General features: G+C 53.5%; 87 protein-coding genes and 1 riboswitch. Of the genes, 38 read left to right on the top strand and 49 right to left on the bottom strand.

Features of this window, described 5'->3' with window-relative positions; all coding sequences use genetic code 11:
• Window positions 1-143: 143 nt before the first annotated feature.
• Window positions 144-1,001: a glutamate racemase gene (murI, locus tag NXT09_RS19665; RefSeq protein WP_080162931.1), complete on the bottom strand. Its 858-nt coding sequence runs from the start codon at window positions 999-1,001 to the stop codon at window positions 144-146.
• The gene (gene btuB, locus NXT09_RS19660; RefSeq protein WP_268580937.1) at window positions 946-2,823 is read right to left on the bottom strand and encodes a TonB-dependent vitamin B12 receptor BtuB; all 1,878 of its coding nucleotides are present in this window, start codon (window positions 2,821-2,823) and stop codon (window positions 946-948) included. Before btuB ends, murI begins: the two co-directional genes overlap by 56 nt.
• Before the next feature lie 66 nt (window positions 2,824-2,889).
• Window positions 2,890-3,113, bottom strand: a riboswitch (cobalamin riboswitch).
• Window positions 3,114-3,246: 133 nt separating this feature from the next.
• Here btuB and trmA point away from each other — a divergent pair.
• Window positions 3,247-4,350 carry a tRNA (uridine(54)-C5)-methyltransferase TrmA gene (gene trmA, locus NXT09_RS19655; RefSeq protein ID WP_268580936.1) on the top strand — a complete coding sequence of 368 codons (1,104 nt, stop codon included), beginning with the start codon at window positions 3,247-3,249 and terminating at the stop codon, window positions 4,348-4,350.
• 39 nt (window positions 4,351-4,389) lie between these two features.
• Here trmA and NXT09_RS19650 read toward each other — a convergent pair whose 3' ends face one another.
• Together NXT09_RS19650 and fabR are read right to left on the bottom strand one after the other, a co-directional pair.
• A complete protein-coding gene (locus NXT09_RS19650) occupies window positions 4,390-4,776 on the bottom strand; it encodes a YijD family membrane protein (protein WP_205549711.1) in 387 nt (128 codons plus the stop codon).
• A 32-nt stretch (window positions 4,777-4,808) separates the two neighbouring features.
• On the bottom strand, window positions 4,809-5,438 hold the full coding sequence (gene fabR / locus NXT09_RS19645) for an HTH-type transcriptional repressor FabR (protein WP_039486831.1): 630 nt from the start codon (window positions 5,436-5,438) through the stop codon (window positions 4,809-4,811).
• Between the two features lie 210 nt (window positions 5,439-5,648).
• On the opposite strand from fabR, the gene sthA reads away from it, so the two are divergent.
• Complete coding sequence (gene sthA, locus NXT09_RS19640) at window positions 5,649-7,055, top strand: Si-specific NAD(P)(+) transhydrogenase (protein ID WP_014916982.1); 1,407 nt, start codon at window positions 5,649-5,651, stop codon at window positions 7,053-7,055.
• Here the strand turns inward: sthA and oxyR are convergent.
• From oxyR to metB, 10 genes are all read right to left on the bottom strand, one after another.
• On the bottom strand, window positions 7,047-7,955 hold the full coding sequence (gene oxyR, locus NXT09_RS19635) for a DNA-binding transcriptional regulator OxyR (RefSeq protein WP_010281486.1): 909 nt from the start codon (window positions 7,953-7,955) through the stop codon (window positions 7,047-7,049). The two genes, sthA and oxyR, sit on opposite strands and share 9 nt — an antisense overlap.
• A 553-nt stretch (window positions 7,956-8,508) precedes the next feature.
• On the bottom strand, window positions 8,509-9,405 hold the full coding sequence (gene metF, locus NXT09_RS19630) for a methylenetetrahydrofolate reductase (RefSeq protein WP_010308167.1): 897 nt from the start codon (window positions 9,403-9,405) through the stop codon (window positions 8,509-8,511).
• 253 nt (window positions 9,406-9,658) lie between these two features.
• Window positions 9,659-10,516 carry a phosphodiesterase gene (locus NXT09_RS19625; RefSeq protein WP_268580935.1) on the bottom strand — a complete coding sequence of 286 codons (858 nt, stop codon included), beginning with the start codon at window positions 10,514-10,516 and terminating at the stop codon, window positions 9,659-9,661.
• On the bottom strand, window positions 10,468-11,472 hold the full coding sequence (locus NXT09_RS19620; protein WP_268580934.1) for a LacI family DNA-binding transcriptional regulator: 1,005 nt from the start codon (window positions 11,470-11,472) through the stop codon (window positions 10,468-10,470). Before NXT09_RS19620 ends, NXT09_RS19625 begins: the two co-directional genes overlap by 49 nt.
• Complete coding sequence (locus NXT09_RS19615) at window positions 11,469-12,275, bottom strand: ABC transporter permease (RefSeq protein ID WP_039505034.1); 807 nt, start codon at window positions 12,273-12,275, stop codon at window positions 11,469-11,471. Before NXT09_RS19615 ends, NXT09_RS19620 begins: the two co-directional genes overlap by 4 nt.
• On the bottom strand, window positions 12,272-13,111 hold the full coding sequence (locus NXT09_RS19610) for an ABC transporter permease (RefSeq protein WP_268580933.1): 840 nt from the start codon (window positions 13,109-13,111) through the stop codon (window positions 12,272-12,274). The genes NXT09_RS19615 and NXT09_RS19610 overlap by 4 nt, the downstream gene beginning before the upstream one ends.
• A 183-nt stretch (window positions 13,112-13,294) precedes the next feature.
• The gene (locus NXT09_RS19605) at window positions 13,295-14,428 is read right to left on the bottom strand and encodes an extracellular solute-binding protein (protein ID WP_104209604.1); all 1,134 of its coding nucleotides are present in this window, start codon (window positions 14,426-14,428) and stop codon (window positions 13,295-13,297) included.
• Window positions 14,429-14,450: 22 nt separating this feature from the next.
• On the bottom strand, window positions 14,451-15,617 hold the full coding sequence (locus tag NXT09_RS19600) for an ABC transporter ATP-binding protein (protein ID WP_268580932.1): 1,167 nt from the start codon (window positions 15,615-15,617) through the stop codon (window positions 14,451-14,453).
• 217 nt (window positions 15,618-15,834) lie between these two features.
• Window positions 15,835-18,270, bottom strand: coding sequence for a bifunctional aspartate kinase/homoserine dehydrogenase II (locus NXT09_RS19595; RefSeq protein WP_240584272.1), 2,436 nt, complete (start codon window positions 18,268-18,270; stop codon window positions 15,835-15,837).
• 2 nt (window positions 18,271-18,272) lie between these two features.
• A complete protein-coding gene (gene metB, locus NXT09_RS19590; RefSeq protein ID WP_039281157.1) occupies window positions 18,273-19,433 on the bottom strand; it encodes a cystathionine gamma-synthase in 1,161 nt (386 codons plus the stop codon).
• A 187-nt stretch (window positions 19,434-19,620) separates the two neighbouring features.
• Here metB and metJ point away from each other — a divergent pair, with 187 nt between their 5' ends.
• From metJ to NXT09_RS19560, 6 genes are all read left to right on the top strand, one after another.
• The gene (gene metJ, locus NXT09_RS19585) at window positions 19,621-19,938 is read left to right on the top strand and encodes a met regulon transcriptional regulator MetJ (protein WP_005973355.1); all 318 of its coding nucleotides are present in this window, start codon (window positions 19,621-19,623) and stop codon (window positions 19,936-19,938) included.
• Between the two features lie 234 nt (window positions 19,939-20,172).
• On the top strand, window positions 20,173-20,970 hold the full coding sequence (locus NXT09_RS19580) for an ABC transporter ATP-binding protein (RefSeq protein WP_268580931.1): 798 nt from the start codon (window positions 20,173-20,175) through the stop codon (window positions 20,968-20,970).
• Between the two features lie 9 nt (window positions 20,971-20,979).
• Window positions 20,980-21,942, top strand: coding sequence for an ABC transporter substrate-binding protein (locus tag NXT09_RS19575; protein WP_268580939.1), 963 nt, complete (start codon window positions 20,980-20,982; stop codon window positions 21,940-21,942).
• Complete coding sequence (locus NXT09_RS19570; protein ID WP_268580930.1) at window positions 21,939-22,949, top strand: FecCD family ABC transporter permease; 1,011 nt, start codon at window positions 21,939-21,941, stop codon at window positions 22,947-22,949. Before NXT09_RS19575 ends, NXT09_RS19570 begins: the two co-directional genes overlap by 4 nt.
• A 98-nt stretch (window positions 22,950-23,047) precedes the next feature.
• A complete protein-coding gene (locus NXT09_RS19565; RefSeq protein WP_010281507.1) occupies window positions 23,048-23,227 on the top strand; it encodes a type II toxin-antitoxin system HicA family toxin in 180 nt (59 codons plus the stop codon).
• 27 nt (window positions 23,228-23,254) lie between these two features.
• Window positions 23,255-23,665, top strand: a complete 411-nt coding sequence (locus NXT09_RS19560; RefSeq protein WP_268580929.1) for a type II toxin-antitoxin system HicB family antitoxin — start codon at window positions 23,255-23,257, stop codon at window positions 23,663-23,665.
• 81 nt (window positions 23,666-23,746) lie between these two features.
• Here the strand turns inward: NXT09_RS19560 and rpmE are convergent, their stop codons facing one another.
• Window positions 23,747-23,962 (bottom strand): 50S ribosomal protein L31, encoded by a 216-nt coding sequence (gene rpmE, locus NXT09_RS19555; RefSeq protein WP_010281510.1) that lies wholly within the window; start codon window positions 23,960-23,962, stop codon window positions 23,747-23,749.
• 293 nt (window positions 23,963-24,255) lie between these two features.
• Between rpmE and priA the strand changes: the two genes are divergently transcribed.
• The 7 genes from priA to rraA all read left to right on the top strand — a co-directional run bounded on the left by priA (window position 24,256) and on the right by rraA (window position 32,406).
• Window positions 24,256-26,454, top strand: a complete 2,199-nt coding sequence (gene priA / locus NXT09_RS19550) for a primosomal protein N' (protein ID WP_268580928.1) — start codon at window positions 24,256-24,258, stop codon at window positions 26,452-26,454.
• 306 nt (window positions 26,455-26,760) lie between these two features.
• Window positions 26,761-27,804, top strand: a complete 1,044-nt coding sequence (gene cytR, locus NXT09_RS19545; protein WP_268580927.1) for a DNA-binding transcriptional regulator CytR — start codon at window positions 26,761-26,763, stop codon at window positions 27,802-27,804.
• An 88-nt stretch (window positions 27,805-27,892) separates the two neighbouring features.
• A complete protein-coding gene (gene ftsN / locus NXT09_RS19540) occupies window positions 27,893-28,768 on the top strand; it encodes a cell division protein FtsN (RefSeq protein WP_268580926.1) in 876 nt (291 codons plus the stop codon).
• Between the two features lie 83 nt (window positions 28,769-28,851).
• Window positions 28,852-29,382: an ATP-dependent protease subunit HslV gene (hslV, locus tag NXT09_RS19535; RefSeq protein ID WP_005973334.1), complete on the top strand. Its 531-nt coding sequence runs from the start codon at window positions 28,852-28,854 to the stop codon at window positions 29,380-29,382.
• 9 nt (window positions 29,383-29,391) lie between these two features.
• Window positions 29,392-30,723: an ATP-dependent protease ATPase subunit HslU gene (gene hslU, locus NXT09_RS19530; protein WP_014916999.1), complete on the top strand. Its 1,332-nt coding sequence runs from the start codon at window positions 29,392-29,394 to the stop codon at window positions 30,721-30,723.
• A 145-nt stretch (window positions 30,724-30,868) separates the two neighbouring features.
• Window positions 30,869-31,786 (top strand): 1,4-dihydroxy-2-naphthoate polyprenyltransferase, encoded by a 918-nt coding sequence (locus tag NXT09_RS19525; protein ID WP_174866886.1) that lies wholly within the window; start codon window positions 30,869-30,871, stop codon window positions 31,784-31,786.
• A gap of 134 nt (window positions 31,787-31,920) precedes the next feature.
• The gene (gene rraA / locus NXT09_RS19520) at window positions 31,921-32,406 is read left to right on the top strand and encodes a ribonuclease E activity regulator RraA (protein ID WP_010281528.1); all 486 of its coding nucleotides are present in this window, start codon (window positions 31,921-31,923) and stop codon (window positions 32,404-32,406) included.
• A gap of 118 nt (window positions 32,407-32,524) precedes the next feature.
• Here the strand turns inward: rraA and zapB are convergent, their stop codons facing one another.
• On the bottom strand, window positions 32,525-32,764 hold the full coding sequence (gene zapB / locus NXT09_RS19515) for a septal ring assembly protein ZapB (RefSeq protein WP_010281529.1): 240 nt from the start codon (window positions 32,762-32,764) through the stop codon (window positions 32,525-32,527).
• Between the two features lie 569 nt (window positions 32,765-33,333).
• Here zapB and NXT09_RS19510 point away from each other — a divergent pair.
• From NXT09_RS19510 to fpr, 4 genes are all read left to right on the top strand, one after another.
• Entirely contained in the window at window positions 33,334-34,173 is an 840-nt protein-coding gene (locus tag NXT09_RS19510; RefSeq protein WP_174877137.1) for an MIP/aquaporin family protein, read from the top strand.
• Window positions 34,174-34,226: 53 nt separating this feature from the next.
• Window positions 34,227-35,738 (top strand): glycerol kinase GlpK, encoded by a 1,512-nt coding sequence (gene glpK / locus NXT09_RS19505; RefSeq protein ID WP_010299314.1) that lies wholly within the window; start codon window positions 34,227-34,229, stop codon window positions 35,736-35,738.
• A gap of 255 nt (window positions 35,739-35,993) precedes the next feature.
• A complete protein-coding gene (glpX, locus tag NXT09_RS19500; protein ID WP_205549691.1) occupies window positions 35,994-37,004 on the top strand; it encodes a class II fructose-bisphosphatase in 1,011 nt (336 codons plus the stop codon).
• Window positions 37,005-37,224: 220 nt separating this feature from the next.
• A complete protein-coding gene (gene fpr, locus NXT09_RS19495; RefSeq protein ID WP_010281538.1) occupies window positions 37,225-37,971 on the top strand; it encodes a ferredoxin--NADP(+) reductase in 747 nt (248 codons plus the stop codon).
• Between the two features lie 18 nt (window positions 37,972-37,989).
• On the opposite strand, the gene NXT09_RS19490 is transcribed toward fpr, so the two are convergent.
• A complete protein-coding gene (locus NXT09_RS19490; protein WP_205549689.1) occupies window positions 37,990-38,412 on the bottom strand; it encodes a DUF805 domain-containing protein in 423 nt (140 codons plus the stop codon).
• Between the two features lie 237 nt (window positions 38,413-38,649).
• Between NXT09_RS19490 and NXT09_RS19485 the strand changes: the two genes are divergently transcribed.
• Together NXT09_RS19485 and tpiA are read left to right on the top strand one after the other, a co-directional pair.
• Window positions 38,650-39,249, top strand: a complete 600-nt coding sequence (locus tag NXT09_RS19485) for a YiiQ family protein (protein WP_268580925.1) — start codon at window positions 38,650-38,652, stop codon at window positions 39,247-39,249.
• Window positions 39,250-39,414: 165 nt separating this feature from the next.
• On the top strand, window positions 39,415-40,182 hold the full coding sequence (gene tpiA / locus NXT09_RS19480; protein ID WP_010281546.1) for a triose-phosphate isomerase: 768 nt from the start codon (window positions 39,415-39,417) through the stop codon (window positions 40,180-40,182).
• Between the two features lie 209 nt (window positions 40,183-40,391).
• On the opposite strand, the gene aguA is transcribed toward tpiA, so the two are convergent.
• The 7 genes from aguA to NXT09_RS19445 all read right to left on the bottom strand — a co-directional run bounded on the left by aguA (window position 40,392) and on the right by NXT09_RS19445 (window position 47,295).
• A complete protein-coding gene (gene aguA, locus NXT09_RS19475; protein ID WP_268580924.1) occupies window positions 40,392-41,495 on the bottom strand; it encodes an agmatine deiminase in 1,104 nt (367 codons plus the stop codon).
• A gap of 3 nt (window positions 41,496-41,498) precedes the next feature.
• Window positions 41,499-42,383 carry an N-carbamoylputrescine amidase gene (gene aguB, locus NXT09_RS19470; RefSeq protein WP_039474891.1) on the bottom strand — a complete coding sequence of 295 codons (885 nt, stop codon included), beginning with the start codon at window positions 42,381-42,383 and terminating at the stop codon, window positions 41,499-41,501.
• A gap of 510 nt (window positions 42,384-42,893) precedes the next feature.
• Entirely contained in the window at window positions 42,894-43,652 is a 759-nt protein-coding gene (locus NXT09_RS19465; protein WP_268580923.1) for an ABC transporter ATP-binding protein, read from the bottom strand.
• Window positions 43,653-43,669: 17 nt separating this feature from the next.
• A complete protein-coding gene (locus tag NXT09_RS19460) occupies window positions 43,670-45,265 on the bottom strand; it encodes an ABC transporter permease (protein WP_268580922.1) in 1,596 nt (531 codons plus the stop codon).
• A gap of 21 nt (window positions 45,266-45,286) precedes the next feature.
• Window positions 45,287-45,688 carry an ExbD/TolR family protein gene (locus NXT09_RS19455; protein ID WP_233967739.1) on the bottom strand — a complete coding sequence of 134 codons (402 nt, stop codon included), beginning with the start codon at window positions 45,686-45,688 and terminating at the stop codon, window positions 45,287-45,289.
• A gap of 1 nt (window position 45,689) precedes the next feature.
• Window positions 45,690-46,406 carry a MotA/TolQ/ExbB proton channel family protein gene (locus NXT09_RS19450; RefSeq protein ID WP_095993388.1) on the bottom strand — a complete coding sequence of 239 codons (717 nt, stop codon included), beginning with the start codon at window positions 46,404-46,406 and terminating at the stop codon, window positions 45,690-45,692.
• 10 nt (window positions 46,407-46,416) lie between these two features.
• Window positions 46,417-47,295 (bottom strand): energy transducer TonB, encoded by an 879-nt coding sequence (locus NXT09_RS19445; protein ID WP_268580921.1) that lies wholly within the window; start codon window positions 47,293-47,295, stop codon window positions 46,417-46,419.
• Window positions 47,296-47,865: 570 nt separating this feature from the next.
• On the opposite strand from NXT09_RS19445, the gene NXT09_RS19440 reads away from it, so the two are divergent.
• The 4 genes from NXT09_RS19440 (at window position 47,866) to NXT09_RS19425 (ending at window position 54,785) form a co-directional block, all read left to right on the top strand.
• Window positions 47,866-48,873, top strand: coding sequence for an ABC transporter substrate-binding protein (locus NXT09_RS19440; protein WP_268580938.1), 1,008 nt, complete (start codon window positions 47,866-47,868; stop codon window positions 48,871-48,873).
• Window positions 48,874-49,046: 173 nt separating this feature from the next.
• Window positions 49,047-51,266 carry a TonB-dependent receptor gene (locus tag NXT09_RS19435; protein WP_268580920.1) on the top strand — a complete coding sequence of 740 codons (2,220 nt, stop codon included), beginning with the start codon at window positions 49,047-49,049 and terminating at the stop codon, window positions 51,264-51,266.
• A 4-nt stretch (window positions 51,267-51,270) separates the two neighbouring features.
• Window positions 51,271-54,057: an exo-rhamnogalacturonan lyase family protein gene (locus tag NXT09_RS19430; protein ID WP_268580919.1), complete on the top strand. Its 2,787-nt coding sequence runs from the start codon at window positions 51,271-51,273 to the stop codon at window positions 54,055-54,057.
• Window positions 54,057-54,785, top strand: coding sequence for a DUF6250 domain-containing protein (locus NXT09_RS19425; protein WP_268580918.1), 729 nt, complete (start codon window positions 54,057-54,059; stop codon window positions 54,783-54,785). The genes NXT09_RS19430 and NXT09_RS19425 overlap by 1 nt, the downstream gene beginning before the upstream one ends.
• Here NXT09_RS19425 and NXT09_RS19420 read toward each other — a convergent pair.
• The 13 genes from NXT09_RS19420 to cpxP all read right to left on the bottom strand — a co-directional run bounded on the left by NXT09_RS19420 (window position 54,772) and on the right by cpxP (window position 74,029).
• On the bottom strand, window positions 54,772-55,701 hold the full coding sequence (locus NXT09_RS19420) for a LysR family transcriptional regulator (protein WP_268580917.1): 930 nt from the start codon (window positions 55,699-55,701) through the stop codon (window positions 54,772-54,774). The genes NXT09_RS19425 and NXT09_RS19420 overlap by 14 nt on opposite strands.
• 468 nt (window positions 55,702-56,169) lie before the next feature.
• Entirely contained in the window at window positions 56,170-57,132 is a 963-nt protein-coding gene (pfkA, locus tag NXT09_RS19415; RefSeq protein ID WP_205549661.1) for a 6-phosphofructokinase, read from the bottom strand.
• 206 nt (window positions 57,133-57,338) lie between these two features.
• Complete coding sequence (gene fieF, locus NXT09_RS19410) at window positions 57,339-58,241, bottom strand: CDF family cation-efflux transporter FieF (RefSeq protein ID WP_205549741.1); 903 nt, start codon at window positions 58,239-58,241, stop codon at window positions 57,339-57,341.
• A gap of 70 nt (window positions 58,242-58,311) precedes the next feature.
• Complete coding sequence (locus NXT09_RS19405; RefSeq protein ID WP_240584252.1) at window positions 58,312-59,499, bottom strand: sugar transporter; 1,188 nt, start codon at window positions 59,497-59,499, stop codon at window positions 58,312-58,314.
• Between the two features lie 294 nt (window positions 59,500-59,793).
• Window positions 59,794-61,866 (bottom strand): SWIM zinc finger family protein, encoded by a 2,073-nt coding sequence (locus NXT09_RS19400; RefSeq protein ID WP_268580916.1) that lies wholly within the window; start codon window positions 61,864-61,866, stop codon window positions 59,794-59,796.
• Window positions 61,863-63,014, bottom strand: coding sequence for a VWA domain-containing protein (locus tag NXT09_RS19395; protein WP_205549656.1), 1,152 nt, complete (start codon window positions 63,012-63,014; stop codon window positions 61,863-61,865). Before NXT09_RS19395 ends, NXT09_RS19400 begins: the two co-directional genes overlap by 4 nt.
• Entirely contained in the window at window positions 63,011-65,572 is a 2,562-nt protein-coding gene (locus tag NXT09_RS19390; protein ID WP_268580915.1) for a DUF5682 family protein, read from the bottom strand. Before NXT09_RS19390 ends, NXT09_RS19395 begins: the two co-directional genes overlap by 4 nt.
• Window positions 65,573-65,631: 59 nt before the next feature.
• On the bottom strand, window positions 65,632-66,741 hold the full coding sequence (locus NXT09_RS19385; RefSeq protein ID WP_268580914.1) for an AAA family ATPase: 1,110 nt from the start codon (window positions 66,739-66,741) through the stop codon (window positions 65,632-65,634).
• A 69-nt stretch (window positions 66,742-66,810) separates the two neighbouring features.
• Entirely contained in the window at window positions 66,811-70,554 is a 3,744-nt protein-coding gene (locus NXT09_RS19380) for a DUF4132 domain-containing protein (RefSeq protein WP_268580913.1), read from the bottom strand.
• Window positions 70,555-71,166: 612 nt separating this feature from the next.
• On the bottom strand, window positions 71,167-72,027 hold the full coding sequence (locus NXT09_RS19375) for a DUF2971 domain-containing protein (protein WP_268580912.1): 861 nt from the start codon (window positions 72,025-72,027) through the stop codon (window positions 71,167-71,169).
• Window positions 72,028-72,482: 455 nt separating this feature from the next.
• Window positions 72,483-72,851, bottom strand: coding sequence for a helix-turn-helix domain-containing protein (locus NXT09_RS19370; protein ID WP_268580911.1), 369 nt, complete (start codon window positions 72,849-72,851; stop codon window positions 72,483-72,485).
• Window positions 72,852-72,921: 70 nt separating this feature from the next.
• On the bottom strand, window positions 72,922-73,182 hold the full coding sequence (locus tag NXT09_RS19365) for a type II toxin-antitoxin system RelE family toxin (RefSeq protein WP_268580910.1): 261 nt from the start codon (window positions 73,180-73,182) through the stop codon (window positions 72,922-72,924).
• Between the two features lie 337 nt (window positions 73,183-73,519).
• Window positions 73,520-74,029: a cell-envelope stress modulator CpxP gene (cpxP, locus tag NXT09_RS19360; RefSeq protein WP_205549648.1), complete on the bottom strand. Its 510-nt coding sequence runs from the start codon at window positions 74,027-74,029 to the stop codon at window positions 73,520-73,522.
• Between the two features lie 153 nt (window positions 74,030-74,182).
• Here cpxP and cpxR point away from each other — a divergent pair, with 153 nt between their 5' ends.
• The 4 genes from cpxR (at window position 74,183) to NXT09_RS19340 (ending at window position 79,385) form a co-directional block, all read left to right on the top strand.
• Entirely contained in the window at window positions 74,183-74,881 is a 699-nt protein-coding gene (gene cpxR, locus NXT09_RS19355) for an envelope stress response regulator transcription factor CpxR (protein ID WP_010281574.1), read from the top strand.
• On the top strand, window positions 74,878-76,248 hold the full coding sequence (gene cpxA / locus NXT09_RS19350; protein ID WP_268580909.1) for an envelope stress sensor histidine kinase CpxA: 1,371 nt from the start codon (window positions 74,878-74,880) through the stop codon (window positions 76,246-76,248). Before cpxR ends, cpxA begins: the two co-directional genes overlap by 4 nt.
• A 192-nt stretch (window positions 76,249-76,440) precedes the next feature.
• Window positions 76,441-78,615, top strand: a complete 2,175-nt coding sequence (locus NXT09_RS19345; protein WP_268580908.1) for a PA5441 family protein — start codon at window positions 76,441-76,443, stop codon at window positions 78,613-78,615.
• Entirely contained in the window at window positions 78,585-79,385 is an 801-nt protein-coding gene (locus tag NXT09_RS19340; RefSeq protein WP_240584246.1) for a DUF3142 domain-containing protein, read from the top strand. Before NXT09_RS19345 ends, NXT09_RS19340 begins: the two co-directional genes overlap by 31 nt.
• Before the next feature lie 10 nt (window positions 79,386-79,395).
• Here NXT09_RS19340 and NXT09_RS19335 read toward each other — a convergent pair whose 3' ends face one another.
• A complete protein-coding gene (locus NXT09_RS19335; RefSeq protein ID WP_268580907.1) occupies window positions 79,396-79,860 on the bottom strand; it encodes a tRNA (cytidine(34)-2'-O)-methyltransferase in 465 nt (154 codons plus the stop codon).
• A 195-nt stretch (window positions 79,861-80,055) separates the two neighbouring features.
• Here NXT09_RS19335 and NXT09_RS19330 point away from each other — a divergent pair, with 195 nt between their 5' ends.
• On the top strand, window positions 80,056-80,352 hold the full coding sequence (locus NXT09_RS19330; RefSeq protein WP_268580906.1) for a hypothetical protein: 297 nt from the start codon (window positions 80,056-80,058) through the stop codon (window positions 80,350-80,352).
• A gap of 337 nt (window positions 80,353-80,689) precedes the next feature.
• On the opposite strand, the gene NXT09_RS19325 is transcribed toward NXT09_RS19330, so the two are convergent.
• The 11 genes from NXT09_RS19325 to ygbI all read right to left on the bottom strand — a co-directional run bounded on the left by NXT09_RS19325 (window position 80,690) and on the right by ygbI (window position 90,665).
• Window positions 80,690-81,646: an AEC family transporter gene (locus tag NXT09_RS19325; RefSeq protein ID WP_268580905.1), complete on the bottom strand. Its 957-nt coding sequence runs from the start codon at window positions 81,644-81,646 to the stop codon at window positions 80,690-80,692.
• 111 nt (window positions 81,647-81,757) lie between these two features.
• Complete coding sequence (gene ugpQ / locus NXT09_RS19320) at window positions 81,758-82,507, bottom strand: glycerophosphodiester phosphodiesterase (protein ID WP_268580904.1); 750 nt, start codon at window positions 82,505-82,507, stop codon at window positions 81,758-81,760.
• Entirely contained in the window at window positions 82,507-83,580 is a 1,074-nt protein-coding gene (locus tag NXT09_RS19315) for a sn-glycerol-3-phosphate import ATP-binding protein UgpC (protein WP_240584243.1), read from the bottom strand. Before NXT09_RS19315 ends, ugpQ begins: the two co-directional genes overlap by 1 nt.
• A 25-nt stretch (window positions 83,581-83,605) precedes the next feature.
• Window positions 83,606-84,451: a sn-glycerol-3-phosphate ABC transporter permease UgpE gene (gene ugpE, locus NXT09_RS19310; protein ID WP_010281598.1), complete on the bottom strand. Its 846-nt coding sequence runs from the start codon at window positions 84,449-84,451 to the stop codon at window positions 83,606-83,608.
• 25 nt (window positions 84,452-84,476) lie between these two features.
• The gene (gene ugpA, locus NXT09_RS19305) at window positions 84,477-85,364 is read right to left on the bottom strand and encodes a sn-glycerol-3-phosphate ABC transporter permease UgpA (RefSeq protein WP_010303217.1); all 888 of its coding nucleotides are present in this window, start codon (window positions 85,362-85,364) and stop codon (window positions 84,477-84,479) included.
• Window positions 85,365-85,436: 72 nt separating this feature from the next.
• Window positions 85,437-86,771 (bottom strand): sn-glycerol-3-phosphate ABC transporter substrate-binding protein UgpB, encoded by a 1,335-nt coding sequence (gene ugpB, locus NXT09_RS19300; RefSeq protein WP_268580903.1) that lies wholly within the window; start codon window positions 86,769-86,771, stop codon window positions 85,437-85,439.
• Window positions 86,772-86,903: 132 nt separating this feature from the next.
• Entirely contained in the window at window positions 86,904-87,386 is a 483-nt protein-coding gene (locus tag NXT09_RS19295) for a GNAT family N-acetyltransferase (protein WP_039545981.1), read from the bottom strand.
• Window positions 87,377-87,655, bottom strand: a complete 279-nt coding sequence (locus tag NXT09_RS19290) for a type II toxin-antitoxin system TacA family antitoxin (protein WP_039521400.1) — start codon at window positions 87,653-87,655, stop codon at window positions 87,377-87,379. Before NXT09_RS19290 ends, NXT09_RS19295 begins: the two co-directional genes overlap by 10 nt.
• 110 nt (window positions 87,656-87,765) lie before the next feature.
• Entirely contained in the window at window positions 87,766-88,182 is a 417-nt protein-coding gene (locus tag NXT09_RS19285; RefSeq protein ID WP_268580902.1) for a hypothetical protein, read from the bottom strand.
• Between the two features lie 235 nt (window positions 88,183-88,417).
• Complete coding sequence (locus tag NXT09_RS19280; protein ID WP_268580901.1) at window positions 88,418-89,662, bottom strand: GTP pyrophosphokinase; 1,245 nt, start codon at window positions 89,660-89,662, stop codon at window positions 88,418-88,420.
• 241 nt (window positions 89,663-89,903) lie between these two features.
• On the bottom strand, window positions 89,904-90,665 hold the full coding sequence (gene ygbI, locus NXT09_RS19275; protein WP_268580900.1) for a DNA-binding transcriptional repressor YgbI: 762 nt from the start codon (window positions 90,663-90,665) through the stop codon (window positions 89,904-89,906).
• A 338-nt stretch (window positions 90,666-91,003) separates the two neighbouring features.
• Between ygbI and ltnD the strand changes: the two genes are divergently transcribed.
• From ltnD to NXT09_RS19235, 8 genes are all read left to right on the top strand, one after another.
• Window positions 91,004-91,918, top strand: a complete 915-nt coding sequence (ltnD, locus tag NXT09_RS19270) for an L-threonate dehydrogenase (protein WP_014917036.1) — start codon at window positions 91,004-91,006, stop codon at window positions 91,916-91,918.
• Window positions 91,915-93,189, top strand: a complete 1,275-nt coding sequence (gene otnK / locus NXT09_RS19265; RefSeq protein WP_268580899.1) for a 3-oxo-tetronate kinase — start codon at window positions 91,915-91,917, stop codon at window positions 93,187-93,189. Before ltnD ends, otnK begins: the two co-directional genes overlap by 4 nt.
• Window positions 93,186-93,842: a 3-oxo-tetronate 4-phosphate decarboxylase gene (gene otnC, locus NXT09_RS19260; RefSeq protein WP_268580898.1), complete on the top strand. Its 657-nt coding sequence runs from the start codon at window positions 93,186-93,188 to the stop codon at window positions 93,840-93,842. The genes otnK and otnC overlap by 4 nt, the downstream gene beginning before the upstream one ends.
• A 27-nt stretch (window positions 93,843-93,869) precedes the next feature.
• Window positions 93,870-94,658, top strand: a complete 789-nt coding sequence (otnI, locus tag NXT09_RS19255; protein WP_174877160.1) for a 2-oxo-tetronate isomerase — start codon at window positions 93,870-93,872, stop codon at window positions 94,656-94,658.
• A 184-nt stretch (window positions 94,659-94,842) separates the two neighbouring features.
• Entirely contained in the window at window positions 94,843-96,201 is a 1,359-nt protein-coding gene (locus NXT09_RS19250) for a GntP family transporter (RefSeq protein WP_039275920.1), read from the top strand.
• 311 nt (window positions 96,202-96,512) lie between these two features.
• Window positions 96,513-98,192 (top strand): methyl-accepting chemotaxis protein, encoded by a 1,680-nt coding sequence (locus NXT09_RS19245; protein ID WP_268580897.1) that lies wholly within the window; start codon window positions 96,513-96,515, stop codon window positions 98,190-98,192.
• Window positions 98,193-98,470: 278 nt separating this feature from the next.
• On the top strand, window positions 98,471-100,141 hold the full coding sequence (locus NXT09_RS19240) for a methyl-accepting chemotaxis protein (protein ID WP_268580896.1): 1,671 nt from the start codon (window positions 98,471-98,473) through the stop codon (window positions 100,139-100,141).
• A gap of 679 nt (window positions 100,142-100,820) precedes the next feature.
• Window positions 100,821-102,491 carry a methyl-accepting chemotaxis protein gene (locus NXT09_RS19235; RefSeq protein WP_268580895.1) on the top strand — a complete coding sequence of 557 codons (1,671 nt, stop codon included), beginning with the start codon at window positions 100,821-100,823 and terminating at the stop codon, window positions 102,489-102,491.
• The last annotated feature ends 151 nt before the right edge of the window (window positions 102,492-102,642 follow it).

The following is a 102,642-nucleotide window of genomic DNA, read 5'->3' as shown; positions in this document are numbered from 1 at the left end:
TTCGTTGAATCTTTTTTCCTGTTACCACAACCGCGTGTCGCTGTTGCCGTGTCAGTGGAGGCGCATTATAGGGACTTCTCGGCCACTGACAAGTGCTAAATGCAAAAAAATTATCGTTTGTCTACTATTTGCCCACAAGGCTGTCAAAGTGGCAGTTTTTCCAGCGAATCGAAGCCATAACGCTGCAATATTGGCCACAGCGTGGCGACTTTAGGCGTAATCGCCAGGCAGTAAACCAGATTCTTATCTGTCGAAAGTGGAGGATTATCCAGATTAGCAATCAGCCATGCTGTTCTTTTCGCTATAGCAGCACCAGAATCCACAAGACGCGTACCATCTGGCAAGGCCATTTTCAGTTCTTCTGCTAATAACGGAAAATGCGTACACCCAAGCACAACCGTATCTGGCGGTTCCGGTAAACGCAGCCAAGGGCGCAGAATTTTTTGCAATTCGGAGATAGAGATCGTCTCACCCTGCAATTTCGCTTCTGCTAACTCGACCAGTTCTGACGATCCCAATGACAAAATCTGGCAATCCGTCGCAAAACGGGCAATCAGTTCGTGCGTGTATGGACGCTGAACCGTTGCGCGCGTCGCCAGTAGGCCAACGACACCGTTGCGCGTCAGCTTAGCCGCAGGTTTCACCGCAGGAACAACGCCCACGACAGGGAAAGTAAAGCGCTCACGCAGGGCAGGAAGGGAAATCGTACTCGCCGTATTGCAGGCGATCACAACCAATGCGAGCTGATGGCGTAGTTGAACTGCGTTAACAATCTCAACCACGCGCTCGATAATAAACTGCTGTGATTTCTCACCATAAGGAAACGCTTCGTTATCGAATGCGTATATATAGTGAAGATCCGGCAAGAGCTGCCGGATTTCATCATAAACAGACAGCCCACCTACGCCAGAATCGAAGACCAGAACCGTAGGACGGGATGGCAGGTTAGAAGGTATAGCTTCCTGTGAGATAGTATTCTCGCCCTGCCGTGCGGTAGCCATATGCCGTCTCATAATCTTTATCAAACAGGTTGGCGATTCTACCACGAACTGTCAGATGAGAGGTGATCGGATATGAAGCGGCAAGATCCCAGAGGCTTACGCCGCCAAGCTTAACAGTCTGGTAGTCATCAATTGCAGGGACATAATTGCCATAATCTTTGTCATAACGGCCTCCCAGATATTGGTACGTTACGCTCCAATCGAGGTCGTACACCTGCCAATCCAGTTGATATTTCACCTGCTGCTTTGCACGGCGAGCCAGTGGTTCATCAGTGATGCCATTACGTGAGTCAACATAGTCATAGCTAATACGATGACCTACAGGCCCAGTATCAAAACTGGCAGTGGCTTCAATCCCTTTGATTTTGGCTTTACCGACATTTTCATAAACGTAACCTGTACTGCCTGTTGCATCAATCAGGTTGTCGATGTCATTGCGGTACCCAGAAACCCTCCATGTAACTGGCCCAGTAAGGCCTTCAACCCCGCTTTCCCACTGTTTACTTTCTTCTGGCTGAAGGTCACGGTTACTGCCAAACCTTCCATATAGCTGTCCCATATTTGGTGTTTTAAATGCAGTACCATAAGAAGCAATCAGGCGATAGCCCTCAATAAACTCCCAAGACGCCCCAGTTTGCCAAGTATTATGCCAACCGAATTCAGATTGATCGTCGCCACGTACAGACCCTTCAAGCACTACGGAAGCAAAACGTTGCTGGCCAGTCAGGTAAATACCCGTATTGTGCTGGCTTTCTTCTCGGTTCACATTAGTTGAATCTGGCTTGATGGTCTGATCCTGCCAATCAACACCAGCACTCACTGTCCCCGAGCCCACTTGCAGTGTATTGCCCCACTGTGCGTTGTATTGCTGAGAATCAACTAACGTCGCACCAATACCATGTAGGCCTCGGAGCGGATCGTAGTCATAATCCTTGCTATGGCTATAGCTTCCAATTAGCTGCGTGGAGTAAATACCGCTCTGATAACGCAGACCGGTATCCCATGTTTGGCTATAAAGCTGGCGAGTATCTACTGCAGAAAAGTTATCGTAGTCAGTACGGTTGTCATAACCATAGCCCCGCAAAAAACCGCTAAATTGCTCACCAAACTTATGTTCAACCGTACCATACAGCGATTTACTCATAAATCCGTCACGGTCGGGTTGCGCAGGCGAAGCAGTACCGTAAGCCACCACGTCAAATCCTTTGGTATAGACGTAATTACCAGCCAATGTCGCTGTTGTGCTGTCGCCAAGTGCTTGTTGCGTTACTGCATCATAAGATTGATACCCATTAGAGCCGATACCAGCGGACAGCGTCGTACCGTTTTTCTCCCTGGTAGTGATGATGTTTACTACGCCGCCAATCGCATCAGAACCATAAACCGCAGAACGTGCGCCACGAATATATTCAACTTTCTGCACCAGTGAGAGGGGGATTTGGCTGAGGTCAGATGAGCCACTTAGACCCGCTTGATTCAGGCGAATACCATCGATCAGCACCAACACATGGCTAGAGTTAGTCCCACGGATAAACAACGAACTTTTTTGCCCTAAGCCGCCGTTTTGTCCAATATCTACACCCGGCAAGCGGCGCATAACATCAGTCAGGCTCTTCACCTGCCAACGCTCAATATCTTCTCTTGTCACTACAGTCGTGGGTGCCAGCACCGAAGAAACCGGCTGTGCGAAACGATTTGCTGTAACTACCATATCGTCGGTATTTTTTTCCGATGACGAATTTGGAGATGAACTGTTTTCCTGCGCCCAGCCAGAAAATGCCGTGACAGAAAGCGCCGTCAGCAGCGAAATTTTTTTAATCATTGTTAAAGCATCCGAGAAATAATAAGGATGCCGCAGGCTCTGTTAATAGCACGCGATATGCAGAACCAATTGCGACGTATTCCGGCAGGTCTTCGGGCTTGGATGCCGTTGTGACCACAAACCGTCAATGACGGTAAGGGATACAACGAAAGCGATGACTTCCCATCTATAAAGACAGTGTCTGCATAATAATGCTATCGCCGGGGCTTTCCTTACCGCTGCGCGTCAGCTCCAGATTTACACTGGATTCCCTTTTGACTTGTGATACAAGGCCGGACGCTCATCCTACAATCGCGAATTGTGGAAGTCTAGACTTCTATATCACTACAGGATAATAACGTAACAAAACTGGACTTCCTGGCCGGATTCCCTACAATTCCCGGCCAATAACACCCTTTTAGACGCTGTTCAGACGAGAAAATCATGACGCCAGAAATCCTGCCCATCGAACAATACGACGACCAGCTTGCAGAGAAAACCGAGCGTCTGCGTGGGATGATGGCACCGTTCAATGCACCAGAACCTGTCGTCTTCCGTTCTCCCGTCAGCCACTATCGGATGCGCGCCGAATTCCGTATCTGGCATGAGGGTGACGAGCTTTACCACATCATGTTTGACCAGCAAACCAAGCAGCGCATTCGGGTCGATCGCTTTCCGGCAGCTAGCGAGTTAATCAACCGCCTGATGCCGGAGCTGCTTGCCGCAATCCAGCCCGATTCCGTTCTGCGCCGTAAACTGTTCCAGATAGACTATCTGTCCACCCTGAGCGGCGAAATGATCGTTTCTCTGCTGTATCACCGCGCACTGGATGAGGAATGGCAGGAACATGCCCGCGCGCTGCGCGATAGCCTGACAGCGCAGGGGTTCCGTCTACAGCTGATCGGTCGCGCGACGAAAACTAAAATCTGCCTCGATCGCGATTATGTCGATGAATGCCTGCCGGTTGCAGGTCGAGATATGATTTACCGACAGGTAGAAAACAGCTTCACGCAGCCGAATGCCGCAATCAATATTCAAATGCTGGAGTGGGCGCTGGATGCGACGGCGGGATCGACAGGAGATTTGTTAGAACTGTATTGCGGCAACGGGAATTTCTCACTCGCACTGGCAAGAAATTTCGAACGCGTACTGGCGACTGAAATCGCCAAACCATCCGTCGCGGCGGCACAATATAATATCGCGGCGAATCAGATAGAGAACGTGCAGATTATCCGCATGGCGGCAGAAGAATTTACGCAGGCCATGCAGGGCGTGCGTCAGTTTAACCGCTTGCAGGGGATCGATCTGACGAGCTACCAGTGCGAGACCATTTTTGTTGACCCGCCACGCAGCGGGTTGGATGACGAAACGGTGAAACTGGTGCAGGCGTATCCGCGCATTCTTTATATTTCCTGCAACCCGGAAACGCTGAGCAACAACCTGAAAACGCTATCGGAAACCCACGACATTCGCCGTCTGGCGCTGTTCGATCAATTCCCTTACACCCATCACATGGAGTGTGGCGTGTTGTTGGAAAAACGTCAGTAACGCATACAATCTGGCGGGTTACCCCGCCAGCATCACCTGCTATAACGTCTCGCTCTCTTCTGCGGATACGGAATCCGTCTCTTTTCTGCGGCGCAGCTTCAGGCCAATCCAGAAAACCAACACCACGCACAGGATTGAAGGAATAAAGTTCGATCCAATGGCGGGGTATTCAACGCGCACGATGGCGCTGTAAATTAATAACCCCAGCAGAAAACTGGCTGCCGCCAGCATCGGAATGCCTTCCGGCATACTGTGGTGCAAATAACGTTGATGCAGGCAATAAATGGACAATACCAGCGCAATCAGGGGAAAAATCGAGAACGGTACGATGCTGCTGAACAGGGCGGCGAATGCGCCGTTTACGGATAAGCCCGCAATCAACGCCAGCACCAGCGTACCTTTTTCTTGATGAGGTTTGTCTGTCATGGTTTCTCCCTTCTCATGTTGGTATAGAGGATTTATGGCACGGTAAAGCTACTATCGTGTTCTTTTCTGTACCAGTAATAAGCACCTTTGGCGATCATCCGCAGTTGCAGTACTAACCGCTCTTCCAGCTGTTTACGCTGTTCCAGAGAAACATCCAGGGCTTCCGCCCCCGCGCTGAAAACAATGGTCACCATCGCTTCCGACTGCGCTTCCGCGAAACTGCGGGGAATATGATTTTCCACCTCAAGATAATCCGCCAGTTCAGCGATAAAATGCTGAATCTCCCGTGCGACCGCCGCACGGAATGCCGCCGACGTCCCTGAGCGCTCACGCAGCAAGAGCCGGAACGCATTAGGATTATTGCCGATAAATTCCATGAAGGTGGAAACCGACGTCCTGATTATGCTACCGGTTTTGGCGATACGCTGCCGAGCCTGTCGCATTAACTGGCGCAGCATCAGCCCGCTTTCGTCAACCATTGTCAGCCCCAGCTCATCCACGTCACGAAAATGACGATAGAAAGACGTCGGTGCGATACCCGCTTCGCGAGCGACTTCACGCAGGCTCAGGCTGGCAAAGCTGCGCTCAGCGCTTAACTGGCTAAATGCAGCTTCAATAAGGGAACGACGAGTCCGTTCTTTTTGTTGTGCTCTGACACCCATTATGCTGCCCAAATGATCTACTCCCCTTTCCAGAGGGGCACTATAGCAAACTTTATTGTCCGCAGAATGAGACAAAGTTTGCCATATTAAGATGTGAGAATCTGTTTCCATAGTAAAGGCAGGGATGATTGGGTTCTGCCGCAGTCAATGTTACAATGCACAATGTTACAGTCGCGTTATTAATTTGTATAAAAACAGGTTTAACCTACCATGACTCTACAACATCAATTCGATTACGATGCCATCGTTATTGGTTCCGGTCCCGGCGGTGAAGGCGCAGCAATGGGATTGGCTAAGCACGGTGCCAAAATTGCGGTGATTGAACGCCACTACAATGTCGGCGGCGGCTGTACCCACTGGGGTACGATTCCTTCTAAAGCCCTCCGCCACGCCGTCAGCCGCATTATCGAGTTCAATCAAAACCCCCTCTACAGTGACAACTCCCGCATTATCCGCTCCTCATTTTCCGACATCCTGCGCCACGCCGACAGCGTCATTGGTCAGCAAACCCGTATGCGACAAGGATTTTATGAGCGTAACCAGTGCGAGTTGTTTTCTGGCGAAGCCAGCTTCATCGATGCACACACGATTGCCGTTCACTACCCAGACAATACCCATGAAACGCTGACCGCCGCGAATATCATTATCGCGACCGGTTCACGTCCATATCATCCGGCAGAAGTCGACTTTAATCACCCGCGTATTTACGACAGCGACTCGATTCTGCAACTCGACCACGAGCCTCAGCACGTCATTATTTACGGTGCGGGCGTTATTGGCTGTGAATATGCCTCTATCTTTCGCGGCCTGAGCGTGAAGGTCGATTTAATCAATACCCGCGATAGGCTGCTGGCCTTTCTCGATCAGGAAATGTCGGATGCCCTTTCCTACCATTTCTGGAACAACGGCGTGGTGATTCGCCACAACGAAGAGTTCGAGAGTATTGAAGGGCTGTCTGATGGCGTTATCGTTAATCTGAAGTCAGGCAAAAAGATGAAGGCAGACTGCCTGCTCTATGCCAACGGGCGCACGGGGAATACGGAAACGTTGGGGCTAGAGAATATCGGCCTGAGCACCGACAGCCGCGGGCAGCTCAAGGTCAACAGCATGTACCAGACGGCGCTGGCGCATATTTATGCCATCGGCGATGTAATTGGCTATCCTAGCCTGGCATCAGCCGCATACGATCAGGGGCGACTCGCTGCACAGGCGATCATCAAAGGCGATGCCAGCGCGCATCTGATCGAAGATATCCCAACCGGCATTTATACCATCCCGGAAATCAGCTCCGTGGGGAAAACCGAGCAAGAGCTCACCGCGATGAAAGTGCCTTATGAAGTCGGGCGGGCGCAGTTCAAACATCTAGCACGGGCGCAGATTGTTGGGATGAATGTGGGGAGCTTGAAGATTCTGTTTCACCGTGAAACGAAACAGATTCTGGGTATTCACTGCTTTGGTGAGCGCGCCGCGGAGATTATCCACATCGGGCAAGCCATCATGGAACAGAAAGGTGAAGGCAATACTATCGAATATTTCGTTAATACCACCTTCAACTATCCAACCATGGCAGAAGCGTACCGTGTAGCCGCGCTGAACGGGCTTAACCGCTTATTTTGACAGGTTTTCCATATAGCCCTGCATATGCTCGCGGATGGTATCAGCAAGTTGCTCATAACGTCCGCGCAGCGGTGAACCGGGGCGATACACCAGCGCGATAGTGCGCTTGGGCTCCGGCTTATAGCACGGCAAATAGCAGACGCCGTCGCGTTCGCGCTCACGCGGAACAGACAACGACGGCAGAAGCGTAATACCGCTTCCGGCTGCGACCATGTTGCGCAGTGTCTCCAGGCTGGTCGCCCGGAAATGCGTATCTTCATCCGCTCCCGCCTGAAAACAGAAGCCCATGGCCTGATCGCGCAGGCAGTGGCCGTCTTCCAGCATCAGCAGTTTCTCACCCGCCAGATCGGACATTGCCACGCGTTCGCGGTTCGCCCAAGGGTGATCCTGATAAATGGCCAGCTTCATCGGCTCATCGAAGAGGGGAACTTCGATAAAGGCTTCGGACTCTTTCACCATCGCGAGAATGGCGCAGTCCAGTTTGCCGCTGTCCAACTGGGCCAGTAACTGATGGGTTTGCGCTTCGTGCAGATACATTTCGAGTTTGGGGAACGTGCGATGCAGCATTGGAATAATTTGCGGCAGCAGATAAGGTCCCACCGTGGGAATCAGGCCGATATGCAGCGGCCCGGACATGGTTTCGCCCTGCTGGCTCGCCATCTCTTTTAATACTTTAACCTCGCGTAATACCGTTCGTGCCTGCTCGACCAGCAACAGCCCCGCTTGCGTAAACAAGACTTTGCGACTGGTTCGCTCCAGCAGCATCACGCCGAGTTCATCTTCCAGTTTACGAATCTGTCCACTGAGTGTTGGCTGACTCACATGGCAGGAATCTGCCGCACGCCGAAAGTGACGATGTTCTGCCAGCGCGACAAGATACTCTAAGTCCCGAATATTCATTATTATTCTCCTTATCATGATAGCTAACAGCGATAGATAGGATATCAATGAACGACAATCCCTATCAACATCCAAAATGAATAATATATCCCACCGAAGCGTATCTATTTATTTCTACAGGAATAAAACAATATTTTTACGATTTCGGTACTACTTGGGTATCTGCCAGACTCCAGCCACGCTATAACAAGCGGGCTAACATCTTCAATGTGATTTGGCAGTGACAGCATTTTGTGTGCGTCGGGCAACAATACCCTTGCGAACGATGTCTGGAAAGCTGACCAGCGGCAAAGCAAGGAAAGCATCGAAACTGGTGAAGAGAAAATAGGATTGAATATTCAGAGGGGGTAGTTAATAGGAGATAGTTAATAGGGGATAGTTAATCACGTCGCCGCGTGACCATCATACTGTGATGCGCCGTGCGAATAGGAATCTCATCCCTGAGACTCCTCCTTTTCAGAGCCGCAATAAGTGACGTTGAAAGGCATTCCAATACCGTTACTCTTCGTCACCGCGTTGCAGCCTCTTTCTTCCTGAAATCTTGCGTATCGCCTCAGCGTGCCACATCAGGGCGGACGCCCAGCGTATGGCAAATCGCATAGCTCAGCTCCGCGCGGTTCAGCGTATAGAAATGGAAATCTTTTACGCCTTCACGACTGAGAATTTTCACCATATCCATGGCGATAGACGCGCCCACCATTTTGCGGGTTTCTGGATCGTTATCCAGGCCGTCAAACATGGTCGTCATCCAATTCGGCACACGGACGTTGGTCATCGTGGCAAATTTTTGCAACTGCTTGAAGTTCGACACCGGCAGAATGCCCGGCACAATTTCTACATCGATGCCCGTCGCCACACAGCGGTCACGGAACCGCAGGTAGCTTTCTACGTCGAAAAAGAACTGTGTGATCGCGCGATTCGCGCCAGCATCAATCTTGTGTTTAAGATTAATCAGGTCAGCCTGCGCGCTTTTCGCTTCAGGGTGTACTTCAGGATAGGCGGCAACGGAAATATCGAAATCGCCAACCTCTTTCAGCAGCGAAACCAGATCCGCTGCGTACATGTCCGGTTTGCCGCCTTCTGGAGGCAAGTCGCCACGCAGCGCGACAATATGGCGGATACCGCTCTCCCAGTAATCCTGAGCGATGTCACGCAACTGTTCGCGTGAAGCATCGATGCAGGTCAGGTGAGGTGCCGCTTCCAGACCGGTACGCTCTTTAATCGTTTTGATAATGCTGTGAGTACGGTCACGCTCGCCAGAATTCGCCCCGTAGGTCACGGAAACAAACTTGGGCTTCAGGCTGCTCAGTCGATCAATAGAACTCCACAGGGTGTCTTCCATCTCGCTGGTACGCGGCGGGAAAAATTCGAATGACACATTAATGCGTCCCTGTAATTCCGCCAGACTTTGATTCAGCGCTTCCCGCTGGTTTGCGTGAAAAAAGCTCATACCTGCTACCCCGTTGACCGTGACTGTTATTATCATTCGCTACACGTCTATACGTTTAGACGGCTATATAGAAAATGACGTAATCCGCTTAAAGAGTCAACGTTTTTCAGCACGACAAGCCGTGATGATTACTCACGGTAAATGAAGAAAGTTCATGATGGGTTTCTCGCAAAAGTGCTGTCTCTTCGTCACATTGTTATGTCAACGTAGAGACAGTTTCGTGTGCCATCGCGAGAATCTAGGAAACACGCCATCAGCCGCAGGGGAAATCGTGAAAATGTACGGTATGCCCTTCTTCCGTCGTCAGAAAAATGGCGTACTGTGGGGCTTCCAGGCTGACCTCAAATCCCGGAGCGAAGCGCAGCGCGGACTGATGATTGGTGCCGCGTATCGTGGTGAACGATATACCTCGCCAGCCGCCGCTAGCAGGCCGATGCACATGCCCCGCAGAAATATGCCGCACATTGCCGAAGCGGTGACACACTTGATACAGCGCATCTGCTGCCTCGGGGGCTAATCGAACATTATCCAGCGCCGGAAGCCCGATCGACATCGGAGGATGATGCAGGAACAGGAACACATTCTTGCTTTCCGCAGCCTGAAGCTGTTGCTCCAGCCACGCCAGCCGCGCTGAACACAGCGTTCCACCCACCTCACCAGCCTGCAACGAATCCAGCAGAATGACGCAATCATCCCCCACTACCGTCACGTTCTGCAAAAATCCATTTTCATCCGCCAGCGTCGGGAACTGGGCCAAAAACGTCTCCCGATCGTCGTGATTCCCCATCGTCACACGCCAGGGAAGCTGTAGCTCGGACAGCGCCGAAGCCAGAAACGCATAAGATGCCGCGCTGCCGTCATCGGACAAATCGCCAGATATGACCACCAGATCGGCATCGCGATGGTGTGCATTGATGTCGGCAATCGCCGCCTTCAACTGCTGTTCCGGGTCGCGGCCATGCAAGTTACCGCCTTGTGCGGTCAGATGGAGGTCGGAAAGTTGAATCAGTTTCATATTATCCTCGGTTTTCACTATCCACGTGCTATCGCCTGCCAGTACCGTTACGCCGACTGGCGGCGGATTAGCGGGGCAGCCACTTTCGCTCGACACGCGGGTTCTTGTACCTGAGACTGGCGTCGATCGAGCAACGCCAGCGCCTGTGCCGCCATCGTTGCGGGATCCTGACGAAATGTCGTCAACGCATAGGCATCCCACCCTGCGGCCGGAATATCATCAAACCCGATCACCATGAGATCCTGCGGAACGGCCAGCCCACTCAGCTTTGCGCGATCGATCACGCCGAACGCCACTAAATCGTTAACGCAGAACACCGCATCTGGCCTGGCGGCTTCGGGAAGCGAAAATAGCGTCTGCCCCACCGTCAACCCGTCGTCATAGTCCGTATCATCACCACGTACCACAACCACGGGCAGCCCTAACAAACGCGCTTCTTCACAAAACGCCTGTTCACGTTCGATGATATTGGGCGTTGCCGAAGCCGCTCCGGCCAGAGCCAAACGCGTTCTGCCCGATGAGGCAAACAGCCGCGCCGCCATACGCGCGGCGGTGTCATTATCAATGTGTACGCTGTCACACGCGGGTTCGTGCCGCCCAATAACAATCAGCGGCTGGCCGTTTAACTGCGCCAACTCGACGAATTCTTTTGGCGGCGAGCCGGAAAGCACAATCGTCGCTTCCGCACGGTGACCAAACAGAATCGAACGCGCGGCGGCCATCGCTTCTCGCACATGACCGGTATTGATGAGCACGGGAATCGAACCGCGTTGAATTAAGGCCTGCGACAGCTCTGCGACCAAATTGGCGCGAAACCCAACCTCAGGGTGTGTCACCACTAGCCCAACCAGACGGCTGCTGTTCGCCAGCAGGCCGCGTGCCAGATCGTTAACCTGATAGCCCAACTCCTGCGCCGCCGTCATCACTTTGGCATAGGTGGCAGCCGACACGCTGGCGCCAGGGGTAAAACTGCGGGACACCGCCGAGCGCGATACGCCAGCCCGACGTGCAACATCCTGTGCGCTAACGTAGCCCTGTTTACCTGCCGTCATTTCCCTATCCTTGCCATTACGTCAGCTTTCAAAAAACGTTCCACCACCAGCATGAACAGCACAGAAGGAATCAGCAGCACCAGCGCGGTAATGGAAGCGATCTGATAGTTACCGCCCGCTCCCGCGGTATAGAGCAGCAGTGGCATCATCTGCACATCCGGTGCCCCGACAAAATAGCTGCCGGTAAATTCATCCAGCGATTCGAGGAAGACGAAGATGGCCGATGCCATCAGCCCCGGCATAGCCAGCGGCAAGGTGATATCGACAAAAGCACGCCACGGCCCGGCACCAATTGAGCGCGCCGCCTGCTCCATTTCACGCCCCACCGCCGAGAACGCCGCCGAGGCAATCCAGACCGCAAAGACCAGCCCGTGAACCGTATGAACCAGCACCACGCCCAGCAGCGTGCCATTCAGCCCCCACTGATAAAACAGGCGGGCGATATTGACGTACACCGTCAGATTCGGAAATGCCTGCGGGATCAGAAAGACCAGCAGTATCAATCCACGAGCAGGCAGCGGCAGGCGTGCCAACGCATATCCCGCCGGAATCGCTAGCGACAGCGAGGCCAGCACGGTGAACACCGCCACCATCACGCTATTTCCCAGCGCTTCCCAGGCCACCCCGCGTGGTGAAAACACCCGCTTCCAGAAGGCGAAGCCCCAGTCATTAGGCAGCAGATGGGGATAGAACCATTTTTCTGCCACTGACCACAGCAGGAGGTTAGCCAAGGGCCCAAAGATCAAGAAGATCAGCGTCCCCAGAATCAGCATCCTCGGGATCCACCACAGTACGTTCTTCATGCCTTCTCCCTCATATTCAGGCGGAGATAAATCACGGCAAACAGGCCGGTCATCAGCAGGGAAATCACCCCCAACGCATTCGCCACGCCATAATCGCCGTAGGCGTTAATGCGGAAAGCAATATTGGCAGTTAGCATCGTCGGTGACTGGGCATTGATCATCATCGGTACGGACAGCACCGACATCATGGTGACGAAAGAGAGAATGAGTCCGGTAAGCAGCGTTTGCCCAACCTGAGGCACCACAATTTCACACAGAATGCGCAAGCGCGATGCGCCTAAGTTACGGGCGGATTCGATCATCGTGCGATCCAGCGACGCCATCGCGCCCGCGACCAGCAGCGCCACAAACGGTGTCTGTTTCCAGACGAAGGCAAACACGATACCGCGCCAATCCAGCCAGTTGCTGGCGCTGGCCATATCGACAATGCCGAGCGTATCCAGTGCGCCATTCAACCAGCCGTTCTTAGCCAGAAACGTACGTAAAATTTGCCCGGTCACAATAAACGGGATAAACAGCGGCCAGCGATAGACCCAGCGCAGCAGCACCACCATCCGCGGACTTTCCCCCAGCGTCAGGTAGCCGCCGATCATGACGGACAGCAGGCCAATCAACAGCGTTGAGAGGCTCACAATCAGTAAGGTAAACAGAATATCGGGCAGATACAGCGTCAATGCCGTGACAAAATTATCAACGCCTACGCCATTTTGACTGACAAAAGCGCCCCCAACCGACAGCCCCAGCGGCGTGATAAAACAGACAGCCACCACCGCCAACGCGGGTAGCACAAGCGCGATACCCGCCAGTCGGGAAGAGAATTGGGATACTTGCAACATGAATGTCTCCGCGCTCTGGCTTCATCCCACCAGAGCGCATGTGGTACTAGGTGTGTATACCCTAAATAATTCGAGCTGCATGAAGGCGGCAACCGCACGAGTCCCCAGGAGCTTACTCAGGTAAGTGACTGGGGTGAGTAAGGGCAGCCAACGCACAAGCAGCTTGAAGTATGACGGGTATAATTACTTCGCCATCGCCTGCTCATAGGCGTTCAAAATCGCAGTGTGGTAAGGCGCGATAGGGAACGTCTTGCCTTTGCTCGCCAGTTCATCAGGCGTCACGTCCGTGAACAGGCGCTGCCATACTGCGGGCTTCAACTCTGCCTGAACGTACTTGGCGTCGATCCCCGGATACCAGTTAAAGCGTTCCACAATCCCTTCAGCCTGCACTTTGGCGCTGGTTGCCAGTTCGACAAACTGTTTAGCCAGTTCGCGGTTCGGTGCCTGTGCGGGGATGACATAGTGCATCGGCTGCCCTGGCATACCAGGCGCAGGCAGCAGCAATTTGAAATTGTCCGGCAGCTGCCCGCTCGCTTTCCAGGAATAGAACATGTCGACCCATACCGGCCCCATCGCGATTTCACCGCGGCTCAGCATATCGAGCGTGCCAGCGTTGCCCGGCGTCAGCGTCACGTTCTTGTTAAAGGCTTTCAGGCGCTCAAACGCCGGCTGCCATTTCTGCGCTTCCGCCTCATCAAATGGTCCGTTCATCAGCTTCTGGGCATCACCACCGTAAGCATAAATCCAGCCCATGACGAAGCTGACGCCCGATGCGCCGCCCTTAATGCCGTTGTAGCCGAACATCTTCGGATTCGCAGCGGCCCACTGTTGGATTTCGTCATAGCTTTTAGGCGGATTCGCGACCATGCTGGGGTTATAGGCCAACGCCGTCTGGCTGCTGAACATCGGCATGACGTAGCCCTTTACGTCCGTGCCCATGGCTTTATCCGCGGCAGCCATGCTGACCAGCTTGCCGCTGGCGATATCATCGCGATATTTCAGCAGGTCGCCCTTTTGCACCATCGGGCCGACAAATTTCTCGTGCACAACCGCCACATCGGTGTCCCAGACTTTAGCACCAGCGGCCTGTTGTGCATTGAAACGCTCAAGAATCTTCTGCGACCCCGCATCACCCGGCCCGGTGCCGACGGCACGTACTTTTACGCCGGGATGCTGCTTCTCAAACAGCGGCCCCAGATATTCATTGACATAGTCGACCATGTTTTGGTCACCCGCCGTCAACACCGTTAATTCCTGTGCCTGTACCGCCGCCAGCGGCGTACTCATCATCAGCGTTGCAGCAAAAATGCGTTTCATCTCATTTGTCTCCAATTCAGGATCAGGCCGTCAGGCCGGGAAGCGGGGAATAAAGTGAAGTGGTATCCGGTATCGCCGTCGAAGATGTTGCCTCTTCTGCCAGCGGGAAAAGAAACAGCGCCTCGGCAGGGATCTGCACCGCAACCCGCTGCCCGATGGCATAGGGATGCGACGCATGAACCTGTATCCGCCAGGTGCCGCTGGAAATCGTATGTAGCCAGTATCCGCCGGGGTAGCTTTGGGACTGTACCGTGCCGTAGCGCATCAACATGCCGGGCTGGATAAGCGGGACGTCCGCCGCATCGTAAAGGCGAGCGGCTTCGGCACGAAAACGTGCTTCTATCGCGCCGGGCTGTAGCGACGTATTCGCTGGCACCAGCGAATGGCTTTCAGCATCTCCGGGAATCATCAGCGTATCGCCGTCATAGCGCGCTTCCAGCACCAGCCGATTTTCTGCACCCATAAATGCGGCGACAAACGAACTGGCCGGATGGTGATACACCTCTTGCGGGCTGCCCGCCTGCATGATGCGACCCTGATTCAAAATCACGATGCGGTCCGCCATCACCATCGCTTCTTCGCGATCGTGCGTCACGTGGATCGCCGTCAATCCCAGCCGCTGTTGCAGCGCACGGATCTCATCACGCAGTTGCAAGCGGATGCGGGCGTCCAGATTGGAGAGCGGTTCGTCCAGCAGCAGAATATCCGGCCGTACCGCCAATGCGCGACCCAAGGCGACGCGCTGACGCTGTCCACCGGACAGTTCCGCAGGCTTACGGGCGCTCAGGCCCGTCAACCCAAGCATGGTTTCCAGTTCCGCCACACGGCTGGCAATCTCCGCACGCGGTACGCGGCGCAAACGCAGCCCGTAAGCAATATGCTGTGCCACCGTCATATGCGGCCACAGCGCATAGCTCTGAAACACCAGCGCCATTCCACGTTTCTCTGGCGGCGCTTGCGTCATATCCTGTCCGTTAACGCGAATCGCCCCCGCACGCGGTGACGAGAACCCAGCAACCGTACGCAGTAGTGTCGTCTTGCCGCACCCTGACGAACCGAGCAACGCCACGAATTCGCCCTGCGCAATCTCCAGATGGATATCGTTCAATACGGCGGTCGTGCCGTATCCAACATGTAGATGGTCGATGACAATGTGCGGGGCTGCCGCAGAGGAAGTTGTTTTTTGCACAGCTGTGCATTCCACGATAATCAAACAATGCGCTGATTGTGCGGTGACATCGTGTCAGTGGCGTGTTGTCACCGTGACATTTCAATGACACGACTGACGAGGAAGATAGCGGCGAAATTTTTTAGCGAGAAGGGAAACGAGGGAATGGGTCTCTTGAGTATTGGCCATCTCCCCATACGCGGAGACGGCCAACGGTATGTCGCGCTTACAACAGGTTCTACAACAGCTGTGCCAGACGGTTCAGGTCAGATTGAAGCGCACCGGCGGTGACATCGCGCCCCGCGCCCGGCCCACGGATAACCAGCGGGTTATCCCGATACCAGCGGCTTTCAATCGCAAACACGTTATCACCCGGCAACAGCGAGGCCAGCGGATGATCGGGGCGAACCGCTTCAACGCCAACGCGCGCTTTACCGTTGCTGTCAAAGCGTGCGACGTGACGCAGAACCAGACCCATTTCCTGTGCCGCTTCCAGACGACGCAGCATCTGCTCGTTCAGCGAATCGCCGTTCTCGAAGAAGTAATCGACAGAACCCTGCTCACAGCCCGGCGGCACCAGCGATTCAACCCGAACCTGACTTGGCTCGATGTCATAGCCCGCTTCACGCGCCAGAATCACCAGCTTACGCATGACGTCCTGACCAGAGAGGTCAACACGCGGATCCGGCTCGGTCAGTCCTTGCTGGCAAGCTTGATCGACGAGTTCGGTGAACGGCACGGTGCCGTCAAACTGCAAGAACAGCCAGGAAAGCGTGCCGGAGAAAATCCCGCTAATCGCCAGAATACTGTCGCCGCTTTCTCGTAGATCGCGTACGGCAAAGTTGACCGGCAACCCTGCGCCCACAGTCGCGTTATACAACCAGTGACGATCCGTTTTCGCGAACGCATCGCGGATCTGGCGATAGTTATTGCCGCCGGATGCACCCGCCAGTTTGTTAGCACTGATGACGTGGAAGCCATAGCTGGCGAAATCCAGATACAGATCGGCGACCGATTCACTGGCGGTGACGTCCAACACCACCAAATCATCGAAGGGGTGCGCACGCATCCACAGGAACAGATCTTCACCATCCCGCTCTTGCGCTTCACTTTCGAAGAAAGCTAACGCGCGGCTGGCATCCAGTCCGTCATAGTTCAACAGGCTGCGCGTACTGTCCACCACACCGGCCAGTACAAACTCAAAACCGGTGCGTGCAGACAGATTGCTCTGCTCACGTGCAAATAGCTCCAGCCAGCGTGAACCAATATTCCCTTTGCCGAACAGCACTAATCCGATGCGTTTCTCTGCCCGGAACAGCGAATGGTGCAGCCCACGGATCAAATGCTCTGTCGGTCCGACACGCAGCACCGCCACCAGACTGATGCCATCATCGGCCTGGCGGACAAATTCAATCGGTTGATCTTTCAATTGCTGATAGAAACGGTGGCTATGCAGCGGATTTTTACCCACGCCTGCACCGACCATCGCGACCATCGCCAGACCGTCACGCTGATTGAGTTCAACGGGTAACGCGGCCTGTGCCAGCAGTTGCAGCGCGCTATCCACCACTTCGGAGGTGTAGCACAGTTGCAGCAGATTACGATCCTGATGAACGCCGACTGCCAGCGGTTTCAGCTGCGCACGGTTCAGAAGCTGTTCGACTTCTTTTTGCAGCAGCACAAAATCATGTTCAGAAGGAACCTGAACTTCAATCAGACACACGTCATCATGGCTGGTGACAATTTTGGCACCCGTACCTGACGCCAACACGCGTTCAATACGCGTCGACCCTTGTTCAGGCTGATAGCTACAACGCAGTTGCAGGTCAATATCGCTGCCGGAAACGGGCTGTAAGGTACGCGTATGTAAGACCGGTGCCGCCAGACGTGCCAGTTCACTGGCTTCATCCAGTCGCAGCAGCGGCAGCAGGCAGGCATCTTTCACTTTGCGCGGGTCGGCGCTATACACCCCGGCGACGTCGCTCCAGATGGTCACGCGCTCAACGCCCGCCAGTGCACCAATTTGTGTGGCGGAATAGTCACTTCCGTTGCGCCCCAGCAGCACCGTTTCACCGGCATCATTGCGGCAGATAAAACCGGTTACCACTAAACGCTGACCTGCGTGTTGCGTCAGATATTGCTGCAACAGCGGCCAGGAACGTCCTTCATCCACCTGCGGCTGCGCGGCACGTTCCGCGCAGAGAAAATCACGCGCATCCAGCCACGCTGCATTCATATCCAGATGGTTCAACACGGCAGACATCAGGCGAGCCGACCAAATTTCACCGTGCCCAACCACTTCGGCGTAGACGGCATCCGTTATCTTGCCATCCAGCAGCGCAGCCAAACGCTCCAGATCGCGGATAAACTGAGCGGTCAGCGTCTCTGCCTCTTGCGCAGGCAGCAGCCCGGCAATCAGTTCACTGTGGTAGCGGCGTAATGCCTGCTGAACCTGATGCGCCGACAGACGATCGCTCTGGCTCAGTTTCAACCAGCTAATCAGCTGGTTTGTGGTACTGCCTGCGGCAGAGACCACCATCAAATCACCGGGGTGGCTATACTCCGCCATAATACCGGCTACGCGCAGGTAACACTTCACATCGGCCAGACTGCTACCGCCAAACTTATGCAGCTGTCGGCCCGTTACCGATGGCGCTACTCCTAATGCACTCATTCTTACCTCTTGGCTGCGGCTTGAAACGCACGATCCAGATCGGCAACCAGATCATCGCCGTCTTCAATGCCGGTGGAAATACGCAGTAATGTTTCAGAGATACCCGCCGCAGCACGCGCTTCTGGCGCCATGCCGGCATGCGTCATCGTTGCCGCATGAGAGATGAGGCTTTCCACTCCGCCCAGCGATTCCGCCAGGGTGAACAGCTCCAGCGACGCCAGAAAACGGCGCAGCGTGTCTTCATCTCCATCCAGTTCAAAACTTAGCATAGCGCCAAAGCCAGATTGTTGACGGCGGGCAATATCATGGCCGGGATTGTTCGGCAGTGAAGGATGGTACAGCGCCTTCACCAACGGCTGCGTCTGTAAGAATTCAACCACTTGTTGCGCATTACGCTGCGCGGCCGCCATACGTGGCGATAAGGTACGCAGGCCACGTAGCAGCAGATAGCTGTCAAACGCTGCGCCCGTAACACCGATGTTGTTCGCCCACCAGGCCAGTTCAGTAATGGTATCGGCATCTTTGGCGATCACTGCACCCGCCACGACGTCAGAGTGACCATTCAGGTACTTGGTACATGAATGCACCACCAGATCGGCACCCAGCTCCAGCGGCTTCTGCAACGCCGGACTCAGGAAGGTGTTATCCACCACGCTGACCGCACCCGCTTCCCGCGCGGCCTGACAAATCGCGGCAATATCCACGACGCGCAGCAGCGGATTGCTCGGGCTTTCCACCAGCACCAGCTTCGGCTTTTCTGCCAATGCCGCGTTGAGCGCATCGGTATCACTTTGATCGACAAATTTGACGCGAAATGCGCCGCGCTTGCTCAGGCTGTCAAACAGACGATAGCTGCCGCCGTAGCAATCATGCGGTGCCACCAGCAGATCGCCGGGACGCAGGAACACCGTGCAAACCAGCATAATCGCCGACATCCCGCTGCTCGTCATTACCGCACCCGCACCACCTTCCAGTTCGGCAAGCGCACGCTGCACAACATCACGCGTGGGGTTACCGCGACGCGAATAGTCATGTGCGCGTGGCTGGTTGAATCCGGTAAAGTTATACGTGCTGGAAAGGTGAATGGGTGGGACGACGCAGCCATACTGCTCATCATCATTTAACCCGCTGCGGACTGCGATCGTTGCCTGTTTACGCGTCATCGGCTCATTTCCTGGCTGGAGGCTGAAAAGATAGGAACTTAAGAGTAAACGCAGTTTTAATAGACGTCAACACATCTAGACATCTAAACTTCTTTGCGTATAGATTGAGCATAAGCATAATAACCGCTAGAATTGTGGCATTTCATGACAGATGCTGTCTTCATTAGATTAATTTTTAAGGTATCCCATGGCTGAGTGGAACGGCGAGTATGTCAGCCCTTACGCTGAACACGGTAAAAAAAGCGAGCAAGTCAAGAAGATAACAGTATCTATCCCATTGAAAGTACTAAAGATACTGACTGACGAACGCACGCGTCGTCAGGTGAACAACCTGCGCCATGCCACCAACAGCGAGCTGCTGTGCGAGGCGTTCCTGCACGCGTTCACGGGACAACCGTTACCGAATGACGAAGACCTGCGTAAAGAACGCAGCGATGAAATTCCTGAAGCCGCGAAAATCATCATGCGTGAAATGGGTATCGACCCAGATACGTGGGAATACTGATCGCGTTTGCGCTGTCAATTTTCTAGCGAACCCCGCCTTCTCCGGCGGGGTTTTGCTATGCAGTGCATCCCGCTCAACACATCACTCTTCATTAACCTCTAAAACTTCGAACTTCCACCGCTCGCGCTTCTTCCGATCGCTTCCTCTTCCACTCACATTGTGAATCGGGATTGCATTTAATTTGTTATGTTATAACATATCATTTTTGACCTATGACGGTGATATGCCCGCATCATGACAGAGCTTCTCTCCAGTAACCCCGTGCTGCTACAGCTTCACCATGTTTCCGTTGCCGACGCCAATCGCGCGCCGAGGCTCAGTGATATTTCTCTGTCTATGCAGGCTGGCGAGCGTTTGGCGCTGGTTGGGCCCAACGGCAGCGGTAAATCCACGTTGCTACGCGTGTTAACCAGCGAGCTCGGCACAACGACGGGGCACATCTACCTGAATGGGCAACCGCTAAATACACTCAGTCGCCATGAGCGAGCAAAGCGCATCGCGATTCTGGCGCAGAACGATGCACCAGATCTGCGTCTGCGGGTCGCAGAGTACGTCGCCTTAGGGCGGATTCCCCACCACGGATTCAGCACACCTGCGTACGATCGCCAGCTCATCGAGGAAGCGCTGGACGATACGGGATTATTACCGCTGCGCCACCGCCTGCTGGGTACGCTCTCCGGTGGAGAACGTCAACGCGCATCGCTGGCACGTGCGTTCGCGCAAACGCCGCAACTCCTGTTGTTGGATGAACCCACTAACCACCTCGATCCGTTAGCACGTGCGCAGTTGCTGTCTCTCGTGCGGAAACGCGGTATTTCAACGCTGGCGGTGCTGCACGATCTGCCACTGATCACCCCCTTTGCCGACCGTGTCGCTGTTTTGCAGCAGGGAACGCTACTCCGCTGGGGAACACCTGCACACGCGCTGAGCGCAGACTGCGTGAAATCCGTATTTGGGATGGAGAGCTTTACGGTGCCACACCCGATAAACGGTTCGCCCATTCGCATCTTTGAAGCCCCTGAACTGCACTAAGGAACCATGATGAAAATAACGCTTCTGTCTGGACTGCTAGCATTGACGTCGTGCTGGGCACACGCCTCGGGTTTTCCCGTCACGGTGGATAGCTGTGGGCAACCGCTGACCTTCACCCAGCCGCCACAGCGAGCCGTTATTCATGACCTGAACATGACGGAAATGGCCTTTGCACTTGGGCTGCAAAAAAATATTGTCGGGCTGACGGGGATCACCGGCTGGTATAAAGCGCCCCCAGACTTTATCAAGCAACAGGGCACCATCCCTGAACTGGCAGCAAAATACCCGACGTTGGAAAACCTGCTAGCTGTACACCCGAATTTCTTCTTTGCAGGGTGGAACTACGGCATGAAAGTCGGTGGCGAAGTCACACCGCAAGCGCTGCAAAAATACGGCATTCAGACGCTGGTACTCAGCGAAAGCTGCGTTTTCACCGAACAGCAGAAACAGCGGCCGCGAGCCAGCATGGCTCTGCTTTACGGTGACATGCTGAAACTGGGGAAAATCTTCGGTAAGCAGGAACAGGCTCAGGAACAGATTGACGGCTGGAAGCAGCACATTGCCGAACTGCAAACCCGTATTGGCAATCAGCCAAAGCAGACGGTTTTTCTGTATGACTCTGGCGACGATAAGCCGTTTACCAGCGGGAAATTCGCCATGCCAACCGCCATCATTGAGGCCGCGGGCGGCAAGAACGTAATGGACGATATGGAGACGAGCTGGGCTTCAACATCGTGGGAAAGCGTAGCGGCACGCGAGCCTGACTTTATCATTTTACTGGATTACCAGACGGGCAACGGTGCAGATGCCTTAAGACGTTTTCTGGAATCACATCCGCTGATGAAATTTACCCCCGCCGTACAACAGCATCGCTATCTAAAGCTGCAATATGCAGAGCTCACGCCGGGACCCGCGAATATCGCTGCCGTCGATAAACTGGCACACGCACTCTACCCGGATGCCTTTAAGTGAGCCCAACGTCTTCACGTTATGCCGCGACCTTCGTTATCGCACTTCTGATACTGGCTGGGCTGATGCTGTTAAATATTGCGACAGGCAGCACGACGATTCCCCTCACGCAGGTCGCCAGCGTATTGGGGCTATCGTCGGCAGACGTGTCACCGATGACGTCACGCATCATTCTTGAACTGCGTATTCCTCGCAGCCTGCTGGCAGCGCTGTGCGGCGCGGGGTTAGCGATGGTCGGGGCCTTTTTGCAAACGGCGACCCGCAACGATCTGGCAGACCCCTTTCTGTTTGGCCTGTCTGCCGGTGCCTCAGCGGGTGCGGTCGCCGTCATCACCCGCTTTGGTGAGCAACTCGGTGACTGGGCGCTGCCGATGGCGGCCTTCTGCGGCGGGATCTTATCGGCCGTTGCCGTGACCGTGCTGTTTCTGCTGCAACAGGCGCGGGGCGCAGAGCGCCTGATTATCTGTGGATTAGCGATCTCATTTCTGTTCGGCGCGCTGACGAACTATCTGGTGTTTTCCGGCGATCAGCGGGCCGCCAGCTCGATTCTTTTCTGGTCGCTGGGCGGGCTGGGCCTTGCCCGTTGGGACACGTTGCCTTTTGCGGTGTTCAGCGTTCTGCTGCTATTCGGCCTTACCGCCCTGCGCTGGCGCGCGCTCGACGCTCTGCTGGCTGGTGGACAAACGGCGGCCTCAATGGGGGTGAATCTGTCTCGCGTACGGGTGGAAATTTTCATCTGCTGCGCGTTCGCCACGTCGCTGCTAGTCGCGCTGACTGGCGTGATTGGTTTTATCGGCCTGATGATTCCCCATCTGGCTCGCCCATGGAGCGGTGTGCTACACAAGAAGCTTCTGCCAATGACCGCCGTGCTGGGTGCGATACTGCTGTGCGGCGGCGATTGGCTCAGCCGGCAGCTACTGGCACCACAGGAATTGCCCATCGGGATTATTACCGCGGGATTGGGCGGCATCTTCGTTCTGGGAATGCTGGTAAAACGTCAGCAGGGATGAAAGAGGTAGACTTAAAATAACCCCAATAACCCCACAATATTGCCAAATGGAGTTATTGGGGTTATCTTTACCGTATTAAAGGGCAACGGGGTGCAGGGATGGATAGCAGGACGTTAATAGCAGAAATCAAGGCCGATGGGTGGGAGCTGATAAGAGTGAACGGAAGCCACCACCATTTTATGCACCCCAGCAAACCGGGATTAGTCACAATCCCCCACCCGAAGAAGGATTTACCGATAGGCACGGTAAAAAGCATCAGGAAACAGGCAGGAATATGATCATCGCTGACTCGAAGAGGCTGAATTATGTTTTATCCGATTGCAATTGAAGCAGGCGACGATACCCACGCATACGGTGTAACCGTGCCAGATCTACCGGGCTGTTTTTCTGCAGGCGATACGCTAGATAATGCCATCGCGAATGCTAAAGAGGCGATTACCGGACATATCGAATTGCTGATCGAGATGGGTCAGGATATTCCCACCGTGTCGTCAGTAGGCCAATTGGCAAAAAGTGCAGAATACGCTGGGTACACGTGGGCGGTTGTTGATATTGATGTGACGCGCTTAATGGGCGGTTCAGAAAAAATTAACGTTACACTGCCTAAATCGCTGATTGACCGAATTGATCGTTGCGTGGCAAGTAATCCTGAATTTAAAAGCCGCTCAGGGTTTCTCGCGCAGGCAGCATTAGAGCGAATCTCGTCTTCACGATGAACAGCACTGAGCTACCAGAAACAACAAAGGCACCTGTCGGTGCCTTTGCAGAAAGTTACTGTACCAATTGGCCAGTAGAACTTATTTTTTAGCGCCTGGAACGGAGAAACGCTTGTTGAAGCGGTCAACACGGCCACCAGTTGCAACATCACGTTGTTTGCCGGTGTAGAACGGGTGGCATTCGCCACAAACGTCCAGGTTCAGGTCACGACCCACGGTAGAATGGGTTTTGATCACGTTACCGCAAGAGCAAGTTACAGTAACTGCAGAATAATTCGGGTGAATACCTTTTTTCATGGGGAAACCTCAGTTAAGGCCGTGTCGCTATCCAGCCCTGTTCCGCCAGACACCACACGAAAGTTGTATAAGTAAGTTTCATTATGCAAACGGCGCGATGATTTTCGCGAACAGCATAATGGCGGCGGATCATACAGAATCCGCTACCCTGATGCAATCGCATCCACACATTATCCCTCGCAGCATGTACACTAGCGCCTTGCGTTATTTTCACCCCGCGTCGCGCATGATACAGACCGCTCGGTTATGTCATTGATCGCCACGCAAATCACGTCGACTATCACGGAGAAGTTATGTCTGTCGCTCAGGTCGCTTTGCCCGTGCCATTGGCACGTACATTCGATTATTTGCTACCCGCAGGAGGCATCGCTCCGCAGGTCGGCGCGCGCGTCAGCGTCTCCTTTGGTAATCGTAAAGCGATCGGCATTATTACCGCGCTGAGCAACACCAGCGAACTTCCGCTTGAGCAATTAAAACCCGTGCATGACGTGCTGGACGAGCAGCCGCTGTTCCCACCCAGCCTGTGGCGCATTTTGCTGTGGGCCGTTGAGTATTATCACTATCCGATTGGCGAAGTGCTGTTCCACGCGCTGCCGATCCTACTGCGTCAGGGGAAACCCGCACACCGCGCGCCGCTCTGGCAGTGGTTTGCTACCGAGCAGGGTCGCGCGACGCCGCTCAGCACGCTCAAACGCGCGGCAAAACAGCAGCAGGCGCTAGCGGCCTTACTTCAGTCGCCGCTTTATCGCCATCAGGTGAGCGAAATCGGGCTGACGGAAACGGCGTTGCAGGCACTGCGCAGTAAAGGACTGTGCGAATTACAGGCCGCAGAACAAACGCTTCACGACTGGCGTCAGAACTTTAGTCTGGCGACTGACCGACTGCGTTTGAATACCGAACAGGCTACTGCCGTCGGCGCGATCCGCAGCGAAGATAATCATTTTGCCGCCTGGCTGCTCGCAGGCATCACCGGGTCGGGCAAAACCGAAGTCTATCTCAGCGTGCTGGAAAATGTGCTCGCGCAGGGCAAGCAAGCGCTGGTGTTAGTGCCGGAAATTGGCCTGACGCCGCAAACCATCGCCCGCTTTCGCGAACGGTTTAATGCACCGGTGGATGTGCTGCATTCGGCACTCAACGACAGCGAACGCCTTGCCGTCTGGCTACGTGCCCGCAGCGGTGAAGCCGCCATCGTCATCGGAACACGGTCGGCTTTATTTACTCCGTTTGCCCGTTTAGGGCTGATTGTGATCGATGAAGAACACGACAGTTCCTATAAACAGCAGGAAGGCTGGCGCTATCACGCCCGTGATTTGGCAGTCTTCCGCGCCAGAGAAGAAGACATTCCTATCGTCATGGGGACGGCGACGCCCGCGCTGGAGACGCTGTATAACGTCCAGATCGGCAAGTATCGACGCTTGAATCTGACCAAAAGAGCGGGCAATGCCGCGCTCGCCAAACAGCACGTCATCGATCTGAAAGGGCTGCCGCTGACGGCCGGATTATCCCAGCCTTTGATTACCCGCATCCGCCACCATCTGACAAACGATAATCAGGTTATCTTGTTCCTCAATCGGCGCGGGTTCGCCCCCGTGGTAATGTGCCACGAGTGCGGCTGGATTGCCGAGTGTCAGCGCTGCGATCACTACTATACCTACCACCAGCATCAGAGGATGTTGCGCTGCCACCACTGCGACAGCCAGCGCCCGGTGCCACAACAGTGCCCCGGCTGCGGCTCAACGAATATGGTGCCGGTCGGTCTGGGTACCGAGCAATTGGAACAAAGCCTTGAGCCGATCTTTCCCGATGTCCCGATCACCCGCATCGACCGTGACACCACCAGCCGTAAAGGAGCGCTTGAGCAACAGCTCTCGCAGGTCAGGCAAGGCGGCGCACGTCTTCTCATCGGCACACAGATGTTGGCGAAGGGGCATCATTTCCCTGACGTAACGCTGGTGGCTTTACTAGACGTGGACGGCTCGCTGTTCTCTGCCGACTTCCGTGCAGCCGAACGTTTTGCCCAGCTCTATACTCAGGTGGCGGGTCGCGCAGGACGTGCAGGCAAGGCGGGCGAAGTGGCGCTGCAAACGCACCACCCAGAACATCCACTATTACAAACGCTGCTGCAACAGGGCTACGATGCCTTTGCCAGCCAGGCGCTGACTGAACGGAAAAGCGTTTTTCTGCCGCCGTTTACCAGCCATATTCTCTTCCGCGCTGACGACCACGATAATCAGCAGGCCGCGTTATTCCTCCAGCAGTTGCGCAATTTGCTGGAGGCGAGCCCGCTGCGGGATGAATCACTCTGGCTGCTGGGCCCAGTCCCTGCTTTGCAACCCAAACGCGCGGGACGCTTCCGCTGGCAGCTTTTGCTACAGCACCCCTCCAGAGCGCTATTGCAGAAACTGGTCAGAACGTCGCTGACGCTAATCGGCACGCTGCCGCAGGCGCGTAAAGTGAAATGGATGCTGGATGTCGACCCCACGGACGGTTAGCGCTTCCTGTTAGATCATTTCGGTTTCTTGCCACTCATTTTTTGCGATCGGCGTCGAGAACACGATATTCATCACATTTTCTGTGCAAATTAAGCAACAAAACCTGCGTTCAATCTGTTATCACTGTCTGCGCAGGCCGTATGCTGAAGCCAGACCGTTTACTGAGGTCAGGTCGTGTTGAGGTATAGCGCCGTTCCACCGGCATACCGTTCCCGAAAAGCGTTACCCGTAATCATAGAAAGTCAGTAGACAGGGGCGTTCTGCTGACAGTCAGCGCCAGTTAACGCTGACGCAAGGAGAAAAGCGTTGAAGCAGAAGAAAGGCGTCACCACGGCGACGATGAAAGACGTGGCGGATGAAGCGGGCGTTTCCACCGCGACCGTATCCCGAACGTTAATGAACCCAGAGAAAGTCTCTGCGACCACCCGTAGGAAGGTCGAGCAGGCTGTCATCGCCGTTGGCTATTCGCCTCACGCACTCAACAGGAATCTCAAGCGTAACGAATCGCGCACGATCCTGACGATCGTCCCGGATATCTGCGATCCCTATTTCTCCGAAATATTTCGCGGGATCGAGGAAACGGCAGCCGAACACGGCTATCTGGTGTTGATTGGCGATTGCGCTCACCAGCATCAGAAAGAAAAAACCTTCGTTGACCTGATTATTACCAAGCAGATCGACGGCATGCTGTTACTCGGCTCTAATCTGCCGTTTGACGCAGGCCAGGAAGAGCAGCGTAATCTGCCGCCAATGGTAATGGCGAATGAGTTCTCGCCGGATCTGGCGCTGCCCACCGTGCATATCGATAACCTGACCGCCGCCTTTGAAGCCGTACACTATCTGCATCAGGCGGGTCACCAGCGCATCGCCTGCATTGCTGGCCCAGAGCACATGCACCTGAGCCAATATCGCCTCCAGGGATATATTCAGGCCCTGCGCCGCAACGGGATTCTCATCGATAACCAGTATATCTTTCGGGGCGATTTCACCTACGAAACTGGGATTAACGGCCTGATTGCACTGATGCAACATCCTCAGCCCCCCAGCGCGGTCTTCTGTCATAGCGACCTCATGGCGCTGGGCGTGCTGGCGCAGGCCAGAAAGATGGGGTTGGATATCCCGCGCGATCTCTCCGTTATCGGTTTCGATGATATCGAACAGGCGCAGTACAGCTGGCCGACTCTGACTTCTGTCGCCCAGCCTCGTTATCAGATCGGACGCGAGGCAATGCTGCTACTCTTAGAGCAGTTGCAAGGTAACACGGTACAAAGCGGTTCGCGTCTGTTGTCCAGTGAGCTGGTCATACGCGACAGCGTCGCCGCACCGAATTACGCCCGTAACAGGCTTTAAGACTTCAGGTGCTGGTCAAATATTTGAGGGTTCAGTAACATGACCCCCTAATTATATTATTTACCTATCAATTCACAGCGAAACGACAGTGGCACAAAGAGACTACGTGAGCCGGGGACGTTCATCAGGGACGCGTCGGAAAACGACAAATAGCCGGAAAAAAGGCAAGGCTTCAGGTGCGTCCAAGACGATGATCGCACTCGCTGTTGCCGTTTTGGTCACCTTCGCGGGCGGTCTGTACTTTATCGCCCATAATAAACCGGACGAGTCACCCGTCCTGCCGCATCAGAATGCGGGCAAAGGTAACGGGCTGCCACCCAAACCGGAAGAACGCTGGCGTTACATCAAAGAACTGGAAAACCGTCAGTTGGGCGTCACGACGCCAACAGAGCCTTCCGCGGGTGGCGAGATTCAGTCGCCAGTGCAGTTGACGGATGAACAGCGCCAGCTGTTGGAACAGATGCAGTCAGATATGCGTCGTCAGCCAACGCAGCTTTCCGAAGTGCCGTATAACGACCAGACGCAGGTTCCGCGCTCTCAGGTGACGATCAAGCCGCCGACCCAATCGATGCAGCAGCCGCCTGTCGTGACAACGCAGCCTACCACGCGGGCGCCTGCGATCACGCAAACGACGCCTGTTGTTCCAAGACAAGACGTTCCAAGACAAGACATTCCAAAACAGGAAGCGCCGAAGCAACAGCCGGTCAAACAGCCTGAAGCACCAAAAGCCGAGAAAACCCAGCGCTGGGCGATCCAATGTGGCTCCTTCAAAACCATGGATCCTGCCGAATCGGTCAGAGCACAGCTGGCGTTTGCCGGTATCGAAAGCCGCATCACCTCTAACGGCGGCTGGAACCGTATTATGCTTGGGCCTTATAACAACCGTGCTGCCGCAGATAGCATGATCCAACGTCTCAAGGGCGCGGGCGCATCAAACTGTATTCCTCTTGCTAGCGGGGGTTGAAAAACCCCACGCCTTCCCCCATCTATAACATCAATGTGCCCCGAATCATGCGGGGATCTTTTTCTTCAAACGGGGACTGACTCGTGACAACAATTGTAAGCGTACGCCGCAACGGCCAGGTGGTCATTGGCGGTGATGGACAAGCCACTCTGGGCAACACCGTGATGAAAGGCAACGTGCGTAAAGTGCGTCGTCTCTACCATGACCGCGTCATCGCTGGTTTCGCAGGCGGCACGGCGGATGCCTTCACTCTTTTTGAGCTTTTTGAGCGCAAGCTGGAATTGCACCAGGGTCATCTGGTGAAAGCTGCCGTCGAGCTGGCGAAAGACTGGCGTACCGACCGTATGCTACGCAAGCTGGAAGCCCTGTTAGCCGTTGCGGACGAAAATGCCTCGCTGATCATTACCGGTAATGGCGATGTCGTGCAGCCTGAAAACGATCTGATCGCTATTGGTTCCGGCGGTCCTTATGCACAGGCTGCCGCACGTGCTTTACTGGAAAACACCGAGCTGGGTGCGCGTGATATCGTCGAGAAATCTCTGGGGATTGCTGGCGACATCTGTATCTACACCAACCAGTTCCACACGATAGAAGAATTAGCCTCCAAGGCGTAAGGATCAACTATGTCTGAAATGACCCCGCGCGAGATAGTCAGCGAACTCGACAGCTATATCATCGGCCAGCATAAAGCGAAACGCGCCGTTTCCATCGCGCTGCGTAACCGCTGGCGCCGCATGCAGTTGGACGAAGCACTTCGTCATGAAGTTACGCCTAAAAATATTCTCATGATCGGCCCGACTGGCGTCGGTAAAACCGAAATCGCTCGCCGTTTGGCGAAGCTCGCCAATGCGCCGTTCATCAAAGTGGAAGCAACCAAATTCACCGAAGTGGGCTACGTAGGTAAAGAAGTTGACTCCATCATCCGCGATCTGACGGATTCCGCGATCAAAATGGTGCGCCTTCAGTCCATCGAAAAAAACCGCTTCCGTGCGGAAGAGATGGCGGAAGACCGCATTCTGGATGTACTGATTCCTCCAGCGAAAAACAACTGGGGACAGGCAGAAAGCACGCAGGAGCCTTCCGCTGCACGCCAGGCATTCCGCAAGAAACTGCGTGAAGGCCAGTTGGACGACAAAGAGATCGAGATCGATCTGGCTGCCGCTCCCGTTGGCGTAGAGATCATGGCGCCTCCGGGCATGGAAGAAATGACCAACCAGCTCCAGTCCATGTTCCAGAACCTGGCAGGACAGAAGCAGAAAGCCCGTAAGGTCAAAATCAAAGACGCTTTCAAGCTGCTGATAGAAGAAGAAGCCGCCAAGCTGGTGAACCCGGAAGAGCTGAAACAGCAGGCAATTGAAGCCGTTGAGCAGCACGGTATCGTGTTCATCGATGAGATCGACAAAATCTGTAAGCGTGGCGAAAGCTCTGGCCCAGATGTTTCCCGTGAAGGCGTTCAGCGCGACCTGCTGCCGCTGGTCGAAGGCTGCACCGTGTCCACCAAGCACGGCATGGTCAAAACCGACCACATCCTGTTTATCGCCTCCGGTGCGTTCCAGGTTGCCAGCCCGTCCGATCTGATTCCAGAATTGCAGGGGCGTCTGCCGATTCGCGTAGAGTTGCAGGCGCTGACCACGGAAGATTTCGAGCGCATCCTGACAGAACCGAGCGCCTCGCTGACCGAGCAGTACAAAGCGCTGATGGCGACAGAAGGCGTGAATATTTCGTTCACCGCCGATGGTATCCGCCGTATTGCTGAAGCCGCCTGGCAGGTCAACGAAAGCACCGAGAATATCGGCGCACGCCGTCTGCATACCGTGATGGAGCGTCTGATCGAGGACGTGTCTTACGATGCCAGCGAAATGAACGGTCAAAGCGTTACCATTGACGCAGATTACGTACGTAATCATCTGGATGAATTAGTAGCAGATGAAGATCTGAGTCGATTTATCTTATAATCCGTTTTCGCGGATCGCACGATTAACGATAAAGTGGGAGGCGTTGGCCTCCCACTTTTGTTTCTGACGCCGCCATCACTGACTTTTCTTGTTTATAAACGGATGATTCACGCAATTGAATCGTCAATAAAAATTGAAGCACACCATGACCTTATCGACCCATAGCAGCAAAACCAAAGCCTGGCTGGATAGCCTGCGTCCAAAGACATTGCCATTAGCGTTTGCGTCCATCGTCACCGGCTCGGCGATCGCGAGCTGGCATAGCAGCTTTAAACCGGGCGTAGCATTACTGGCGTTGTTAACCGCCGGACTGCTGCAAATCCTTTCCAATCTGGCGAACGACTATGGGGATGCGATAAAAGGCAGCGATACCGAGGAACGCATCGGGCCGTTGCGCGGCATCCAGACCGGAGCGATTACGCTGTCGCAGTTGCGCAATGCGCTAATCGTGACCGTGGCGCTCACCATCATTTCCGGCGTGAGCCTGGTGATTCTGGCGTGTGAAAAGCCAGCGGATATCTTTGGTTTCCTGATTCTGGGGCTGCTGGCTATTTTCGCCGCCATCACCTATACCGTTGGCAACAAGCCCTACGGTTATATCGGGCTCGGCGATATTTCGGTGCTGATCTTTTTCGGCTGGCTCAGCGTCGCGGGATCGTATTACCTGCAAACCGGGCATTTCGACAGCATCGTGATGCTGCCAGCGACGGCCTGCGGCCTGTTGGCGACGGCGGTATTGAACATCAACAACCTGCGCGATATCGACAACGATCGCATCAGCGGAAAGAACACGCTGGCCGTACGTCTTGGTGCGGAAAAAGCGCGCTTCTATCACACGATGCTGCTGTTGCTGGCACCGGTTTGTCTCGGTCTGTTTGCCACGTTTTATCTACACAGTCTGGCGGGCTGGCTCTTTATTCTGGCGCTCCCGTTGCTGATTCAGCAGGCGCGCTATGTGCTGCGTGAAACCAGCGCATTCAGTATGCGGCCGATGCTGGAAAAAACGGTGAAAGGCGCGCTGCTGACCAACATTCTGTTCGCCGTTGGCGTGATATTGAGTTAGTGCGGGTAAAGTGAGCGCGGGCGAAAAGTGGTGCGTATTTACTGATACGCATCAAGTTAACATTTGATGATTTTGCCAACAGCCGCCAGAAAGGGATATACTCATGATTCCGGCGGCAAACAGACGTTAATCCTATGAAATACGATACTTCCGAACTGTGCGATATCTACCACGAAGAGGTGAATGTTGTTGAGCCTCTGTTCTCTAATTTTGGCGGGCGTACTTCATTTGGTGGCAAAATCACCACGGTGAAATGTTTTGAGGATAATGGCCTGCTGTTCGATCTCCTTGAAGAGAACGGCCTTGGGCGCGTGCTTCTGGTTGATGGCGGCGGCTCCGTGCGTCGCGCGTTGATCAATGCGGAAATCGCCCGGCTGGCGACGCAAAACGAGTGGGAAGGCATTGTCGTTTATGGCGCGGTGCGTCAGGTTGACGATTTGGCTGAGCTGGATATTGGTATTCAGGCGATGGCAGCGATTCCGGTCGGCGCGGGTAGCGAAGGCATCGGCGAGAGCGATATTCGCGTCAACTTCGGTGGCGTCACGTTCTTCTCCGGTGACCATCTGTATGCCGATAATACCGGTATTATTTTGGCGGAAGACCCGCTGGATATTGAATAATATCGTTGAATTCCCGCGTTTTCATTGCGGTGACATCAGCACAAAAAAGGGCGATAGACGCCCTTTTTTATTTGGCTCAATCGATAAGCCGTTCCTTCGTCTGAGCCAGCAAGTCCTATTAGACTTCTTCCATTTTGCCTAACAGCGCGCGCAGGCGCTCTTGCCATACCACTTGCTCTTCTTTCAACTGCTCGTTCTCGCGCACCAGCGCTTCACGTGAACCAGCTGCCGCCTGCACATCCTGCGACAGCGCGTTGTTCTGCTCTTTCAGCTCTTCAATTTCCATTTGCAACAGCGTGATGGTATCAATCGCCTGCTGAACTTTCGCTTCCAGCTTTTCAAACACTTCAAATGACATTCTTCAAACCCCTTTTAATCGCAACAAGGCAAAGATCGGTTAACGCTGGCTTTCGGACTCTGTAACCAACACCCAACGGTGTCGCCATCCGCCCGTAAACATAATCCTGACCGCGGGACGGCTGGCAAGACAGACCATAGCGAAATTGTATGTAGCCAACCGCCACCTGTCTAGCGCACATCCCCCACTACGCGAGTGTGGCAGCTTTTCTTACGTAACACTATCAGTACAAACTGAAAAACAGGCAGTACAAACTGAAAAATGGGCAGCCGAAATGGAAAAATGAGCGGCGTAAACGGAAAACTACTCCTGTTCGCTTCCCCATTACTCCTATTGTGTTAATAAATTTAACCTGAGCGTTACTATCAACCGTGGGCGAAAAACCACGGCGAGTCATTTTATAAGCGAATACGCTCATTTTCTTGACGCGCAACACACATTTCAATTTCGATATTTCTCGTTTTCGAGCATTAACGATAAATTCACATCATAAATACATTTAAAACAGAGGATGCCCCAACGGTATCCTTAGACCTACCACTCTGTACGTTACCCAGCAGGAAAAAAATATGAGCCAAGCAGAACGTTCAACGCTAAAAGGCCAGTGTATCGCCGAATTCCTCGGCACTGGCCTGCTGATTTTCTTCGGTGTCGGCTGTGTCGCCGCCTTGAAACTGGCGGGAGCCAGCTTCGGACAGTGGGAGATCAGCATCATTTGGGGTCTGGGGGTTGCGATGGCAATCTATCTGACCGCCGCCATTTCCGGCGCTCACCTCAACCCGGCCGTTACTATCGCCCTGTGGCTGTTTGCCTGTTTCGATGGACGCAAGGTAGTGCCTTACATTCTGGCGCAGATTGCTGGGGCATTTTGTGCTGCCGCACTGGTCTACGGTCTGTATCACAGTCTGTTCGTGGATTTTGAACAAGCCAACAATATGGTGCGCGGCAGCACGGAAAGCCTGAGTTTAGCGGGCATTTTCTCAACCTATCCGAACCCACACATTTCCGTTATGCAGGCGCTGCTGGTTGAAACCGTCATCACCGCCATCCTGATGTGTCTGATTCTGGCGCTGACCGATGATGGCAACGGTATCCCACGCGGGCCACTCGCTCCCCTGCTGATCGGTATTTTGATTGCCGTTATCGGTGCATCCATGGGGCCGCTGACTGGCTTCGCCCTTAACCCAGCGCGTGACTTTGGTCCTAAGCTGTTCGCGTTCCTGGCGGGATGGGGCAATGTGGCCTTCACTGGCGCACGCGAAATTCCTTACTTCCTGGTTCCTATCTTCGGCCCGATTATCGGTGCCTGTCTGGGTGCCTTCGGCTATCGCGCACTGATTGGCCGCAATCTGCCATGTGATGTGTGCGAACCCGAGGCAGAAACTACCACGCGTCGTGAAAGCCGTTAAACTTAACGCCACGACCATCCTATTTCACGGTTAATCATTACAGGATTGGATTTATGAACCCGGAAAAAAAATACATTGTCGCGCTCGACCAGGGCACAACCAGCTCCCGTGCCATCGTACTGGATCACGATGCCAACATCGTTAGCGTTTCACAGCGTGAATTCACCCAGATCTATCCAAAAGCAGGCTGGGTAGAGCATGACCCGATGGAGATTTGGGCATCACAAAGCTCAACGTTGAACGAAGTGTTGGCTAAAGCCGACATCAGCGCAGATGAAGTCGCGGGCATTGGTATCACCAACCAGCGTGAAACCACCGTCGTATGGGAAAAAGAGAGCGGTAAGCCGATTTATAACGCCATCGTCTGGCAGTGTCGTCGTACCGCTGAGATTTGCGAAAAGCTGAAGAAAGACGGTCTGGAAGAGTACGTTCGCAATACCACCGGTCTGGTGGTCGATCCCTATTTCTCTGGCACCAAGGTGAAATGGATTCTGGATCACGTTGAAGGCTCTCGTGAGCGCGCCAAACGCGGCGAACTGCTGTTTGGTACCATCGATACCTGGCTGATTTGGAAAATGACACAAGGGCGCGTTCACGTCACGGATTACACTAACGCCTCCCGTACCATGCTGTTTAACATTCATACGTTGGAATGGGATACCCGCATGCTGGAAGCGCTGGATATTCCACGCGAGATGCTGCCGGAAGTGCGCGCGTCTTCAGAAGTCTACGGCCAGACCAACATTGGTGGTAAAGGCGGTACGCGTATTCCTATCGCCGGTATCGCGGGTGACCAGCAGGCGGCGCTGTACGGCCAGCTCTGCGTCAACCCTGGACAGGCGAAAAACACCTACGGCACGGGCTGCTTCCTGCTGATGAATACCGGTAAAGAAGCGGTGCTGTCCAAACACGGCCTGCTGACCACCATCGCCTGCGGCCCACGCGGCGAAGTTAACTACGCGCTGGAAGGCTCAGTGTTCGTTGGTGGTGCTTCCATCCAATGGCTACGCGACGAGCTGAAGCTGATCGGCGACTCAATGGACTCCGAGTACTTCGCGACGAAAGTGAAGGATTCTAACGGCGTTTATGTCGTCCCTGCCTTCACCGGTTTGGGCGCCCCTTACTGGGACCCGTATGCCCGCGGCGCGATCTTCGGTCTGACCCGTGGCGTGAACGCTAACCACATCATCCGCGCGACGTTGGAATCGATAGCCTTCCAGACCCGCGATGTACTGGATGCCATGCAGGCAGACGCCGATACGCGCCTGAAAGCGCTGCGTGTCGACGGCGGTGCGGTCGCCAACAACTTCCTGATGCAGTTCCAGTCCGATATTCTCGGTACGCGCGTGGAACGTCCGGAAGTGCGTGAATCCACCGCACTGGGTGCGGCTTTCCTGGCGGGCTTAGCAACGGGCTTCTGGAACGATCTGGATGAAGTGAAGAGTAAAGCCACGATCGAGCGTGAATTCCGCCCTAGCATCGAAACCGTAGAGCGTAACGTGCGCTACAGCGGCTGGCAGAAAGCCGTGGCTCGTGCTCGTAACTGGGAAGATCACGACGCATAATCCGCCAACACATCTATCCACATCGGGCGCGCCTGTCGCGCCCGTTTTTTCCCTATCGCCCAACCGCCACTCTCCCCCGTTGTGATAAAATCCTCACCCACATCCTAATGTTGCTCGTTTAAGAACCGAGATACCGGGGCGACCACAGTGCGAGGTGTCCCTGCGGGAACCTCATCACCGTGTTTCCCCTAAATCTATGCTTAAGTGGCTAACATGAGGCCGCCCCTTTTCCCGATCGACAATAGACAGGTATTTATGAAACGTGAATTAGCCATTGAGTTCTCGCGCGTCACCGAAGCAGCCGCGCTGGCAGGCTATAAGTGGTTAGGTCGTGGCGACAAGAATGCCGCCGACAATGCTGCCGTACAGGCGATGCGCATCATGCTGAATCAGGTCAATATCAACGGTCAGATTGTCATCGGCGAAGGGGAAATCGATGAAGCACCTATGTTGTTCATCGGCGAGCAGGTCGGTACAGGTCAGGGCGATGCCGTAGACATCGCTGTCGATCCGATTGAAGGCACGCGGATGACGGCAATGGGTCAGGCGAACGCGCTGGCCGTGCTGGCCGTTGGCGAAAAAGGCACGTTTTTGCACGCGCCAGACATGTACATGGAAAAGTTGATTGTCGGCCCCGAAGCAAAAGGCGCGATTGACCTAAACCTGCCGCTGGCGGACAACCTGCGTAATGTCGCACTGAAACTGGGTAAACCGCTGAGCCAGTTAACGGTGACTATACTCGCTAAACCGCGCCACGATGCCTGTATCGCGGACATGCAGCAGTTGGGTGTGAAAGTGTTCGCGATTCCAGACGGTGACGTAGCAGCATCCATCCTCACCTGCATGCCAGACAGTGAAGTTGACGTGCTGTACGGCATCGGCGGCGCGCCAGAAGGCGTGATCTCAGCAGCCGTTATCCGCGCGCTTGATGGAGACATGCAAGGGCGTTTACTGGCACGTCATCAGGTCAAAGGTGATAGCGCTGAAAACCGCCGCATCGGTGAAGACGAGCTGGCACGCTGCCAACAAATGGGCATCGAAGCCGGTGGCGTCCTCAAGCTTGATGACATGGCGCGCAACGATAACGTGATTTTCTCTGCAACCGGCATCACCAAAGGTGATTTGCTGGACGGGATCGCACGTAAAGGCAATATGGCAACGACCGAAACGCTGCTGATCCGCGGTAAATCCCGCACGATCCGCCGGATTAAATCGACGCACTATCTGGATCGTAAGGATCGTACGCTGCACGAGTTCCTGCTGTAGCTGACCACTGCCCGACTGACTGATTGTTTCACAGTTGTTAATAAATGGCGTATCGTAGATGCACGAATATTGGCGTCGATACCCTAAATAATTCGAGTTGCAGGAAGGCGGCAATCGCGCGAGTCCCCAGGAGCTTACTCAAGTAAGTGACTGGGGCGAGTAAGGGAAGCCAACGCACATGCAACTTGAAGTATGACGGGTACAACAGGAGCAGAAAAATATGGCTGAATGGGTGACAGGCAAAGTAGTTCAGGTAGAAAACTGGACAGAAAGTCTGTTTAGCATTCGGGTTCACGCGCCCACCGATGCATTCACTGCCGGGCAGTATGGCAAACTGGCGCTGGAGATTGATGGCGAGAAAGTGCAGCGCGCTTATTCCTATGTGAATGCGCCCAGCGATCCCACGCTTGAGTTCTATCTGGTGACGGTACCAGAAGGTAAGCTCAGCCCGCATCTGCATGCGTTGCAGCCCGGTTCAGACGTTTTGATCGTCAAAGAAGCTGCCGGCTTTTTCGTGCTGGAAGAAGTGCCTGATTGTGAAACGCTGTGGATGCTGGCAACAGGGACGGGCATCGGCCCTTATCTGTCGATTCTTCAGGAAGGTAAAGGGCTGGAGCGTTTTAAGAATATCGTGCTGGTTCACGCCGCCCGCTTCTCACGCGATCTGAGCTATCTGCCGCTGATGCAGCAATTACAGCAGCGCTACCACGGTCAACTGCGTATTCAAACGGTTGTCAGTCGGGAAGAAGAAACAGGCTCGCTGACGGGCCGCATTCCCCAGCTTATCAGCAGCGGTACGCTGGAAGCCGCCGTAGGCCTGCCGATGGATGCAGCAACAAGCCACGTCATGCTGTGCGGCAACCCGCAGATGGTGCGCGACACCCAGCTGTTGCTGAAAGAAGAGCGCCAAATGACCAAGCACCTGCGCCGCAGACCCGGTCATATGACTGCCGAAAACTATTGGTAAACGGCAGTTCGTTGTTAATCAGCGGCGGAAACGAAACGGCTCCGCCGCTGCGCCAAAGCGGTTTTCCCCTTTTGTCCCCAGAAAAACGCCGCAGTCGAGCAACGTCATCACAACAATCAGAATCGGCAAGAAGCGGCCAATGCCCCACTGCCAGATGGATGAGAACATCGTCCAATTCCCCGAAGCCAACATCCACGCCACCACGAGCAGCAGCGCCCACCAGCCGCTCTTATTGCGGTCGTGCAGCCGTTTCACCATGATCGCCGCCGTCGGCCACAGCAATACCACCAAAGCAAACGCCGTCGATTGCGTATCCAGCCAGCTTTGGCCGGATAGCGTAAACAGCACCGCCATCAGCGCGACCCAAATAGCCATCCAAAGCCAGAAATCACGACGACCGACCCGGCCTTTAAACGAGAAGCACCACTGCTGTAATGTCATTAACGATAACGCCCTGAATTGTCGGCCTGTCTGGCCGAATTAATCTGTATTTTACGCTGGCTGATTTTACCTCAACCGAGACAGTTGCCCGCAATCTTTACGCGATTTTTGTCAGCCACGTGCGATTTCTCACAACGACGTACTATTTTTGACAACGACGTACAAATGCCGCTTTAATCAAACGTATTCTGCCGTTATCGGCCTGGACATCTTCTGAAGTGGCTGACCCGAATCCCTATGACACGAAAACGCATCGCTTCACTTTTGGTTTTATCATCGCTGGTGCTGTACCAGACTCACGCGGGTGCCGATCCGACGTTCCCGCCTAAACCCTCAGCCAATGCGCCGTATCTGTTGGCTGGTGCCCCTACTTTCGATCAAACCATCACGCAGTTCCGTTCTCGCTATAACCTGAGCAATCCGGCGCTGCCGATTGGTGAATTTCGGGTTGTCGACACCGGTAATATCACCAGCATATTGACCCGCGCCGCCAGCCGGATCAACGACCATCTCTATGCCTCCACCGCGCTGGAGAAAGGCACCGGGAAAATCAAAACGCTGCAAATTACCTGGCTGCCGCAGCCGCAGAGCGAACAAGAAACCGCGGCGCGCCGTAAGCAGGCTATCGACTATATGGCTGCACTGGCACGCACGTTCGCACCGTCACAGACGGAAGAACAGAGCGTGAAAAAAGTCACCGGACTGCTGGAAAAAGGCAAAGGACAGCGCTTTTATCAGCAAACGGAAGGGGCCTTACGTTATGTTGTTGCAGATGATGGTGAAAAAGGGCTAACTTTTGCTGTTGAACCGATTAAGCTAACGCTATCTGAACCGTGATCAACCCGGTAATTAATGACGAAAAACAGAGCCACGGTCACATTTCGTCTCTATACTGTGGGCAGGTCATATTGCCTGACGGCAGTAAAATTTATGCATTGGTTCATTAACACCTTGATTTATTAACATATTGATTCATTCGCGATTCCGGCTGGAGGAAAAAAGATGCGACATCCATTAGTTATGGGTAACTGGAAGCTGAACGGCAGCACTCACATGGTCAACGAACTGATCGCGGGCCTGCGTAAAGAGCTCAGCACCGTTGACGGCTGTGGCGTAGCGATTGCACCACCTGCTATCTACCTCGATCAAGCTAATCACCAACTGGCCGGCAGCCGCATTGCTCTGGGCGCACAGAACGTTGACGTGAACCTTTCCGGCGCTTTCACCGGCGAAACGTCTGCCGAGATGCTGAAAGACATCGGCGCGAAATACATCATCATCGGCCACTCTGAGCGCCGCACCTACCACAAAGAAAGCGATGAATTCATTGCGAAGAAATTTGGCGTGCTGAAAGATGCGGGCCTGATTCCGGTACTGTGCATTGGCGAAACTGAAGCAGAAAACGAAGCAGGCCAGACGGAAGCTGTCTGTGCGCGCCAACTGGACGCCGTGCTGAACACGCTGGGCGCGAAAGCGTTTGAGAACACCGTTATCGCCTACGAACCTGTATGGGCTATCGGTACCGGTAAATCTGCAACCCCAGCACAGGCTCAGGCTGTTCACAAATTCATCCGTGACCACATCGCCAAGCAAGATGCCGCTGTTGCTGAACAAGTGATCATCCAATACGGCGGTTCTGTGAATGCGGCGAATGCTGCAGAGCTGTTCACCCAGCCGGACATCGATGGCGCGCTGGTTGGCGGTGCATCACTGAAAGCTGACGCCTTTGCTGTCATCGTGAAAGCCGCAGCCGACGCTAAACGCGGCTAAGCTTTATCGAAAACGGACGGACAAAGGTCCGTCTAATCAAAAAGCCGGTTCACGCTATCGCGCCAACCGGCTTTTTTATGACGGATATCCCTATCCGTCACCCTTCGGGCCGTTGCTTGCCCAACGTTGAAAAACGCTCCCGGCGTTTTTTATGGCGGGCATCCCTGCCAGTCACCCTTCTTTTAAACCGTCAGTTAACGGCTCAACCGTTACTTCACCGCTGGGATTTGCTGCGTAATGCAGTGAATATTTCCCCCGCCCAGCAGGATTTCCCGCGCAGGCACGCCGCTAATCAAGTAGCCAGGGAACATCTGTTGCAGCAGGTCGCGTGCAACGTCATCCGTCTTCTCATCCAGCAGCGGGAAAATGATCTGCTGGTTGCTGATCAGGAAATTCACATAAGAACCTGCGAGACGCGAGCCGGCAAGGCGTTCAACCGCATCGCCGCTGTCCACGCCCTGCGCTTCCTCTTTGGTTGCATACAGCGGGCCGGGGGCCGGCAACTTCCAGATTTTCAACTCACGCCCTTGCGCATCGCGCGCGGCCGACAGCACTTCATAGGCCGCGACGGAGCGTGCATACTGCGGATCGTTTTCATCATCCGTCCAGTGCAGCGCGACTTCACCGGGACGCACGAAACAGCACATGTTATCGATATGCCCGTCGGTTTCGTCGTTGTAAACGCCCTCTTCCAGCCAGATAATCGTCGAGATGCTGAGATAATCACGCATCAGCTGTTCGATTTCTGCCTTGCTCAGGTGCGGGTTACGGTTCGGATTGAGCAAGCATTCCGCTGTGGTCAGCAGCGTGCCTTCACCATCGACATGGATCGAGCCACCTTCCAGAATCAGCGGCGCGGCATAACGCGCGGTCTGATGATAGTCCAGCACCTGTGCCGCGACTTTCTCATCCTGACGCCAGTCTTCATATAGACCGCCCAGCTCGCCGCCCCAGGCGTTGAACTGCCAGTCGATACCCCGACGCTCACCCTCTGAATTCAGCACGATGGTTGGACCGGTGTCGCGCATCCAGGCGTCATCACTTTCCATTTCCACCAGCGTGACGTTCACCGGCATCACTTTTTGCGCATCCGCCATGTAGCGTGCAGGCACGCCCATGATCACCGGCGTGTTCTGCGCGATAGCTTCCGCCACGCGCGCGAAGGTTTTCTGCGCCGGAACGCCCTGTTCGCGCCAGTTGTCGGTACGATACGGCCAAATCATCCACACGGCATCATGCGGTGCCCATTCGGCGGGCATCGCAAAACCATCCTGATGCGGCGTGGTGAGATGAGGAGTAGCTAGCTGTGACATCACTTATCTCCGAGTCTTGCCGTCAGAGGTAGCAATCGTGCCGTACATTTCCGGGCGACGGTCGCGGAACAAGCCCCATGACGCACGCTGTGCAGCAATGGCTTCTAAATCAAACTCATGCACCAGAATCGCTTCATCTGTCTTGTTGGCCTGAGCCAACAGCGCACCGGTTTGGTCAGCAATGAAGGATGAACCGTAGAACGTCATTTCCAGACCATCGATGTATTTGCTGGCTTCTGTACCAATACGGTTGGAGGCGATTACTGGCACCAGATTCGCAGCGGCGTGACCTTGCTGAACGCGGGTCCAGTGCGGCTGGCTGTCGATGTCCGGGTAAGCCGGTTCGGAACCAATTGCGGTCGGATAGAAAATCAGCTCAGCCCCCTGCAACGCCAGGCTGCGTGCGGTTTCCGGGAACCACTGATCCCAGCAAATGCCCACGCCGATTTTTGCGTAGCGCGTCTGCCAGACTTTAAAGCCGGTATCGCCCGGAATGAAGAATTGCTTCTCCTGATACGCCGGACCGTTCGGAATGTGCGTTTTGCGATAAACGTCCAGCACGGAACCGTCCGCGTCAATCATCACCAGCGAGTTGTAATAGGCGTTATTGGCACGTTCAAAGAAGCTTAACGGCAACACCACGTTCAGCTCCGCCGCCAGTGCGGAAAAATGCTTAATCAGCGGGCTGGTTTCCAGCTCCTGCGCCAGCGCATAGTGCTCCGGGCTTTGATCGATACAGAAATACGGTGCGGCAAACAGTTCCTGAATCAGGATAACCTGCGCGCCTTTTGCATGCGCTTGTCGCACCAGTTTTTCGGCGTTTTCAATGTTCTTAGGCAGATCCCAGGAACACGCCATTTGTGTTGCGGCAACGGTAACTTTTTTCATGCGAAAACCTCAATAATAACGATATATACCCGCCCTTTCTCACCGGCAAGTATCGGCAATAAGTGTTTCTCTCGGTCACGATTATGCATCGGCGCTAACCAGCGCGGCCTTAACGAGTGTAGGCCAACACACCTGCGCATGCCCAATAGGAATATCCTGTTAAGGTATTGACCGAAAATGACATGCGCATTATGCCAGTTAATCACAGCACTTCACTATGCTGAAAATGCATGGATCTCGCGTGACGGGCAGAAAAGAAAAACCGCCGTTCCACGGCGGTTCAGACTGTCAACAAACTTATTTGCCGAACGAAAACGGGAATAACGGAATAGAAGAGTAAAGCGTTTGCGCCAGGGATGGCGCAAGCCGAGCGTACAGGGATGTATTTACAGCGTCTTTACGGTCTATCCGTTACTCCCGCTCTACGGACTTTGTCAGCAACCTCAATCGCCTTTTCCACGGCGGTTTCTATCGATGATTAAGATTGAGAGAAAGCGGTAGGCAGCAGCATCAGGCCGCAACGGTATCCGCCTGATGTAGCGCCTGACTGACCGCTTGCCGCTGTTCCAATAGCGTTGGGCTGGTGCGGTCGCGAGGATAGGGCAACGTCACAGGCAAAATTGCGCTAATCCGACCGGGTCGGGGCGACATCACCACCACTCTATCCGCCAGAAAAACCGCCTCTTCCACATCGTGCGTCACCAGCAGAATCGTCAAATCCGTTTGCTGGCGTATCTCCGCCAGACGCACCTGCAACTGCTGCTTGGTCAACGCATCCAGCGCCCCAAAGGGTTCATCCAGCAAGAGAATACGCGGCGTCGACACCAGCCCACGGGCGATCGCCACGCGCTGTGCCATTCCGCCCGACAGCTGGTGCGGCCACGCGTCGGCAAAGCCTTCCAACCCCATAATCTGGAGATAGCGTGCAATACGGCGCGTCGCTTCCGCAGGAGAAAGATCGAGGTTGAGCATACCGAGGCGAATATTGTCCGTCACGGTGAGCCACGGAAACAGGCGCGGTTCCTGAAACACCAGACTGACATCATCGGGAATCCCACGCACAGGCCGCTCGCCAATCAGAATGCGCCCACGTTCCGTGGTATCAATCCCGGCCGCCAAACGCAACAGCGTCGATTTACCACAGCCGCTGGCACCAATGACCGCAACCAGTTCGCCAGCCAGCAACGACAGATCGATATCCTGTAACACCGTCAGCGGCGCGCCGTTGACGGCAAAATGTTTAGTAATGTGCTGAAAATGCAGGGACATAGATTCTCCGTTAACGGTCACGCAAAGCGCCAGCGGGTCAGCCGCCGTTCAGATAAGGTAATCAATCGGGAAAACAGCGCGGCCACCACGGCAATCAGCACCACGCCCGCCATGATGCGATCGGATTCAAGCAGCTGCTGTGCGCGAATCATCATGCCGCCCAGCCCTTCCCCCGACGGCATGAAATACTCTGCGCCAATCGCGCCCGTCCACGCATGCATGAGCGCCAGCCGTAGACCGGAAAACAGCGGTGGCAACACGCTGGGCAGTATCAACGTGCGAAGCGTCTGAACCGGCGTCAGACGCAGAACCTGCGCCACTTCCAATAGCGCAGGCGGAAGCTGGGCGATCCCCTGGCGGGTTGCCAGCATCACAGGAAAGAACGCCGCTACGGCGATAAACACGATTTTGGCGCTCTCCCCTAAACCAAACCAGGCGGTGATCAGCGGCAGCCAGGCAAAGAGCGCCACGCAGCGCATCGCGGACAGCGCCGGATTAAACAGCCTGTCGGCAATGCGCCAACCGCCGAGTAACGCGCCGACCAGCACGCCGATCGCACTGCCCAGTACAAATCCCTGTAGCGCACGCAGCAGGCTGGCATGGAGATCGGCCGACAGCCCGCCCTGAACCAGCCCCGTCCACAGCGCGTCAATCACGCTGCTCGGTGCGGGAAGAAAAGCCACATTCACCCACTCGTGCACGCTGCTCACCTGCCACAGCGCAACCAGTACTAATGGCGCTAACCAAGGCGTCAGCGACAGGCTTGGCAATGCAGTGCTCAGACTATCGCGCCCCAGCACTGGCGCGGGCCAGTGAATCCAACGACGCTCCAGCTTCAGCAGCACGCGCTCCCCGGCAAACCCCAGTACTCCAATAATCAGAATGCAGACGAACACCAAATCCAGCATGAACAGTTGGCGGCTTTGTACCAGCAGATAACCCAGTCCTTCGCTGGATGCCAACAGCTCGACCGCGATCAAGGCAACCCATCCGGTAGAAAACGCCAGCCGAATGCCCGTCATCACATACGGCAACATCGCAGGCAGAATCAGGTAACGCAGGAAGGCAGCGGGCGGTAAACGCAGGCTGCGCGCCATTTCATGCAGCTTTTGTGGCGTCTGTTGGATACCCGCGCAGGTATAAAGCGTCACTGGCACCGTCACCGATTTCACCAGCACCACCAGTTTCAGCGCCTCACCGATACCCAGCGACAGCATCAAAAGCGGAATCCAGGCCAGCGTCGGGATCTGCGCGATAACGGTGAAGAGCGGCATAAACAGCGCATTCAGTCGGCGATTCAGGCCAAATAGACTGCCCAACACCAGACCCAACACGATCCCACCGCTAAAACCAATCACCAATCGTATCAGGCTGATAGGCAGTTGATGAATCAGCTCTTCGGGGATAAAAGCCCGAGCGCTATCGATGACCGCCAGCGGCGAAGGCAGGATCTGTTCAGACATCCATCCGTGACGGCTGGCAAGCCACCAGCCAGCGAGAACCAGCAGCGGCACGACTAATGAAATAACCAACGCGGAATATCCCGCCGACAGCGTGGCGATCGGCGAAACGTCAGGGGCGGAGCGTATCCGCAACGGGTATTTGGGCATCATGATCGTCGGTATCCGGCTACGTTATTTCTGCGTTAGCAGGGATAGACGCGTAACCCCCGCCTGCTCGACATCGGCCAGCAGCGCGGCGACAGCCCCGTAATTCACCTCTTTGTCCGCCTGCACCTGCACCACCAAGTCCGCATTACCCGCTTTAGCCTGTTGCAGGCGCGGCACCAGCTGTTCGCGTGCCAGACTTTCTTTATTGATGAAGACACGCTGCTCGCCATCAATGCTAATCACCACCGGATCGGCGCGATCGGCCGGTGCCACCGCCGACGTTTTAGGGAGTTGAATCGGAATGGCATTGGTCAGCATCGGCGCGGTAACAATAAACACCACCAGCAGTACCAGCATGACGTCCACGAGCGGCGTGATATTCATTTCACTCATGACGTCTTCATCATTACGCGAGGTAAACGCCATATCAGACCACCTCTCTCAGGTTCTTCACGGAGAAAGCGGCGGCCGATGGCTCCGCGCTGGTAGGAAACGTGCTGACATGAAAATCGTGTGCCTGCATCACGCTATAAACGTCATGGGCGAAGTCATCCATGTCCGCGACAGCCAGCTTGAGGCGACGTAAAAAGTAGTTGTAGATCAGCACCGCAGGAACTGCGACGGCAATCCCAATTCCAGTCGCAATCAGCGCGTTGCCAATCGGCCCTGCAACGGTGTCGAGGCTGGCAGAACCAGAAAGCCCGATCTCCTGCAACGCCGCCATAATGCCCCAAACGGTGCCAAACAGGCCGATAAACGGCGACGTGCTGCCGATACTGGCCAGAACCGCCAGTCCGCTTTCCAGCGAACGACGTTCACGCTGAATCTGCTGTTGCAGCGCGCGCTCAACCCGATCGGGCAGATGAATATTCAGAGCAAGTTGCCCGCTAATCCGCTCCGGCGCTTTGACCGCGGCCAGCGCCAGATTGGCGAGGGAACCGGGCTGTTTTGCGCTGGTTTCTGGCGTCTGGCTAACGTCATCCTGCTGCCAGAAGGCGGCACGAAAGCGTCGATCGCGCCGCTGCGCCCGCCCGTATTGGACGAATTTCAGTAGCCCCAGCCCCCAGGTAACGAGAGAAAACAGCAGCAGTAACAGAATCACTGCGCCTTCCGCAGAAAAGAGTTCAATGTGTCCGAGCGTCATAACCAATACCTCATGAATTTAGCGAAAAATCGACGGGAACAACCACCCAGCCGCTAACCGGCTGACTGCCGCGCCGCGCCGGAACAAAGGACCAGCGCCGCACCGTGTCTCTGGCGGCGTCGTCCAGCGAGGGATAGCCGCTTGATTGATGGATACGAATGGTTTGCACCTTTCCATCAGCACGCACCTGCACGTTCAATAGCACGGTGCCTTCATAACCGCGGCTAATCGCCACGTCGGGATAAGACGGTGCGGGATTGTGCAGGTAGTCAGCATTCGCGAGCGGCGGCGTCAGCGGTGCGTCAACGGGCTGCGCGACGGCCTTTTGCGCCACCGGAGCAGGCGTTATCGGAGCTGTTGCCGATGCGGCTTCCGCCTGAGGTTTCGGCGTCGGTGCGGGAGGACTCTTTTTCACCGCGACCTTTTTCGGCACGGGTTCAGGCTTTTTCTCAGGCACTTTTTTCTCGGGCTCTTTTTTCTCAGGAGCGGGCGGCAACAGCGCGTTGTCATCCACCGGCTTGTCCACAGGAGGCGGAGCGAGTTCCGGCGGTGGCGTTATGACGTCAGGCTCAATAGGTTCAGGTTCGACAGGCTGGGCTTGCAGCACCGGTTCGGCAACCGCCGCAACCAGCTCGACGCTGACAGGCTGTGGCCGGGCAGGCACCGTAACGGGCGGTGTCGATGCGCTGTTGAATAACGCCAGCACCGCCGCGTGCAATAGCAACGTCGCGATCACCGCCAGCCAGCGTTCCGGTCGGGACGACACCGTCGTATTCAGCGTCGGCAAGCGCGGCTGCACGACGCCGCTCACCCGGCTGGCGTACGTAGTCGGCTCCGGTGAATAAGACCGGGATCCTGACGCCGCTCCCGCATAGAGTAATTCCGTCATGGTATGTGCTCCTGACCGTGTGTATTTATACCCGTCATACTTCAAATTGCCTGTGTGTTGGCTTCCCTTACTCACCCCAGTCACTTACTTGTGTAAGCTCCTGGGGACTCGTTCGATTGCCGCCGCCATGCAACTCGAATTATTTAGGGTATTTACCCGCCACACTTCACATTGCAGGCGTCATGGATAGATGACCTGAAATAGCATTTGAATAATTGATTCTTCTCGCGTGCTTAATAAAGTCAACGTATGTATCTGTATATCGATATTTATTTAATTGGAAAGATAATGGCATTCATCGCCTAACGACAAACTAAAGGCAATAAGTCCCGATAGGCTAATGCATAGTTGGAATAGTTTTTTTTCGTTCGCTGCATAGTGATGAAATAAGCGATGAATGCTGATTTAGCTATTTACTAAAAATAATAATGCTTTTTTTGTATTAGTCAGTTTATTGCCAAGCCTTTAAATGTGGTTCTGCAACAAGATGACGCCGTGCTAAACCGGCGCAATAACAACATCGATATTCGCACACTCACATTCAAACACCTCATCACTGGCGGGCAAGAAATGACAACATCAGGACGAAAATGGTTAGTGACCGGCTTATTGGCAATGGGTATAGCCTGGTCAGGCATCGCATCGGCTATCACTGAAATTCGTATTGCCGCACCAGACATTGGCGCGGGCACAAAACCTAGCGGCGGCGGTCTGCTCGACGTCATCCATAGCCAGAAGCTGCTAGAGCGCGAGTTCAGCAAAGACGGGATCAGCGTCCGCTGGACATTCATCAAAGGCGCCGGCCCCGTCATCAACGAAGCGTTTGGTAACCATCAGGTTGACGTGGCCTATCTGGGCGATTTAGCCAGCATTATCGGTCGTTCTCGCGGTCTGGATACGCGCGTGATCGCCGTGGCATCACGCGGCATCAACCATTATCTGGCGGTCGCGAAAGGCTCCGGCATTGAGAAAATCCCCGACTTGAAAGGCAAGCGTATTGGGATCTTTCGCGGAACAGCGGGCGAGTTGTCCTTCGTTAGCGCGCTCGATTCACAGGGCCTGAAGCCTTCTGACGTGAAGCTGATCAATCTCGATTTCGCGGCAGCCAGCGCGGCGTTAGCCGCTGGACAGATTGACGCCACCTGGGGCGGCAGCAATACGCTTTCGCTGCGAGATAAAGGACTGGCGGACATTCCGCTGTCGAGCCGTGATCTGGACGGCGCAGGCCAGCTCAGCGGCTTCCTGCTGGTGGATGAGAAATTTGCCAAAGGCAACGAGGATATTCTGCGGCGCTTAGTTAAAGTGCAGCGCGAAGCAGCAAACTGGGCCAGCGATGCTAAAAATAAAGATGAATTTATTCAACTCTTAGCCACCCAGTCAGGCTATCCGGAAAATATATTACGCGTCGAATGGGATACATTACCGCCATTATCTGAGCGTCTTTCACCCGAATTAGATACCGCCTACGTGGAAAAATTAAAACGCGCGGTAAAACTTGCCTATGAGTCACGCCTTATTCGACAGCCTTTTGATGTCGACAAATGGCTAGATGATTCTTATCTGAAAGCAACCCAGTAATTTATTTCCCCCAACAGATTATAGCCCACGTATTGCCGTGAATTTCACGGCAATCGGCAGCCTATTGACGATATTCGGAAGAAACTATGTATTTTAAAAGACACCAGCAGTATTTAAAAAAACATCAACCGTATTTTAAAAAACACCAGCGCAACATAACGTCCGGCATTTTAATGAGCTGCGTCTTAACGCTGCCCGCGATAGCGCGGGCAGCCGATCCGCAAATCACAACGAATAGCCCATCACAACAAGTAATACCCGGCACCGAGGCGGTAACCGCCGCTCCCGTCCAGTTGAAACGCGTGAAAGTTAACGCTCAGCGTGTGCCCGTTCAGCCGCCGACCACGCTGGCATCGGTGATCGATGGCAAAACGCTTGAAGAAGAGCGGATCTACCGCTTTGAAGAACTGTCGCAGCTGGTGACAGGGCTGGATGTCGATACCGTCGATGTGATGGACACCACCGTGACCATTCGCGGGATTGGCGACGGCGGCGAGAGCGGCACCAACATCGGTATGCCGGGCAGCGTGGGCCTGTTTGTCGATGGCGTTTACTTGTCCCGCCCCGGCGTCATCTCTAATGACTTGCTGGATATCGACAGCACCCGCGTGTTGAAAGGCCCGCAGGGCGCGGCCTACGGCTTCAATACCACCGGCGGCGCGATTGATATTCGCACCCGCAAGCCGACCTTCACGCCTGAATATTCACTGGAGCAATCGTTCGGACAGCGCGGCTATCTGCAATCCAAACTGATGGCGTCTGGGCCACTCAGCGACCACTGGGCGGGACGCATCAACCTGTCGCGCACGGAGCGCGGCGGCAACGTCACGAATATCGAAAACGGCCATAAGCTAGGAGGCAGCACCAATAACGGCGTGCGCGGTCAGCTGCTGTATCAGCCCAATGACAGCTTTAGCCTCAGAATCACCGGTGACTACAGCGATTCTACCCAGCGCCCGGTCTCGGTGCTGGTAAGTGCAACTGACGACTTCCGCACCCGCGCGCAACAAACTGGCCTCAAGGTCGTCGGCGGTCGTCAGGTCGCGATGGATGACGAGAATATTATTCGTGTTGCGCAAGGCGGTGGATCAGTCGAGGCCAACTGGAAGCTGAAGAGCGGCTATAGCCTCAACTCCCTGTCATCACTGCGTTATTTCCGCGTGTTGCCCAGCACGGCAGATAACTGGAATATCCCGCTCTATCGTGACAGCGGCGCTGACGTACGCGATCGCGTCTGGTCGCAAAGTTTTTGGCTCGACTCGCCCAAAGGCAATACCTTCGATTATTCAGTGGGCGTCGATTACTGGGGAGAGAACCTCGATACCGAGGCGAACAGTCGCTACTACAACGACAACCGCGTGCGGACGTGGGTAGGAAATGGCTATCAGGGCATTAACGTGCAGCGTTTTGGCACGCTGGATGACACCGTTTATTCCGTCTATGGCCGCGGGACCTGGCATGCTGCCGATAAACTGGATGTCATTGTCGGTCTACGTCAAACCTATGAGAAGAAAGAGGGAACGTTCCAGCGTAAAAATCGCGCCACCTTTGACTCCGGCCCGCTCTCGCAAACCAACCATCTGCCCTCTGGATCCATCAGCCTGAACTGGTTCGCGGCACCGAATGTCACGCCTTACGTCACGCTAGGCTACGGGGAAAAATCCGGCGGCCTGAACGTGTCCTCCGGTGCCGCAAGGCAGTTGGGGATTGATTCGCTGTACGTCGATCCCGAAAAAACCCGTTCGGCAGAGTTGGGGGTCAAAACCCACTGGCTACAGCGCAAAGTGGAATGGAATACCGCGCTGTTCTGGAGCGTCGTCGAAGATTTCCAGAACAACGCCTATGACGAAGAAACGGATACCAGCTATCTGATTAACGCTGGGAAATTCCGCTCGCGCGGCGGCGAAACGCAGTTAACGCTGCGCCCCGTTGATGGCCTGAGCATCAGTCTGGCCGGTACCGTTCTGGATGCCCGCTACCTGAATTTCCCTAACGCCCGCTGCCCGGCAGAGATCTCCGCCACCTCGTGCGATATGTCTGGGAAGCGCGTCTTTAAATCCCCGACGCTGAGCTACAACACCCGCGTGCGTTATCAATGGGATACGCCAAATAACCTGCAAGCCTCGGTTTCCGGTCAATGGTCATGGCGGAGCTGGGCCTACGGCACGCTCGACGATTCCGAATCCAACCGCATTCCCTCATACGGCGTCCTCAACCTGTCTAGCGGGCTGAGTGGCAAGCAAGGTGACAACCGCTGGAACGTGTCGCTGTGGGTGAAAAACGCGCTGGATAAAAACTACTACCGCTCCGTCAGAGGCTCCAGCGCCACAACGGGCGTGATTGGTGAACCACGTATGGTCGGAATCTCAGTCGGTTACGATTTCAAGGGCTAACGTCATGGACAAGATGACTTACTCACGCCGACGCTTCCTGCGTGACAGCACGCTGCTGGCGCTATCGGCACCGTTCTGGAGATCTGCGCACGCCGCTCCGTCTGCCTCAGCCTCTGCCTACGCTGGCGAAGCGGCACCGCAGGTCAGCCTGCGCTGGCTGGACGGACAGCGCCCTCTCGCTTTCACCGGCGTGACCTGGGGCGTTCCCTGGCCGCAGGGGGCCGTGCGCAACGACAGTGGTTTCCAACTGCATGACACGCAGCAGCGCGCTTATGACCTGCAAAGCTGGCCGCTGGCTCGCTGGCCGGACGGCTCGATTAAATGGTCAGCACATGCGCTCGGCGGCGACACCCCGCCGGAAGACGGGCTAACGCTGCGGCCGACAGCCAAAGCAGAGGAGCCATCGGGTGCCGGGATGGTCAGCGAACATGACCACGGCTGGACGGTGGATACCGGTCACATTCGCTGCGTGATTCCACGTTCTGGCCCCCGTCTGATCGAGGAAATCTGGCGGGATAATCGGCTGGCGTTAACCAACGGCAGGCTGGTGTTGCGCATGCAGCGAGGGGCGGAAACGGATAGCACGCTGACGCAGGATGCGTACCAGGGGGTGATCGAGACGGTCACGGTGGAGCAAAACGGGCCGCAGCGGACGGTGATTGCGCTACGCGGTACGCACCACTCGCAACAGCAGGGGGTGACGCACATCCCCTTTATTATCCGGCTGTATAGCTATGCGAACACCGACTCACTGCGCGTCATACATACCCTGATCTATGACAACGACGACGATCTCCTCAGCCTGAAAGGACTTGGGCTGGCGTTCGACGTTCCGCTACAGGGAGAACTGCACGATCGCCACGTACGCTTCGTTTCGGATCAGGGCGGGCTCTTTCGTGAGGCGGTACGCGGCCTGAGTGGACTACGTCGCGATCCCGGCGCGGCCGTTATCGCGGCACAGTTAGCCGGGCAAGCCACGCCGCCGATAGCAGATTTTTCACCGGAGGTCGGGAAACGGCTGGATTACATCCCCGCGTTTGGCAGCTACCGCCTGACGCAGCACCATCCCGACGGTTTCCAGATACACAAACGCACCGCTGCCGGACAGGGCTGGCTCCTTTCCGCCACCGGCGAAAGGGCGGCGGGCGTCGGCTATCTGGGCACGCCGAAAGGTGGCGTGGCGTTCGGCCTGCGTAATTTCTGGCAGAGCTATCCAGCCTGTCTGGAAATTGACAATGCCCACACTGACACGGCGACCGTCACGCTCTGGCTGTGGTCACCGTGGGCAGAACCGATGGATATGCGCTTTTACCATGACGGGCTGGGTCAGGATACCCATGAAAAACAGCGCGAAGGGCTGGCGATCACCTACGAAGATTACGAACCGGGCTTCGGGTCGGCGGTCGGCGTGGCACGCACCAGCGAGCTGTTTATCGATGTGCTGCCCGCTACGCCAGACGCGGAAAATCTGGTGAATCGGGCGCGTCGTATGCAGCAACCGCCGCTGCTGGTGGCGGACGCTCAGGATCTGCACCGCGCGCAGGCGTTTGGCCCACTCTGGGCACCGGCTTCCGCCCCTTCTTCCTCTGCCACCACGCCCGGCCGCATCAGGCTGGAGAAACAGCTGGATGCGTATTTCGACGTCTATCAACAGGAAGTTGAACAGCGCAAATGGTACGGTTTTTGGGATTTCGGCGACGTGATGCACACCTATGACAGCGACCGTCATGTCTGGCGCTACGATGTGGGCGGCTACGCGTGGGATAACTCGGAACTCAGCACCGATCTGTGGCTCTGGTATTACTTCCTGCACAGCGGACGCGCCGAGGCGTTTCGCATGGCGGAAGCCATGACGCGCCACACGGGCGAAGTGGACGTACACCATCTGGGACGCTTTAGCCCGCTGGGATCGCGGCACAATGTCCGCCACTGGGGCGACAGCGCTAAACAGTTGCGTATTTCTACCGTCGCCAACCGCCGCTTTCTCTACTATCTCACCGCCGATGAGCGCATCGGTGAACTGATGGACGAACAGGTCGAAGCGCTGCGTACACTCGGCACCGTGCTGCCCGGCCGCAAAATCGGACAGACATCGCCCGCCGCTCCGCATCACGTCAGCCTGAGTTTCGGGACGGACTGGGGCGCAGTAGCCGCCGCCTGGCTAACCGCCTGGGAGCGGCACGGCGATCCGACAATGCGAGCACGCCTGCTCACCAGTATGCAGACCATTGCTGCCCAGCCGCACGGCTTTTTCACCGGTGGATCGGCCATTGACCCCGATACCGGCCGCGTCGTGCTGGCTCCACCGGATCAGGTGGAGATCTCACATCTGAGTGCAGTTTTTGGTCTAACGGAAATCTGTAGCGAACTGGTTGAGGCATTGCCCGACCCCGCTTTTACGCGCGCGTGGCTCGACTACTGCCGATTGTATAACGACCCCGTTGCGTTAAGCGCGGCCGTGGGTAAGACGGTGAAAAAGCTCAATCTGGCTCAGGGACATGCCCGACTGACCGCCTTTGCCGCCCGACAGTTAAACGATCGCGCGCTGGCGCAGCGCGCCTGGGCAGAGTTTACCGCTGGCAGCGGCGGCATCGCCCATCCGACTCTCGAACAGCGGCGCTTAACGCCTCCTATCGTGCTCTACCCCATCGATGAGCCGGTGATCGATTCCACCATTGATAAACATTCCGGCAGCACCGCAGCCGCCAACCTAGCGACCAACGCCGTCGCCCAGTGGGGATTAACGGCCATCGCCCTGCTGGCCTTGCTGGATGACATTCCCTCTTCTTAATGCCGCCACCCGGCGGCACTCTACAGGACATCACCATGACTGACCCAGGCTGTACTGAAAACACGCTCCTCCTGTCGCCGCAGGCAGACGGCACGCGTGACATTATCGATTCACCACACCGTTCCACGTTTCTCTGGTCCACGGATTCCTCTGGACAGCCGCTACGCTGGCAGGTGGAGCAGGAAGATCCTGAGCGCACGGCGATCCAGACAACGCCAGAGCGTCTGACGCTGGAAAGCGCCGCTGGGCTGACGATCTGGCTGGATGCCCCGCTCTCGGGCACCTATCGCATCGCCTTCACGCGGGAAGTTCTGGTCGCAGATCGCCCTTACGACCGCGTATCCGACCTAAACCAGTTCTGGGCCGCGCGCGACCTGCACCACCCGAACCTGTTTACCCGATACGGCAAGCTCAACGAATATGACAGCCTGAATCTGTACTATGTCGGGATGGGCGGTAACTGGAATAGCACCACACGCTTCCGCTATTACGACGGTCACGGCGAGCGCCTGCTGCTCGGTGAGTACACCGATGCCGCGCATCTGCTGCGTCCTCATCATCGCTATCGCATCGTGATTGAAGTGGATCGGCGGGAAACGCGTTTTTGGGTCGACGATGTGCTCTATTTCCACGCCAGCTATTCGAATACGCCTGCCCCCGGCTATTTCGGCTTTCGGACGGTATTTTCGCGTCAGGAAATCAGCGAGTTCAGCATCACTCCGCTGTAAGCTCCACAGGTGCACCGTGCAGGTCGCTGTCGACCTGCACGAAGGTTTCAATCAGCTTGCGCGCCAGCAGCGACAGGCGGGCGTCCGCCAGATAAATAATGCCGTAGTGGGTATAAAATTCATCGGTGTTGTCGTCCAGACCCGCAATCTTCAACATGTGAATACCGTGCCGATCGGGCTCATTGAAATGGTTAGTTGTCCCGATGGCGTCCGAATGGCGTACCACGTCCAGCAAACTGTAGCCATTCTCACATTCAATGCTGGTACGAATATCCAGTTTACCGCTCAGCTGTACCAGCGCGCGGTGCAAGTTGGGTGGGCGGATCGTTGCTGCCAGCGGATAGGAAAAGAACTGCTCAACGGAGATCTCTTCCTGCGTCGCAAGCGGGTGTCCGCTACGGCAGCAAAATCCCCAGCGGTGCTGGCTCAGCGGCTGTACCCGATAGCGGGTATCGAATTCAAAGTTGCGCATATCCGCCACGATGAAATCCAGCTCTTCAGCCATCAACCGATGGCCCAGCGCCTGCCAGTTATCGACGCGAAAGACCATCCGCACCTTTGGGTAATGTCGCGAGAAATCCCCGATCACCTGTGGCATAAGCCAGGCGGCGGGAGCCGGGCCGCAGCCAAAATTCACTTCGCCCGCCTCTTTCTCATTGAACTGCTGGATATCATTAAACAGATCGTGCGTCTGATTAATCAGGCGGCGCGCGTGTTCCAGCACCACCAGCCCTTTCGGCGTCGGCTCCAACTGGTTCATGCGATCAATCAGACGCGTGCCGATGGTCTGTTCCAGCGACTGGATACTGCGGCTAAAAGCGGATTGGGAAAGCTTCATCGCCTGTGCTGCCGACGTAAAATTGCGATGCTCAATCAGGGCAATAAAGTGGCGCAGTTGGCGAAGATCGATATTCATAGCGGCAATCGGCGTGTCATCAAGACGGAAGGAATGGGCAGGCTAGCAGGTCTAGACGTGCAGAAAAAATAATAAAACCGATGTTTATATTCTCGTCGGTTATATATGCAGCACGGTCTCTTAATACATCAATCCAGAGGCATCGCGAGTTTTGCTGTTACCCGGCGTAAAAAATTATGCTGAGGAGATAGCGGGCTTAGGATGAGCCGCAGGGATGCGGCTCAAGCTTGCGCCACGTCGGGAACGTGTCGCAAGCGGTCCTTTAAGCCAGATACCGACGAAGGCACCGCGTCAGCGGCATAATTTCCCGCCTAAAGCCTGGGGTCACGGGGCGAGCGGCGTTTGAGCCGTCCCGTGTCGGGCGCGTGCTACGAGGTAGCATGAAAATAATGTCATTATCGCGCACGAAACTATCTCAACATCTGCATAAAAATGGACGAAGAGATAGAGCACATCAGCTTTCGTGGATCAGAACAGTTTTTTCGCTGTCTCCAGCCAGTCGCCTTTGAAAGGACGCTTCATGTTCTCAATGGCATCAACGATGTCGTGGTGCACCATTTTCTCATTCTGGATACCGACACAGCGGCCGCCATAGCCCTGCTGCAGCAGTTCAATAGAGTAGGCACCCATACGCGAGGCCAAAATACGGTCGTAGGCAACCGGCGAACCGCCGCGCTGAATGTGACCAAGCACGGTCGCACGGGTTTCACGTCCCGTTTCTTTCTCAATGTATTTCGCCAGTTCGTCGACGTCGCACACCAGTTCGGTGATCGCCACAATCGCGTGCTTTTTGCCTTTTTCGATGCCCGCTTTGATTTCGCAGACCAGATCTTCCGGGCTGAACGGCACTTCTGGCAGAACGATGAATTCACAGCCGCCGGCAATCGCCGCCGCCAGCGTCAGGTCGCCGCAGTGGCGTCCCATCACTTCAACAATGGAAATACGCTGGTGTGAAGAGGAGGTGTCGCGCAGGCGGTCAATCGCTTCCAGCACGGTTTCCAGCGCGGTAAAGTAACCGATAGTGTAGTCCGTACCCGCAACGTCATTATCGATCGTGCCGGGCAAGCCGATACAAGGGAAACCCATTTCGGTCAGGCGCTTGGCACCCATATAGGAACCGTCACCGCCGATGACAACCAGCGCATCCAGACCGCGTTTCTTCATATTTTCTACGCAGACCTGACGCACCGCTTCATCACGGAACTGCGGGAAACGCGCGGAGCCCAGAAACGTGCCGCCACGGTTAATCACATCCGATACGCTGTAGCGATCCAACTGCTCCATGCGATCTTCGTACAAGCCCTGATAGCCATCATAAATACCGAAAATTTCCAGCCCTTCCGATAGCGCAGCGCGAACCACACCACGAATTGCGGCATTCATACCTGGTGCATCGCCACCGCTCGTCAACACTCCGATTCTTCTAATCATGACAACCTCTGGACTTGTAGATGTAATTTTGCAGGATTCTTCTATCGTAAATTCACCGCCGCCGTGAAACAGGCAGCAACGCCTTATGCTTTTATTAGCATATTATAACAAACACCCGAAGCTGAATTGATTCAGGTCAGGCTAAATTGTGCATAAATTTTCATGGCGTATCACGTTTTTAACATAAAATGCTGAAACCTGGCCGACTACGCCGTCAATCTGCCACGCTGATTTTCCGGCACAGCAGAAACCGGATCCTGATGGATAATAATATCGGCGCCCGGAAACTGTTCACGCAATGCCTGCTCCAGATCGTCTGCGATTTGATGCGCCTGAACCAGCGGCAGCGTGTCATCCATTTCCAAATGCAGTTGAATAAAGCGCGTTGGGCCGGAACGTCGGGTACGCAACGCATGTGCGCCGCGAATGCCCGGCCAGTTCACAATCACTTCAGCAATCGCGCGGTGCTCGTCTTCCGGCAGTGCGCGATCCAACAGCGACTGCACGGCGTCATACCCCATGCGTAACGCGCTATATAAAATATAGCCGCCAATACCCAATGCAAACAGGGAATCGGCGCGCGTAATGCCTTTCCAACTGAGCGCCAACGCCACCAGAATCGCGCCGTTCATCAACAGGTCGGACTGATAATGCAGCATATCCGCACGCACCGCCTGACTGTGCGTGCGCTTCACCACCCAGCGCTGGAACGACACCAGCAGCAGCGTAGCCACCAGCGCAATGAACGTCACCCACATGCCCACTTCCGGCGCGTGCAGCGTCTGCGGCTCCAGCGAGTGTTGCAGCCCCGTCAGGATCAGGAATAGCGCCGAGCCGGAGATAAACATGCTTTGCGCCAGCGCAGCCAGCGATTCCGCCTTACCGTGGCCGAAGGCGTGTTCCGTATCTGCTGGCTGCAACGAGTAGCGCACCACCAGCAGGTTCACCAGCGACGCAGCGATATCCACCAGCGAATCAACCAGCGATGCCAGCAGGCTCACTGAACCAGTGTGCCACCAGGCAAACACCTTCATTATGAACAGCACCAGCGCCACGGCCGTTGCGCTCACGGCTGCCAGCGTTACCAGACGCGCATAGTGTGGATTCATCATGCCCTCACGTAAAACGGATGCCCTTACAGAAAACGGAGACCTTGACGGAAAAAAGAGTCGCTTGTATTCAGTTCGCCAATGACGTTTTTAACACACGGGAATAGCGGACAAACGTAAAAATACAGCACACGGTTGCCAGTATCGCCATCGCCGCGCCAATGAAACCGATGTCGGGCAGGCCCAGATGGACAATCACCTGATTGCCCAGCAGCGCACCGCCGCCGATCCCAATGTTATAAATTCCTGAGTAGAGCGCCATCGCCACGTCGGTGGCATCCGATGCCAGCGTCAACACCTTGACCTGCATCCCCAGACTCAGCGCCATAATGGCGATCCCCCAGACGACACACAGCGTCGACAGGCTCCAGCCGCTGAATGACAAAGGCAGCAGTAGTAGTAAACACAGCGCCAGAAACGCGAACGAAACAATCAGAAAGCCCGCCGGATATTTGCTGCTGTAGCGGCTGAACAGCATGCTGCCAATGATGCCGGCACCGCCAAAAATCAGCAGCAAGATGGTGGTGAAGTTTTCACTCAACAACGCCACTTTCTGGATAAACGGCTCGATATAACTGTAAGCGGTAAAGTGTGCGGTTACGATCATCACGGTCAGGCCGTACACGCACAGCAAGGCCGGACGTTTAAGCAGAAGAGGCAAACTCTTCAACGAACCGGAATTACTGCTCGGCAGCACAGGCAGCAGTTTCATCAGACCCAGCATAATCCCCGCGGCAAGCAGGCCAATAAGGACGAACGTCACACGCCAGCCCAGATACTGCCCGACTACACGCCCCAGCGGTAATCCCAGCACCAGCGCCAGCGCCGTGCCAGTCGCCAACAAGCTTAATGCCTGCGCTTTTTTGTCCGCCGGTGCCAGACGCACCACCAGCGATGCCGTAATCGACCAGAATACCGCGTGAGCCAACGCCACGCCGATACGGGCGATCACCAACACCCAATAGTTCCAGGCCAGACCGGACAACACATTGCTGACGGCGAACAGGATAAAGATTTTGATCAGCAGGCTGCGTCGCTCCATATCGCTGGACATCAGCATGCAGGGCAGCGACATCAGCCCGACCACCCAAGCATAGATCGTAATGATCAGCCCGACCTGCGCGGCACTCATGGAAAAGCTGGCGGCGATGTCTGACAGAAGCGCAACGGGGGCAAATTCAGCGGTGTTAAAAATGAAGGCCGCCAGAGAAAGACTGACGACGCGTAACCAGGCGGTCGAACGGGAAGAACGGGTCATGGTATTGATATCAAAAGTTAAAATAAAAGAATGCGCCCCCTGTCATGGCAGAGGCTAACGCGATGAAGCAATGGTACAGGGAAAGTATGACATCGCCGTGTAATCGGCGAGTGGCCAAGGGTATTTCAGCGTGCTTTTATGAGGATGTCAGCCAAAAGCCTGAAGACAGGTAAGGGAACATTCATGAGCATCATTTTTGGTGCTCATATTCTACGCTTTACCACTCCCTTACGCTGTCTTTTTTCGTGCTCTTCTTAACTCAACCTTTATCCTGTTTTCTGTCAGGAAAAGGCGCTACGCAGATGGCGCTTGGCGTAGCACAATCGGTAATCCGTTTTGAAAACGCTGGATCCTGTCGCAAAGAAAGACGATCCGCAGCAGGCTATCCACTTCCGGCTGGGGCTGCGCTAAATAGTGCGACAACGCGTTTTCAACGAGCGTTAAACCCAGTTCATTGGCCGTTTTCATGCTGTGTTGCAGCTGCTCTCTTTGCGTTGAGGTTAAGTGCCGACGTCCGGTGCAGGCCTGCGCATCCAGCACATCAAGAATCGGGCGACAAACCCGCTGTGCCAGTGTGGGCAAGGGACGCTGCACCGTTTGACGCTGCTTTCTCTCCGCAAACATCGCTTGAATATGGCTAATAAAACTGGGCACGGTTTTCTTGGTCTTGATGGTCTGAAAATCCAAACAAAACGCGGTCACCGCGCTGCCATCGCTTACCAGAAGAGAATAGGGATGGAGGTCAATGTCATTCCCACGGCGACGGGGCTGAACCAGCACCGCCACAATCGCCCACTTTTGCTGAGTCGCCTGTTTGAGCCTGTCTATACGCTGATGCTGCGTTTTTTCCCAGTTTAGGCTCAGATACAGCGCATTATCCGCGTCATCAAAGACCGGCCAGACCACGCGCTGCTCCACCTCATTCCAGACAACGGATTCATAACGGTTCACATGCAGCAGCAGAGGCTGTGGGTAATCCTGATTCTCTTGCTCAAAATAGTTAAACAGCTGCGACCAGTCGGCAATGCCGCACGTCGATTTACACTGCACATAGGCGGCGGTAGGCCACGGCGTGCCCTCAAGGTTCGCGTAGCTGTCACCCCCTGCGGCCAATTTCCCGTCGTCAGAAAAACGCGGGTGGTGCAGCGTAAAGGGAGTGCGCATGATGTGTTCGCCCAGCTGTTTCCACATGGCCTGACCCTGCCACACGCCCTGCTGGCTAAACGTCACATCATGGTAATCGGCGCGCGCTTGCGTGCAGTGCAGTAATTGCTGATTCTCACTATCCCAAAACGAAAAGGTGGCACCACGCGCACCGCCTTCGGTGACCCACCACTGCGCGCCCAATGGTACAAGCGATAAGGCTTCAGGCTGTTGTTGATACTGCCGCCGCACTTGCCCGCGCAGGTGTAGCAAGCGCTCAGGCGTCGCCTGCTCAAGCTGGTATAAATAGGCCGACAGACGGGCAATGAACAGCAGCACGTCACGCTCTTCCAGACTGTAATGCCTGTCTGCTAATAGGCTGACCTGCCCGCTCACGTTGCGCAGATAACCCGCCAGCCGGGGCAATCCTTCCGCACGCGCGGACATATTCAGCAAATGAAGCTGTCGCGCACTGCTTTTACTGATATGCGACAGCCCCTGGTTCAGGATGTCCTGAATAAACGTGTGAAGCGTAGCAATCAGCGCGCGCTCATCGGCATGTAGCGCCCGCACCTGCGTTTCCTGAGCCAGACAATCCTCGGACCACGGCCAGACGCGCTGATTGGCTTCAAAGAGGCAGGCAATGGCAGCAAGATGCAAGGCTGGCTGCTTATCCCGTAAGAAATCCGACAACATGCCAGCAAACCCCGCCCCAGCCAGATAGATAACGGGACTTTCCAGCGTCGGCAGGTGAATTTTCAGTTGGTTGGGTAGTGATTCCGTTCTCACCGATTCTTCCGCCCACATCTGAACAAATCGCGCGGCATGCCGCGCTTGCCCTTTGCCGACCTGCTTCATTAACGCCTCAGGATCAAGCAGTAAGATCTCGGCAAGCACGTCTATTGGTGGTGCAGTGGTTTCCTCAGAGAGGGCTGTGGTCTGTTCCGCACTGCCTTCAGCATGGGCTTGTAACCACAGCACCGCCGCCAAAATGTGCTTACAGCAGCCCGACGCTGGGCAATCGCACCGCGCGGTTTGTATCCCCTGCGCATTCAGTACCACCTGCTGACCATCGCTGACAAAATGCCCTTCTTGCCCGGCGTCGGTCACCAACGCTACCTTATCGCCAGCCAGATCTTTTTTGGCTCGGCGCAGTAAACCGACATTCGCAAAAACGCCCAGCGCATCGTCATCATAATTCAGGTAGAGGGATTGCCAGCTCATCGCATCACCTCCGCCAGCCACTGCGCAAAATGCTCCGGCGTCAGCGCTGCAACGTGCATGCCGCGATCGGCCAGCTTTTGCCCGATTGCGGTGTCGTATACCGGCTGTGCGGCATCATCAAGCGCCGCAAGCCCTAACAGCGTGATCTGCTGACTGTGCATACGCTGCACGCAGCTGAGCAAGCGATTCAGCGCACCGCCTTCTTCAAAATCGCTGATTAGCGTCACGATGGTGCGCTTCGGGTTTTGTACTCGCTGTTCGCAGTACTGCATGGCCTTCGCAATATTTGTCCCGCCCCCCAGTTGCACCGTCATCAGCACCTCAACCGGATCGTGGGCAAGATGCGATAAATCAACCACCTGTGTATCAAATACAATCAATGAAACCCGTACCGCCGGCAACGCAGCCAGAATGCTGGCGCAGACCGCCGCGTACATCACCGAACTGGACATCGAAGCACTTTGGTCGACGCACAAAATGACATCCCACGGCATATGCCGCTGCATGCGTGAATTAAAATGCGGTGTTTCAATGACCAGCCGGTTCTTATCACGATCAAAATGCTTAAGGTTGGCCGCAATCGTGGCACGCCAGTCGAAATTTTGACTGCTAGCAACAGGTGAACGTCGGAATCGATTCCGGCGACCGGTAAGCGCATTCGTAAACGTCGGCCTCAGCGTACGTAATATCTCATCGACCACCTTGCGAATAATGTCGCGCACCGCTTCACGCGTTTGTTCATTCATCCGTCCACGCAAGCTCAATAGCGCCTTAGCCAGCGCGGGCGTAGGTTCCATCGCTTGCAGAGCCTGCGGATCGTTGAATAAATGCGAGATTTCATAGCGTTCAATCGCTTGCGATTGCATTCGCTCAAACGTGCTGCTGGGGAACAATTTACGCGCCTGATTGAGCCAGTTAACCGCCGTCAGCTGAGACTGATCCAAAGAGCCGTGCCGCCCTCCTTCCTGCTTAAGCCCACGACGCTGATATTCACGGCGATAGAGATAATCCAGAGTACGCTCAACTTTCAGGTCGTGTGCGTCAAACGCCGCGTTACCTAATGCCTCGTCAGCGTAGTGGCCCAGAATCAATCGCCAGCGTTTGCCGTTTTTTTCTTTATCATCAGACTGCGGATCTTGCGCACTCATCGGGCTGCACCCTTCTCTTTTTCATACCATGACAGTAAATCGTCTTCCGCCAACTGCTGTTTCAGCTTTTGGTTTAACTGCATCGTCTGGAGCAGTTCCTGCTCCGTGAAGTCCGTTTGCCAAAGATGCATTTCCGGCTCGGAGAAACCGCATTGCTCGGCGATATAGCTCGCTAACGTCGCATTCTGCTTCGGGGTGAGTTGGCTGAAGGCAAAGCGCAGGTCGGGCAACACATGCAGAAAACGGTCATCATCCCACTGCGACATCAGCGCATTTAACTTATCGACCAAACGCGGCGTTTTGATAATCAGCTCAGGGGCGGCACGCATTAATCCCACAAAATAGCGAACTGCCTGCTCGGGATCGCTCCCCTGACTAAAGACGTTCGAGAGATTGTCATCAAGCGTGTTCTCATCAATGTCATCACCGAGATAGCGCAGCGCATCAACCGCCCCTTTTAACAAAGGCACGTCCTTTAACTCTGGGGCGATCTGCTGCAACTGGTGGTAAAAATCGTGGCTGGCGGTACTAGAAGGATCGAGCGTAGGAATAAATTCAATCAGCTCACGCAAGGCAAGCAATGCGGTGAAATGTTCTTCCTGCTGTGATTCATCGCCCGCAGCGATGGTCGGTAAACAAAACAGCGCCTGTGGAACCAGCTTAAACAGCAGTTGAGTTAATTCAGGCTGATTGCGTAAGCCAAGAAAGTCACGCCCGCGCCAGAGATGAATCAGGCTATGCCCGCATTCCACGAGCGAACTTAGCCGAAAATCGTTGTGTATATCGTCATGCAATAAGCGGAATAGCCCGGCTAAACGCGACTGTAGACCCAATAGCGCCGCCTGAATCAGCACCTGCACCGCATTCTTGCTCGACCGATTCTGCCCCTGTTCCTCTAACTGCTTCTCCAGATAGAGTAACTTATCGATAGCAATCGCTTCGAGCTGGCTTCCCTTCTCCGAGAGCGTAATCAGTCGTCCTTCGATCGACGGTGTCCACGCATAGTGCCACTCTTCAAATAGCAGATCGAGATTGTGACCGCTCAAAAAATCAGGGCCATTACTGCGCGTTGCAAAGCCCACCTCAAGGAAGCTCAGCAGATGAAGAAAGCGGCTGCGGGCACGATGCTGCGGGTTGCGATAGATATCCAAACGGCTCAGTTTGACGAGCGTGTCATCAAGTTTAAAGCGATGGTATTTCGCTAATCGATAGGTTTCAGCCACCAGAGGAGGCGTCGCGCTGCCAGCCGGAATCTGCCCTAACGCATGGCCGGAGAACGCCTTTTTAATCTCAAGCCACAGATCGCGTTGCGCATCATCGATGCTGCCTTTGATAAAACTACTTTGTAGCCCATCCAGCAGATCATAACGACCAGGGCCTTCATGTCCGCGCAATGCCGCTAACCGTACACTCTGCTCGACGGCATTTTTTACCGTGATATAGCTGGGCGGATCGTCAAAAGATTTAGTGCGGAGCAGGCTGGCAACCTCAGACAGAAAACGCATTCCCATGTTATTGCGGTATTCCTGGGTCGTGAGCGCCCGCCCTGCTTCCGCCAGCCGCTCGTCCCGCTGTGCCATGAGCATCTGCCAGCTTCGCTGATAGTACGCGGGCGCAGGCATGCCAGACGCATACCCATTGAGCGCATCTAATCTGTCAAAGCTGTAGCGGATGAGCCATGCACTGTCGTTTTCCGCCTGCTTAAGCTGTTTTTGGTACTGTTTTTTCGCGGCATCCGTGAAGGCATTGAACGATTTCCCGTCGTGAGACAGCCCTTCGAGCAGCGCCAGCGAATGAAAACCGCCGGTGACGACCAGAATTTTCCCCGTTGGGTTTTCGGCACGAACCTGCATGATAGCGGCGAGCATATGTGCCTCACGCTGCGCAGAGCCCTCGGCTTCCAAAACCTGAGGCTCATAATCCAGTCGCGCCAACGCACACCAGACTAGCGTATCGCGGAAAAGCTGTTGCCAGTCGGTCAGTACCTCAATCGAACGTAATTCAAATAAATGCTCCCACAAATCATCGTGATCGCGGCAATAGCATTTTTTTGCGAGTGCCGAAATGAACTGGCTGTGGGCGAGGTAACGTTCCGCTTGCAGGCTCTGACTGGCGTCATTCTGACGTTCCTCAATCGCGATTTGCTCAACCCACGGCAAATCAATAAAGCGCAGTGTCGCGTTGTGACGATGCCCCGCATGCAGGGCAACCCATTCGGGCGAATAGTCACAAAAAGGGAAGAAAGCGCTGCGCGTGGTCGCTTGCGGCGTTTCACCTTCTTGCGGCTCGCGAGCGTGAAAGTCGGCCTGCCCCATCACCGCGATAGGGGGCTTCGCGTCAGGGTGAAGCAAATCGGGCAATAGGTGATTAAAACTGACCGGTGCCTCAATCAGAATGTGATCGGGCTGGATATCGTCAATCAACGACAGCAGGCCATAGGCACAAGCTGGGCTATGGTGGCGAACCGGCGCAAAATAGATTTGCTGCAACTGCAAAAAATCCCATGTTGCCAGCGCCTGTTCCATCCGTGCGGGCAATACGATGTTCGAAAGACTCACCAGCGCGTTTCCTCATGAAAAAGTATCCGTGAAATCATCAACAACAATTGGCCACGGCCTTACTTCCAAAACTGTCGTGAGGCGTCATAAAACGCTTTCCAGTCATCGCTGCTTTTTGCCCTTTCTCGCGCCACGTTATCAACGTAGTAGCGCATACGTTTGGCATCATCAGGATTATCCTTTAATACCACGCCGATAATCTGGCGTGCGATGGCGCCCGCATTCAGCGTGCTATCGCCCAGATAATGCGCCTCAAGCGCGGAGGCATAGGCAATGTTGACCGCTTCCGCACTCGACATCACCGCATCTGGCGTTTTGATGCTGCCGCCGTCGCGCGTATTGCCCGAGCGCAGTTCCTGGAATGTGGTCACCAGCAGTTCAATGACGCTCGGCGGCACGGTGACAAGCGCAGCCAGATCGCCCAGTTCACGCGTAAGCTGCGTTTGAATAAGCGCAATCTCGAATTCAGGGTCTTGAATCGGCCTCACGGTTTCAAAGTTAAAGCGCCGTTTTAATGCAGCTGACATTTCATGTACGCCGCGATCGCGCAGGTTCGCCGTGCCAATCAGGTTAAAACCGGGCTTAGCGCTTATCCGCCCTTGCTCACCCATTTCAGGAATCATCAGCTGTTTTTCAGACATCAAAGAGACCAGAACATCTTGTATTTCCGGCGGGCAGCGGGTGATCTCCTCAAAACGGACAATCCTGCCCTGCATCATTCCCTGATAGAGCGGTGAACCGATCAGCGCCCGCTCGGTGGGGCCTTCGGCCAGCAGCAGTGCATAGTTCCATGAATACTTGATATGGTCTTCCGTCGTTCCCGCCGTGCCTTGAATGGTCAGGCCGGAATCTCCCGAGATCGCCGCCGCAAACAGCTCAGACAGCATGGATTTCGCGGTGCCGGGCTCGCCAACCAGCATCAACCCCTGTTTCCCCAGCAGCGTCACAATCGCCCGATCGACCAACGCGTTATCGCCAAAAAATTTCGCGGAAATATCTAAGGCCTCGTCACCCAGAATAAACTGGCGCACCGCACGGGGTGAACGCAGCCAGCCCTGCGGCTTCGGGTTATTTTCGTCCGCTTTGGTCAGGCGGGCTAATTCATCAGCAAAGCGGATTTCGGCATGTTGACGCAGCACATCGTTGGCTGCCAGTGAGTGTTTTTCCATGTTCGTGTCTCTGTTCGCCACAAAATAATGAACGAAGCCAGCACAAGGCGTACTGGCTCCATAAGCGGATTACCAAGGCGTTTTGTTTTCCCAGTCGGCATCGTATCCCGAACAGGCTTCTGCGGCTTTCAGGTAATCGGCATAGCTTTCTGCCAGTAAAATGGGCGGGACATCCTGTAATGCCAGATTGTTACGATCCCAATAATTTTGCTGATTTTTCTCAAAGCTCAAATCAAACAAGACCGCCGGAATATTTTCTTCTGGCACGTAGCTACCGCTAAACCCAATATTGACGTACACATTCAAGCTACTAAAATGCTTGTAATAGTGGCTAAACGACCCACCATCTTCCGCTGGCGCACGCTGATATCCCATCTTGGTTAAGACGCCGCGCAGCGTGAACGTATCAGTCAACCACCCTTTTTTATCTTCAATTTCAACCAATTTACGATCGAGTTCAGGCAGCATGTTCGCCATCTGCGAGAACAAGAACGCCACTTTATAATCCTTAAAGTGCGCGAGCCAGGCTTCACGCGTCTCGTTATCGACAATCGCAGCATGCGCAAGTTGAATCACCGAACCGTTCGATAATTCCACTTCATCGTCTTCAAGATTAATTAAGCAGCCGTCATCCGTTGGCCTGAAGGTATTGATCACCTGCTCATCTTTCACTTCTTGCCACACCAAGCGCTCAATCAGCGGGCGCATCACGGGATGTGCCACGATGTAAGTCTGCCAGTCCTCACTCGACCATTGGCGCTGAGCACACATCGATTCATACAAGCGTGCGGTTTGCAGGTCGATCACCTGTTTCAGCTCTTTTTTGCTCGATGAGAACAGCTTTTTCGCTTCTTTTATCTGCTCTTCGTTATCCGTTTTGCGCGCTGCAGGCAGAGCTTTGATCTCTTTGCCTTCCGGGTTCAGGAGCACCAACTTCTGTTTGCTGTCCATGCGTGCGGTAAAGGTGCGCTCGCCGTATTCCAGCACCAGCGTGCCCGTTTCATCCAACCCCGCCGTCGGGATCGTGCGGTCAGCCAGCTCATCCGCGCTCCAGCCATTGCGATCGGCAATCTCTTTAACTAGCTCACGCGCCTTTTCCTGAATCGCCGCAGTACGGTAGCGGCGTGAGAGTGAGAGTAATAATTGGATAATGAGCGGGTCGTCGCTAATCGCCATCGCGCTGATCATCGCTTCGATTTGTGAACGACGCTGATAATGGTCACGCGTGTAATTGCGTAATGCGGAGACAGCAACATGGCCCTCAATACGACCAATCAACGCCAACATACCTTTATCCGCGATGGCAGAACCTAAATAGCGCCGCAGGACTTCATTCTTTATTTCCTCAGCCGCCTGTTCCAGCGTGTAATGCTCATATTTTTGGTAATACTCAGGGTAACGCTCCAGATAATACTGATACGTTTTTAAACGTGCGGGCGCATCTTTATGCGCTTCCGACATCGCGTCTTCCAGCGACGGGTTTTTTACATCCTGCGTGATAAACGCATGTAAAATAAAGTGGCCCAGCTTATGCTGACTCTCTTTGGCTAATAACCCGACATAGCGTTGCAATAACGTGTTACCCGCGGGCATTTTTAATTTCACCGCCAGAATTATCCACCATTTGATAATGTCGGCATCGACGGCCTTGCCGTTTTCCCATTTCAATGGCGGTATCGCGTTATAGTCAAACCAGCTCATGCTCGCAGGCGGGCTTGCTTTCAATCCTTTCAACGCTTCGTCACGCAAGACCTTTTCGGATAAATACGGTGAAATATCCTCACCAAACTGCTCTAACGCCGCTAGCAATGCGGCACGGACGGTTTCTCTCTTCTCTTTTTTTAACAATGCATAAAGCGGCGCGATGCTGTCTTTATGTTTTATCCGCGCAAGCCATTCAATCGTAGTAATACGGATTTCTTGTTTCGCAGAATGTAGACTTTCCTGCGCATTCACATGCACATTCGGCAATTTTTCAAGCAACTTCTGCGCACTCACGCGGAACGTTTTATTCTCGCCTAAGGCCAGTTCCATAATGCGCGGAATAAACTGCGCGGGGATAACAGGGAATTTATCAAGCAGCTCAAAGGCCTGACCCAATTCAAATTGGCGATATCTATTGTCGCTCTTATTCGGCAATAGCCCCAACGCTTCGGCGATATAGTCTGGGTGTTGAGAGAAAAAAGGCCAGAGCTGTTCCGGTTTAGGAAATAGTCTCAACCCATGGTTATAAGACTCTAAACATAACGAGGCGGTGATCCGTGCAGGCTCTGGGCATGCCAGCGTCTGCAAAACCCCTTCGATTTGTCGTAGTTCCAATCCAGCGATAATATGAGTGGGCGTTTCATGTTCTATTCGAGCAGTGACTAGATTGAAGTGCGTATGCATGTTGCCAAAAATAACTCTCATGGCATGATAAAACGTAAAATCAGGAAGATTGCTAATACGTTTTTTATGTTTAATGATGCTAATATCTTCACTAGACAATTTATTATTACCATGATTAAGTTTATCAACCAAAGCACGGCAATGTTCGGCACTCAATTTTTTTAATTTAGCATAATGTTCTTGCGCCCATTTATATTTGTACGCATTCGTTTTATTTTGTTCTATTTCTTTTTCCGCATTTATTCTTGCCGTTTCCACCATCTCAATCAGGTTTTCGACAAGAATCTCTTTTGCACTTTCAGGCAACGGCGTATCAGCCAGCAACGTGAGTTCGGGTAATTCAGGGAGTGCCATATCCTGTGCCGTATCAACAACGTCAAAACGTGTAATGGCACTTTCGATACTTTTTATCACTGCCTTACTTTTTTCTAACTGTAACGCCTGTTCTAAAATATCTTTATTTTCGCCCTGACGAGCAAAGAGATCGGCAGCCTGAGATCTCTGTTTTGGCGTGCCGTTAAATAGGATATCACTCAGATGAGCTTTGACATCATTCGCGGGAAGAGTATTCAGCAGCGGTTCAGCTTCACTGCGCACCGTTTTTTTCTGATCCATTGCTAATTTAACAATGGCATCTGAGAAAAAAACACGCAACGCTTCACGGTCGGATAAATATTTCAGGAACTGAACCTGGCCGGGTGCAGAAAGTTTGTCCACTAGCGTCGTGCGGATAAACTGTGCATGATTTTCGATATATGATTGTAAATCAGGGAGTTCAAAGAAAATCTCTAACTCCGAGCTATAGTATTCACCTATTTCCTTCCGATCAAAAATAGCAAATAAAATATTTTCGCCTTTCTCATCGTGCTGCTCACTGGCAACCATTTCAGCGAGAAATTGAACGTTCCAGCCAGCACGGTGCTTTAATTTCAGCTTTTCATTCGATGTGCTTTTCAACGTAGTGGCCAGCGCATCACAGAGCAAATAAACCATCCAGTTTGGTACTTCGTCAGTTATTATTTTTATATTTTTATTCTGACATGCCGCAGCTAATACTTTCGCAAAACGTACCGTTTGTTCGTTTGTTAACCCTTGCCCTACCATGGAATAGAGTTTATAACGCGCATTCCTTGCCTGCCGGATTATTTTATTATATTCACTGGAATTAAAACTATTATTTTGAACATAGTACCAGTCAACCGACCCCGGCTTGTCCAGCAGGACGATTGTTTTATCAGAATCTAACTGATTTAAGGTATAAAGAACCTCAGATTCGGTGCCCGTCATGACATAATGAAATATTTTCTTCGGCAACGTTTTATCAAGTTCGGCAAGCGGCAAGAGAGATTCTTGCAGCAACGTTTCCGTCGGCGTTACTTTCTTATCACCAAAAATCGGTAACAGATCGAATAATTTTTTTATCATGTCAGCACCTGGTTATGTATAGATAAACAGTAATTTTTTAACATGATTTGTGATTATTCTCAATTTCAAAATCCATCTTTTTTTACAAATTTTAATTCCGATTATTGTGATTTATATAGTGAATAAATCCAATTTATTTGAATCTTATCCAAAATTTCAGGTGAAAATAGAATTGATTGAAAATATCGCAATATTAATGAAAACATCAAGAATTACGTGGCTATTTTCAGATAAAAAAACCCGCCGAAGCGGGATATTGTCAAGCCTGTTTCAGGTATTTATTTTCCTGACAATCTTCCAGATACTCATACAAGATGACCAGTGCACCTTTATCAGTATCCAGTGACGGATGAGGACGATGCTTCCATGATGTCATTTATTGAAGTCAAATTATGAGGCTAGGCACGTTATCTACTTTAAAAAACCCCAAAAAACTTCCATCGTGGATAGGGGGGAAAGGCAGGAATAGTGTACAAAACCCCCACACATCAATATGAAAAATAAATATTCATTTTTAATTCCCACAGATTTACTACTTCGAAAAAATCACACTTTGCTGCGGTGCTTTTCATAATTCATCTAGCTGAGTATACCTGCATAGCGTAGAAAATATTATTCACCCGTATTATAAGAGTGTCTTATATTTATTGTTGATCTATTAACACTCACATTTAAAGAAAATTTATTGCACATTGATCGTACAAGTTCGCAGAACCAATCCGGTGCGGTTGGTGATATTCTTATCTCTTTTATTAAATCTTTTACATTAACATTAATGAACGTACCTAGATCTTTTCTTTCTTCATTGATATCCGACGAAGGATTATATCCTATGATCCTCACTTCACGTTCATAAGAATAAAAATCTGTCTTGTGCATATACTGGGCAAGCATATGCTTGTGTTTAAAGTGTTCATCTTCGTACATAAGATATTCTATTTTAGCAATTAAAATTTTATATCCTTGTTTTTCGGCTATGTTCTTTTTTATATGGTCAACATCAGTAATGACGCAAACGGCACAATCATCTTCTCCGTAGATCTTCCACATAGCCATACTTTCACGCTCATTGCTGTGCCAACAACATACATCAACAAAATCTTTTTGTTTTTCATAAAGCTCTTGATGACTAAAATTTTCTTTTGGGATATCACCAAAAACAGTATGATACGGTTCATCTTCAATTCGCTTCAACATACCGCTACTGATTCTATGCTTTTCTTCCCTTTCTTCAGGCGATTGTCTTTCAGCTGTAGGTATTGTGTGGTTGACTATAATGTCAAGCGTAGAGGCGAAACCATCACTCAAAATTTCATCGATAGCAGTAAACCCTCCCTCTAATTTATCTTCAAACAAAGATGTCTTACACAAAAAAAGCTCTTGTTTATCAAGTAACGCGATAAACTTTGCAAAATTCATATATCTTTGTAATTTAACTGTTCCATTTAAATCTCCAATTATTTCTATATCCATACATGTCAATCCTTATTCAAATTTGATTGAACTGATTATTTAAATTCATTCAAAGATAATATATTCATCGTATTATCACCAACATAAAAAGCTCGAAGCTGTTAACTGTCACAAGTTTTTTCTCTGTCTTAAATCTCCTCTTTACGACTTGATGCGAGTTCTTTCTTTTTAACGAGCGTACTAGGCCGTGCAGCCTCGATGATACCGTTCGATACGTCGAAATAGTGGCTCACAACATATGAACAGAGATACCTCCCTCCCTCAACGCACCAGGTTCCTCTACTCGCACGCACACGCAAATAGCACGTTTTTATGCATGTATGCAGTAAGGTAAGCCCGCGCCAGATTTTGCATGGGAAAGGAATAATAGCATCAAAAAATTGTGCGTTGTCGCGCGGAATTTGGCAGTAATCTTCAGATAAAAAAACCCGCCGAAGCGGGTCACAGAAATATAATCAAAGGATCATTTGCTCTGGGCGGCAATGATAAACCTCAGACAATTTCTCTCGGGTTTTTTTCTGAGGTCGTGAGTCTTTCGCTTCCCATTGCGAAACCGCTGATTGTGTTGTCCCTAGCTTTTCAGCTACATCATATTGTGATAATCCGCGATGGATACGCCATGCCGCAAGCAAGCTAACATCATCACGGAACATAATTTCTACCACATCATTAGGCACGGTTTCGTTGTCATACTCATCGGCAACATAAGGAATATCCTCATAGCCTGAATCGCTATCAGACAGCAGTTTTTCATACTCGCTGATAGGTAGAACAACAAACTGAGGCTGGCCGTTCACATCATTGATAAATTGTGGTTTTGACATAATTTCATCCGGGTGTCAGTGAGTCGCGGTGTATGTCATCAGGAAACTGGCGGGTTACCCAACCTGATAATTAGTAAGTCGTTGAGGTTCTGCGTTTGACCGCCTGAACCTCACAGATAACAGGCTCGCCTTTAACAATCCCGAAAATTACTCTGTAGTCTCCCACTCGTAACCTGAATTTCCCCGCTTCACCCTTCAGCGCCATAATGTCCAGGTTTACGGCAGGAAAACTGCGTAGTTCAGCAACTTTCTCACTTATGGTTTCCTGATATCTGCGGTCTATCGTTAAACGTTGCTTCAACGCCTTCCTTGTCCAGATGACCTTTACCATCAGTTTCCTTGATTTTTTAAACTGCATATCCGCTTAGAATGAACAAATAATAAGATAATTAACTAATCAAGACAATCAACATCTAATTAAAACCTAATCGCCAAGCGTTTATATCTATCCTCATCACAGCGAGCCATTTCGCTGGTGCGGAAAATCATCTATATGAAGTCAAAACACGCTATCCGCCTTAAAAAATCCCAAAAAAAAGCCCTCCATCATGGAGGGCAAAAAGACAGGGATGGTGTCTATGGCAAGGAAAAACAGGGTGTGTACCTACTACACATTACTACTCGGACTGCACTACGCTTACTACAGACTACTTACTACACTAGCGCTACTACTCGGGATTACTTGTTGTACCTGGTGCCGGCGCGGCCATCTGGTTAAACATGGATATCTGTTGCTGCATCTCTTTCATGCGTTGCTTATGCTTCAGCTCTAATATCTCTTTCTGCGCTGGCGTCAGCAGGTTATACATTTGGTTGCGCACTCGGGTCATCTGAATCTGACGCTCAAGCTGCACACTCATCATTCGTGTTATCTGCGCTCGCACCGCCGCTTCATCAAACGTTTCTGCCGTCACCAGCTTATGCATGGCTTTAACATCTTCGGCATTAAACGCCGGTTTGTCCTGACGACTCTGGTGCATCAAATCACGCATTTGCTGACGCTGTTGCTCAGTCAGCCTCACGCCATCGAACATACCTTGCTGGCCGGGTGCGCCTTTTGTGGCGGAATCATCGATATGCCAGCCGCTCGCCGGGGCGTCTCCACTTTCTGCTGCAAAGGCGGTAAAAGTGCCTAACATAAGCAGTGAAGCAAGAGATAAGGTTGCGAACTGTTGCATCAATAACTCTCCAGAGCGGTACGTCATTTTGTGAATCAATGAACAGGAGTCTACGCATCTTGCTGCAAACATGCGTCAGAGGATGTAAAACTACGTAAAGTCATGGAATAGCGCTAATCTATGTCGTATTTTGCCCTTGGAGGTAGAGAAAACATGAATAAAATTCTGCTGGTTGATGACGATAGAGAGCTAACCGCTTTACTGAAAGAATTGCTCGAAATGGAAGGTTTTAACGTCGTTGTCGCCTACGACGGCGAGCAGGCGTTACAGGTATTAGATAACACCATTGACCTGTTATTACTGGATGTGATGATGCCGAAGAAAAACGGTATCGATACATTAAAAGAACTACGACAGCAGCATCAAACACCGGTCATTATGCTGACCGCCCGCGGCAGTGAATTAGACCGCGTTCTTGGTCTGGAACTGGGTGCCGATGATTATCTGCCGAAGCCCTTTAACGACCGGGAACTGGTGGCGCGAATCCGCGCGATTCTCCGCCGTTCCAACTGGACCGATCAACAACAGGCGGGTGATAACAGCGCCCCGACGCTGGAAGTCGATGGCCTGCGTCTGAATCCCGGACGGCAGGAAGCCAGCTTCGACGATATCGTGCTGGATCTGACGGGCACCGAATTCACGCTGCTCTATCTGCTGGCACAGCGGCTAGGACAGGTGGTTTCACGCGAACATTTAAGTCAGGAAGTGCTGGGGAAACGGCTGACACCGTTTGACCGCGCGATCGATATGCATATCTCGAACCTGCGACGTAAATTGCCAGAACGCAAGGACGGTCTGCCTTGGTTTAAAACGCTGCGTGGACGAGGCTATTTGATGGTATCGGCTGCATGATCAATAGTTTGACCGCTCGTATTTTTGCCATTTTTTGGTTAACGCTGGCGCTGGTACTCATGCTGGTTCTGATGGTGCCCAAGCTGGACTCACGCCAGCTTACCGCCTTGCTGGAAAACGAGCAGCGGCAGGGCATCATGCTGGAACAGCACATTGAGGCAGACCTCGCCAACACGCCAGCCAACGATCTGCGCTGGTGGCTACGGCTGTTCTGGGTGTTGGAGAAGTGGGCTCCGCCGGGACAGCGCCTTTTTCTGGTCACCAGTGAAGGCCGGATCTTCGGCGTAGAGAAGCATGAAACTCCGATTGTGCGTAATTTTATCGGGCTGTCGGATAACGCCGATCATCCGCAAAAGAAAAATTACGGCCGCATTGAGCTTCTCGGTCCTTTTGCGATCCGCGATGGTGATGACAACTACCAGCTTTACCTGATTCGTCCTGCCAGCAGTCCGCAGTCCGATTTCATTAGTCTGCTGTTTGACCGTCCTTTGCTGCTGCTTATCTTCACCATGTTGATCAGTTCACCGCTGCTGCTCTGGCTTGCCTGGAGTCTGGCAAAACCCGCACGTAAGCTCAAACACGCGGCCGACGAAGTTGCCAAAGGCAATTTACGCCAGCACCCTGAGCTGGAGTCTGGCCCGCAAGAGTTTCAGGCGACGGGCGTCAGCTTTAACCAGATGGTCAGCGCGCTGGAGCGGATGGTTACCGCACAGCAACGCCTGCTGTCGGATATCTCTCATGAGCTGCGTACGCCGCTGACACGCTTGCAACTGGCGACAGCGCTGCTGCGTCGGCGTCAGGGTGAAGGCAATGAGCTGAACCGCATCGCGACAGAAACACAGCGGCTCGACAGCATGATTAACGATCTACTGGTGCTCTCACGCAATCAGCACAAGAACGAACTGACCCGTGAGTTCCTGCGTGCCGATGAACTGTGGGGCAATGTGCTAGACGATGCCGCCTTTGAAGCCGAGCAGATGGGGAAAACGCTGGAAGTGCCCTATCCTCCGGGGCCGTGGACGCTCTTTGGCAACCCAGCCTCGCTCGACAGTGCGCTGGAAAATATCGTGCGCAACGCGCTGCGTTATTCTCACAACCACATCGAAGTGGCCTTCTCGGTGGATAATCAGGGCATCACCATCAAAGTGGATGATGATGGCCCCGGTGTGAGCTCGGAAGATCGCGAACAGATTTTCCGTCCCTTCTACCGTACGGACGAAGCGCGTGACCGCGAATCTGGCGGCAGTGGTTTAGGGCTTGCCATCGTAGAAACCGCCATTACGCAGCACAAAGGCTGGGTAAAAGCGGAAGACAGTCCACTGGGCGGATTGCGTCTAATCATCTGGCTACCGCTGCATCAGCGGTAAATCAGGCAGGCACTTTTCCCACCACCAAGTTTCCTTCTATAACACGCTCTCAGGTGCCCGACATGGGCACCTGTCACTTTCTGTTTATCTTCTCAAGGTTATACTGGATTGAGTTTTTTAGGCGATTGCGTAGAGTGATCGCCACTCATGCCGAAAACAGGCAAGACCCGTGTTGAATGAAGGATACAAACCATGAAAGGAGTAACGCTGCTGGCTGGCGTACTGACCGCGTTAATGAGCAGTCAGGCATTCAGTTCCAGCGATGGAGTGTGCGGCTTTTCCGACTCGGAATGTGGCATGTCCGCCCTGCCCTATTTGCAGCCGGGCAACGACACACGTGCTAACCTGATGCTGCTGCAAAGCCGTCTCCACAGCATGTCGCTTCCGTTACCCCATCCTTTACCCGATCAAACACGTTCACGCATCGACCCTTTTACGGCCTACCGGGTCATGGGAATTGCCGCCACGGAAGGGGTTCCGACTGCTGACTCAGGAGAGGATGTCACGGCTGATGCGCCTTACCTCTCGACGCTGAATAAAGCGAAGCGGCTGAATCTTCCTTTGTCCGTTCAGGGCACGATCTCCACGTTTTCGCCTGACGATAACGAAGGACGCCATATTTCCAACGAGCTTTCCACGCTGGAAGCGTTTTTCGACGTCCTGCTGGCTGACACACAGCTCACCGAGGAACAACGCACGGTGCTGGCACATCAGCGGGTGAATCTCCTCAACCCGCTGTATACCAAAGACGCGCTGAACGAAGGTCTTGCAAGCCTGCCAGACGAAGGACATGCCGGTGCGCTCACTCATTATCTGTTCGCGGCGCTGGCGTTTTATCAGGGCCACTTCGATGAGGCGGAAAGCGGCTTTCAGGCGTTAACGTCTTCACCGCAGCCGTGGGTCGCGGAAACGTCGCGCTATATGTTGATTCGCGTAGCGATCAATAAAGCGATGGAAAACGCGCTTGATGAATACAACATGTTTGATGCCAGCAAAGCCGATAAAGCGGCTGCACAGCTGGCCGTTCAGCATATTGGTGACTATCTGAAACAGTATCCAGACGGACAATACATCGAGTCCGCTAACGGGCTGTACCGCCGCGCTTACTGGATTATGGACGATGTGAATGCCTTAGCGACAACGTACCAACACGAGCTGGACAACACCGCCGACGTCGAAGCACTCCTTGAATTGAGCGACGAGATCGACAACAAGCTGCTGGAAAATCGGCAGTTTACCAGCGCACCGGGCAGCCCACCGTTGACGATGGTGCAAGATCTTAAGCGCTTGCGTTCAGATGAAGGCTGGCTGGCATTACCCGCCTTATCCGTTGACGAACTGGCCGCGCAGAAACCGCTGTTTGAAAAAGACAACATGCAGGATGCGTTCAGCTACCTTCAGGCCGCACAGCTGTTTTATGGTCAAAAAGATTACGCCGCCGTGGTTAACAGCGTTCCCGCGACGCAGGCGAACGATCTGACCGATACCGTACGTTTCAGCCTGCAAGTCTTACGCGGTCGGGCGCTGGTGCGTCTGGAGCGCTGGGATGAGGCAGAAGCGCACTGGCGTCAGCTGTTAACGCGCAATATGGGGTACACGCAAAATCAGTTCCTGCAACTGGCGCTGGCGGAAACTCTGGTCAAGGCAGGCCATCCAGAGCGGATCTTTGCCGCCGACAGCCCGGTGAAAAACCTGCGTTTCCGTTCCGCCGTACTGAAAGTTAGCGCCAACGCCGATCTGCTGCGTCAGCAAACGGGCCCGCAGCAAACCCACGAAGAACGGGCTATCGCGCTGCATACGCTGTTAACCAAGTCGCTGACCCACGGTGATTACGCCAGCTATCTCAAAGATGTTCAGTTGAGGAAAGACATTGCGCCGCTGGTCAGCAGCGAAAATCAAAGCTGGAATCAGGAAGATTTGACGGCATTTGACTGGGACGGCAGCGACACCGAAGAAGACTATCAGTGTCCAGCGCTGAATGACGTGGTCACGACGCTGAATCAACGTCCTAATGACGCTCGTTCGATTAACTGCCTCGGTGAATTTTTCCTGCGCACCAATAACAGCGTAGGCTTCGACTGGGGTGAAGGCAGCATGTTGAGCGGACTCACCAACGCGCCAACGCAGTTCGTCGGCACTGAATATAATCGTCTGGATGGTTATATGCGGGTGATTGCCGATCCGAAAGCACCACCGGAAGACAAAACCTATGCCTTGTATCGCGCGGTCTACTGCTATGCGCCGAGTGGCTATAACGACTGTGGCCCACAGGACATCAGTAAGGCAACCCGCAAAGCCTGGTTTACCCAACTGAAAACCAAGTACAAAGGCAGCGTGTGGGCAGACAAGCTCGATTATTACTGGTAACGCCGTTAGTCGTGTTGGCCGGCCTGTTTTCATTCTGTACGCAGGCCGCTTCCGTTAACGTTGCACCTTCAACCGCCAACGCGGTGCCTGCCATCGTTGATGCTACGCGCTATCAGGATTTCTGGCTGTGGGCGGCGGTAAGACCGCAGCCGATCCTGCATCAGGCACAGACGCTGTACCTGCATCAGGGTGAAGTGGCGCGCCGTCAGGGTAAAGTCGTGTTCCTGCGTCAGGGGATTCCGCCTAGCCAATTGCGCGTTAACCGCGTCTGGCTGGCTTTCCGCATGACCACGCTGGAGCTTTCCGATCGCCACCTGAACCGGATATTAAAATTACGGGAAAAGTGGCAGCGTCAGGGGAATCAAGTTGCGGGGATTCAGATCGATTTTGACGCGAAAAGCTATCAGTTGGCAGGCTATGTCGCATTTTTGACGCAATTACGCGAGCGTTTGCCCGAAGATTGTCAGCTCAGTATTACGGGGCTGCTCGACTGGTCGAAAACCGGTGATGTGTCGGCGTTGAACCGCTTACAGGGCAAGCTGGATGAAGTGGTGGTGCAGACCTATCAGGGGCGCAGCACCATTACCAATTACGCCGAGTACTTGCCCGCGCTGATGAAGCTGACCCTGCCTTTCCGGGTCGGTCTGGTACAACACGGCAAGTGGGAACCGCAGTGGCAGCAGCGCCTTGCCACTTCACCGTATTATCGCGGGGAAGTGGTGTTTCTGGTGAATCCGCCACTGAAAAAATCCGCCAACAGTAGGCTGTAGCAAACCATAGCTACAGGCAACCGCCGAAACCATTTTGCCGCCAGGCTTCATAGCTGATGATCGCCACGGCATTCGACAGATTCAGGCTGCGGTTATTAGACTGCATAGGGATACGGATACGGAAATCCGACTCAAAGCCGTTGCGAATCTCATCTGGCAGACCGGACGTTTCCGATCCAAACAGCAATACATCACCTGGCTGGTAGGTCGGCTGATCGTAGGGACGGCTGCCTTTGGTGGTACAGGCGAAGATGCGTTTACCGGGAACCGCAGCCAGAAAGTCTTGATAGTTTTTATGACGACTGACATTCGCCAGATCGTGATAATCCAGCCCCGCGCGGCGCAGCTTTTTCTCTTCAAAATCAAACCCCAGCGGTTCAATCAAATGAAGCGTACAGCCGTTGTTGGCCGCCTGTCGGATAATATTGCCGGTGTTCGGTGCAATTTGAGGCTCATAGAGCGCGATATGGAACATGAGATAGCGTCAACCACGAAGAAAAATTCCGCCGCAGTATAACGCATTCCCACAGGGCAACCCAAAACCTGTACACAGGATTGCGGATTACTCTGCACGACGTTTTCATCCACAGCGATTACACTTAAGTGAATACATCAGGATAATGTGCTGATGAAAACACGATGCGGGCATACAGCCTGTGTGGAGGTTTAAATGAAACACCCTAAGGCATTATTGGCCTGTGCTGTGCTGCTCGGCCTGCCGCTTCTGGCAAGCGCCAACACGCCGCAAGCGCCCACGCAACAGCAGCAGTTTGAGAGCGGCATCAGCAGCCAGAAACAGTTGCAGCAGAATATGCAGCAGAGCCAAAAATTGCAGCAACAGCAGTTGAATCAGCAGCTCCAGCAGCGCAATCAGCAGTTGCAGCAACAGCGCCAGCAGCAGCTACAGAAGGATTTAGAGCGCTCGCAGAGAACCACACCACCGCCGCCAATTCAACAGAACCCCTAATCAACGGGTCTACTCTTTTGGTTTTTTTACGCGCGTAAAGAATTACGCTGAGGTGGGCATGACCGCCGGATGAGCGGTATGGACACCGCGAAAGCCTGTGCCGCGCCGGGAGCGCGTCACAGGCGGTCCGAGTAGCGGGCATGAACACCGAAGGTACCGCAAAGCGGCGTGATTCCCCGCGAAAAGCCGGGGGTCACGGGGCGGCGGCGATTGAGCCGCACCGTGTCGGGTGCATTCGACAACGGTTGCAGAAAACCACGAGAACTACCGCGCACGAAACATTACATAACACTAACAGAGTGCCTAACCGCAGACTTCCTCAGCCAAGCATGGCTGACTATAACCGCACACCCATCAGCGTCAGAATCAACGGCGTGGTTAATGCCGCCATCGCCGTTGATAGCAGCAGGCTTGATGCCACCGGGCCGCCCAGCACATCGAACTGGCGCGACATCAGATAGACGTTGACGCCTACCGCCATCGACCCCAGCAGCACGACCGCTCGCGTTTCCATTTCCGGCAGGCCGAGCGCAATAGCGATCCCCCAGATCACCAGCGGCTGTACCAGCAGCTTGATCACGCAAATCACCGTGCTGATCTGCCAGCCGTCACGCACGCGATATTCCGCCAGCCCCATTCCCAGCGCCACCAGCGACAGCGGCGCGGCAATCTGCCCCAGCATGGCAAGCGGCTGATCGACATACGACGGCAGCGGCAGGCCCGTCAGGCTGAATAAGGTTCCGGACAGAATGCCGATAATCAGCGGGTTCTTCAGCACACCCAGCGCGGTTTTGGTAAAGCCCTGTAGCGACAGCGCTCCGTTACGCGCCCATTCCACCGACACCGTCACCAGCGTCCACAAAATAAGCCCGTTGAACACCACCACCAGCGCGACCGACGGGATCGCCTCTTCGCCCAGCATCAGTGTGGCAATCGGCAGCCCCAGCATCACGTTATTGGAGAAGATGCCGCTCAGCGCAAACAGCGAACCGGAGACGCCATCGAGATGAAAGACTTTGCGCGCCACGATACGGCCCAGAACAAACACCAGCAGGCAGCCGCCGAAAAAGGCAATCAGAAGTCGGGCATCCACCACCGGACGTTTAGAAAAATCCGACATCAGGCGGAACAGCATGGCGGGCATAGCGACAGAAAAGACAAAACGCGTCATGCCGTCGGTCACGGTGGTCGGCCATTTACCGTAGCGAATCAGGCTATAGCCGAGCGCGATAAGAACAAAGAGGGGTAACGACAGAAAAATCTGGTGCCAAAGCGAAACAATAAATGCGGGCATGACGCCACTTCCTTATTACCGGCACCAAGTCAGAAAGGAGATCGCCGCATTATCTTTATTGCGACGATATCAATATCGCCGCAGCACGCTATTACGGGAAGGAGGCAAACCTCAGCCGGTCGCGAAGTTAGCCCCAATTAAATCTATCCGGTCAGTACAGATACAGTCAACGCCCCAATCCAGCAAAGTTTGCGCGCGATCGGGTTGGTTGACGGTATAAACCAGAATGCGCAAACCCGCAGCTTTCAGCGCCGCGACGCGTTCTGCCGTCAGCAGTTTGTGATTCAGATGGATGGACACACAACCCAGACGCTGCGTTAACTCCAGCCAGTCCTCTTCCCACTCATCCAGCAGCAGCCCACGCGGCAGTTCCGGCACCGCTTCCTGCGCCGCTTCCAGGGCTTCGATAGAGAACGATGACAGCAGCGGTGCAACCGGATGATCGGCCCACAGTTGGCGCGCCGCCAGCGCAATCACCCGCCCGGTTTCTATTTCATATCCGGTGGTGGGTTTAATTTCGATGTTGGCCGCCATGCCGTACTGCACACAGCGTTTTGCCACTTCCGATAGCAGCGGCAGGCGTTCACCGACAAATTTATGGCCGTACCAGCCGCCGACATCCAGCCCGACCAGCTTGTCCCACGGCAGTTCTCCTGCAATGCCCCAGCCGTTGCTGGTGCGCTCAAGTGTATCGTCGTGTAAGAGGAAAATCTGGCCGTCCTGCGACAGCTTGGCGTCAAATTCGATCATCTTGTGACCGAGGCCGGCACCGACATCAATCGCCGCCAGCGTGTTTTCCGGTGCCAGTGAACCGCCGCCGCGATGGGCGACAATGCTCGGGTAAGGCCAGATTGTTTCCATTATTCCATCCGTAATCCGCTTTGCGAATCAAACAGGTGCCATGATGACGTCGGTAAGTGTAGCCAAAGCGTCGAGCCGATCGCGGGGCAGTGCTCATAAGAGAGCCGCGCGATCACGTTCTGCCCGCCCCACTTACCGTGCGCTAAATTGTCCGCGCCCAGCAGTTCGAGTGTTGAAATCTGCAACGGGATACCGCCGGTTTCGCTCGTCGCCAGCTGAATATGCTCTGGTCGAACCCCCAGCGTCAATGCTTTACCGCGCCATTGCGGCTTCGGTTCAGGCAGTGCCAGCGCAATGTCGCCATCGATTTCAAAGCGGCAGCCATCATCGCTAATGCGACCTGACCACAGGTTCATGGCCGGTGAACCAATAAAGCTGGCCACAAACAGCGATGCCGGGCGGCGATAAATCTCAGCCGGCGCACCGATTTGCTCGGCGATCCCTTTGTTCATGACGATAACGCGCTGCGCTAGCGTCATGGCTTCAACCTGATCGTGCGTGACGTACAGACTGGTGGTTTTCAGGCGCTGGTGCAGCTGTTGTAATTCGAGTCGCATCTGTACGCGCAGTTTGGCATCCAGATTCGATAACGGTTCGTCGAACAGGAACACCGCCGGTTCACGCACAATCGCCCGCCCCATCGCCACGCGCTGACGCTGGCCGCCCGATAGCTCACGCGGTTTGCGTTGCAGCAGCGGCATCAGCTCCAGAATTCGCGCCGCATCTTCCACGCGCTCGCGGATCTGCGCCTTACCAAAGCCACGGATTTTCAGGCCATAAGCCATATTGTCGAACACGTTCATATGGGGATAAAGCGCATAGTTCTGGAACACCATCGCAATACCGCGATCTTTCGGTTCCAGATTAGTGACTCGCTGGTTATCAATGTAGATATCACCGCTGGTGGTGCGTTCAAGGCCAGCCACCATACGCAGCAACGTCGATTTACCACAGCCTGACGGCCCGACCATCACCACGAACTCGCCGTCCGCAACGTCCAGATCGATAGGTTGGATAACCTGTGTTTTGCCATCGTAAGACTTGGTGACGGCCTGAAGTTTTAAACATGCCATAAGCGTTTCCGAAATTCGTCTCGATTTATTTTTCGCTGTCGACCAGACCGCGAACGAACCAGCGCTGCATCAGTAGCACGACCAGCAGCGGCGGCAACATGGTCAGCAGCATGGCCGCCATTACCTGATTCCACTGTGTAGCCCCATCGCCGGAGGCAATCATGCTTTTAATCCCGGCGACGGCGGTGCCCAGATCGGCATCGCTGACAATCAGCAGCGGCCACAGGTATTGGTTCCAGCCGTAGATGAACGTGATCACGAACAGCGCCGCCAGATTGGTCTTCGACAGCGGTAACACCATGTCGAAGAAGAAACGCATCGGGCTGGCGCCGTCGATACGCGCCGCTTCCATCAGCTCATCCGGCAGCGTCATAAAGAACTGGCGGAACAGGAAGGTCGCGGTCGCCGAGGCCATCAGCGGCAGCGTTAAACCGGTGTAGCTGTCCATCATGTCCAGCCGCGCGATCACTTCTACCGTCGGGAAAATACGCACTTCCACTGGCAGCATCAGCGTCAGGAAAATCATCCAGAAGAACAGGTTGCGCAGCGGAAAACGGAAATAGACGATGGCGTAAGCGGACAGGATCGATACGGTGATTTTGCCGATCGTAATCGCCAGCGCCATCACGAAACTGTTAAGCAGCATCAGTCCGAACGGCGTGGTGTTGTTGCCCGCACCGTGCAGCCAGATATAACGCAGGTTTTCCCACAGATGAGAACCGGGGATGAGCGTCATCGGAGCCTGAAAGACTTCCTGATTATCCAGCGTGGCGGCCACAAACCCCACATACAGCGGAAACAGTACGGCGAGAATGCCGACGATCAGCATGACGTGGCTGAAAATATCTAACCCGCGACGATTCTCAATCATTGGCATTGACCTTGTAGATTCATCTTCATTGGTAATTCACCTTCCGCTCAACAAAACGGAACTGAATCACGGTCAGCCCGATAACCAGTATCATCAGTACCACCGACTGCGCTGCCGAACTGGACAGATCCAGCCCTGCGAAGCCCTCACGATAAATTTTGTAGATCAGCGTGGTCGTCGACTGCACCGGTCCACCGGCCGTCGCGGCATCGATAATCGGGAAGGTATCGAAAAAGGCGTACACCAAATTGACTACCAGCAGGAAGAAGCTCACCGGTGAGATCATCGGCAGCACCAGATTGAAGAAGCGCCGCACGGGGCCAGCACCATCAATTGCGCCCGCTTCCACCAGCGAACGAGGAATCGATTGCAACGCGGCAAGGAAGAACAGGAAGTTATAGCTAATCTGTTTCCATACCGACGCCAGTACGACTAAAAACATCGCCTGACCGCTGTGCTGCGCGTGGTTCCACGTATAGCCCAGCAGCCCGAGAAAATGGGTGATCAGCCCCAGACCGGGGTTAAACAGGAACATCCACAGCACGGCCGCGACGGCGGGGGCCACGGCATACGGCAGGATGATCAACGTCTGATACAGGCGGCTGGCACGGATCACGTAGTCCACCAGCGCGGCCAGAAAGAGTGAAATCAGCATGCCAAACCCTGCTACCAGAAAGCTGAATATCAGCGTGGTGTAAAACGAATCGAGGTAGTAAGGGTTATTGAACAGCTGTCTGAAGTTTTCCATGCCGACAAATTCGCTGGATAACCCAAACGGATCGAGATTCTGCACCGAATACCACAGCGCCTGACCAGCAGGCCAGATAAAGAAAATTACGGTAATCAGCAGTTGGGGCAACACCAGCACGTAGGGCAACCAGCTGCTGCGAAAAACGGGGCGGGATGATGTCATGCGGTAACTCATTGAAAACAGAAAAGAAACAGGCCGATTCCCTTCGGCCCGATATTGCTCAACAGAAGCGTATTACTTCGTCGATTGTTCAAAGCGACGCAGCAGCGCGTTACCGCGTTCTACTGCGCTATCCAACGCCTGTTGTGGCGTCTTCTTATTTGTCCATACGCTTTCTAATTCTTCATCCACAACGGTACGAATTTGCGGCATGTTGCCCAAACGCAGACCTTTGGTGAACGGCAACGGTGGCTTGTTCAGCATCTGACGCGTGGCAATATCCGCACCTGGGTTTTTCTCGTAGAAGCCCTGCTTCTGCGTCAGTTCGTACGCCGCAGTAGTGATTGGCAGGTAACCGGTTTTCTGGTGCCATTCAGCAGCATTTTCCGGCTCAGCCAGGAACTTCATAAACTCAGCGACGCCTTTGTAGGTCGCGGCATCTTTACCGCCCATCACCCACAGGCTGGCTCCGCCGATAATGGCGTTCTGCGGTGCGCCTTTCGCATCGGCGTCATACGGCATCATGCCGACACCGTAGTTGAACTTGGCGTGTTCCCGAATATTCGCCAGCGAACCGGAAGAGGCCGTCGTGATAGCACAGTCGCCGTTGTAGAATTTCTCAGTCGGCTCATCCTTGCGCCCGAAATAGGTGAAGTCACCCTTCTTGTTCATGTCCTGCAACAGTTGGATGTGCTTAACCTGCGTTGGTTTGTTGAATTCCAACACAGCATCGGCGCCGTCAAAGCCGTTATTTTTGCTCGCAACCGGCAGACCGTGCCAGGCGCTGAAGTTTTCAATCTGAATCCAGCCCTGCCAGCCGCTGGCGTAGCCGCACTTCATCCCGGCTGCACGCAGTTTGGCAGTGTACTCGGCCATTTGCTGCCAGGTTTTCGGTGGCTGTTCTGGATCTAAACCCGCCTTCTTGAAGGCATCTTTGTTGTAGTACAGCACCGGCGTGGAACTGTTAAACGGCTGCGACAGCAGGTGGCCGCTCTTCGCATCGGTGTAATAACCGGAGACGGTCGGCACAAACACCGACTCATCGAAATTAATGCCAGCATCTTTGAAGACTTCATAGACTGGCTTGATGGCTTTACTTGCCATCATGGTCGCCGTACCGACTTCATAGACCTGCAAAATGGCGGGCGCATTCCCAGCGCGGTAGGCCGCAATCCCGGCAGCCAGATTCTGCTCGTAGTTGCCTTTATAGACCGGAACAATTTTTACATCGCTGTGCGCTTTGTTAAAACGGTCAGCCAGAGAATTCACTTCTTTCCCTAATTCGCCTTCCATGGAGTGCCAGAAAGGAATTTCTGTCGCGGCCTGCGCACTGGCGCTCATCAGCGCTAATGCCACGCACGCCGCGGCGGTGCGAATAGCATGTGTTTTACGAATAGTGTTGTTGAACATGCCTGTCTCCTGCAATCAATTAAATGCGCCATCATCACGGCGTTTTTTATGCGAAGGTAAACATGACATGAGCGCATGACAGAAAAATAACTGGAAGATGACGGGAAAGTTACAAGTAAGGGAGGGAAAGTTCTAAATTTTAATTGGATAGAGTAGCATCAGGGGCTGCACTGGCGAGGGATCAAAAGCGAATTTAAGATAGAAATTGCGCACGTTCTCATCCAGAGCGTGAACGACTAACGCCCTCACACCCACTTGCAAAGCAATATTCTCAGTCCGAAATATCGCGTCTTTTAATAAAGCCACACCCAAACCTTTACCAGAATACGCCTGATCAATGGCAAGCCGCCCAAGGACAATAACTGGTAGTGATTCGGGGGCATTACGCCTATATGCACCAGGCGCGGTATTTCTCTGAACACTACCTGTTGATAAACAATAATATCCAATCACCTGATGTGTGCCTTCAGCGCAAATAACATATACGCGGGAGATCCCTGCACTATGATTTTTTAGCGCTTTCTTTTTTAGCCATTCATTCAAACTCGGTTCTTGGCTGCAAAATTCAGCAAGATTATGGCCGGAGGATAATGGCTCTGGTGCAGTTATTCCCATGGAGATTTACGGCTCATCAGATCGTTAATGCGAGCCTGACGCTCTGCGGTGATAGGTGCATCCAACTCGGCCAAAAATTCGTCAAACTGTTCGTTGTCCAAAATAAACAAACGTTGATCCAACAAGATGTCCTGCGCCTCGCGACAGGCGGCTTCAAGCATAAAATCGGTACGTGATTTTGATACAAGGTTTGCAGCCATATCGATCAAGTCCCGCTGGGAGGCTTTGGCCCGAATATTGATTGGCGCTTCTTTGGTTTCAGGTTTCATCATCATGCCTGTGTAGTGAATCTCTATACAACTATACATGACGTGTACAAAAATGCTACACACCGGAACATCACCCATACATTCAAACGCACTGCATACCCTACTCAGGGCTATTTTCGTATGACATCAACGATAACGGTTTTAGGATCGTTGATGATTCCTATATGTATCGTTTTATCTGAATTCGTAGACTTCCAATACTCACCCGTAGAGTCTGTGTAGCTCAGCGTAAAACCAAGCGACGCTAGATAGCCGCGTATGTTTGTCGCGTCATTGGTGTTTTGAAACGTAATATTGCTGACTTCCAGCGCAGGGCCATCAACCGTTGCATAGCCAAAATCATAGACAGGAGAAATGCGCGGGCAATTTTTAATGATATCGTCCGTAAGCATTTCATATCGTCGGGCGTCCTGTTCCGTATAGCGAGAACTCCCCTCCGTCAGAATGACTAATGCAGGCCAATAATAGATAAGCGGCAAGGCAATTAGGATCGATATACTTAGCAGTATGCTTATTTTTCTTTTCATATTATAAAACATTCGCAGGAAGAAAGTCGTGGAAGCTACATGAACAAAACCGTCAGCGAATTCCAGCTTCTATAACAACGAAAGCTGGAATCACTGGCTTATTTATACATCCAATTCGATAACAGGCAACAACGTCAGACAACCATCAGCAATCTTTATCGTTACATTTTTCCCCGTTTCAAAGCCTATTTTTGACTTGGAAAATAATAGGATGATGATTCCAATATCACTTGACTTAATCCACTGCTATACGCTGACATATTGTAATAAATTCATCGATTTCTTGATAAGTTAAGTCAGCAGAATACATTTTGTCAGCAAACGTATCTAGAGAACCAAATATCCCTAACACTTCATCATCACCAATGCCATCTAAATTAATCACACCGTGATATTTCCCATTAATATATTCACGACCACCAAATAAATTAAACTCAAAACATAGTGAACTAAGATTATTTCTAATTTTAGCCACAGAACCAGTTTTGTCCTCAAACTCTATTGCCTGCCATGTCATTCCATAAACAAGCTCAAACAATTCATTGTCATTACATTGCTTAGATATAAAGAATTTTATTATTTTTTTAGGATGCTGCTCAGTCAAAACATAAAGGAAAGACTCTAATGAGTGCCCTGCATGCCTTTTCTTACCGCTTCTACCAGAAGATGTCTCCATTGTTCCTTCCAGTAATTTAGTGATCTCATCTTTCTTATTCAGTTCCATAGATTTCAATAAGAAAAACAACGTTCTAAAATCAAAAAACTCTTCATTTACTTCTATTTTTGAAAGAAGGAAAGCAGCCAAATCATAATGATTAAGAAAGATATTATTGGACTCGTTATTAACTCTATTCTGGCCTGCCTTTTGTAGTCGTTCAAGAGCGATGTTACCACTGAGCACAAGTCCATTAATTTCATCTAATATCATGAGTTCTTCATAAGATAAGTCCCCTTGCAATGGTTTATAGATCAAATCATGCTCAACCTCAGACCATGCATGCATAAGTACAGATGCCACTTGTATCTCAACGCAATGATTATTCCCATAACGGCTTTCATCATTAAGGGATACTCTAAAATGAACAGCGGAGTAACCATCAAAAACCTTTAAGTATTCACCTATCTTTTTTTTACCTTCAGACTCTGGAAATCGTTTTACTTTATGGATTTTAAAATTTTTCTTTATTATCTCTTCTACCGTCTTCATATCACCAGGGAAGTAAAGAGCAACTCTTACACCAGCGAGATCTACTATATCCTCATAAATATCGTTAACTGTTTTATAATTTTTCTTTCCGTTTCTATCCTCTAATTTAACATCAAGTCGTGATGTAGACTTCGCACGAGATGACACAATAGTTCTAACACCGTATCTAGATAGCTCATTTTTTATTTTTCTTTCTATATTTACCGCTAAGTTCTGATAGAAATCGAACTCTTTTTCATATCTGGAAAGAAATTCATTAATTATTTTCGACATTTACTCTCCTAGAAAGGTATATCTACCAATATCCATTAAAATCTATGGCCTTAAAATATTTTTCCTAGTTTCATCCTTTACTCAGCTGTCCTATCGCTTCACCTGCCACCGATAGAAATTCTTTTAACAGAGAATAAAACTGAAAATTCTAACTTGTACTTAAGATCGCTAATGCAGTGGCGTGATATTACCTACTAAACTCCCACTGAATCTAGCAAAAAATCACGCCAGCCTACACCCCTCAACCCGCCACCAGCACCTCAACGCCCATTTTGCTTAGCGCGTCTTTGGCGGCGGCGGGTAGGCCGTCGTCGGTGATGATGCTGTCGAATACGCTGAGCGGCGTGGCGAGGTGGGTGGCGATGCGGCCGTATTTTGAGGTGTCACACAGCAGGACGCATTTGCTGCTGGCGTCTACAGCCGCGCGTTTCACCACGACTTTATCTTCATTCGGCGTGGACAGCCCGCGCAGGCTCCATGAGGAAGCGGAGATAAAGGCAATGTCGATGAACAGGTTGCGCAGCGCCTGCCCGACGGCTTCCCCAATGCAGGAACGGTTTTCCCGACACAGCGTGCCACCGGTGTGGATCATGCGGCACTGGCTGGACTCAATCAGAAAGGCCGCGATAACAAAGTCGTTGGTGACAATCAGCAGATCGTCACGCTCGGCCAGTTCGCGCGCCAGCGATAGCGTGGTAGTGCCCGCATCCAGATAAATGCAGCTGTTGAACGGGATATGCTGCGCCGCCAGTTTACCAATCGCCTCTTTCTGCTGACTGAACATCACCGATTTATCCTGATGAGACGGCTCAATCGCCAGCCGTTCAGGCGAGCGCACGCCGCCGGAGACGCTCAGCAGCAGGCCATCCTGCTCCAGTTTTTGCACATCGCGCCGCACCGTCATGTGCGACACGCCCAGCCGTTCGGTCAGCTCGTTAATGCTTACTGCGCCGCGCTCGGCGACCAGCGCCAGAATCTGTTGATGACGTTCTACTGGAATCACGCTGTCCGTTCCCTGTTTGATTGTGCCGGTCTGATAAATATGGAGACTGATAAATATTGTGAGAAACACCCCGTTTGATGACGATAATTATCATAAATTCACGTCATAAACCACGCCAGACATAACAACCTTTCTCACCACTCGCTGCCAAAATAGAAATAATTGACTGATATATAAAGATAATAATGGAAATTATCTTCCCAGCGGGGTTCAGCTACACTGAATCATCACGATCTCAATGTTAATTTATGTGATAAAAATCACCACAATTTGTTCTGATAGTCCTTATATTTAACACCAGAGAACAAAAAATCACTAATTTTAACAAGGCAACCACGATGAAAAAGACTTCTGATTATGCTGTCGCCGTTATCGGTCTGGGTTCCATGGGCTTTGGCGCTGCGGCGTCCTGCATCAACGCTGGCCTGACGACATACGGTGTCGATATCAACCCGCAGGCACTGGAAAGATTACGCCAGGCGGGTGCGGCGCAGGCCGACACGCGTATTGATGCCTTCGCTGACAAGCTGGATGCAGTCGTGCTGCTGGTCGTCAATGCAGCACAGGTGAATGGGATTCTGTTCGGTGAGCCGCAGGTCGCAGCGAAACTCAAGCCCGGCACCGTGGTCATGGTGTCTTCCACGATCTCTGCGCAGGATGCCAAAAATATTGAGCAGCGTCTGGCTGAGCATCAGCTCATCATGCTGGATGCACCGGTATCCGGCGGTGCAGTGAAAGCCGCCGCAGGCGACATGACGGTAATGGCATCCGGCTCCGATTTGGCTTTTGAGAAACTGAAACCTGTGCTCGACGCCGTCGCAGGCAAGGTCTACCGCATAGGTGAAGAGATCGGGTTAGGTGCGACCGTTAAAATTATCCACCAGTTGTTGGCAGGCGTACACATCGCCGCCGGCGCAGAAGCGATGGCGCTGGCCGCGCGTGCCGATATCCCGCTGGATATCATGTACGACGTGGTGACCAACGCCGCCGGGAATTCCTGGATGTTTGAGAACCGCATGCGCCATGTGGTAGACGGTGACTACACGCCAAAATCCGCCGTTGATATCTTCGTGAAAGATCTGGGGCTGGTTACCGACACCGCCAAATCGCTCCATTTCCCGCTGCCGCTGGCCTCCACCGCATTCAACATGTTTACCGCCGCCAGCAACGCCGGATTCGGTAAAGAAGACGACAGCGCGGTCATCAAGATTTTTAACGGCATTACGCTGCCGGAAAAGAAGGAGGCACCATGATCAAGCTAGGTGTCATCGCCGATGATTTTACCGGTGCCACGGATATCGCCAGCTTTCTGGTCAACAACGGGCTGCCGACCGTGCAGCTCAATGGCGTACCGCCGTCCGATTTTAAGGTCGACACGCAAGCCGTGGTGATTAGCTTGAAGTCACGTTCTTGCCCGGCGGAACAGGCCGTGGCGGATTCACTCAAGGCGCTGGCGTGGCTGCAACAGCAGGGCTGCCAGCAGTTCTATTTTAAATATTGCTCCACCTTCGACAGCACCGCGAAAGGTAATATTGGTCCGGTGACCGATGCACTGTTAGCGCAGCTTGGCGAAACGCAAACCATCATCTCTCCGGCGCTGCCAGTGAACGGCAGAACGGTCTATCAGGGCCATTTATTTGTGATGGATCAGCTGCTGTCCGAGTCGGGGATGCGCCACCATCCCGTCACGCCGATGACGGACAGCAACCTGATGCGCGTTATGGAGCAGCAGGCAGCCGGACGCTGCGGGCTGGTGCCGTATGCCGTGATGGATCAGGGCGCAGAAGCCGTTAAGCAGCGACTGATTCAGTTGAAAGAACAAGGCATACGCTATGTGGTGCTGGATACGCTGAACGAGCAGCACCTGTTAACGCAGGGTGAAGCGCTGCGCGACATGAAGCTGGTCACTGGCGGTTCCGGCTTGGCGATTGGTCTGGCACGCCAGTGGGCAGAGTCCGCGACACAAACGGGTTCCGCAACCGAGGCGGGCAAGCCGCAATCCGGCGCAGGTGTTGTGCTGTCCGGCTCCTGTTCGGTGATGACCAACAAGCAGGTTGCCCACTACCTGAAACAGGCAGCGGGGCGCGCGATTGACGTCGCTCGCTGCTTAGAAAGCGACGACGCTCAACAAGCCTACGTGCAGGAACTCGCCGACTGGGTAAAAGCACACCGTGGCGACGCACTTGCTCCGCTGCTATACGCCACGTCGTCACCCGACGAACTGGCGCAGATTCAGCAGCGCTGGGGGGCGGAAGCCAGCAGTCAGGCGGTGGAGAAGCTGTTTGCCGCCGTCGCCCACCAGCTTCAGCAGGACGGCTTCCAGCGCTTCATTATCGCGGGCGGTGAAACCTCCAGCATCGTGGTGCAAACGCTGGGCATCCACGCGTTCCATATCGGACCGTCCATTTCTCCCGGCGTGCCGTGGGTGCGTTCCACCAATCATCCGCTCTCGCTGGCGTTGAAATCCGGCAATTTCGGCGATGAAGACTTTTTTGCCCGCGCCCAAAAGGAGTTTGCCGCATGAGTGAACAACACCACAGCACCGAAGTCGCGCTAAACAGCGAACAGCGCGCACGCGCGGAAATGGTCAAGCTGGGCGCGTCCTTTTTCCAGCGCGGCTACGCCACCGGTTCCGCGGGCAATCTCTCACTGCTACTGGATGACGGCACGCTGCTGGCAACGCCGACCGGCTCTTGCCTCGGCGAACTGGATGCCGAGCGGCTGTCCAAAGTCAGCCTGAGCGGCGAGTGGATCTCCGGGGATAAGCCGTCGAAAGAAGTCAGTTTTCACCTGTCGATTTACCGTAACGACCCAGACTGTAAGGCGATCGTTCACCTGCACAGCACCTACCTGACGGCGCTCTCGTGTCTGGAAGGGCTGGATACACAAGATGCCATCAAGCCGTTCACACCTTATGTGGTGATGCGCGTCGGTAAAGTGCCCGTCGTTCCTTATTACCGCCCCGGTGATGCCCGGCTCGGTGAAGATCTGGCGAAGCTGGCTTCGCGTTACAAGGCGTTCTTATTGGCTAACCACGGCCCCGTCGTCACCGGCAAGGATCTGCGCGCGGCGGCGGACAACATGGAAGAGCTGGAAGAAACTGCCAAGCTGATTTTTATTCTCGGTGACCGAAAAATTCGCTACCTCACCGCTGACGATATTGCAGAGCTCTCTTGATGAGACATTTTTACCGAGGAGTTAACCATGCCTAAGTTTGCTGCCAATCTTTCCATGCTGTTTACCGACGTGCCGTTTCTCGATCGTTTTAAAGCCGCTGCCGATGCGGGTTTCACCTCGGTCGAGTATCTGTTTCCTTATGAATATCCCGCACCGTTGCTGGCGGAAAAGCTGCGGGAAAATGGCCTGAAGCAGGTGTTGTTCAATACCGCGCCCGGCAATATTGCGGCGGGTGAATGGGGCGTTTCTGCCCTGCCCGACCGTGTTGAAGATGCCCGCCGGGATATCGATAACGCTCTGGAATATGCGCTGGCGCTCAACTGTCCTTCGGTGCTGGTGATGGGGGGCGTCGTGCCGCCCGGTGAAGACCGTGCCGCCTATCAGCAAACTTTCATCGATAACCTACGCTACGCCGCCGATAAATTTGCACCACACGGCATCAACATCATGATTGAGGCACTGAGCGCGAAGGTAAAACCGAATTACCTGTTTGCCAGTCAGTATCAAGCGCTGGAATTAGCCAACCTGATTGACCGGCCGAACGTTTATATCCAGCTGGATTTCTTCCACGCACAAATTGTCGATGGCAACCTGACGCAAATTATTCACGATTTGGCTGGCCGTATCGGACATATTCAAATTGCTTCGGTTCCTGCACGACATGAACCCGATGAAGGGGAAATTAATTATCCGTTCATCTTTGCCGAATTGGATCGCGTGAATTATTCCGGCTGGGTTGGCTGTGAATATAACCCACGCGGTAAAACGGAAGACGGGTTGGGATGGGCTAAAACGTGGCTGGAGAAAAAACACTAATTCACTTATCCAGAAAATAATGTCAACACCAGAGACATAGTCGTTAGACGCGAATAAATAAAAAAGAATAGGTCAGACTCCTGTATGTATTACAGGAGTCGAGGCATCCCTTTATTCAAATAAAACAATAACCCAATACCTTTTCAGCCTCTGAATTGAAAAATGGGTCAATGAGGATAAGAACATGGCCACCTCGCTTTTACTCTGCATCGCTATCGCCGGGGTATTACTCCTGCTGCTGATGGTCATTAAATTTAAAATTCAGCCCTTTGTCGCACTGCTGGTTGTCAGTTTACTCGTCGCTCTGGCAACAGGTATTCCGACTGGCGAGGTGATGAAGGTAATTACCTCCGGTATGGGCGGTATCCTCGGATCGGTGGCAATTATTATCGGCCTCGGCGCCATGCTGGGTAGAATGATCGAAGTGTCCGGCGGCGCGGAATCCTTAGCACACCGCTTCGCCCAATTAATGGGACCGGGATTAATGGTAGCGGCGTTAACCATCGCCGCGTTTATTCTGGGTATTCCGGTCTTTTTCGATGTCGGCTTTATTATCCTTGCCCCAATTATTTACGGCTTTGCGAAAGTCGCTAAAGTCTCCCCGATTAAATTCGGCTTGCCCGTCGCGGGCGTGATGCTGACCGTACACGTCGCGCTGCCGCCCCACCCCGGCCCGGTTGCCGCCGCTGGCCTGTTGAATGCAGATATCGGCTGGCTGACCATCATTGGCCTGCTGGTGTCGATTCCTGTCGGCATCATCAGCTACTGGGCGGCCAAAGCTATGAACCGCCGCAAGTACGCGCTTTCCGTCGAAGTGTTAGAGCAATTACAGATGGCAAAGCCGGAAGATTCGACGCCGAACACGGCTCCCGTGTCTGCCCCTTCGGCTGGACTAATCGCCGCGCTGATCGCAATTCCTATCGCCATCATTATGCTCGGTACCGTGTCTGCGACCATTCTGCCTGCCGGACACCCGGTGCGTAACGTGATGTCGCTGGTCGGTTCTCCCGCCGTGGCGCTGCTGATTGCACTGGGATTAGCGTTCTGGCTGATTGCCCTGCGTCGCGGTTGGTCGCTGGAGAAAGCCAGCGGAGTGATGGGCGATGCCATGCCTGCCGCCGCGATGGTTATTATGGTGACCGGTGCCGGTGGCGTGTTTGGTAAAGTGCTGGTCGAATCGGGGATTGGTAAAGCGCTGGCGGATACGCTGACCAGCATTCACCTGCCGCTGGTGCCTGCCGCATTTATTCTGTCGTTGGCGCTGCGTGCCTCGCAAGGTTCGGCTACCGTCGCCATTCTCACCACCTGCGGCCTGCTGAGCGAAGCCGTCAGCGGTCTGAACCAGATGCAGCTGGTGCTGGTGACGCTCTCTGCCTGTTTTGGCGGACTGGGCCTGTCGCACGTCAATGATTCCGGTTTCTGGATTGTCACCAAATATCTGGGGCTGTCTGTCGCCGACGGCCTGCGCACCTGGACGGTGCTGACGACGATCCTCGGGCTGGCTGGATTCCTCTTCACCTGGGCGCTGTGGCTGGTGCTTTAATCGCGTGAAATTTCACCATGGGGAGGCTGCGACTTCCCCATTGGTATCAACTGAATACGGCATGTACCTACCTCCTTTATGCTGAAAAATGCGCCCTTTTTACTCCCATATTCCACATCTACCCGTTTTTATTCTGCCTTTATAATATCGCTTGGGTAAGAAACAACGCGTTTTCCTGCCTACTCTCGCAAATTGGCATACCGCACACATTATGTAATCAGAAGTGCACCCAATTCCTGACCTATCGTAAAGGATGCCCAATCTATAAGGCAAAGCCTGCATCAATCAATGAAAAATAATAAAGGAACATTATGAATTTTCTATCAAAAATGAAACTTGGCGCCATGCTGGGCGCAGGTTTCGCCTCTGTCATCATTATCGGTCTGATGGTTGCCATTCTGGGACGCGTCCATCTCGCCAATCTGGGTAAAGATATTGAATCACTCTCTGAAAAAAATCTGGCCAACCTGCTTCTGATTCAAGACACCAAGAGCGGTTTTGAGGTTGTCGCCCGTGTTGTCCGTAATATCGGGCTCTCACAAGACAGCGCGCGTATCCAGGAAGAAAAACGCCTGTTCGATCAGCAAATTATCCGCAATAACGAAGCCTTGGCGAAAGTCTATAAACAGCTTGCCGAACCAGAGGCTAGAACCTTGCTGGAACAACTCGCGCAGGCACGCCCGGTTTACCTAAGCGCGGTAAATAAAGCCATTCAATTAAGCCTCTCTGGGGTGCCCGAAGAAAAAGTGCAGGCCGCGTTAGTCATGGTCAATGAGATGCCACCGGCACAGGCAGCGGTTTTCGCGGCGTTGGACGGGCTGACTGCGTTACAGAAAGAACAGACGATGGAAACGACGACTAACGCCATGCATAAAGCCAGGGACGATGGCAATACGCTGCTGCTGTTCGCGGCGTTCGCGGTCTTCATCGGGATTTTTATCTCCATCCTGATCACCCGCACGATAAAAAATCTGCTGGGTGGCGAAGTCGCTTACGCAGCACACATCGCGCAAGAGGTTGCACAGGGCAATCTGGCCGTCAGCGTCGATCTGCGCCCCGGCGACACCCACAGCGTGCTGGCAGCCATGAACGGTATGCGCCAAAGCCTGAGTGGGATTGTTGAACAGGTGCGTGAGAGTAGCGAATCGATCGCAACCGGTGCCAGCCAGATTGCCGCTGGCAGCACCGACCTCAGCCAGCGCACCGAAGAACAGGCGGCTAACCTGCAACAGACCGCGGCCTCAATGGAAGAAATAAGCCAGACCGTGCGCCAAAACACCGAGACGGTGCGTAATGCCACGCAGTTGGCGCAGGCCACCAGCGATACCGCCGCTAAAGGGGGCGAAGCCGTCAACAATATCGTTATCACCATGAAAGAAATCACCGACAGCTCGCACAAAATTGGCGACATCATTAGCGTCATCGACGGCATTGCCTTCCAGACCAACATTCTGGCACTGAACGCCGCAGTAGAAGCCGCGCGGGCTGGCGAGCAAGGCCGTGGTTTTGCGGTAGTGGCAGGGGAAGTGCGTTCCCTGGCGCAACGCTCCGCAACCGCCGCCAAAGAAATCAAAGAGCTGATTGGCCACAGCGTCGAGAAAGTCGAAGCCGGCTCCGTCATGGTGGACAGCGCCGGTGCGACGATTGAAGAACTGGTGCGCCAGGCACACAATGTTGCCGGCCTGCTTAACGAAATTGGCGTCACCACGCAGGAACAAGAGTCCGGCGTTTCGCAGATTCATGATGCCATTAACCAGCTCGATCAGGTCACGCAGCAGAACGCCGCACTCGTTGAGCAATCGACTTCCGCTGCCGATAGCCTGAGCGATCAGGCTGCCCGTCTGGTCGAGCTGATGAAAGTGTTCATCGTTGAAGGCGGATCGTCACAGCGTATTACACCGCCGCTGAAACGGCCTGACAGCGCCAGGCTCTCTCTCGCCAACCCTAAAAACAGCACGGGAAGCGATAGCCAAAACTGGGAGCAGTTCTAGTTCTACGCGGGGGATGGATCGCGCATCCCCCACCCTACTTTCACATCCCTTCACCATCAGCAGCATCCATTCCCTGCGTTTCCTGTTTTTTCCTCATCCGCATGCGGCAATATCGACAATTAAAATCAATGTTTTCGCTAGTCATGCCGATATCCTAGAGTGGATTGCTCGGTTATTCATCAGAAGGATTTAGAAACCGCAGTCGTACATTGCTCTCGTCGTGCAGAAGAAAATCCGCTTAATAACAATAAACAGTGTCAATAAGTCATGAGGATAACATGCAGAATAAAAGAAAAATGAAACTGGGTACTCAGGTCGGTTCGGGTTTTGCCATTGTTATTGTTATCGGCCTATTAGTGGCCATTTTCGGCAGAATGCATCTGGTTGGCCTCGGTAATACCACTGACAGGTTGGCCAAACACCACCTTGCCAACCTCATCGTGTTACAAGAACTGAAAGATAATCTTAACGTCACGATCAAAGCCACGTTGCGTATGCTTATCGCAACCGAACAAAAGATTCTGGAAGACAATCAAAAACTGATTGAAGCCACGAGCGCCAAAAACACGAAACTCGTCACGCAGTTGGAAGAAAATTTACGGGCAACCGAGGTCCGCAATATTCTGGGTGAGCTTCAGCAAAATCGTACTGAATTTGCCACCGTGGGCCGCCAGGCCGTCGCGCTGTCACTCAGCAACAGGCAGGCCGAATCTATCGAATTGGTTAAAACCCAGCTTGAACCCATACAAACCAAGCTTTTTAACAATCTGAACACCATGATTCAGTTGCAGAAAGACTACACCACGCAAACAGCAACCAACGCGATTGAAGAGTCCTACTATGATGGCAATTCACTGCTGGTTCTGGCCGTCATCGCTTCATTATTCGGTGCAGGTATCGCCTGGCTGATTACCCGCCACATCAAGAAGCAATTAGGGGGCGAACCCGCCTATGCCACGCAGGTCACACAGGACATCGCACACGGTAATCTCGCGATGCCGGTCGATCTGGCGTCAGGCGACAATACTAGCTTGCTGTTCTCAATGAATAACATGCGCAAAAGCTTAAGCAGCATTGTTGAACAAGTGCGTGAGAGCAGCGAATCTATCGCAACCGGAGCCAGCCAGATTGCCGCGGGCAGCACTGACCTCAGCCAGCGTACGGAAGAGCAGGCGGCGAATCTGCAACAAACCGCCGCCTCCACGGAAGAAATGAGCCAGACCGTGCGTCAAAACACCGAGACGGTGCGCAATGCTGCTCAACTGGCGCAGGCCGCCAGCAATACCGCGGCTAAAGGCGGTGAAGCCGTCAGCAATATCGTTATCACCATGAAAGAAATTACCGACAGCTCACACAAAATTGGCGACATCATTAGCGTCATCGACGGTATTGCCTTCCAGACCAACATTCTGGCGCTTAACGCCGCGGTAGAAGCCGCACGCGCGGGTGAGCAAGGTCGCGGCTTTGCCGTGGTAGCAGGCGAAGTTCGCTCGCTGGCACAGCGTTCTGCAACGGCAGCCAAAGAGATTAAAGAGCTGATCGGCCACAGCGTCGAGAAAGTCGAGGTAGGCTCCAGACTGGTCAGCGATGCGGGAACAACAATCGAAGAACTGGTGCGTCAGGCACGCCACGTTGCCGATCTGATTAACGAAATTGGCGTCACCACGCAGGAACAAGAATCTGGCGTCTCGCAGATTCATGATGCGATTAACCAGCTTGATAAGGTGACGCAGCAGAATGCCGCGCTCGTTGAACAATCCGCGTCCGCTGCCGATAGCCTGAGCGATCAAGCGGCTCATCTGGTCGAGCTGATGAAAACCTTCACCGTAGAGGGCGGGTCGTCACCGCGCATTGCACCACAGCTGAAAAGACCTACCAGCGCCAAACTCTCTCTCGCCAATCCTAAAAGCAGCGCGGGAAGTGATAAGCAAAACTGGGAAACCTTTTAACAGCCCGCCAAGAGAACCCCAAAACCGCTGAGCAATCGGCGGTTTTTTTTCAATAGGAAAAACAATGAATAAAGAGGAAAATTAGCAATGCGTTTTATATTAAGCACGATGGAATAAAATCAACAAAACGAGGAATGGCTATTTTCGATGATAAAAACATCAAATATATGAGTGTAAAAACATCATGTCGTTCGAAAAAAAAGAATGAATAAAAAACGAGCACATTTTAGCGTTGAATAAATAAGCAAAAAATCATAACCACAGCGTTTATTAACATTGTTGTCAATTTAGCATTACAGCATGATCTCAGTTTATTTTTTCTCTAACCCATGGAGATATTGCGGCTTTTACCGCCACCTTTTATACTCCTGCGCCATCATTTACCCTTATTTGTATATGTTCCACCGCACCAGACACGACGACCGTTTACCGGAAAGCGTGACAGGAAAAAGTAAACTTAGGATACGTTTATTAGCCAAGGAAAACAGGAAACGATTACGGGAAAGGATATACCTGTCATTCTTCAAGCCGCATGTTTATTCATCTTTCTGCGACACGAGTCTTTAGGGTATCAACGTGATGGCACTTGCAAAATAAATACATTTGCGCAACGCCTATTTCACATTTAAAGCACGCCGGCACCAACCATATTCGTTCTTAACATATAATAAGGGACACAATGAATCTCATCAAAAATAGTAGCCTGGGTAAAATGCTAGGGACCAGCTTTACCCTGGTCATCGCTATCGGATTTCTGGTGGCGATATTTGGCCGTATCCAGCTCGAAAAACTCGGGGAAAACATCCAACTGCTATCGCAGGTCCGCATTACCAATCTCCTGATAATGCAGGAGTTTAAAGACAACATAAACACGAATGCCCTCGCCATCAGAAACCTGACGATGCTGGAAGACAGTCGGCAGATGCAGGAAGAGAAAGCGCGTATTGAGGCGATGATCTCCCGCAATAACGCGTTACTCTCGCAAATACACGACAGCGCCGTCGATAAACATGCTCAGGAACTGGTCGCGGTATTGGAGCGCGTGCGCCCGGCCTATAGCCGTAGCTATACAGACGCCATCGCATTGGCAATGGCGAACAAGAACAGCGAGGCTCAACATCTGTTATTAACCGACGTGCGTGTCAAGCAAGATGCCGTCTTCCAGGCTCTGAATGACATGGTTAACTGGCAAGAGAAGCTTACGGTGGAAATCGCCGACCAGTCTTTAAAGAATGCCACCAGCGCAGGTACGCTGATGGTGATTATCGCCCTGCTTTCTGTCGTACTGGGGGCAATGATTTCATGGTGGATTACTCGAACCATTAAGCGTCAGCTCGGGGGAGAGCCTGCCTACACGTTGGAAGTTACGCGTCAGGTTGCACAAGGGAATCTGGCCGTTGCGATTGAACTGCGCGACGGCGATACCACCAGCGTGCTGGCCGCGATGGAAGATATGCGTCAAAACCTGAGCAACCTGGTCGGTCAGGTGCATCAGAGCAGCGAATCTATCGCCACGGGCGCGACGCAGATCGCGATGGGCAACACCGATCTGAGCCAGCGCACGGAAGAACAGGCCGCGAATCTTCAGGAAACCGCCGCCTCAATGGAACAAATGAATACCACGGTGAAGCAGAATGCTGCGACCGTGCGCACCGCAACGGAGCTGGCCCATTCCGCCAGCACAACGGCGCAAAAAGGCGGCGATGCGGTCAATAACGTTGTGCGCACCATGGAAGATATCACCACCAGTTCGCGTAAGATCGGCGATATTATCGGCGTCATCGATAGCATTGCTTTCCAGACCAACATTCTGGCGCTCAATGCTGCCGTTGAAGCAGCCAGAGCCGGTGAACAAGGCCGTGGCTTCGCCGTGGTCGCCGGTGAAGTGCGCTCTCTGGCGCAGCGTTCCGCTTCCGCCGCGCGTGAAATCAAAGATCTGATTAGTGTCAGTGTGGCTAACGTGGAAATGGGTGAGAAGCTGGTTAACGACGCGGGCATCACCATCAAAGACATTGTCGAAAAATCTCAGCAGGTTGCCAACCTGCTCAATGAGATCGGCCTGACTACGCACGAACAGGAACAGGGCGTTTCTCAGGTGAATGATGCGGTGAATCAGCTCGATCAGGTGACCCAACAGAACGCCGCGCTGGTTGAAGAATCCGCCTCCGCCGCCGACAGCCTGAGTGAGCAGGCCAGAACGCTGCTGGAATTAATGGGCGTGTTCAAAATCAGTGGCGTTCAAACGCCAGCGCCACGTCTGACGTCAAAGGTGAAGCAGCCGACGGCACCGAGGCTGGCTCTGGCTGGCAAGTCAGGCAGCACAGGCAGCGATAACTGGGAAACCTTTTAACGAACGCGACTATCAATCGCTCTCAAGCCTCTTCTCGAAGAAAATAAAGCCGCTGAACACCAGCGGCTTTTTTATTGTCAGCTTTAAACCACCTCCTCGGGAGGTGGTGATTGTTCCTGTGAGGCTATAGCCTGAAGAAAGCCCATGCCAG

Origin of the sequence: Pectobacterium jejuense (genome assembly GCF_026800125.1) — a bacterium.
Classification (GTDB): Bacteria; Pseudomonadota; Gammaproteobacteria; order Enterobacterales; family Enterobacteriaceae; genus Pectobacterium; species Pectobacterium jejuense.
Note: the sequence above shows the minus strand (reverse complement) of the source record. Positions and strands in the feature narration are given on the sequence as shown.

Excerpts from the sequence above, each read along its gene's own strand:
- murI (WP_080162931.1), bottom strand. The coding sequence starts at position 1,001 with ATGGCTACCGCACGGCAGGGCGAGAATACTATCTCACAGGAAGCTATA.
- btuB (WP_268580937.1), bottom strand. The coding sequence starts at position 2,823 with ATGATTAAAAAAATTTCGCTGCTGACGGCGCTTTCTGTCACGGCATTT.
- trmA (WP_268580936.1), top strand. The coding sequence starts at position 3,247 with ATGACGCCAGAAATCCTGCCCATCGAACAATACGACGACCAGCTTGCA.
- NXT09_RS19650 (WP_205549711.1), bottom strand. The coding sequence starts at position 4,776 with ATGACAGACAAACCTCATCAAGAAAAAGGTACGCTGGTGCTGGCGTTG.
- fabR (WP_039486831.1), bottom strand. The coding sequence starts at position 5,438 with ATGGGTGTCAGAGCACAACAAAAAGAACGGACTCGTCGTTCCCTTATT.
- sthA (WP_014916982.1), top strand. The coding sequence starts at position 5,649 with ATGACTCTACAACATCAATTCGATTACGATGCCATCGTTATTGGTTCC.
- oxyR (WP_010281486.1), bottom strand. The coding sequence starts at position 7,955 with ATGAATATTCGGGACTTAGAGTATCTTGTCGCGCTGGCAGAACATCGT.
- metF (WP_010308167.1), bottom strand. The coding sequence starts at position 9,405 with ATGAGCTTTTTTCACGCAAACCAGCGGGAAGCGCTGAATCAAAGTCTG.
- NXT09_RS19620 (WP_268580934.1), bottom strand. The coding sequence starts at position 11,472 with ATGACGGCAGGTAAACAGGGCTACGTTAGCGCACAGGATGTTGCACGT.
- NXT09_RS19615 (WP_039505034.1), bottom strand. The coding sequence starts at position 12,275 with ATGAAGAACGTACTGTGGTGGATCCCGAGGATGCTGATTCTGGGGACG.
- NXT09_RS19610 (WP_268580933.1), bottom strand. The coding sequence starts at position 13,111 with ATGTTGCAAGTATCCCAATTCTCTTCCCGACTGGCGGGTATCGCGCTT.
- NXT09_RS19605 (WP_104209604.1), bottom strand. The coding sequence starts at position 14,428 with ATGAAACGCATTTTTGCTGCAACGCTGATGATGAGTACGCCGCTGGCG.
- NXT09_RS19595 (WP_240584272.1), bottom strand. The coding sequence starts at position 18,270 with ATGAGTGCATTAGGAGTAGCGCCATCGGTAACGGGCCGACAGCTGCAT.
- metB (WP_039281157.1), bottom strand. The coding sequence starts at position 19,433 with ATGACGCGTAAACAGGCAACGATCGCAGTCCGCAGCGGGTTAAATGAT.
- metJ (WP_005973355.1), top strand. The coding sequence starts at position 19,621 with ATGGCTGAGTGGAACGGCGAGTATGTCAGCCCTTACGCTGAACACGGT.
- NXT09_RS19580 (WP_268580931.1), top strand. The coding sequence starts at position 20,173 with ATGACAGAGCTTCTCTCCAGTAACCCCGTGCTGCTACAGCTTCACCAT.
- NXT09_RS19575 (WP_268580939.1), top strand. The coding sequence starts at position 20,980 with ATGAAAATAACGCTTCTGTCTGGACTGCTAGCATTGACGTCGTGCTGG.
- NXT09_RS19565 (WP_010281507.1), top strand. The coding sequence starts at position 23,048 with ATGGATAGCAGGACGTTAATAGCAGAAATCAAGGCCGATGGGTGGGAG.
- NXT09_RS19560 (WP_268580929.1), top strand. The coding sequence starts at position 23,255 with ATGTTTTATCCGATTGCAATTGAAGCAGGCGACGATACCCACGCATAC.
- rpmE (WP_010281510.1), bottom strand. The coding sequence starts at position 23,962 with ATGAAAAAAGGTATTCACCCGAATTATTCTGCAGTTACTGTAACTTGC.
- priA (WP_268580928.1), top strand. The coding sequence starts at position 24,256 with ATGTCTGTCGCTCAGGTCGCTTTGCCCGTGCCATTGGCACGTACATTC.
- hslU (WP_014916999.1), top strand. The coding sequence starts at position 29,392 with ATGTCTGAAATGACCCCGCGCGAGATAGTCAGCGAACTCGACAGCTAT.
- NXT09_RS19525 (WP_174866886.1), top strand. The coding sequence starts at position 30,869 with ATGACCTTATCGACCCATAGCAGCAAAACCAAAGCCTGGCTGGATAGC.
- rraA (WP_010281528.1), top strand. The coding sequence starts at position 31,921 with ATGAAATACGATACTTCCGAACTGTGCGATATCTACCACGAAGAGGTG.
- zapB (WP_010281529.1), bottom strand. The coding sequence starts at position 32,764 with ATGTCATTTGAAGTGTTTGAAAAGCTGGAAGCGAAAGTTCAGCAGGCG.
- NXT09_RS19510 (WP_174877137.1), top strand. The coding sequence starts at position 33,334 with ATGAGCCAAGCAGAACGTTCAACGCTAAAAGGCCAGTGTATCGCCGAA.
- glpK (WP_010299314.1), top strand. The coding sequence starts at position 34,227 with ATGAACCCGGAAAAAAAATACATTGTCGCGCTCGACCAGGGCACAACC.
- glpX (WP_205549691.1), top strand. The coding sequence starts at position 35,994 with ATGAAACGTGAATTAGCCATTGAGTTCTCGCGCGTCACCGAAGCAGCC.
- fpr (WP_010281538.1), top strand. The coding sequence starts at position 37,225 with ATGGCTGAATGGGTGACAGGCAAAGTAGTTCAGGTAGAAAACTGGACA.
- NXT09_RS19490 (WP_205549689.1), bottom strand. The coding sequence starts at position 38,412 with ATGACATTACAGCAGTGGTGCTTCTCGTTTAAAGGCCGGGTCGGTCGT.
- NXT09_RS19485 (WP_268580925.1), top strand. The coding sequence starts at position 38,650 with ATGACACGAAAACGCATCGCTTCACTTTTGGTTTTATCATCGCTGGTG.
- tpiA (WP_010281546.1), top strand. The coding sequence starts at position 39,415 with ATGCGACATCCATTAGTTATGGGTAACTGGAAGCTGAACGGCAGCACT.
- aguA (WP_268580924.1), bottom strand. The coding sequence starts at position 41,495 with ATGTCACAGCTAGCTACTCCTCATCTCACCACGCCGCATCAGGATGGT.
- aguB (WP_039474891.1), bottom strand. The coding sequence starts at position 42,383 with ATGAAAAAAGTTACCGTTGCCGCAACACAAATGGCGTGTTCCTGGGAT.
- NXT09_RS19465 (WP_268580923.1), bottom strand. The coding sequence starts at position 43,652 with ATGTCCCTGCATTTTCAGCACATTACTAAACATTTTGCCGTCAACGGC.
- NXT09_RS19460 (WP_268580922.1), bottom strand. The coding sequence starts at position 45,265 with ATGATGCCCAAATACCCGTTGCGGATACGCTCCGCCCCTGACGTTTCG.
- NXT09_RS19455 (WP_233967739.1), bottom strand. The coding sequence starts at position 45,688 with ATGGCGTTTACCTCGCGTAATGATGAAGACGTCATGAGTGAAATGAAT.
- NXT09_RS19450 (WP_095993388.1), bottom strand. The coding sequence starts at position 46,406 with ATGACGCTCGGACACATTGAACTCTTTTCTGCGGAAGGCGCAGTGATT.
- NXT09_RS19445 (WP_268580921.1), bottom strand. The coding sequence starts at position 47,295 with ATGACGGAATTACTCTATGCGGGAGCGGCGTCAGGATCCCGGTCTTAT.
- NXT09_RS19440 (WP_268580938.1), top strand. The coding sequence starts at position 47,866 with ATGACAACATCAGGACGAAAATGGTTAGTGACCGGCTTATTGGCAATG.
- NXT09_RS19435 (WP_268580920.1), top strand. The coding sequence starts at position 49,047 with ATGAGCTGCGTCTTAACGCTGCCCGCGATAGCGCGGGCAGCCGATCCG.
- NXT09_RS19430 (WP_268580919.1), top strand. The coding sequence starts at position 51,271 with ATGGACAAGATGACTTACTCACGCCGACGCTTCCTGCGTGACAGCACG.
- NXT09_RS19425 (WP_268580918.1), top strand. The coding sequence starts at position 54,057 with ATGCCGCCACCCGGCGGCACTCTACAGGACATCACCATGACTGACCCA.
- NXT09_RS19420 (WP_268580917.1), bottom strand. The coding sequence starts at position 55,701 with ATGAATATCGATCTTCGCCAACTGCGCCACTTTATTGCCCTGATTGAG.
- pfkA (WP_205549661.1), bottom strand. The coding sequence starts at position 57,132 with ATGATTAGAAGAATCGGAGTGTTGACGAGCGGTGGCGATGCACCAGGT.
- fieF (WP_205549741.1), bottom strand. The coding sequence starts at position 58,241 with ATGAATCCACACTATGCGCGTCTGGTAACGCTGGCAGCCGTGAGCGCA.
- NXT09_RS19405 (WP_240584252.1), bottom strand. The coding sequence starts at position 59,499 with ATGACCCGTTCTTCCCGTTCGACCGCCTGGTTACGCGTCGTCAGTCTT.
- NXT09_RS19400 (WP_268580916.1), bottom strand. The coding sequence starts at position 61,866 with ATGAGCTGGCAATCCCTCTACCTGAATTATGATGACGATGCGCTGGGC.
- NXT09_RS19395 (WP_205549656.1), bottom strand. The coding sequence starts at position 63,014 with ATGAGTGCGCAAGATCCGCAGTCTGATGATAAAGAAAAAAACGGCAAA.
- NXT09_RS19385 (WP_268580914.1), bottom strand. The coding sequence starts at position 66,741 with ATGGAAAAACACTCACTGGCAGCCAACGATGTGCTGCGTCAACATGCC.
- NXT09_RS19380 (WP_268580913.1), bottom strand. The coding sequence starts at position 70,554 with ATGATAAAAAAATTATTCGATCTGTTACCGATTTTTGGTGATAAGAAA.
- NXT09_RS19375 (WP_268580912.1), bottom strand. The coding sequence starts at position 72,027 with ATGGATATAGAAATAATTGGAGATTTAAATGGAACAGTTAAATTACAA.
- NXT09_RS19370 (WP_268580911.1), bottom strand. The coding sequence starts at position 72,851 with ATGTCAAAACCACAATTTATCAATGATGTGAACGGCCAGCCTCAGTTT.
- NXT09_RS19365 (WP_268580910.1), bottom strand. The coding sequence starts at position 73,182 with ATGGTAAAGGTCATCTGGACAAGGAAGGCGTTGAAGCAACGTTTAACG.
- cpxP (WP_205549648.1), bottom strand. The coding sequence starts at position 74,029 with ATGCAACAGTTCGCAACCTTATCTCTTGCTTCACTGCTTATGTTAGGC.
- cpxR (WP_010281574.1), top strand. The coding sequence starts at position 74,183 with ATGAATAAAATTCTGCTGGTTGATGACGATAGAGAGCTAACCGCTTTA.
- cpxA (WP_268580909.1), top strand. The coding sequence starts at position 74,878 with ATGATCAATAGTTTGACCGCTCGTATTTTTGCCATTTTTTGGTTAACG.
- NXT09_RS19345 (WP_268580908.1), top strand. The coding sequence starts at position 76,441 with ATGAAAGGAGTAACGCTGCTGGCTGGCGTACTGACCGCGTTAATGAGC.
- NXT09_RS19335 (WP_268580907.1), bottom strand. The coding sequence starts at position 79,860 with ATGTTCCATATCGCGCTCTATGAGCCTCAAATTGCACCGAACACCGGC.
- NXT09_RS19330 (WP_268580906.1), top strand. The coding sequence starts at position 80,056 with ATGAAACACCCTAAGGCATTATTGGCCTGTGCTGTGCTGCTCGGCCTG.
- NXT09_RS19325 (WP_268580905.1), bottom strand. The coding sequence starts at position 81,646 with ATGCCCGCATTTATTGTTTCGCTTTGGCACCAGATTTTTCTGTCGTTA.
- ugpQ (WP_268580904.1), bottom strand. The coding sequence starts at position 82,507 with ATGGAAACAATCTGGCCTTACCCGAGCATTGTCGCCCATCGCGGCGGC.
- NXT09_RS19315 (WP_240584243.1), bottom strand. The coding sequence starts at position 83,580 with ATGGCATGTTTAAAACTTCAGGCCGTCACCAAGTCTTACGATGGCAAA.
- ugpE (WP_010281598.1), bottom strand. The coding sequence starts at position 84,451 with ATGATTGAGAATCGTCGCGGGTTAGATATTTTCAGCCACGTCATGCTG.
- ugpA (WP_010303217.1), bottom strand. The coding sequence starts at position 85,364 with ATGACATCATCCCGCCCCGTTTTTCGCAGCAGCTGGTTGCCCTACGTG.
- ugpB (WP_268580903.1), bottom strand. The coding sequence starts at position 86,771 with ATGTTCAACAACACTATTCGTAAAACACATGCTATTCGCACCGCCGCG.
- NXT09_RS19295 (WP_039545981.1), bottom strand. The coding sequence starts at position 87,386 with ATGGGAATAACTGCACCAGAGCCATTATCCTCCGGCCATAATCTTGCT.
- NXT09_RS19290 (WP_039521400.1), bottom strand. The coding sequence starts at position 87,655 with ATGAAACCTGAAACCAAAGAAGCGCCAATCAATATTCGGGCCAAAGCC.
- NXT09_RS19285 (WP_268580902.1), bottom strand. The coding sequence starts at position 88,182 with ATGAAAAGAAAAATAAGCATACTGCTAAGTATATCGATCCTAATTGCC.
- NXT09_RS19280 (WP_268580901.1), bottom strand. The coding sequence starts at position 89,662 with ATGTCGAAAATAATTAATGAATTTCTTTCCAGATATGAAAAAGAGTTC.
- ltnD (WP_014917036.1), top strand. The coding sequence starts at position 91,004 with ATGAAAAAGACTTCTGATTATGCTGTCGCCGTTATCGGTCTGGGTTCC.
- otnK (WP_268580899.1), top strand. The coding sequence starts at position 91,915 with ATGATCAAGCTAGGTGTCATCGCCGATGATTTTACCGGTGCCACGGAT.
- otnC (WP_268580898.1), top strand. The coding sequence starts at position 93,186 with ATGAGTGAACAACACCACAGCACCGAAGTCGCGCTAAACAGCGAACAG.
- otnI (WP_174877160.1), top strand. The coding sequence starts at position 93,870 with ATGCCTAAGTTTGCTGCCAATCTTTCCATGCTGTTTACCGACGTGCCG.
- NXT09_RS19250 (WP_039275920.1), top strand. The coding sequence starts at position 94,843 with ATGGCCACCTCGCTTTTACTCTGCATCGCTATCGCCGGGGTATTACTC.
- NXT09_RS19245 (WP_268580897.1), top strand. The coding sequence starts at position 96,513 with ATGAATTTTCTATCAAAAATGAAACTTGGCGCCATGCTGGGCGCAGGT.
- NXT09_RS19240 (WP_268580896.1), top strand. The coding sequence starts at position 98,471 with ATGCAGAATAAAAGAAAAATGAAACTGGGTACTCAGGTCGGTTCGGGT.
- NXT09_RS19235 (WP_268580895.1), top strand. The coding sequence starts at position 100,821 with ATGAATCTCATCAAAAATAGTAGCCTGGGTAAAATGCTAGGGACCAGC.